This window comes from Microbulbifer sp. SE14 (genome assembly GCF_059834885.1).
This window is the reverse complement of sequence record NZ_JCBAJA010000002.1, coordinates 57,672-171,620: the sequence shown is the minus strand read 5'-3', so window position 1 is coordinate 171,620 and position 113,949 is coordinate 57,672. Positions and strand designations below refer to the sequence as shown.

The following is a 113,949-nucleotide window of genomic DNA, read 5'->3' as shown; positions in this document are numbered from 1 at the left end:
GAGTTTCTCGAGAACCACCACCTGAGCGGCCAGGAACACCTGTCCGAGGCGCCCTTCTGGTCTGAGGGCCAGAGCCGCTTCCTCAAGGAGGCGATACTGGACGACTCCGACTGGTGCGAGGCGGTCGACGAGCTGGATACCCTGCTGCGCCATTGATGAGTGGTTGGTGACGTTGACCACTGACCACCAACCACTGACCATACCAACCACTGACCACTGACCACTGACCACTGACCACTGACCACCAACCACTATATAATGCGCCGCTTTCGGTTGGCGGCAGATCACCGCGCCCCCAAATAAAAAGGTCCGATGGAAAAACCCCGATTCCGTGCGGCGCTGCTGCACCCGCGCTACTGGCCCACCTGGCTGCTGTTCGCCCTCTGGTTTCTCGTCGCCCAGCTGCCCTACCGCTGGCAGTTGGGACTGGGGCGCGGGCTCGGCCGGTTGATGCTGCGCGTCGCCCCGACCCGCCGCACCATTGCCGAGCGCAACCTGGCGCTGTGCTTCCCGGAAATGTCCGAGGCCGAGCGGGCCGGGCTGCTGCGGCGCAACTTCGAATCCAACGGCATAGCCCTGATGGAAACCGGCATGGCCTGGTTCCGCTCCTCCAAATGGCTGCGCAAGCGCTTTACCGTCGAGGGGCTGGAGTACCTGCGGGAGCCCCAGTCCCGCGGGCAGGGGGTGGTGCTGATGGCGATGCACTTCACCACCCTGGAGCTGGGTGCCCAGTTCGTCTCCCTGTGCCACAAGGTGGACGGCATGTACCGCCCGCACAAGAATCCGGTTTACGACTATATGCAGCGCAAGGGGCGCGAGCGCCACGGCGAGGATTCCGAGGTCTACCAGCGCAAGGACGTGCGCGGCATGCTGCGCGCGCTCAAGAACGGCCGCGCCGTCTGGTACGCGCCGGACCAGGACTACGGCATCAAGCAGGGGGTCTTCGCGCCGCTGTTCGGCCAGCCCGCGGCCACGGTGACCGGCACCTCCCGCTTCGCCCGGGTGGGGCGCGCCCAGGTGGTGCCCTATACGGTCACCAGGCTGGCGGACGCCGCCGGCTACAAGGTCGTGATCTACCCGCCGATCGGGGAAATACCCTCCGGCGACGAACTGCAGGACGCAATTCTGGTCAATCAGTTTGTCGAGGCGCGCATGCGCGAGAACCCGGCGCAGTACATGTGGCTGCACCGCCGCTTCAAGACCCGCCCTGAGGGGGCGCCGGACGTCTACGAGGGCGTGCGCAGGAAGAAAAGGAAAAAGCGCAGGAAAGCGGCGACGTAATCGCCTCTGGCATAGATCCGGTGCCCTCAGTAACATACCGGTTTCATTTTCGGCGGCACTCTCTCACTCCCTCAGCAGGGGATGGGGGTGCGAGAATAAGGAGTAAGGATGTTTTCCGGCAGTATGGTGGCGCTGGCTACCCCAATGTATGCAGACGGCAGCCTGGACTGGGACAGCCTGCACAACCTCGTGGAATGGCATATCGAGCAGGGCACCCGCGCCCTGGTCGCCGTGGGCACCACCGGAGAATCCGCGACCCTTGATGTCAACGAGCACATCGAAGTGATCCGCCGCGTGGTGGACCAGGTGGCCGGGCGCATCCCGGTGATCGCCGGTACCGGTGCCAACTCCACCTCCGAGGCCATCGAGCTCAGCGAGGCCGCGGCCAAGTGCGGCGCCGATGCCTGCCTGCTGGTCACCCCCTACTACAACAAGCCCACCCAAGAGGGCCTGTTCCAGCACTACCGGGCCATCGCCAAGGCCGTGGCCATTCCGCAGATCCTCTACAACGTGCCCGGGCGCACCGCCGTGGACATGCTGCCGGAGACGGTGCGGCGCCTGGCGCCCATCGGCAATATCGTCGGTATCAAGGAGGCCACCGGCGACCTGGAGCGCGCCCGCGAGCTGCTGGAAATCCTGCCGAAGGACTTCGCTGTCTACTCCGGCGACGACGCCACCGCGATGGAACTGATGCTGATGGGCGGCCGCGGCGATATCAGCGTGACTGCCAATGTGGCGCCGGCGGCGGTGGCGCAGATGTGCGAGGCGGCGCTCAGCGGTGACGCCGAGACGGCCCGGGCCATAGACCAACGCATCCGCATACTGCACAAAGTGCTGTTTGTGGAGTCCAACCCGATACCGGTGAAATGGGCGCTGCGGGAAATGGGGCGCATCGACGGCGGCATCCGCCTTCCGCTCACCAGCCTCTCCCCCGAGCACCACGCCACAGTGCGCGAAGCGCTGCGCAGCGCAGGCGTCCTCTGAGCCCGCGATACGAGAATTTACCAGGAAGCAGATAATGACAAGATTGACCGCTGGAGCCGCCCTCTGTTGTTTCGCCGCCGCCCTGAGCGGTTGCGGCTGGCTCGGCCTGCGCGACCGCAGCGACGACTACCAGCGCGCAGCCAGCCTGCCACCGCTGCATCTGCCCGCCGGTGTGACTGCCAAGCACCAGGAAGAGCTGTACGAGATCCCGCAGATCGCCAGCAATGAGCTGGAGCAGGGCAAGTTCGAGGCGCCGCGCCCACAGGCGCTGTCGGTCAACGTGGGCCTGGACAGGGTCAAGATCCAGAAGCTCGGCAACCGCCGCTGGGTATTGGTTAGCCAGCCGCCCGCGGAGGTATGGCCGCAACTGAGTTATTTCCTGCGCAGCTCCGGCCTGAATCTGGAGCGCGCCGACGCCAGCGCCGGCATCATGGAGACCACCTGGCTGAAGTTCGAGCAGAGCCCGGACACCAAGGACAAGTACCGCCTGCAGGTGGAGTCCGGCGTGCAGCCGGACACTACCGAAATCCACGTGCGCCACCTGTCCGTGCCGGCGGACGCGCCGGTCAGCGGCAGCGTGAACTGGCCGGAACAGTCCAGCAACCCCGAGCGCGAGGGCTGGATGATCGATGAGATGTCCTCCGCCCTGGCGGCCGAATCCACCGGCGCCGCCGCCTCCCTGGTGGCCCAGGCCATCGGCGGCACCTCGGTCAAGGTACAGCTGCAGGAGCCGGCCGGGCGCGAACCCTATATCTCCATGAGCCTGGCCATGGACCGGGCGTGGGCCACGGTGGCTCACGCCCTCAATGCCGGCGCCTACCGCCTGCATAAAGAGGATGCCGATGTCGGCCTCTTCTACGTCACCTATGACGAAGACCGCGAGCTGACCGACGAGGAGGAGGACGGCTGGTTCTCCTGGGGCGGCAAGGGCGAAGACGAATTGGCTGTGGCTGCCGAGGGCGTGACCCTGCAGCAGGTACTGGCCAACATCGATCCCAGCGCCGAGCCGGCGCTGTTTACGGATATCCAGGGCGTGGGCGGCGCGCCCGCTGCGGAGTATCCCGGTTACCTGGTGGTGCTGCGCGGCGCCAATGACCAGATAGAAGTGCGCGTCCGCAACACCCGCGGCCAGCCCCTGTCCCGCGCCAAGGCCTCGCAACTGTTGATGGCGATTCGCCAGAACCTGATATAAGGGCCGCCCGGTGGCCCTTCGCTTCGCATCACTGGGAAGCGGCAGCAAAGGCAACGGCACCCTGGTCGCCAGTGGCGACCATTGCCTGCTGGTGGACTGCGGCTTTACCATCAAGGAGACCGAGCGGCGCATGGCGCGGCTCGGCGTTTCGCCCTCCGACCTGTCCGCGATCCTGGTGACTCACGAGCACAGCGATCACCTGTCCGGCGTCGCGCCCCTGGCGCGCAAATACGCCCTGCCCGTCTACCTGACCCCCGGCACCCTGCGCGCCCGCGATATCGGCAAACTGCCCCGCCTGCACCTGATCGAAGGCCACCAGCCGTTCGCGGTGGCGGATATCCAGGTCACGCCGGTGGCCGTGCCTCACGACGCCCGCGAGGCGGCCCAGTTCGTCTTCCGCAGCCGCGGCAGCAGTCTCGGCCTGCTGACCGACCTGGGTACCGTGACGCCCCATGTCGAGGCCCACTTCGGCGACTGCGACGCCCTGGTGCTCGAAGCCAATCACGACCCGCAGATGCTGGCCCAGGGGCCCTATCCACCGTCCCTGAAGAGACGTGTCGGCGGCGCCTACGGTCACTTGAGCAACCAGCAGGCCGCCGGCTTCCTGCAGCGGGTCGGCTGCGACCAGCTGCAGCATCTCGTGGTCGCCCATATCAGCGAGAAGAACAACAGCATCGAGCTGGCCCGCGAGGCCCTGGCCGACGCCGCCGGGCGGGTCGCCAACTGCATCTTCGCCTGCCAGCAGCAGGGCTTCGACTGGCTTGCCATCGACAAACGCGATTGATGTCTGACCGTAGGGGCCGAAGGCGCCGTGAATACCTGGAGCGGCTGGAACGAACCTTGTATTCGCCTTTGGTGAGTTCGGCTCGGCACTCGGGCGAACACAAGGTTCGCCCCTACAAATGACTTGCGGTAATGGGGGGAGAGGGAAATGGAAACGCTGCTGATTTACCTGCTGGTCGGCGCCGCTGCCGGTACCATCGCCGGCCTGTTCGGCGTCGGCGGTGGCCTGATCATAGTGCCGGCGCTGGTACTGGTCTTCACCGCCCTCGGCATAGCCCCGGAGATACTCACCCATATGGCGGTGGCCACCTCCCTGGCCACCATCGTCATCACCTCACTCAGTTCCATCCGCACCCATCATTTGAAGGGCGCGGTGGACTGGAACATCTTCCTGTCCATGACTCCAGGTATACTGCTCGGCTCCTGGCTCGGCGGTGTGACCGCCCACTTACTGCCGGGGGCCTGGCTGCAGCTGTTGATCGGCATCTTCGCCATAGTGATCGCATCCAGGATGTGGCTCGCCGGCCGGCGTCATGCGCACCTGCCCCAAAACGGCGAGAAGCTGCCCGGTGGACCGCTGCTGGCCGGCACCGGCGGATTTATCGGCTGGGCCTCCGCCATCTTCGGCATCGGCGGCGGCTCCCTGACGGTGCCCTTCCTGTCCCACTGCCGCGTGCAGATGCAGCGCGCCGTGGCCACCTCCGCCGCCTGCGGCCTGCCCATTGCGGTGGCCGGCGCCATCAGTTTCGCCGTGCAGGGCTGGGGCGACGCGCTGCTGCCGGCCTGGAGCAGCGGCTATATCTACTGGCCGGCGTTTGCCGGCATAGTCCTCGCCAGTACTCCTTTCGCCCGCTTCGGCGCCAACCTGGCGCACCGGCTATCGCCGCAGCTGCTGAAGAACTGCTTCGCCGGCCTGCTGTGTGTGATCGGGCTGCGCTTTATCTGGCTGAATGCGGGGCTGCTTCTCGGATAATGGCCGGGAGTCGGGAGTCGGGAGTCGGGAGTCGGGAGTCGGGAGTCGGGAGTCGGGAGTCGGGAGTCGGGAGTCGGGAGTCGGGAGTCGGGACGTCCCCGAAACCCGAAAGAATAGCTCCCCTCTCCCGCTTGCGGGGGAGGGGCCGGGAGAGGGGGCAGTCGGGGCCGCCACCGGAAACAAAAAAGGCCGCTGCTCCCGCAGCGGCCTTTCGCGTTTTCAGGGGTTCCGCAATTAACGGATACCGCACATCCCCTTCTTCAGCAGCGGCGAGATGACGATCATCAGCGCGCCGACACCCAGGCCCCACCACATCAGGTACTCATACAGACTGGTGTAGGTGGCCAGGGTAGAGGCCACATCGCCGGTGGCCTCCTGATCCACGGCCGCCATCTTGCCGATACGGGTGGCTACTGTCTCGGACAGGGCGGTGGCCAGGAACCAGGTGCCCATGCTGACGCTCACCACCTTGCCGATGGACAGCTTGGTCACCGCGGACAGGCCGACCGGAGACAGGCACAGCTCGCCCATGGTGTGCAGCAGGTAGGCCAGTACCAGCCAGATGGCCGCCACCTTGCCCGCCTCGTTGGGGAACTCCGCGCCCAGCACCAGGGCGCCGAAGCCCAGGCCCGCCTGCAGTATGCCGAGGCCGAACTTGACCGGTGTGCTGGGTTCCCAGCCGCGCTTGCCCAGCCATACCCACAGTGCCGCGAACGGAATCGCCAGCAGCATGATGAAGCCGGCGTTCAGGGAGCCGAACATGGATGCGCGTATCTCGCCGTCGCCAACGGTACGATCCAGCACGCGGTCTGCGTACAGGGTCATGGACCCGGCGGACTGCTCGAACAGGGCCCAGAAGACGATGGTGGAGGTGATCAGCACCATCAGTACCACGGTGCGGGAGAACTCCTCGCTGTAGTGGCGCGCGAAGCCGTAGCCGATAAAGGCCACCAGGCCCAGCAGCATGCCGCCCAGCCAGATGTCCACATCGGTAAAGGCCCACACCAGGCCCAGCGCCGCGGTCACCGCGGCCATGCCGATGGCCAGCATGTCCTTGCCCTTGCTGTCCTGGTGCAGCATGGAGAAGAGAATCAGGCCGACGATGGCGACGATCAGCAGGCTGTTCTGCGCCAGGTGCACCACCGGCTCGCTCTGCACCAGGAACCAGACCAGGGCCAGGGAGGCGATACCGCCCAGGTAGACGGCCCACTCCTTGTTGATCGGGCCGATGGCCTTCTGTTTCAGCACTTCCGGGCGGCTCGGCTCGGCCAGGCCGTCCAGGAACTTCTGGCCCCACATAAAGGTGATCAGGCCGGCCACCATGCCGATACCGGCGAGGCCGAAGCCATAGCCCCAGCCGTAGGTCTCGCCCAGCCAGCCGCACAGCAGGGTGGCGACGAAGGAGCCGATATTGATACCCATATAGAAGATGGTGAAACCGGCATCGCGGCGTGGGTCATTCTTGCCGTAGAGCTGGCCGACAATGGTGGAGATATTCGGCTTCAGGAAGCCGACGCCGACGGTGATCAGCGCCAGGGCCATAAAGAAGACCTTCAGCGCCACCACGTCCTGGATCACCACATCGTTGGCCAGGGTGGTGCCGGCAGCGATCACGGTGCCGTCGTTCAGGGTAATGGCCTCACTGAGCACAGTGCCCGCAGCGTAGGAAATGGCTTGGTGGCCCTCGACGGCCATCAGCAGGTGACCCAGGCACAGCAGTATGCCGCCGAAGAGCACCGCCTTGCGCATGCCCAGGTAGCGGTCGGCCAGCAGGCCGCCGATCAGCGGCAGTGCGTAGACCAGGCCCGCGTAGGCGCCGAGCACGTCATAGCCGGCGCTGTCGGTAAACAGGTGGTATTTGGTGAGGTAGAGGAGGAGCAGATACTTCATGCCGTAGAAGGAGAAGCGCTCCCAGAGCTCGGTGGCGAAGCAGATATAGAGCCCTTTGGGGTGGCCGAGCAACTCGCCCGAGCCGGCAGTAGTGGCCGCCGTGGTGACGTCCGCGACATTAGAAGACATTAGAAGTTCCTCTGTCTGTAGGCACATCTGCAAATCTACTGCGCGTGCGCCTGGCGGCGTCCGGCGGTGCTCGCAATGCTCATGTACTAAAGTACACTCCGCTTGCTGTGCTCCGGCGGCCACCACCAGCCACCCGCTCGTAACGATTTTCAGGTGTGCCTTGTAATAGTTATTGGGGAACCTCGGTCAGCCGGCGTCTCGGGTGATGATGACGGTGCGGTGCACCTCAGTCAGCCTTGCGGCTGCCATACCGGAGAGAGTTGCAGACTGTGCCCGGAGCTTCCAGATTAAACCCACGAAGTGTAACAGCTGCGTGTTAGGCAGGCGAATCGTTACAGATGAAACCGGTCAATTTGCCGCATTGCTATTCCCCAGGGCGGCGATTAGTGGTAAATGCTAAGGGGAGAGCGATAAACAGGGGAATATAACGATGAAGACCCCACTTTTTCTAATTCTGGTAGTGCTTCTGAGCGCCTGCGCCGGCGCACCCACCGACGACGATAGCGGCATTGACACCCATTCAGCCCTGAGCGGCGCCGTGATTCTCGGCCAGCCCGTGGACACGGCCAAGCTACCCGAGGACGACCTGCTGACACTGACATCGGAGATGCGCGCCTACCTGGCAACCGTGGCCCCGGGTGCCAGCCCGCAGCAGCGGCTGGCGGCGTTGATCCGCGCCTTCGAGCGGCGCGAGTTCCAGGTCGAATACGATGCGGACAGCACCCTGACCGCGACCGAGACCTACCACCGCCAGCGCGGCAACTGCCTGGCCTTCACCCTGATGATGGTCGCCATGGCGCGGGAGCTGGGTGCCGACGCCTACTTCAACCAGGTGGATGTGCCGCCGGTGTGGGGTCACGATGAAGCACAGACCTTCGTCGTCTACCGCCATATCAATATGGTGTCAGAGAGCGCCCGCGGCCGCCGCGTGGTGGATTTCAACCTGGCCGCCTACGATCCCCTCTACGACCAGTACAAGCTGTCGGATATCGACGCCTTCGCCCAGTACTACAGCAACCGCGGCGTCGAGCTGATGAAACAGGATGAGCGCGAGCAGGCGTTCCTGTATCTGCGCAAGGCACTGGAACTGCGCCCCGGCGACAGCAACCTGTGGACCAATCTGGGCGCCCTCTACAGCCGCTTCGGATACTTCCGCGAGGCCGAGCAGAGCTACCGCCAGGCCCTGCAGTTGAGTTCGGGCAACCTGGTGGCGATCAGCAACCTCGAGCGCCTCTATCGCCGCGGCGACCGCACCGAACTGGCCGACCACTACGCCCAGCGGGCGCGCTACCACCGCGAGCGCAATCCCTATTACCTCTTCTACCAGGCGCGGGATGCCTACGAGCACGGCGAATACCAGCAGGCCAAGAAACAGCTGCGCCGCGCATTGTGGAAATATGAGGACGACCACCGGTTTCATTTCCTGATGGGGCTGACGAATTACCGGCTGGGAGAGTTCGAGGATTCCAGGGAGAGTTTCCGGGAGGCTTTTTCCCAGGCGAATAACCCGGCAACGGTCAATGCCTATGCGCGCAAGCTGGATTACTTGAAGCACCAGGAGCAATAATATCACCTGGTCTACAGGCTATTTCTACAAACAAAGAAGGGGCGCCGAGGCGCCCCTTCTTCTTTTGATTTCTGGAGTCGTCGCTTAGAACTGGTAGCTGACACCAGCCCAGGCGTAACGGCCCTTGAAATCGTAAGTGCTGTTCCAGTTGGATCCGGGGGTTTCGTATGGATCGCGATCGGTCACATTGTCCACCCCGGCGGAAAGGCGCAGTTGCTCACTGACATCCCAGCCGCCTTTCAGGTCCAGGTAGGTATGTGACGGAATCGGAACAAAGCCGCCGGTAACCGGAGATTCGCCCTTGTGCAGGTAGCGGACGTCCATACCGAGATCCCAGCTGCTGCCATACCAGGTGGCACCTACCAGACCGCGCCACTTCACGTACATCTCGCTGGTGTTGCCGATATAGTCCATCTTGTCGGTTTCAGTACCGGATTGCTCATTGAACTCCTTGTACTCCAGCAGGCGGGTAGCCTGGAGACGCAGAGCCAACTGGCCAGCATCGAAGTGGAAGTTCTGAATGACATCCAGGTCAATACCACGGGTGTCGATCTGGCCGATGTTCATTTTCGCACCTTCCAGTGCGACGATCTGGTCGCCGGCACCGCGGGTTACGAACGCACATGCACTGGCAATGCCTTCGCGGTAGCAGTCGTCCAGGATGCGCTGCAGGTCCGGCGAGGTGATGGCGTCTTCCACCTGAATATCGAAGTAGTCGAGGGTAATCGACAGGTCTTCAACAAATGACGGAGTCCAGACAGCACCGGCGGTGAAGGTCGTCGCTTCTTCCGGCTTCAGGTCCGGGTTGCCACCGATATTGGTCGGGACCTGGGTGCCAATCTGTTTGAAGCCAGGGTTTGTAACCTCATCGCCACAGAAGTCACCCTGGTTGCCATCGCTGGTATCACAGGGGTCATACAGGGTTTCGTAGCTCTGCGCGGTACCGCTATACAGCTCGTAGATTCCCGGCGCGCGGAAAGAGGTCGAGGCGCTGGCGCGGAAGCGCAGGTCTTCGACCGGGGCGTATACCAGGCCGAATTTGCCGGTAGTCTCGCCGCCGAAGGTGCTGAAATCGGAGTAGCGAACGGCCAGGTCTGCGGAAAGCTCTTCCGCATAATTGGCACCGGACAGGATCGGCAGGTTGAACTCGGCAAATACCTCGGTCACGTCGTATTCACCGGCGGTGGCATCCTGCTGATTGCTGAAGGTTTGGCCGCTCTGGGTCTCTTGACTTGGGTTGAATTCACCGGATTCCTCGCGATACTCAATACCGGTTGCAAAGCCCAGTGCACCGCCCTGGAATTGGATGGATTCAATTTCGCCGGTCAGGGACGCGCCGAAATTCACCAGCTCGTACTCATTGTCTTCCCGGTCGTCATAGCGCATGTAATCGATCACTTGCTGGCTCATGCCGCCGGCAAAGATCGGATCGACGCCCTCAGCATTGCCATCGAGAATTTCCTGGAGCTTGGTTTTGCTGTAGGAGTTGGCGGTGACGTTCTCGCCTTCGTTCTTGCCGTAGCTTGCGAAGGCATCCCAGCCCCAGCCGTTGGCAAGGTCACCGCGCAGGCCGAGGACAACGCGGTAAGTGTCGGTAGTTTGCTCTGATTCCCGGGGACCGCCGGCCACGGGGCGGCTGTACAGATCAAAACCAGCTGTCCAGTCTGCGCCCGGGTTGGGCGGGAGGTCGTCTTCAGCCACACCGTCGGCAATCGCCTGATCGTAAGCCTCTTTCGCCTCCTGCCAAGCGGCTTGCAACTGGGCCTGAATTTCCGGTTGCAAGTGCTTGGTGGGGTCCAGTTCCAGTCCGTTGGAGCCGTACATCGGCTGGGCGGCCAGCTGCTGGTTAGTGGTTTTGGTGGTGAAGCTGGCTTCGCCGTATGCCTCAACCGCATCACTCAGGGAGTAGGTGCCAGATAAGTTGGCGCTGGTGCGCTCCATGGCGCCGGACAGCCACATGTACTGGCCGATATCGTAGCGGCTGAAACCCGGGGTCAGGGTGAGATCTTCACCGACAGTAAAGCCATTGGGCGCGTAATCGGTAAAGATATTGCCGTTCGGGGTCAGGGCGCTGGTCAGGCCGGCCCAATCGCGATCACTGTAAGCGATTTCGTCGCGTTGGCTGTGGGTGATGTTGCCGATAAAGCTGCCGCGTTCTCCTTCACCACCGAAAGTGAAGGAAATTTCGCCGTTCTCGCCACCGCCTTCGGAAGTGGCACCGCCACGGGCGCTGATGCGCGCGCCTTCGAAGGAATCCTTCATGACCACGTTGATGACGCCGGCAACTGCATCGGATCCGTATACCGCGGAAGCGCCGTCGGTCAGTACTTCGATACGGTCGATCATGTCGACGGGAATATTGTTCATATCCACCGCAGAACTAACACCTGAGCTGGAGGATACGAAGCGGCGGCCGTTGACCAGTACCAGAGTGCGTGCGGAACCCAGATTGCGCAGGTCCACGAACGCCAGGCCTTGGCCACCGTTGTTATCATTGGCGTTGATACCGGCCGTGCCCATAGAAGGCAGTTCGCGCAGAAGTTCGTCGATGGTGCCGACGCCGGAACGGCTGATGGCTTCAGAATCCACAATAGTGATGGGGCCAGTGGTCGACAGGGGATCGCGGGCAATACGCGAACCGGTAACAATTACCTCTTCAACCGCCGGTCCGGGCACTGCGTCCTGGGCCACGACGCCAGTGCTGGCGATAGTGCCCAGAGCTGCGATGGCAACGCTCAATTTGGTCTTGATCATAATGCATCCTTTTATGTACTTAGGGTACTTATAATGCGTTTATTAGCATGTAGCATTTAATGCGCGAGCTGACTTTAATGCATTGAATGAAATTATGGAACTATCGTGACAATGAGTAATTACATCTCCTCCTTGCAAGATGTTTGTATTTTGAACGGTATGGTCTTTTTTTAGTCTTCGATAAGTGTTTTTATCCGCATTAGCGGAAAATTAAGTGATGCCTTTCTTTTTATTTTAATTATTCGAGTATGTGGATATTAAATGTAAAGATTGTTGATCAGTCGAAATGTTGCTCAATAAGTGATCAGGTTGAGGTGGGAGTGAGGCGAAGTAATAAAGAGGGAGAGTAAGCAGGTTGAATTTTGAGCAGAGCTCCATCCTTGGGATAGAGCACTGCGAGCAAAAAAAATCGTCAAGCGAGGCTCTGCTTCATTCCATCCAAAAACAGCTGCACGGCCAACATAACCAGGACCATGCCCATCAACCGTTCCACTGCGATCAGGCCGCGGTTTCCAAGCAGCTTCGCCAGTGGCGCAGACGCCAGCAATATTACTGAAGAGACTGCCCAGGCACCCAGCAGAGCCAGGGTCCAGTCCATCAACTGCTCGCCCTCGCTGTTGGTCATCAGCATCAGAATGGCCATGGTGGATGGCCCCGCCACCAGTGGCACTGCAAGGGGCACGAAGAAAGGTTCACCTTCCAGGCGCTCCCCCATGATCCCGCCCTCGGTGGGGAAGACCATGCGCAGCGAAATCAGGAACAGGATGATCGCCCCGGCAATACGGATCGCCTCCTGGGACAGCCCCAGCCAGGCCAGCACAAAACGTCCGCCGTACAGGAATACCAGCAGTACGATCAGGGCGAAGACCAGTTCGCGCATGATGACGTAGAGCTGTCGGCGGGGAGGGACGTTTTTCAGGGCGGCCAGGAAGACGGGGATGTTGCCCAGCGGGTCCATGACGAAGAGGAGGGTCAGAAAAGCGGTAAGGGTGTCCATTTTTTGTCCAGTTTGTGGTCGTAGGGGCTTATACGTGCTGTATTGGGTGCGAATGAGAAATTTTAGCTCTAAACCTTTTAGTCCGCGGATTTGATGATGAGCGCTGACTGTTTAGTTCTGTTAAATTTGTAGAAAGTTATCATATGGCGACCAACGCAAACGCTTTTCTTTTTATAATCTAACGATGGAAGAAAAAAACAAATTCAATTCAAAGGGACAAGCCTGGCAGGCTTATTGGCAAAATACTCAAGCTGGCGAAGCATTTGCCAGTGGAGGGACCGACCACCCTGCAGTTAGCGAATTCTGGCACAAACTGTTCCGGAGCCTCCCTTCAGAGAGGCAAACTTTGGAGGTTGTCGATATCGCGAGTGGTAGTGGTGCTGTAATTCAATATGCCGCCGATGTGTTCTCCCGGGAAGGGTTAAGCTTAAGCTGCATCGATATATCCATCGACGCTGTGCGTGGTATTCTCGCCCGGAGGCCCTACGTGCACGGTATTGTCGCAGACGCTGCCGCGCTGCCGTTGGCCCCCGAATCTATTGATGTTGCGACCAGTCAGTTTGGTATTGAGTACGCAGGATTGGGCGCAGTTACAGAGTTGCTTCCGATCGTGAGACCTGGCGGCGTGATGGCCATGCTCTTGCACTACAAGTCTGGTACTATCTTTGAGCAATGCGAAGCCAACTATGCCGCAATACGTGAAGTTCAAAGGATCGGCTTCGTTGAAGATGCTATTGCCATGTTTGAATCTGCATTCGCGGTTTTATCTGGAGCCGACAGGCAAGTCTACGAGCAAACCTCTCGAAAGCTGATTCCGGGGTTTCGCGCCTTGGAAAAAACCATGCGCCGATATGGCAAGCATGTTGCAGGCGATATGGTACGCAGGCTCTATCTGGATGTGGATCATATTCATTCCCGACTGCCCGCCTACCAAAAGGAAGATGTCCTGATGTGGCTTCGAAGAATGGTGGTTGAGCTTCAGACTTACGCAGGACGTATGTCGTCGATGTGCGACGCGGCAATAGATGAGCGGGGATTTGGCGCTCTCGAGAAGATGGTGCGCAGAAGCGGGTTTGTCATCCATGTGTCGGAGCCACTATATGCAGATGAATTCAATTTGCCTCTAGCCTGGTCGCTGGTTGCGTCGAAGCCGGGAGGAGGTAATCAACAGGTGGTTGCTGATCGATAAAGTCGCTTTCCTCGGCGGCTCGTGAACTTGCTGGTGGTCGTCAGACTTGCGGCGCGGTAATATGCTTTACGACTTCTTTAAAGGGAAGCTTACTTAAATCGTTATATGGAATAAGGGTATCTATATGAAAATGAAACTGTTTTTGGCGTTGGCTCTTTTTTCAGGTGTGCTGAGTGGTTGTGCTTCGGGCGGGAGTGAGGAGCAATCTGTTTCAACTGCAGCATTGAATTCTGAGACCAGTAGTCAGACGACTAATAAAGAGGACGATAAGATCTGTAAGGTTCGCCCAATTACTGGTTCTCGTTTCAAGCAGAAGACTTGTATGACCGCTGAAGAGTGGGAAAATATGCGGGTTGAGAGCAAGAAGATGCTTGATGAAGATACGCGCAGCAAGCCAACAAATTACTGATCTGTAGGTCCTCAAGAAAGAGGCGGCCTTTTGGTTTCTTTGGGATTCTGGGGGCGCTTCTGCTCTACCGTAAGATTACTGTGTTATATCGTAGTTGTCTTCTGTGGGGGCATTGATATACAGCAATTTTGTCATGTATTGCCTTGTTGCGAGCTTTCTTTATAAAGCTGAAGCTTTATAACTAAAATCGTTAAGATAGCACTGTTAGTCGAGTGTCCGATGCCCGGCTCTGGATACCTAAATACCCACGCTGACAGTTGTCGGCACTTCTATTGCCAAGATCTATGAGTTTCTCTTCCGAGTTCCTGAATCGTCTCCGTGAGGCGAGGATATTTGTCGCCCAGAATCGTTTTTCCGAAGCGGAACAAGTCTATCAGGAGTTGTTGTCCTCCGGAGAGGGAGGAGAAGGCCTGCTGCGAGAGCTGTTTCAGTTCTATATGCAACAGAAAAGGTCGGCAGATGCACTCTCCTGTCTTGAGCAGCTCGCCAGAGCTGTTCCCGAGAGACCTGAATACTGGCTACGTGTGGCGGATTTGGCGCAGTCAACTGGTGAGCTTGAAGCGGCGATCAGTGCATACCGGGCATTTTTGAAGAAGGTGCCGGATCGACCAAATACGATATTTAACTTTGCCTTTTTGTTGAAGCAGGCCGGTCATCTGGAGGAAGCGCTTGACCGGTATCGAGAAGCCCTGCAAAAAAGCATTCCTGCTCAGGAAGAAGTCTACACGAACATCGGTGTTATCCAATCTGAGTTGTGTCGGGAAGGAGATGCCAGGGGTAGTTTTGAGCAGGCACTTGAGATCAATGACAAATATATTCCGGCTATTTTTAATCTTGCGGGACTTCTGGAGGAGTCGGGTGACAAGGCTTCGGCCGTCGAGCTTTACAGGAGAATTCTGTCTCTTGATGATCGCTATTACCCGGCGCTCTGTCGCTTGGCGTATCTGCGGGCTGCACAGAACGAGAGTGATCCACTTATAAAGAAGATAGCCTCCTTGGTCAGTAGGGAAGACTTGCCGCCAGATAATCTGGAGGAGCTTAATTTTGCACTTGGCAAGCTCCTGGATGATTGCGGTAATTACGATAGAGCCTTTTCGAGATTTGAGATTGCTAATAGATTGGGACGACGGCGATTTGCTCCCTACGATCGCGTTGCTCATGCAAAATTCATTGATGGCCTGATCCGGTTTTTCTCGCAAGAATGGTTTTCCCGTGAGTACAGCACGCTCTCTGATACTCCCGTATTTATCTGCGGCATGTTCCGTTCAGGTTCGACGCTGGTGGAACAGATCCTTAGTGGCCATTCCAAGGTAACTGCGGGCGGGGAGTTGGAGTTCTTTCCCCGATTGATCCATGGCTTGGATGATGGGTACCCTCAGATATTGGCAGGGAAAGAGAGGCAATACTTCGAGTTGGTTGGCAAGGAATATCTTGACTACTTGGCGAAAAGGTTTCCGTCTGGGGGTGTGCTTACGGACAAGCGGCCGGATAATTTCCTGCATGTGGGCATGATCAAGAGTGCGCTGCCGAGGTCCCGAATAATCTGGACCAGGCGCGGCCTACTGGATAACTGCCTGTCGGTGTATTTCCAACAGTTGGGGGGTGGTATGAATTATTCAGTGGATCTCGACTGTATCGGCCACTATTACTCTGAACAGGTGCGGCTGATGGAATATTGGAAAACACTGTTTCCTGACAGTGTTTTCGAAATTTGCTATGAGCAGTTAGTGGCCGATCCTGAGCCAGTAGTTCGGCGCTTGCTTGGCTTCTTGGGGCTGCCGTGGGATGCGGCTTGTCTCGATTTCAGTGCGCGCAAGAATTACGTCAAGACCGCGAGTATCTGGCAGGTGCGGGAATCGATCCACAAGAAATCAACAGCCAGGTACAAACACTACGAGTCCCATCTGAAAGTTCTGGAGAAATATCTGCCCAACTAAATTTAGGAAAAAAATATTTAAATACAAAAAAGGCGCGGTGGTTTTCCCACCGCGCCTTTTCTGTAATGCTCGCTAATTCGGGAGAATTAGAAGTTTACAGAAGCACCCAGGAAGGCGTAGCGGCCCAGGGCGTCGTAGATGCCCGGGAAGGTGTTGCCGTTACCGTAGATGCCTGCGCCGGCGTCAGAAGTCAGCGGCGGCTCTTTGTCGAAGACATTATTGATGCCGCTGCGGATAGTGACGTTGTCGGAAGCAGCCCAGGATGCAGACAGGTCGAAGTAGTCGACTGCATCGAAGTCTGCGCCCTTAGAGCTCAGGTCGGTCACGTCACCGATGTGGCGCCAGCCGCCAATCACGTCAACATTCCACGGAGTCATCCATGTGGCGCGAACGGTGCTTACGAACTCCGGAGTCGGAGTGCCGCAGGAGCCGTTCCAGTTACCTACGCAGTCCTCAACCGGTTGGCCGACGAATTCCTGCTGATCCCACTTGGTGAGATAAGTGGCAATCCAGTTCATGTCGATGGAGCCGTAGGCGCCGACGTCGAAACCGTAGTTGGCATTGATGTCGACACCTTCGGTTTCGAAGAAGCCGATATTCACGTCGGTTGCAGTGATTGATGCTGAGCCGATCCACAGGTTGCCATTGGCGCCGCGGTTAATGGCGCCGCAGAACAACGCGTCGCCAGTTTCCGCACACTTGCGCAGGATGGTCTCCGGCTCGATGCCGGCGATGGCCTCTTCAACCTGAATGTTGAAGTAGTCCATGCTGACAGTCAGGCCTTCAACAAAGGACGGAGAGTATACGAAACCGAAAGAGAAGGTCTCGGACTCTTCCGGAGATAGCTCCGGGTTACCGCCGCCGATGTAGTTGTACTGACCGGCCGGGGAGTCGATATTGCCTTCGTAGGTGGCTGCAGTGATGCCGGTCCGCATACACTCTTCCAGAGTGTACTCAGCGCCTACAACGTTGCCGTCGGAGTCGGTACGCGAACCGCAGGGATCGATACTCATATCGAACAGCTGGATGGTCTGAGCGCGGTACAGCTCGCGGATGTTCGCGTGGCGTACGGCGGACTGGAAGCTGGCGCGCAGTTTCAGGTCAGCGATCGGCTGGTAGTCAGCCGCCACCTTGTAGGTGTCGGTCTGTACGTCGGTGGAGTAGTCGGAGTAGCGGTAGGCCAGTTCCAGACCCAGGTACTCAGCACCCGGCTTGCCACTAACCAGCGGTACGCTCATTTCGCTGAAGACTTCCTTCACGCTCAGAGAGCCATCTACACCCAAAGTCGGGCCGCCCTGACCTGCGCCTTCGCCATTCTGGAAGCCGGAGTCCGGAGAGTAGTTCAGGGTTTCACGACGGCTTTCCAGGCCCATTACAACTGCTACACCGCTGTCGGCAGACGGCAGCTTCACGCCGTAGTCGGTCAGGTCGCCGGTTACGTAACCAGAGATGATTTCCTGGTCGGTAGTACCGCGGGCGAACAGCGGCAGTACCAGGTAGTCGATCGCTTCCTGGGTTACACCACCTTCCTGGAAGATGTTCCAGGGCACACAGTTCGGATCGGTGCCGTCTAGTACGGACTGACAAACAGGCTGGCCATAGGTATCGGCATTGACCGGGTCGCCGTTTGAGTCTAAGCGCTCATCAACGCGAACATCCAGCGCGTTTTTGATGCGGCTCACAGACATGTCGTTCAGGTAGGTCTGCTCCAGGCTGACCTCGGAGTACTGACCGTAAACGTCGTAGGACCAGTTCTCGTTGATGTCGCCGCGAACACCGAATACCCCGCGGAAAGTGGTGTGGCGCATATCATCCTGACGCGGGCCGCCTTCAACATTACGGCGACCGATATAGATGGCGCCCGGGGTGGTGGTTACATTGCCGTCATCATCGGTATTGACAACATCCAGATCGCTAATGAAGTCGTTTTCGGTCAGGCCGTAAACACCACAGATGGCGTCGAACTGCTCGTCAGACAGGAAGGGGTTGCCACAGTACAGGTCGTTGGTCACGAAGAAGGCACCGGAAGGGGCGATCTGTGCAACGGTGCGGTCGTCCGCGTACATCACCTGGGTGTAGGCTTCGGCGTGCTCGTTGATTTCGTAGTGACCGAAGGCGCCCATGGTCCAGCGCTCGTCCGGACGCTGGAAGTAGTTCAGCGGGCCGTAGTTGTACAGGCGATTGAACGGAGTGAAGCCGTCGCCGTCGACGCTGTAGTCGAAACCTTCAGTGGTGTCACCGTCGTTCAGGCCGAAGTCGGTGAAGCGGCCCCAGGGCACAGTGGAGGAGCCACCACAGCCAAAGCTGTCGGGGCTACCGGACAGGGCACAGCCACTGTAGTCGCGGTCGGCCTGCAGAACCGGGTCGATCTTGCGGTAGTTGGCGTAAGCAGTCACGTTGCCGCGGCCGTTATCCAGATTGGCACCCATGATCAGTGAGAAGTCATTGGTCTCACCGTCAGTTACACTGCCGTCGGCCACATCAAAGCCGTTGGAGGTAACCAGGTCCTGTATCTTGCTGTTGTCGTTGTTGTGCTGGTAGACGCTGGTCTGGGTCTCGAAGCGGACACCCTCGAAATCGTCCATCATGATGAAGTTCACAACACCGGCGATAGCGTCGGAACCGTAGGTGGCAGAAGAGCCACCGGTCAGTACTTCAACGCGCTCAACCAGAGCGCCGGGAATCTGGTTCAGGTCGGCACCGGAGCCACCTGCCAGCGGAGAACCGGCCGGCATACGGCGACCGTCGATCAGTACAAGGGTGCGCTGTGAGCCAAGGCCGCGCAGGGACACGGTGGCAGTACCAGTAGAGCCATTGGCCTGGCCAGCAGTCTGGGTGGCGGCTACCTGAGGCAGGTCGTTGATCAGGTCTTCAACACGTACAACACCAGTAGCTTTAAAGTCTTCGGCGCTCACAGAGGTAACCGGGCTGACGCTCACATCGTTGGCGCGCTCGATACGCGAACCGGTTACGACAACCTCTTCCACCATTTCCGCATCTTGAGCCAGAGCGGGCACGGCCGGAACCATAATCGCAGCCGCGGTCAGGCCCAGAGCGCCCTTGACAGCTACAGACAGGAGGTTCTTTTTCATTGTAAATCCTCTCTTGATCGTTGGATTTATAGTCTTTTGCCTTGAATGGCGATGCTGGAAGTGGCTACCCCCAAGTGGCCACTTCCCTCCCAACACAGGTAATGACGACCAGGCACAGAAGTCCCTCAAAAAAATCGCAAGTTTTTTTCCATTACTTCGTAATGTCAGGTCTGGGAGGTTGTTTCGGCTAAAAAATGGGCGATATCGATTGGGCGGTGGGAAAGGCCCCGCCCGAGGCGGGCGGGGCGGAGGGGCTTAGAAGGAGAGAGTGATGCTGCCGTAGAAGAAACGACCGATGGTGTCGTAGTTCAGCGGCAGGGTGTTCATGTCATCGTAGTTGGTGACATAGGGGGGCTGTTGGTTCCAGACGTTGCGGATGCCGCCGGAGATCTTCACGTCTTCCCAGCAGAAGTAGGCGGCGCGGAGGTCCTGGTACCAGGTGGCGTCCACATGCGTGGCCAGGTCGGCGGGGGTGGGGGCTATGTCGTCCACGTCCCCTTCCATGCGCACCGTGGTGCCCACGCTCCAGTACTCGGCCTCGTAGTCCGCGCTCAGGTAGATCTTCCACCTCGGGAAGGCGGCGATGCGGGTGGTGACCGGGTCGGCGCCGAATTTGCCGGCGAGGTTGATTTCCGGGTCGATCTCGCTGGCCTGGAACTTGTAGTCGTGCAGGTAGGTTGCCAGGCCTTGGACGGCGATATTGCCTCCCCACATATCCCAGTTGTAGAAGGCCCCCAGGTCCGCGCCGTCGGTTTCGAAGGTGGAGATGTTCTGGGCGGTCAGCTGCTGGCCGGCGATGGTGCCGTTGGCGGCACGCCGCGGGCCGAAGGAGCCCACCGGCTGGCCCACTGCCGTCGGGCCCAGGATCAGGTCACAGGTGGGGTCTGAGAATCCCGGGCTGGCGTAGCAGGTGCTCACTATCTGGTCGGTGGTGAAGGTGCCTATGGCGTCGTCCACACTGATATTGAAGTAGTCGAGGGTAAAGCTGAGCTCCTCGAGGAAGGTGGGCGTCCACACTATGCCCAGGGTCCAGCTCTCTGAGGTCTCCTTGTCCAGGTCTGGGTTGCCGCCGAATGCACCGGTCGCCTGGGGGCCGCCGGAAATCGTATCCAGGGTCAGCAGTGCGGGGTTTTCGGAATTACAGTTGGCGACGACTACCGGGTCCGTGGCTTCGAAGCAGGGATCCGAGTAGCGCTCGGCGGAGAGCGTCTGGGGAAGGAACAGGTCGTCGATGCCCGGCGCGCGGAAACCCTCGTTGTAACTGCCTCGGAAGCGCAGCTGCTCCAGGGGAGCGTACTCGATTACCGCGCCGAAGGTGGTGTCGTCGCCGATGGTGTCGTAGTCGGAATAGCGGACGGAGACTTCAACCGCCAGTGCGTCCGCCCAGGGCCGGCCCTCCAGCAGGGGGGCGCGCACTTCGGCATAGCCCTCGTCCACGCTGTAGTTGCCGCCCCAGTCCTGGCCTGACACGAAGTAGATCAGCCCCAGTGAAGCGGCGCCGTCGGCGGTGACTTCCGCCGACTCGTAACGGTGCTCGTAGCCCACCGCCCAGGCCCAGGGCTCGCTGGTCAGGGCGAAGTCGCCGAAATCACCCGCGAGGTTGGCCTGGAAGCTGCCCAGGGTTTCCTTTTCCACCGGCGAGTTGGTGACCAGGCCAAATGCCTGCAGCTCCGGGGTGAAGGTACCGGGTACGAAAGGATTGAAGACGCCGCACATCGGGTCGCCCTCTCTACAGGCGTCGGTTACAAACTCTTCGCCGATGATCTCGCCGGTAACCGGGTCGCGGATAAAGTTGACGGAGCCCAGCAGGGTGTCCATGTTCTCCTGGTTGGCTCGGCCCCGGTCGATCTGGGGGTCTACCCAGCGCGCATAGGTATAGGAGATATCCCACAGCCACTCGTTGCACCACTCGCCGTTGAAGCCGATCACGCCGCGCCAGGTGCTGAGGTCCTGGGTAAAGGCGCGGCCACCGGTCTCCGCCAGGCGGCGCGCCACGAATACGGGTTCGCCGACGGGGTTGAACGGATTGTCCGCAGATATTCCCGGCGTCCAGAAGGTGCCTTCGGCGGCCAATAGCTGATCGGACTGGCGGTTGACGTAGAGCAGTTCGGTGAAGGCATTGATGGTGGTCAGGTTCTTGATGTCCCACAGCTCATGTTCGCCATAGCCGTAGATACTGAATACTTCCTGGGGGGTGACCAGGTAGCTGAACTCGGCAAAGTTGAAGGCGTCTGTGGAAACAAATGGCCGAACCTCCCCGGTAGCGGGATCCTGGATCAGGCTGCCGCCAGCGTCGGGAAAGATGTGGCCGGGTATGCTGGTGCCGCTACCAAAGCAGAATACCTGGCCTCCACCCTCGGCCAGGGGGCATTCGGAGAACCTGCGATCACCCTGGAAGATGTCGTCCCGCTTGCTGTACTCCACATTCAGCATCACGTGACCTTTATCGGTCGCGGCGCCGAAGGTCATGGCGGCCAGCCACTGTTCGCCGTCGCTCTCATCGGTAATGCCGTAGTCGGCGCGTAGCTGTGCGCCCTCGAAATCCTTCTTGGTGATGATGTTGATCACACCGGCGATGGCATCCGAACCATAAATGGAGGAGGCGCCGCTTTTCAGGATCTCGACCCGCTCTATGATGGATACGGGAATGGTATTCAGGTCCACGGTGCCGGTAGTTGTTCCGGCGGATACCACCCTGCGGCCATTCAACATTACCAGGGTGCGGGAAGAGCCCAGACCGCGCAGGGATACCGTCGCCAGGCCGGGGTTGCCGTTGTTGACGGATTGACCCAGTTGGCCACCGGTCATGGACGGCAGTTCCTGCAAGAAGTCTTCGAGTGTGGTTTCGCCGGAATTCTCGAGAGCCGCGGCGTCGAATACGGTGACCGGGACGGCGCTGGTGGCGTCGGTTGTCCGCATGATGCGTGTACCAGTGACGACAACTTCTTCCACTTCCTGAGCAAACGACAAAGTGGCAAAACTGGTAGATACGGCCGTGGCTGCGATTGCGCCCTTAATTGCCCGGGATAGACGGGATCTGTCCATGGTATACCTCTCCTGATACCGGTTCTAAACGCCGAATACGGCAGTGCCCTCCATGACAACTGCTAACTACTATCAACAGAGGCTTGCTAAAACACTAGAACATTTTTTCTACATGCGTACCAATTAGCGAATAAACGGGCGCCTTTGGCGGCTGTTACCGAGTTTTTTGGTGTCAGTGAAAAATTTTCTGACAAAAGCGAGAAGAGAAAATTTGCGCGGACTGGGGTGTGTTGTGGGAGCCTGCCCTGCGGGCGATTCTATGTGGCTGCGGAGATTCGCCTGCAGGTCAGGCTCTAACAAAGGGGATGAGGTGGCCCTACAATTTTTCCGAGTCCCGAGTCCCGAGTCCCGATTAGAGATTGTAGGCCAGGGTGGTGTACCAGTAGCGGCCGGCGAGGTCGTAGGTGCGGCCGTCGAAATTGTCGTTGAATGCGGTGGCGGCGAAAGGGGGTTCCCTGTCGAGCAGGTTGTCTATGCCGATGGCAAAGCGCAGGCCGAGCGGCAGTGCATAGGCGAGCTGCAGGTCGTGGGTAGACCAGCTGCCTATCTCGCGGGTGATTCGCGATTCGTCGAGGGTGAAGGATTCCTCCAGCGCGCCGACAAAGTGCACCGTGTAGCCGCCTTCCCAGGATCCCTTTTTCCAATAGATGCCGGTGTTGGCTTTCCACTGCGGCAGGGAGCCGGCGCCGCCGCTGGCGGCGTCGACGAAGGTGCCGGCCAGGTCTTCGGTGGGTGAGCCGGGCGCCGCCTGGTTCAGGTAGCGCTGCATATGGCTGGAGTTGAAGGACCAGCGCAACTGGCCCAGTTCTTCGGAATCGTGTTCATAGCGCAGTGCCAGGTCGGCGCCGCGCACTTCGCGCGCACCTATATTGAGGCGCGTGGCCAGGATTTTGGTGATATCACCGCGCTCGTCTCTCAGTACCCGATCGATAAACAGCGCGGAATAGGCGTTCTTGTCGATCAGGTATTGCGGGCTGGTGTCGATGACGTCGTTCTGGCGGATTTCGAACAGGTCCAAGGTGGCGCTGAAGCCCTTCAGTTGTTGCGGCGTCCATACCAGGCCCAGGGAGCGGTTGTCGGAAGTCTCCGGTTGCAAATTGCGATTGCCGCCGAACTCGGTCAGGTACTGGATACGCGCGCCGTCGGCCTGGCCGCGACAGCCGGGCAGGGTGCCGGCGTCGCTGCCGGTGCAGGGATCGAACAGATACTCCTGGCTCTGGTAGCCACTCTGGTTCATATCGATCAGGGTCGGCGCCTTGAAGCCGGTGGCGTAACTGGCGCGCAGCATCAGCGATGGTGCCGGGCGCCAGCGCAGCGCTATCTTCGGGTTGGCGGTGCTGCCGAAATCGCTGTAATCGGAGTAGCGCAGAGCGCCGTCGAGCCAGAATTCGTCCGTGGCCAGGGGGATGGAAATCTCCGCGAAGGCCTCGCCGATCATGCGCTCGCCTTCCGCCGAGCCGGCGGCGTGCCCGCCGACGAAGGACAGTCCCATGGCGTCATTGGAGCGGAAATCGATGGCCTCGCGGCGGGCCTCCACACCGGCGGCGGCGAGTATGTCTCCGGCGCTGTTGCTACCCAGGGTGCCATTGACGATATAGGTCAGCGACGCCATCCGCGTGGCGCCGTCCACCAGGCTCTCGCCGCGGATATAGTCGAGCTGGGCGTCGTCGATACTGCCGCTCGGGCCCAGCAGGTCTACCGGGACACAACCGCTCTGAGAGCTGCAGATACCCGGGCCCTTCAACCCCAGCGACAGCGCGTGGGGATCGATCAGGCTACTCAGGCTTTCCGATGCCCGGGTGTAGTGCAGCGCCGCGGTCAGTTCCCACTGCCAGCTGTCCCACATGCCCTTCAGGCCTGAATTGAGGCGCCAGGTTTCGGTGCGGTTTTTCTGTATGCGCGGGCCCAGTTCCAGTACCCGCTTGCGCACGTCGGTGATGTCCTGGCCGAAGGGGTTGTGGATATTGTCCGCCGCAATCGTCAGGTCGCCGTTGTCGAAGCGGGTGAATACCGGCGTCGGTGCCATGGTGGTTTTTGCAGAGGTGCGGATACCCATGGCCTCTACGAACAGCAGGGTGTCCTCGCCCAGGTCCAGGTTGCCTTCCAGGTAGGCGGATTGCCGCTCCGACGGCACCAGTGCGGAGGTGTATTCGCTGTAGTCGTAGCGGTCCTCCTGGGTCCAGTTGCGGTAGCCGCCGTCCTCGCTGTTGGTCAGGACCAGATCCTCGCCGAGGGCGATAAACCCGGACGGCGATGCGGAGGAGCGCTGGTCGGTGCCGCCGCGGGGGCGGTTGTCGGCGGTGGCAGAGAGTTCGCGGTCGCGGCTCATCAGCGCGCCCTGGCGGTAGTGGGCGAGGCTCAGCATCAGGTGGCCACGCTCGCCGTTCTTTCCCCAGGTGACGTGGTGGGATTCGGTCTGCTGGTCGCCCCGCTGGGCCTGGCCGTAGTAGCTGTTGACGGACAGACCTTCGAAGTCGCGGCGCAGGATGATGTTGACCACGCCGGCGATGGCGTCGGAGCCGTATACCGCCGAAGCGCCGTCTTTCAGTATCTCGATGCGGTCCACCGCGGACAGCGGGATGGTGTTCAGGTCCGCCGCCTCGCCACCGAAGCCGTTGCTGACGATGCGGCGGCCGTTGATCAGCACCAGGGTATTGCTGGCGGGCAGGCCGCGCAGTGTCACTGTGGCGGTGCCGTTGCCGCCGTTGCTGACCGAGGTGCTGGTGGAGTTGCCGGAGACCGCGGGCAGGAACTTGAGCAACTCGGCAATGGTCTGTGCGCCGGTGATCTCCAGCTCCGGCTGGGCCAGCACGTCGATGGGCGCATAGCTGTCCAGTTGCAGGTGGCGCAGGTGGCTGCCCGTGAGCATGCGCCCGGTGACGGTAATCTCTTCGGTTTGCACCGGCAGTGGCTCAGATTGCTCTTCCGCTTCGGTTTCGCGGGGCAGCACCGCCACGGCGCCGGGGCCGACGCGTTCATAGGTAAAGGGAGAGTCCTGCAGCAGCTGCCGCAGTGCCGGCTCGAATTCGCCGTCTTCGCTGTCAAGGGTCTGCTCCGGCAGGATATAGCTGGCGGCGGAGGAGGTCTGCACCAGCACCGAGATCTTGCACTGGCGACCGAGGGAAATCAGGGCGCGGGAGAGGTTGCCCGCCGGCAGGTGCACACCGGATTCCGGGCAGGCGGCCACGGCCCTTTCGGAGAGCGCCAACAGGGTCGCCAGCGACAGTGTGGCCCAGTGCCGTAAATTCAATGGAATGCCCGTTTCGCCAATGCCGCCCTCGCGCCGCACTGCGCGGGGCCACTTTGTTGTAATTAAGTTTTGTTGCGGGCGAAGGGGTACAGGACCTGTACAATAAACGACCGCCCGAGCGAGTTTATAACTTAGTTACGCTTGGGAGACAAGAGAGTCAGGTTAGGGTCGCTGTGATCCTGTTGCAGATTCAGCGCGGTGGCTATGGCCTTGAGAGTGTTGTCCGGATCGGATAGCTCGAAGGTGCCGGACAGCATGCGGTCGCGCACACTTGGCTCCGCCGCCGCGGGAACCTTCAGGTAGCGGTTCAGCTCTTCCAGGGCTTCCGCCAGGGGAGTCTGTTCGAATACCAGCACGCCGCGGGTCCAGTCCAGTGCCTCTTCGGCGGAAGTGTGTCCCACCTCGCCGAGGCCCCCCCTGGAGACGCTGACCTTCTGGTTCTTGACCAGTTTGACAGAATCGGGCTGCAGGCCAGGAGCGCTCTCGGCTTCGCTCACCGCCACCACGCCGCCGGTCACGGATACGCGGGTGCTGTCGGGATTGCGCTCGATGTTGAACTCGGTACCCAGCACGCGGATATTGGCTTCGCCTGCGGCCACGGTGAAGGGGCGTGCTGTCTGGCGGGCCACGTCGAAGTAGGCCTCGCCGCGCAACAGTCGGGTGCGGCGCTCCTCGCGGCTGTAGGCCACGCGCAGTTCGGTATTGGTGTTGAGTTGAACCTGGGAGCCGTCGGCCAGGGTCACGGTGCGGGTCTCGCCCACTTCGGTGACGAAAGTCTGTTCGCGGAAATCGCCGCCACTCAGCCACTGGTTGCCGACCCACAGGGTCACCACCAGGCAGGCTGCCACCAGGCCGCCGCCCATCAGCCACTGGGGGAGATTCCAGCCGCCGGCGGCCAAGACATCACCGGAGCGGCTGTCGCGCCCGGTGGGGCGGCTGTCAGTGCGGACCGTGGATCGGTTTTCGGGAAACAGCTGGTCGAGCGGCATGCGGGCCAGCGCACCCAGGTCGCCCCAGAGCTCGGCCATTTCGTCAAAGGCGCGGCGGTTTGCGCTCGACTGGGCCATCCAGGCGGCAAATTCGCGGCGGTCGGCGGCGCTGACGGCATCCGAGCGCAGGCGTGCGATCCAGGCGCAGGCCCGGTCCAACTGCTCGTCGTTTGGTACTTCTTGTACGCCTGCTGTATTCACCGCTTGTTACCTTGAATTCAATCCATATGCCTTGTCGGTCGGATAGTCCTGTATGTCCGCCCTGTTTTGGTGCATTTTATTCAAAACGACCTGTTTGGCGCGATTCTTTTCGTGCGCCTCGCCAACGGCGCAATAATTTTTACTAAGCGTGCGCCACTTTAGCGTTTTATTTTTTCTCTGCCCCGATTTTTGTGTCTAAATGACCGGGCTCTGAGATAAGACGACCGACCGGGTTACTCCCTCAAGTAATTTTGTGAACAGATCGGTACTGGCGTGCACAAAGCCTGTGCGCTTGCTCCCAATTTCGCAAACCATTTGCGACGGGATGGGTGAAAATCGCGCCCGGCCTATCGAAATTGCCCAATCTGGTTTGATATCTGCGCTGGCGGGTCCGCTCCCGGACTCCCTAGCTATTGAGGTCAACCCGCCGGCGGCACACCTTGAGTGCCTGCAGTATGTACTTCTCCACACTGCTCACCGAGGTATTCATCTCCCGGGCTATCTCGCTGTAGGAGAGGCCGCGGGTGCGGTGCAGCAGGAAGGCCTGGCGGCACTTGAGTGGCAGGCTGTCCATGGCCTCGTAGATGGACTGCAGCTGCTGGCGGGCCGCCAGTACCCGCTCCGGGGACTGGTGATCGGCGTGGTCGTCGCCGAGGGTGGTTTCGCCCTCCGCCGGCATCTGCTGGCTGACGTACTCCATATGCAGCTTGCCCCGGCGCAGCTGGTCGACGGCCAGGTTGTTGGCGATCTGGTAGAGGTAGGCGCGTGGATTGTCCAGCTCTTTCTCGTCGCTGAGCTTCTGCAGGCGCAGATAGGCGTGCTGGGCAATGTCTTCGGCATCTTCGGTGCTCCTGACTATGCGTGCCACGAAGCGCACCAATGCCTGGCCGTGTTCGGCAAACAGCTTTTCCAGAAGCGTTTTCCGAGCTTTGTTCATCAGATAGAGGATTCCCGGTACAGCACTCGCTGTGGTTATCGGTTGTATTTGCGAGCTGGCGCACAGTTATAACACAGGCGCCGCTCACCGGACGAGAGGGCCGTGGCCAGCGTTCAGAGGGGGGGCCACTATGTCTCGGCGGCTATGCCGGTATAATGGCGCCCCATTCAGTAGACGCGCCACCGGGCGCCGGAGAGCGGATGAGTTATCAAGTACTGGCGCGCAAGTGGCGGCCGCGGTTGTTTCGGGAGATGGTGGGCCAGGAGCATGTGCTCCAGGCGCTGATCAACGCCCTGGATAACGGCCGCCTGCACCACGCCTACCTGTTTGCCGGTACCCGTGGGGTGGGCAAGACCACCATAGCGCGCATCCTGGCCAAGTGCCTGAACTGCGAGAGCGGCGTCAGCTCCGAGCCCTGCGGCCAGTGCGCCGCCTGCGGCGAGATCGCCGATGGTCGCTTCGTCGACCTGATCGAGGTGGACGCCGCCTCCCGCACCAAGGTGGAGGACACCCGCGAGTTGCTGGAGAACGTCCAGTATGCGCCGACGAGGGGCCGCTACAAGGTCTACCTGATCGATGAAGTGCACATGCTCTCCAACAGCTCCTTCAACGCGTTGCTGAAGACCCTGGAGGAGCCGCCGCCCCACGTCAAATTCCTGCTCGCCACCACCGATCCGCAGAAGCTGCCGGTCACGGTGCTGTCCCGCTGCCTGCAGTTCAACCTGAAGAACATGAGCCCGGAGCGGGTAGTGGAACACCTGCGCTTCGTACTCGAGCAGGAGATGGTGCCCTTCGAGGAGGGCGCACTCTGGCACCTGGGGCGCGCCGCCGACGGCAGTATGCGCGACGCCATGAGCCTCACCGACCAGGCCATCGCCTTCGGCGGCGGCAAGATCAGCGAGTCGGAAGTGCGGGCCATGCTCGGCAGCATCGATTCGGGCCTGGTGTGGAAACTGCTGCAGGCCCTGGCGGACGAGAGCGCGCCGGCCCTGTTCGCGGCGGTGGGGGAGCTGGCGCAGCAGGCGCCGGACTACAGCGCCGCCCTGGCCGAACTGGCCAACAACCTGCACCGCATCGCCGTGGCCCAGGTGTTGCCGCAGTCTGTGGACAACGCCCTCGGCGACGGTGAGCGCCTGCGCCAGCAAGCCGCGCGCCTGGCGCCGGAAAACGTACAGCTCTATTACCAGATGGCGCTGCTCGCCCGCCGCGACCTGCCCCTGGCGCCGGACCCGCGCAGCGGCTTCGAGATGGCGCTGCTGCGCATGCTGGCCTTCCGCCCCCAGGGCGTGGCCGATATTCCCCGCGCCAGCCTGCCTTACAATGCCGCGGCTGAGCCCGCGACACAGCCGCAAACAGAGGCGCGGCCTGGGCCCGCTGCGGAGCAGGCGCTGCAGCAGGCAGAGGTACCCGAGGAAAAAAAGCCACAAGTTGAACCGGTGCCGGCCGAGGCCGGCGCCCCGGCTGTTGATAACACCCCTCCCTGGGAATCCCCGAGAGCGGAAGTGGCGCAGGCACCCGAGTCGGTTGCAGCGGAAGTCGTTGAAGAGCCGCCGACACCGGTAGCACCGCGACCGCAGCAACCGATTCCCGAAGCGGCCGTTGAGGTGGCTCAGCCCGCGCCCCAGTCCCCGCCGCCGCAGGCAGACCAGCGCGCCGCGGTTCTGGATCAACTGCGCCAGCAGGTGGCCCAGGTGGAATCGGCGCCGGTACCACCGCAGCAGTCGCAACCCCAGTCGAAGCCGGTCGCGGATAAACCCGCGAGCGCGCGCCTCGACGCCCTGACCCCGGGCAGTTGGCCGGCCCTCTACAGCCAACTGGGGATCAGCGGCATACTCCACTCCATCGCCTTCCACCTGGAACTGGTGGGCAGGCAGGACAATATACTGTCCTTTACCCTGGACGAGTCCTACAGCAGCCTGTACGACGAGGTGCACCAGCGCCGCCTGGCGGACCTGCTCGGTGACTTCTTCCAACAGCCGGTCGCCGTGCATATCCAGGTGGGGCAGGTGCAGGGCCAGACCCCGGCGCGCCTGGCCGCGGCCACCCGCGAGGCGCGCCTGGCCGCCGCGCGCGATGCCCTGTCCGGCGATCCCTTGGTGCAGGAACTGCAGCAGGAGCTGGGTGCCGAACTGCTACCCGACTCGGTGGAATCCCTGGTAGAGGCGGAATAATTTTTTAGGGTGCGCCCCGCGCACCGTTTAGCGAACGAGGTTTACGATGAAAGGTTTGGGCGATCTGATGCAGCAGGCCCAGAAGATGCAGGCCGAGATGCAGGAAAAAATGCAGAAGATGCAGCAGGAATTGAACGACCTGCGCCTCTGCGGCGAGGCCGGTGCCGGCATGGTCAAGGTAACGATGAACGGACGCCATGACGTCATCTCGGTGGAGATCGATCCGGACCTGCTGGGCGAACTTTCCAATGAAGACAGGGAAATGCTCGAAGACCTGCTGGCCGCCGCGGTCAACGATGCCGTGCGCCGTGTCGAGGAGAAGACCCGGGAGCTGCAGAAGCAGCAGATGGGCAACCTGGCTTCCGGCATCAACCTGCCGGAAGGCTTCAAATTCCCCTTTTGAGTCCGCTCCGGCACTGAATTCCAGAACTTATGTTTAGTCCCCTGATTGAAGACCTGATTCGCGCCCTGCGCTGCCTGCCTGGCGTCGGCCCCAAGTCGGCCCAGCGCATGGCCATGTACCTGCTGGAAAAGGACCGCGATGCCGCCGGCCTGCTGGCCCGCACCCTGGAGCAGGCGGTGGAGAAAGTCGGCCGCTGCGGCCAGTGCCGCACCCTCACCGAGCAGGAGACCTGTGCCCTGTGCAACAACAGCCGCCGCGACCAGAAGGCCCTGTGTGTGGTGGAGACCCCCGCGGATGTGCTGGCGATAGAGCAGGCGGGCAACTACCACGGCCGCTACTTCGTGCTGCACGGCCACCTGTCGCCGATCGACGGTGTGGGCCCGGCCAGCCTGGGCATTGACCTGCTGGAGCGGCGCCTCGCCAGCGAGGCACTGGAGGAGCTGATCATCGCCACCAACCCCACCGTCGAGGGTGAGGCCACCGCGCAGTTTATCGCCGAGCGCGCCAGGGCCCACGGCGTGACCGTAAGCCGCATCGCCCACGGCGTACCCATCGGCGGCGAGCTGGAATATATCGACGGCGGCACCCTGGCCCACGCCTTCAACAGCCGTACAGTTTTCCAATAATGCTGAAAGTAGATACCACACCCATCTGGATCGACAGCGGCGAACAGCTGGCAGAGCTCTGCCAGCGCTGGCGCGGACAGAAAGCGGTGGCGCTGGACACCGAATTCATGCGCAGCCGCACCTTCTACCCCCAGCCGGCGCTGGTACAGGTGGGGGACGGCGAGCACTGTTACCTGATCGACAACCTGGCCGTCGACGATCTCGAGCCGTTGCGCGATCTGCTGCTGGACACTCGCGTGACCAAAATCATGCACAGCTGCAGCGAGGACCTGGAAACCCTGGAGCGGTTGCTGGGCGCAATCCCCGAGCCGATCTTCGACACCCAGATAGCCGCCGCCCTGACCGGCATGGGCGCCGGCCTCGGCTATGCAGCTGCGGTCAGGGAACTGCTCAATATCGAACTGCCGAAGAGTGAGACCCGCTCCGACTGGCTGCAGCGGCCGCTGAGCGACGCACAGAAAAACTACGCCGCCCTGGACGTGGCCTGGCTGCCGCTGATGTACGGGGTGCTGGTCAAGCGCCTGCGCGAGCGGGAGCGCCTGGAGTGGCTGCAGGAGGACTGCGCCGCACTGGTGTCCGCGGCGCGCAACCCGCAGCCACCGGAACTCTACTACCAGAAAGTGAAGGGCGCCTGGCGGCTGCGTGGAAAACAATTGGCGGCGCTGCAGGATCTCTGTGCCTGGCGCGAGCGCGAGGCGCGCCTGCGGGATCTGCCCCGCAACCACCTGCTGAAAGAAAATGTGTGCATGAACCTGGCCCAGCAGTTGCCGCGCCATAAGGCCACCCTGGCCCAGCCGGGACTGGAGGGGCGCACCCTGCGCGAGCACGGCGAGACGCTGCTGCAGATCATCGCCCGCGCCGCCGAGCGCGAGGATACGCCGCCGCGCCTGCCGCAACCCCTCAGTCGCCGCGAGGGCGAGTGGCTGAAACTACTCCGTAAGCGCGTAGGCACCGTCGCCGAGCAGGAGGATCTGCCCGCGGAAATCCTGGTGCGCAAAAAAGAGCTGGAGGCGCTGGTGCAGTCACCCCGACCCGAACTGGAAGGGCGCCTGCGGGGCTGGCGCAAAGAAGTGATTGGCAAGTCGCTGCTCGAGGCACTGAACGAGCTGCGCGAAGAGGAAAGCAAGTGAAAACCCTGTGCGATATCTACCGCAGTCCGCGCAAGGACGAAATGTACCTCTACGTGGACAAGCGCGAGGGCATGGAGCGGGTGCCGGAAAATCTGCTGCAGCTGTTCGGCAAGCCGCAGCACGTGACCACCCTGTTGATGACCCCGGAAAAGCAACTGGCCCGCGCAGATGCGAACAAGGTCCTGAACGAAATTAGCGAGCGCGGCTACTATCTGCAGATGCCGCCGGTGACCGACTCCGAGATGAGCGCCATCGCCGCGAAGAACAGCAAGCTGCAGCGTTAAGAGCCTGGAGCGTTGTGCGGAACTAGGCACGGGCCGTAGGTTGGGGTGAGTGCAACGAACCCCGACATGGGGTGCCCGCAGTCATGTTGGAGCCTAATGTGAACGAAAAGCCCTTCTGGCAGCGCAAGACCCTCGAGCAGATGAACGAGGCCGAGTGGGAGTCCCTCTGCGACGGCTGCGGCCGCTGCTGCCTGCACAGGCTGGAGGACGAGGACAGCGGCGAAGTCTACACCACCAATGTGGCCTGCCGCCTGCTCGATACCCACAGTTGCCTGTGCGGCGATTACCCCAACCGCAGGCGCCATGTGCCGGACTGTATCCAGCTGCGCGCCCGGGACGTAAAGGATTTCAGCTGGTTGCCCGCCACCTGCGGCTACCGCACCCTGGAGGAGGGGCGCGAACTCGCGGACTGGCACCCGCTGGTATCCGGCCGTGCCGAATCCGTGCACGAGGCGGGCATCTCGGTGCGCGGCTGCGTGATCAGCGAAGAGCTGGTGCATCCGGACGACTTCGAAGAGCATATCGTCCAATGGGTGGGCGATAATTAAATCAGGGACCGATCCGTAGGGGCGAAGCTAGTGTTCGCCCACCACTAAAGAAAGAAAAACTATGGCCGAAGAATATCGAATTGCCTGGATGATCTACGCTGCCGCCACCCTGCTATTGTTACTAGCGGGTTGGTGGTTTATGCGTAACTGGGGCTGGGCCTGGCTGCGCCGCGCGCTGCTGGTGACCTTCGCCGCGGCGCTACTGATTCCGGCGCGCACCACTGCCCCCGATTCGGCAGCCGTGCCCGTGTTGCCGCTGTTCGTCTACCAGACTCTGTTCGAAGAGGAGGGCGCAGCACCGGAGGTGACCGCCAACCTGGTATTCGCCACCGGCGGCGCCCTCGCCCTGCTGGCCATCTGGGGCCTGGTCGCCCTGTATATCGGCCATCGCCGCGAGAAGCGCCGCCGCTTCGACGAAGATCCCTACTTCAACGAGCAGTGACCGTTGAACGGCGGCCGGTAACCGGTCACAACTCGTTGATCAAAGGCGCCGCATCCCCTCTCCGCCGCCACTGCTCTCCGTGACAGCTGCTATATCTATAAGGCTGGCTCCGCCATTGGCGCGGAGTCAAACTGATTAGAAAAATGCCGGCGCTCTTCCGCCGGGCAGAGGGACACGGATGCTCGACCATCTGCTTATTCTGACTGCGGTAATGCTGGTTTCGGGCATTCTCGGCGGTCTGGTGAACTACTACCAGATGCTGTTTACCGAGGAGGACCCGGCAGGCCTTGCGCGCTGCCTGATCATGGGGCTGTGCGGCGCGCTGATGGTGCCGATATTCCTGAAGTTCACCCAGAGCGACCTGCTGATCGAGATCCAGGGCGATCCCTCGCGCCTGCTGATCTTCACCGGTTACTGCCTGCTGGCCGCCATCGCCTCGCGCATGTTCGTCTTCAACGCCGCGCGCCGCCAGTTGCGCGACGCCAGCATCGCCCGCGCGCGGGTGGAGAATCTGGAGCAGGAGCTGCGGGCCATGCAGCTGGAGATGATGCCGCTGCTGGAGCACGAGATAGAGGGCGATCCGGAACAGGGCCCGACGCTGGACTTCAACCAGATCCGCAAGCTGGACGAGAACGCCCTGCATGTGCTCAAGCTGCTGAACAACGGCGACTGCGTATTCCGCTCCCTGTCCGGCATGGTGCAGGAGGGGGGGATGGAGACCAACTCTGCGGCCCGCGCCCTCAATAGCCTGCTGGTGCTGGAGATGGTGGGCAAGATCCACAGTCACCTGGGTATTCGCTGGTATATCACTGACAAGGGCCGCCAGGTAGTGTACCGCCGCAGCACTTCCGCGGCCGATGGCCGCGTCGTGAGTGGATAGTGGCCTGTGGCCACTGATCCCGGCTGCTCGCCACTCGCCACTCACCCCTGATCACTCAACTTGGTCGTTTCCGCCTTTGGCTCCCTTCCCCGAATCACTTAGTATCTGTCATTTCCCAAGCACAGATATGAGAGTGACGATGAAATTTACCGGCACCGACAGCTATGTAGCCACTGAGGACCTGCAGATGGCGGTGAACGCGGCGGTCACCCTGCAGCGGCCGCTGCTGATCAAGGGCGAGCCGGGTACCGGCAAGACGCTGCTGGCCGAGGAGGTGGCCCAGAGCCTGGGGCTGAAGCTGATCCAGTGGCACATCAAGTCCACCACCAAGGCGCAGCAGGGCCTGTACGAATACGATGCGGTATCCCGCCTGCGGGATTCCCAGTTGGGGGTGGACAGGGTCCACGATATCCGCAACTACATCAAGCGCGGCAAGCTGTGGGAGGCCTTTGCCTCTGAAGAGCGTGTCGTGTTGCTGATCGACGAGATCGACAAGGCGGATATCGAGTTCCCCAACGACCTGCTGGTGGAACTGGACCGGATGGAGTTCTTCGTCTACGAGACCGGCGAGACGGTAAAGGCGCAGCAGCGCCCGATAGTCATCATCACTTCCAACAACGAGAAGGAGCTGCCGGACGCCTTCCTGCGCCGCTGTTTCTTCCACTACATCAGCTTCCCGGACCGGGACACCATGCACAAGATCGTCGATGTGCACTATCCGGGCATCAAAGGCCAGCTGGTGGCCGAGGCGATGGATATCTTCTTCCAGCTGCGCGAGGTGCCGGGCCTGAAGAAAAAACCCTCCACTTCCGAATTGATCGACTGGCTGAAGCTACTGCTGGCGGACGATATTCCCGAGGAGGTACTGAAAAACCGCGACAGCAGCAGCGCGATTCCGCCGCTCTACGGTGCCCTGCTGAAGAACGAGCAGGATGTGCATATGCTCGAGCGCCTGGCCTTTATGGCAAGACGTGAGGGGCGGTAGAACCTCGATTTCCCTGTAGGAGCGGCCCATGGCCGCGATCGATCTTTCCGGCCTCTCTGGGATTCGATCGCGGCCCTGGGGCGCTCCTACAGAGTGCAACATCGGCTACGTCAGAACTTTTATGCTGATCGGATTCTTCCTAAATTTACGCCGCTACAAACTGCCGGTCTCCATCACCGAACTGCTGGCCCTGCTCGAGGCCCTGCAGCAGCGCCTGGTGTTCGCCGACCTGGAGGAATTCTATTTCCTCGCCCGCACCTGCCTGGTCAAGGACGAAAAGCACTTCGACAAGTTCGACCGCGCCTTCGACGCCTACTTCAAGGACCTGGAAACCCTCGACGATATCCTCGAACAGATGATTCCCGAGGACTGGCTGCGGGCGGAATTCATGAAGCAGCTCTCCGAGGAGGAAAAGGCAAAAATCGAGAGCCTCGGTGGCCTGGAAAAGCTGCTGGAGGAATTCCAGAAGCGCCTCGAGGAGCAGAAGGAGCGTCACAGCGGCGGCAACCGCTGGATCGGCACCGGCGGCACCAGCCCCTTCGGCAACAGTGGCTATCATCCCGAGGGCATTCGCGTCGGCGGCAGCAGCCGCAACCGCTCGGCGGTCAAGGTGTGGCAGAAGCGCCAGTTCAAGAACCTGGACGACAGCATCACCCTGGGTACGCGCAATATCCAGGTGGCCCTGCGCAAGCTGCGCAAGTTCGCCCGCACCGGCGCGGCGGAGGAGTTGGACCTGGACGATACCATTTCCTCGACCGCGCGCAATGCCGGCCTGCTGGATATCAAGATGGTGCCGGAGCGGCACAACGCTGTGAAGGTGCTGATCTTCTTCGACGTGGGCGGCTCGATGGATCCCTATGTGCGCGTCTGCGAGGAGCTCTTCTCCGCCTGCCGTTCCGAGTTCAAGCACCTGGAGTATTTCTATTTCCACAACTTCGTCTACGAGCACGTGTGGAAGGACAACCAGCGCCGCTATGCGGAGTCGACGCCGCTGCTGGAAGTACTGCGCACCTACGGCAGGGACTACAAGGTAATCTTCGTCGGCGACGCCTCCATGGCGCCCTACGAAATCACCAGTCGCTACGGCAGCGTGGAGCATATGAACGAGGAGCCGGGCGCAGCCTGGATGGAGCGGGTGACCGATACCTACAGCAAGCTGATTTGGCTCAATCCCGTCGGCGAGGACTACTGGAAGTACACGCCCAGCATCGGCCTCGCCCAGCGTCTTGTCGGAGGGCATATGTACCCGATGACGCTGGAGGGGCTGGATCGGGCCATCGCCTATCTGGTGAAAGGAAGGTGATTTGTTAATGCGGAATTCGGAATGATGATTGCGGAATACGCGGTCTGACATCCTCATGTAGGAGCGGCCGGTGGCCGCGATCAGGCTTCGGGATTGCTTCTAATCAGAATTCTGGCGCGATTTTTCCGCATTCCGCATTCCGCATTCCGCATTCCGCATTATTCACTAAAGTGCCGCGGCGGCGCGCCTTCGTGATCGGCGGTAATACTGATCTCCTCCCTGGTGGTATCGGCCATCTTCACATGCACGGCTTCGACACCGTGCATCCAGTCCACCAGTTTGTTGCGCAGCAAGAACAGCACGATGCCAGCCCCGATTGCAGCGATGGCCACGCCGCCGAAGGTGGCGAGCGGACCGGCTTCGCCCACCAGCTTACCGATTTCCGCCGCGCCCTTGTTGGCAATACCGATAAACGCAAACCAGAGTCCCATCATCAGCGACAGGTAGCGCAGCGGCGACAGCTTGGTGACCATCGACAGGCCGATGGGCGACAGGCACAGTTCGCCGATGGTGTGGAATATATAGGCGAACACCAGCCACCAGAGGCTGGCCTTGATGGTCTCCGAGTCGCCGATCTGCAGTGCGGCGCCGCACATGGACACGAAACCCAGGCCGAGGAAGATCAGCCCCATGCTGAATTTGGCCGGCGAGTTGGGTTCGCGGTCGCCGAGGCCGATCCAGATACTGGCGATGATCGGCGCGAGGATAATGATAAACAGCGGGTTGACCATCTGCAGCCAGCTGGCCGGGATCTCGAAGCCGCCGATCACCAGGTCGGTCCTGTATTTCGCAAACAGGTTCATTGAACCGGCGGCCTGCTCAAACCCGGCCCAGAAGATCACCGTGAATACGCCGAGAATCAGGATCACCTTGATGCGGTCGCGCTCTTCCGGAGTCAGCGGTGCATGCATGTCCTCGGCCTCTTTCTTCAGCCCCAGTTTGGCCGAGGGCTGGTTGCCGATTTCGCCCAGGTAGCGCCTGGCCTGGGTCAATTGCAGTATCAGCCCCAGCAGCATGCCCAGGCCGGCGACGAAGAAGGCCAGTTGGTAATTCACCTTCTCGCCGATCCAGCCGATCACCAGGTAGCCGAGAATCGATCCCAGGTTGATGCCCATGTAGAAAATCGTAAAGGCGGTGTCGCGACGCTTGTCCCCCTCGTCGTAGAGGTCGCCCACCATGGTGGAGATATTCGGCTTGAAGAAGCCGTTGCCGACGATCATCAGCGCCAGGCCCAGCCACAGCATGTAGATCTCGGTACCGTCCGGCAGCCACTGGTGGGGAAAGCCGAGGGAGAACTGTCCCAGCATCATCAGCACGCCGCCGAACATGATGCAACGGCGCTGGCCCCAGATATTGTCCGCCATCCAGCCGCCGATGATCGGCGTCAGGTACACCAGCATCGCGTACCAGCCCAGGTAGGACAGGGCCTTGGACTGCAGCTCCGTATCCGACAGCTGCTCCCAGCCGAATACAGCCGCGGTTGCCGCGGAGGTGAGGTAGAAGACGAAGATACCCCGCATACCGTAGTAGCTGAGGCGCTCCCACATCTCGGTGCCGAACAGCAGGAACAATCCCTTGGGGTGACCGAGCATTTCCCCGGCGCTGGCCGGGGGCTTGGGCTTCAGATCTTGCATAGGTACAGCTCGCAAGTGATGGTTCGGGACTCGGGACTCGGGACTCGGGACTCGGGACTCGGGACTCGGGACTCGGGACCCGCGGATTCGCGCTGTAGATACTCTGTTCCGAATCAATCGTTCATTCGTTTGTCATACCGGCGCAGGCCGGTATCAAGCTCAGTGGCACCTGGATTCCGGCCTGCGCCGGAATGACGGCATGCCCTGTAGGACCCATGGCCGCGATCGGGCTTGCGGCCATTGCCGGCCGTCAATCACGGCCTGGGGCAGGGCAATCGACCTCAGTATAGTTCAGCGCCAGATTGTGCAAGCCTGCGCCAAAGCGGCCGCGGAGGTTATAATCGCCCGTTTGCAGTTATTGCCCGAACCATGAGTCACTCTGAAGCCAAATCCGTTATCAGCGCCCTGGAAAGCCAGATCGCCCAGTGTATGGGGCGGGACCGCTGTCGCCTGGGCAAGACGCTGCACAGCGCGCGCCGGCGCCTGAAGGAGGGCAAGCCGGTGGACCGCATGCTCGGGCAACTGGCGGAACAGCTGGGGGCCTCCAGGCGGCTTGCGGAGGAGCGCCGGCAGAAACTGCCGCAGGTGAACTGGCCGGAGGGGCTGCCGGTGGTGGCGCGGCGCAACGAGATCGCCGAGCTGATCGCCGAGCACCAGGTGGTGGTTGTCGCCGGCGAGACGGGCTCCGGCAAGACCACCCAGCTGCCGAAGATCTGCCTGGAGCTGGGCCGCGGCATATTCGGCCAGGTAGGTCACACCCAGCCGCGCCGCATCGCCGCGCGCACCGTGGCCAACCGCATCGCCGAGGAGCTGCAGCAGCCGTTGGGGGAGTCAGTCGGCTACCAGGTGCGCTTTACCGACCACAGCACCGAGCACACCCATATCAAGCTGATGACCGACGGCATACTGCTGGCGGAAATCCAGCGCGATCCGCTGCTGAACAAATACGATACGCTGATCATTGACGAGGCCCACGAGCGCAGCCTCAATATTGACTTTCTGCTCGGCTACCTGAAAACGATACTGCCGAAACGCCCGGACCTTAAGCTGATCATCACCTCCGCCACCATTGATCTGGAGAAGTTCTCGCGGCACTTCGACGGTGCGCCGATCATCGAGGTATCCGGGCGTACCTACCCGGTGGATATCCACTACCGCCCGCCGTTCGACGGCGACCAGGACCTGAACGAGCAGGTGATCGCCGCGGTGGAGGAGCTGTTGCAGCAGGAGAAGGGCAGCGGTCGGCGGGGCGGCGACATACTGGTGTTTATGAGCGGCGAACGCGAGATCCGCGAGTGCCACAAGGCCCTAAGGGACGCGCAGCTTCCGCAGCTGGAAATACTACCGCTGTATGCGCGCCTCAGCCTCGCGGAGCAGGCCAGGGTGTTCCACGGCCACAAGGGTCGCAGGATAGTGCTGGCCACAAACGTGGCCGAGACCTCGATCACCGTGCCAGGCATCCGCTATGTGATAGATCCGGGCACTGCGCGTATCAGTCGCTACAGCTACCGCAGCAAGATACAGCGGCTGCCGGTGGAGGCCATCTCCCGGGCCAGCGCCAACCAGCGCGCCGGCCGCTGCGGCCGCGTCAGCGCAGGCGTCTGTGTGCGCCTCTACGACGAGAAGGATTTCGAGCAGCGCCCCGAATTCACCGACGCGGAGATACTGCGCACTAATTTAGCCGCGGTGATACTGCAGATGCTGCAGCTGCGCATCGGCGATATCCGCGATTTCCCCTTCGTGGATCCGCCGGACGAGCGGTTGATCAACGACGGCTACAAGCTGCTGCAGGAACTGCAGGCGGTGGACGCAAACGGCAATGTGACCCAGTTGGGCCGCACCCTGTCGCGCCTGCCGCTGGACCCGCGCCTGGGCCGCATGCTGATGGCCGCAGCCGACAATGGCAGCCTGCGGGAAATACTGATCATCGTCAGTGCCCTGGCGGTGCAGGACCCGCGGGAGCGTCCGGCGGAAAAACGCCAGGCCGCGGACGAAAAGCACAAGCAGTGGCAGCACGAACAGTCGGACTTCCTCTCCTTCGTGCAGCTGTGGGACGCCTTCGAGGCCCAGCGCCAGGAACTGAGCCAGAACCAGCTGCGCAAGTGGTGCCAGAAGAATTTCCTGTCCTGGCTGCGCATGCGCGAGTGGCGGGATATACACCACCAGCTGCGCGTCGCCTGCCGCGAGCTGAAACTGAAAGAAAATCGCGAGGCCGCGGACTACGGGTTGGTGCACCGGGCGATTGTTCCCGGCCTGCTCGGTAATATCGGCGCGCGCGATGAAAACAAGGAGTTTGTCGGCTGCCGCAACCGCCGCTTCCATATCTTCCCCGGCTCCGGCCAGTTCAAGAAGCCGCCGCGCTGGGTGGTGGCGGGGCAGCTGCTGGAGACCAGCCGCCTGTTCGCCCACACGGTGGCGAAGATAGAGCCGGACTGGGTATTGGCCGCCGCCGAACACCTGGTCAAGCGCAGCTATTCCGAGCCCCACTACGACGCCCGCGCCGGCCGGGTGATGGCTTTCGAGAAGATCTCCCTCTACGGGTTGGTGCTGGTGGAGAAGCGCCGCATTCACTACGGCAAGCTGGATCCCAGGACCTCACGCGAGGTGTTTATCCGCCAGGCCCTGGTGGAGCAGCGCTATCGCGGCAAGGGGAAATTCTTCCAGCACTACACCGATCTGTTGGCAGAACTCGAAGACCTGGAGGCCAAGTCCCGCCGCCGCGATATCCTCGTCGATGACCAGGTGATCTTCCAGTTCTTCGACGAGCGGCTGCCGGAGGACATCGTCAACCTGGCGGGCTTCGAGCACTGGCGCAAGAAGGCGGAGGAAAGGGATCCGCAGCTGCTGTTTATTCCCCGCGAACTGCTGATGCAGCAGACTGCCGAGCACGTCGGCGAGGCGCAGTTCCCGGACGAATTGCGGGCCGGCGGTATCGAATTCCCCCTCGGCTACCACTTCGAGCCGGGCGCCATTGACGACGGCGTCAGTATCCGGGTACCGGTGGGCGCCCTGCACCAGGTGCCGGCGGCGCGGCTGTCCTGGCTGGTGCCGGGGCTGCTGCGGGACAAGTGCATAGCGCTGGTCAAGGCGCTGCCGAAGCAGTGGCGCAAATACTTCGTGCCGGTGCCTGCGGCGGTGGACAGGGCGCTGCCGCGGCTGCAACCGGACAATGTGCCCCTGTGGCAGTCCCTGGCAAAGGAACTCAAACGGCAGACAGCACAGGAGCTGCCGGATGCCGCCTGGGAATCGGCGGAGCGTCGCCTTCCGGACTTCTACCGCTTCAATATCCAGGTGCTGGACGAGGAGGGTCAACTGCTCGATCAGGGCCGCGACCTGGCCGGGCTGCAGGCCCGCTACAGGGATCGGGTACAGAAGGGACTGGCCAGCGCCGGCGACGATTTCGAACGCGACGGTATCACCCGCTGGGATTTCGGCGACCTGCCCGAGACCCACACGCTGCAACAGGGCGCCCTCAAGGTGCGCGCCTATCCCGCACTGGTGGAGGACAAAGACAGCGTTTCCCTGAAACTGCTCGACAACCCCGCCGAGGCGCAGCGGCTGAGCCGCGCGGGCATCTGCCGCCTGGCCCTGCTGCACCTGCCGGAACCGGTCAAATACCTGCGCAAGGAACTGTTGCGCGGCAAGGAGCTGGGTCTGAGTGCCGCCGATCTCGGCAAACGCGAGGAGGTGGCCGACGATATCCTGCTGGCTGCTGCGCGCGAGCTCTTCTGGCCGGAGGAGCAGTGGCCGCGCACGGAACGGGATTTCCTCGCCGCGCTGGAGAAGAGTGGCGAGCTGGTGTCCGTGGCCCAGGAAATCGCCGACCTGCTGGTGAAGGCATTGGCGCAGCTGGTGCCATTGCGCAAGCAGATCAAGCAGCAGAAAAGCCTTACAGTAGCCATGGCGGTGGGGGACATTCAGCAGCAGCTGGCGGGACTCTTCTACCGCGGCTTCCTGTTCGATACGCCGCTGGAATGGCTGCGCCAGTACGGCCGCTACCTGAAAGGGATATCACTGCGCCTGGAAAAGGCCGCCTTGGACCCGAGCCGCGATCGGCGCCTGCAGGCGGAATTCCATAAGACGGCCGAGCCCTACCAGGCTCTTGCCGAGCGGCATTCCGCGAGATCCCTGGCGGCGGAGCCGCAACTGGCGCAGTACCGCTGGATGCTGGAGGAATTCCGCGTTTCGCTGTTTGCCCAGACCCTGAAAACCCTGATGCCGGTTTCCGGCAAGCGTCTCAGTAAGCTTTGGTCCGAGATAGAGCAGTCCGCCTCCCCACGCTGAAAAAATACGGCTGTGCTGTAACAAACCGGCTTCCACTGCGACCAACTATTCGAGAAGGGGATCACAATTCGGCAATAGCGGAGAAACTCCGCGTGTGCTCCCTCTGTCTCATGGCGTGACCGTTTTCGCCGCGGAGGCACTATACTGCCCCGGAAGACTGCCACGCCGTGGCGTGTTTTTATTCATGATTAATGTTTTCAGGAGATCCCTTATGTCCAAGAAGAATCTTTCCCCTGTAGCGGCTGCCGTAGGCGCGGCCTTCCTGGCTTCGGCGGCGATGAGTGCTTCCGCCTCGATCGACACTTCCAAGACAACGGCCAACCCCTTTGCCGCCGAGGAACTGTCCTCCGGCTACAACCTTGCCATGCAGGAGGAAGAAGGCAAGAAGAAAGAGGGCAAGTGCGGCGAAGGTAAATGCGGCGAGGGCAAGAAGAAGGAAGGCAAGTGCGGAGAGGGTAAATGCGGCGAAGGCAAGAAGAAGGAAGGCAAGTGCGGCGAGGGTAAGTGCGGCGAAGGTAAGAAAAAGGAAGGTAAATGCGGCGAGGGCAAGTGCGGCGGCTGAGTTTGCACTTGCCCTGGGCAGGGGCGGTTTTCGCAGTTCCGCCCCTGCTTTAATCGAACAGAATAAATTTATGACGAATATAGCCGCGAGAGATTACCCGGTTGAGGGCGCCGGCCTGGGCCTGCGCCGCTCCATGATCGGGGAGACGCTGCCGGAAGGGGCCGTGGATTTTCTCGAAGTGGCGCCGGAAAACTGGATCGGCGTCGGCGGACGCTTCGGGCGCTGGTTTCGCGAATACACCGAGCGTTATCCGTTTGTGATCCACGGCCTGTCCCTGTCGATCGGCGCACCGGCACCGTTGGACCTGGAGCTGGTAAAGTCCGTCAAACAGTTTATCTGCGAACACAGTATCCGCTGCTACAGCGAACACCTCAGCTACTGCTCCGACCACGGCCATCTCTACGACCTGCTGCCGATTCCGTTTACCTTTGATGCGGTCACCCATGTGGCGGAGCGCATCCGCAGGGTGCAGGATATCCTCGAGCAGCGCATCGCGATGGAGAATGTGTCCTACTACGCCGCGCCCAAGGTTGACGGCCGGCAGGAGATGACCGAGCTGGAATTCCTGAACGCGGTGCTGGAAGAGGCGGACTGCGACCTGCTGCTGGACGTGAACAATATCTACGTCAACTCGATCAATCACCGCTACGATCCCCTCGAGTTCCTGCGCGACCTGCCCACGGGACGCATCCGCTACGCCCATGTGGCCGGCCACTTCGACGAGGCCGAGGACCTGAAGGTGGACACCCACGGCGCGCCGGTCATCGATCCGGTCTGGCAACTGCTGGAACAGGCCTACGCCATCCACGGCCCGGTGCCGACGCTTCTGGAGCGGGACTTCAATATCCCGCCGCTGCCGGAATTGCTTCAGGAAGTGGAGCGGATCAGGTCCGTACAGGCAATCGGCACCGGGGAGGCCCTCTGTGTCCACGGCCGCGGATAAGCCCATGTCCTTCCAGGAGTTGCAGCGGTCGTTTGCCGCCCACCTGCGCGCGCCGGATCAGTGCGCCCCGCCGGCGCAGATCGAGGACAGGCGCATGGGTATCTACCGCGACCTGATCTACAACAATATCGAATCCTTTATCGCCGGCGGCTTCCCGGTGCTGCGCAGTCTTTACGAAGACGGCTGCTGGCACAAAATGGTGCGCGACTTCGTGCAGCGCCACAGCTCCCGCAGCCCCTACTTCCTGCAGATCAGCGAGGAGTTCCTGCACTATCTCCAGAACGAGCGGCAGACGGAGGCCGGCGACCCGCCCTTCCTGCTGGAGCTGGCCCACTACGAGTGGGTGGAGCTGGCGCTGGATGTCAGCGAGGCGGAGTTCCCGCCGGGCCTGTCAACGGACGGCGACGTACTGGAGTTGGTGCCGGTGGTGTCGCCACTGGCCTGGAGCCTGAGCTACCGCTACCCGGTGCACCGCATAGGCCCCGGTTTCCAGCCCCAGGAGCCGCCGCCAGGTCCCACCTTCCTGCTCGTCTACCGGGACAGGGATGACGAGGTGGGTTTCATGGAGATCAACGCGGTCACTGCGCGGCTGCTGCAGCTGGCCCAGGGAGGCGAGGGGCCGGGCGAAGGACAGAGCGGGCGCCGGCTGCTGGAATCCCTGGCGGCGGAGATGGGGCAGGAGGACCCCGGGGCACTGCTGGAATTCGGCCGCGAGCTGCTGCAGAAGCTGCTGCGCGCCGGTGTCATCGCGGGGCTCGAGCCTTGCCGGAAACTCCCGAATCCTTGACCAATTGGAGCTGCTATGCTGCCGAGGGTGGCTTAGCCATTGCGGGGGCGTTAGAATCCCCGCAATTGTAAGCTAGATAGAGAGGAGCAGGGTTTTGCTGGGACGCACACATCTTTCCCCCTGGTTATTGGCCCCCTGGTTGTTTGCCGCGACCCTGGTCACCGGCCCGGTATCGGCACAGGACCCATTCGGGTCGCCGGAACAGGAAACTGCCGCGCCGCAGGCGCTGGACGGGCAAAAGGACACCGCTACAGACAGCAGCGTCGCGGGCGCGGACAGCGACGATCCCTTCGCCGACGGCGGTGGCGACGACGCGGGCGAAACATCCACCCTGGAGGACGAATACGGCTTCGATCCGGCGGAGGAGTTCGCCAGCGAGGAGGAACCGGCGCAGCGCGACCCGTGGGAGGGCTTCAATCGCGCCGTCTTTCGCTTCAACGACAGCGCCGACCGCTGGGTGCTGAAGCCGGTCGCCGTCAGCTACCGGCAGGTCACCCCGATTTTTATGCAGAATGGGATCAGCAACTTCTTTGGCAACCTGCGCGAAGTGACCAACACCATAAACAGCGTGTTGCAGTGGAAGTGGGGCCAGGCGGGCAACGACGCCGGGCGCTTCCTGGTCAACAGCACCGTGGGAGTGGTGGGCCTGTTCGACGTTGCCCAGTACATGGGCCTGGACCCCAACGACGGCGAGGACTTCGGCCAGACCCTGGCGGTTTGGGGTGTCCCCTCCGGCCCCTATGTGGTGCTGCCGTTTATGGGACCCTCCACCGTGCGCGATGTGCCCGGTGAAGTAGTGGACTGGTACACCAACCCGCTGACCTATATCGACCACGACCCGACCCGCTATGCGTTCAAATTCACCGACCTGGTGCAGACCCGCGCCAGCCTGCTGAAGGCGGAGAGCCTGCTGCAGGGAGACCGCTATGTCCTGTTGCGCGATGCCTATCTGCAGCGGCGGGAATACCTGATCAATGACGGCGAACTGGAGGACGATTTCGGCGACGATTTCGAGGACGATTTCGGCGACGATCTCAATGATGAAGGCGACTTCTGATAGCTCCATAGCCACCCGGCCCCGAAGAGCCGCCCCATGGCCGGCCGCAGAAGTCTGTTACTGATCGAAGAAGACGAGGCGTCCCGCAACTTCGTGCGGGGCGCACTGGCGCGCCTGGGATTTGACGTGGTAGTCGCCAAGAGCGGCGTCGAGGGCATAGGCCAGTTCGCCCCCGGGGACTACCCGCTGGTGATCACCGACCTGCACCTGCCGGATATGGGCGGCCTGGAAGTGCTGCGCAAGATCAAGCAGCTGTCCCCGGCTACGGCGGTGGTGGTGCTCGCCTCCGACAGTGAGGTCGGTGATGTGGTGCAGGCACTCCGCCTCGGCGCCGCCGACTACCTGCTCAAGCCCCTCAAGGACGCGGCGGTCATCGACCACGCCATCTGCCGTATCACCAACGCCGAGACACTGGCGATCCAGAACCGTGAGTACCGCGAGGCGCTGGAACGTCGCAATCGCGAACTGCGCGATCACGTCGAGCTGCTGCAGCGGGACCATCAGGCCGGGCGCCTGCTGCAGCAGCACCTGCTGCCGCGCACTCCCTACCGCTACCCCGGTGGCATAGAGGCCGCCTATCGGCTGATTCCCTCCCTCTACCTCAGCGGCGACTTTATCGACTACGGCCTCTTCGGCGAGCGCTTCGTCGCCTTCTACTTGGTCGATGTGTCCGGCCACGGTGTCTCCTCGGCGCTGGTCACGGCGCTGATCAAGCACAGCATCATGCACCTGCTGCGCGAGCGGCCGCTGTTCGCGCAGCTGGATACCCTGGATACCGACCTGCTGGATGTCCTCACGCTGGTCAACCGGGAACTGCTATCCACCCGCCTGGACAAGCACGCCAGTATGTTTGTCGGCGTGGTTGACAGCCGTGCGCGGCAGCTCCACTACGCCGTCGCCGGGCAGGTACCAATGCCGGCCCTGGTGACCGATGAGGGCACCGAGTGGCTGCCCGGCAAGGGGCGCCCACTGGGGCTGTTCGAGCGCGGGGACTGGTCGGTCATCTGTGCCAAGCTGCCCCCCAACTGGCGCCTGGTGGCCTGTTCCGACGGCGTGCTGGAGCTGCTGGAAGGGGACCTGCTACAGCGGGAGTCCCAACTGCTGCGGGCAATAGATCGCAGTCGCGGCGATCTGGACAGCCTCTGTACCGAGCTGCATGTGGACACCTCCGAGGCGCTGCCGGACGATGTCACCATACTCACCCTGCGCCAGGGCTGACTTTGCCGGGGCGGGTGCTGATGTGACCATATAGTCTGCTCCGTCGACTTCGGTACCCTTGCCACCACCGGCGCGCAGGAGTAAGCTCCGCGCACTTTATGCACAAATGTGCCCGGTGGCATCACCCGGCCACAGGCAGCAGTTGTGTTCTCTACAAGTGAACTATCGCCATCTGCCCGCGCGCAGTATTTGCCGCAGCGCGGATGTGCAGGGGTTGTTATGCAGTCCGGGCAAATTATGGTTGGGGCCCACGAGGGTATCTACGTCATCAAGCTGGTCGGTGATGTTCGCCTCAACCTGTGTACCTCTTTCGATAACTTTATCGACAGGATGTTTGCGCACGACGACTTTTCCGATGTCGTGTTCGACCTGCACAGCGCCGAGGGCGTCGACAGCACTACCCTCGGGCTGATCGCCAAGATCGCCATCCGAGCTCTTGAGCGGGGCTGCCAGAAGCCCCTGGCGCTGTCCGCCGACAAGGGTATCCGCCACCTGCTGGATGCGATGGGGTTCGAGGCGCTGATCGAAGTCAGCGAAGAGCACCGCGACTTCCCCGCCGAGACCAAGCCCCTGCAGTGCAAGAATCCGGACGAATGTGCGGCGCGGGAAAAGGTGCTGGAAGCCCACCGCGTGCTGATGAGCATGAACGAACACAACGCGGAGACCTTCCGCGACCTGGTGCATACCCTGGAGCTGGAATGCGATCCGATCGGCAAGCCGTCGGCCAGGATGCACTGAAGTGTTAATGCGGAATACGCGACCCGGCATTACCGTGTAGGAGTGGCGGGGCGGCCATCCACCCATGGCCGCGATCGGGCTTCGGGGTTGCGACTACCCGGAATTCTGGCACGACTTATCCTCATTCCGCATTCATGAGGCGCGTCCCTCCGCCTTGCGCATTTCCCTGGCCTCGGCCCGCGCCCGCGTAAACAGCCCGTGGGGCAGGTAGATCAGCTCCGCCACTCGACGGATCAAGTGCTCCTCGAAGGCCTCTATCACATCGTCTGAAAAGGCCACCTGCCACATCTGCAGCACCAGCAGGTACTTGTCCTTTTCGCTGAACCGCTCGTTCACCGTCTGGGTGAATTCATACAGGGAGGTGGCCTGGTCGCGGTGGGCGAGGGCGTCCATCACCAGTGCTTCGGCGGCCTCGGTTTCCATCTGGTAGTGGTCCTGCAGCAGCCGGGCCAGGATGGCCCGCTCGCGGTGGTCCAGCCTCTGGTCGACGGTGGCCACTTCCGCCAGCAGGGCGGCGCTGATCATGCGCACGTCTTTCTGGTCGCGCACCTCGACATCGGCGCCGCTACCGATCTGCTCGAACAGTTTACGGATTTGTCGCAGCATCGGCTTCCCTGTGTCCCATCATCTGTCCCTGCAGCAGGAGCTCCAGCCGCTCCTGGTCCTGCACGAAATTGCGGATGCCCTCAGCCAGCTTCTCCGTGGCCATGGCGTCGCTGTTCAGCTGGTAGCGGAATTCCGCCTCCCCCAGTGCCCGCGCCGGGCGCGCCAGGGACTCCACATGCTCCGGCAGTCCCCTGGCCAGGTGGCCTGCGTCCTCCTCCAGTTCCTTTAGCAGCTGCGGGCTGATGGTCAGGCGGTCGCAGCCGGCCAGCGCCTCTATCTCGCCGGTGTTGCGGAAGCTGGCACCCATCACGACAGTGTCGTAGCCGCGGGACTTGTAGTAATGGTAGATGTTGCGCACCGAGAGCACGCCGGGATCTTCCTCGGCAGTAAAGTCATCGCGGCCGCTGGCGGCCTTGTGCCAGTCGAGGATGCGGCCGACGAAGGGCGATATCAGCGTGACCCCCGCCTCGGCGCAGGCCACCGCCTGGCAGAAGCTGAACAGCAGGGTCAGGTTGCAGTGAATCCCCTCCCGTTCCAGCACCGATGCCGCGGCTATGCCCTCCCAGGTGGAGGCGATCTTGATCAGCACCCGCTCCCGCGGTACTCCCGCCTGCTCGTAGAGGGCGATCAGGCGGCGCGCGTAGTCGACGGTGGCGCGGGTATCGAAGGACAGGCGCGCGTCCACCTCGGTGGAGACCACCCCCGGCACCAGCTGCAGAATCTCCGCCCCTATGGCCACCGCAAGCTTGATCGCCGCCTGGCCAGCGACAGCAGCGGTATCACCCGCGTGCTTCTCCGCCCAGGCCAGGGACCCGGCAATCAGCTCCCGGTACTGCGGCAGCTGCGCCGCCTTGAACAGCAGCGATGGATTGGTGGTGGCGTCCTGGGGCCGGTAGCGGCGGATCGCTTCTATATCCCCGGTATCCGCAACCACCTGGCTGCGCTGCTTCAGTTGTTCCAGCTTGTTCATTCCTGTCCCTCGCCTGTCTCTCGATAATTCCCAATACTGCCCGGCCTTGCCGCTGTCCGCCCTGCGTAACTACTCACTCCCGTTGCCAGTAAGAAAGGCCTGGACGGCCCTGCTGCCGGTGGCCATTTGGGAAAAAGCCTCATCGGTCTGTTTACCAGGCGCTCTTCCCAAATGGCCCCCGGCATCAGGGCCTTGGCACTCTTTCCGAGTCCCCAGTCCCCAAAATCACGCCGCCTGGGTCACCAGTGCCAATGCCTGCTCCACCACGTCCGGCCCGGCCCCCTTCCTGTGCGCATTCTCGCTCAGGTGCCGGCGGAAGCGGCGCGCCCCCGGCAGCCCCTGGAAGAGCCCGAGCATATGCCGGGTGATATGGTTCAACCGCGTACCAAGGCCCAACTCGCGCTCGATATAGGGCAGCATCTGCTCTACGACCCGCGCCGCATCCGGCCCCGGCTCGCCGCCAAACAGTTCGCTGTCCACCTGTGCGAGCAGCGCCGGCGTCTGGTAGGCCGCGCGCCCCAGCATAACACCGTCCACATGGCGCAGATGTTGCCGGCACTCCTCCAGGGAATTGATGCCGCCGTTGATCACGACTTCCAGCTGCGGATAGTCCCGCTTCAACTGGAACACCATATCGTAGTTCAGGGGTGGGATTTCGCGGTTCTCCTTCGGGCTCAGGCCGTTCAGCCAGGCCTTGCGCGCGTGCACGATAAAGGTGGTGATACCGACGGCGGCCTGGGCCTCGACGAAGCGCGTCAGGCCTGCGTAGTCCTCCATATCGTCGATGCCGATGCGGTGCTTGACCGTGACCGGAATGGATACCGCCGCGCGCATCGCCGCCAGCCCCTCGGCCACCACCTGCGGCGACCCCATCAGGCAGGCGCCGAAGCGGCCGGACTGCACCCGGTCGCTGGGGCAGCCGCAGTTCAGGTTGATCTCATCGTAGCCCCACTGCTCGGCGATGCGCGCACACTCTGCCAGCTCGCGCGGATCGCTGCCGCCGATCTGCAGCGCCACCGGGTGCTCGGCCGCATCGAACTGCAGGTGCCGCTCCCTGTCCCCACGCAGTATCGCGCCGGTGGTCACCATCTCCGAGTAGAGCAGCGCGCGCTTGCTGAACAGGCGCCACAGGTAGCGGCAGTGCCTGTCGCTCCAGTCGAGCAGGGGGGCGGTGCAGAAGCGGTGGGGGGAGTGGTCAGGCATATCTCGACTTCAGGTTACAGGGGGATCCGCGGCACTTGGCGCGGCGATCCACCGTTCGGAACGGGTACATATTATCCCGATCGCGCCGCGAGACGCACTAACTCAGGTATAGTCGGTTGAACCGGCGTGGGCACCAATAGGCGAGCAGGGGGCCGCATCGAGGGACGGAAGTGCCGGGCGGCGGTTATGTGAACAGCTGCGTATTTAGGATTGCCGCTATTTTTTACACTTGCTTCCGTCAGAATTTCCAAGGAGCAGGATATGAAGACTCTCGTCGAATTGACCGGATCAGTCGGTTTTCAGGGCAGGAATTTCCCGCGATGATGTGAGACTGGTGCAAGAGCTGCTGAACAGGGCTACCCGCGTTCCCTGGGCCTTGCTGGCCGTGGATGGCCTAATCGGCCCTCATACGATCAACCGCAGTCAGAGACTTCCAGAAGAATGTTGTCGGTTTCGCCAGGCCCGACGGTCGGGTCGATGCCAGCGGCAGGACCTGGCGCAGCCTGGTGCGATATGCGGCGGAGACGCCCGCACATTTTAACGGTACTTTTTCCGCGCATCCGCCCGGCAACAGTGTCCGCGGCGCGGGAGCATCAGCCCGCCGGGCTTCCGAAGCCATCGCCTGGGGGGGCAGGGTCTCTCCCGCATTCAAGACCCCGGGTCAGGCAGATAGCCGCGAATCTCGAGATATCCCCGGACTTCCTGATGTCCTGTATGGCCTTTGAAACCGGCGAAACCTTCAGTCCCTCGATAAAAAACGCCGCCGGCAGTGGCGCTACCGGATTGATCCAGTTTATGCCCAGGACAGCCAGGGGGCTAGGTACGACGACCGAGGACCTGGCAAAAATGACCGCAGAAGCACAGCTGGATTACGTCGAAAAATACTTCCTGCCCTACAAGGGCAGGCTGAAGACGCTGGAGGATATCTACATGGCAAACCTGTATCCGGCGGCAATAGGTATGGAACCGGCCGACCCCCTGTTCCGCCGCGGGGCCAAGACCTACGAGCAGAATTCCGGATTCGATAAGAACAAAGACGGGGTCATAACGCCGGCCGAAATCTCGATCAAGGTCCGGCAGAAGTACGAAAAAGGGCTCCAGAAAGGGTTCCTGGGCTGAGGAGTGGGATGGCCATGCTGAAAAGATTCTCGATGACGGCGCTTTGCGTTTTACTGCTCTCCCTCGCCGCGGCCTGCCAGTCCAGCGCCGACTGGGACGGCGTTTATACATTCGGCGAAAAACTGGGAGAGGATCCCGGTGGGGCGACCATGCTGGTGGAGTACCGCCTGGAGCTGGCCGGTGATCGCTGCCTGCTGGATATCACCGGCTACCAGTCCGATTCGCATATTCGCTGCGCCCTCGACGCAAGTGACGAAACGGCGGTTGTCCGCTTCCGCTCCTACGGCAATGGCGACGTAAAAAATATATACGGCGTGCAGATCTATCAGGTGGGCGAGCCGCTCTTTACCCTGCGGCTTTCCCCCGAATCGAGGGGCCTGGTCACCGAATGGGGCGGCCTGGTGCCGGATTCGGTTGAGGAAAAGACGGGCCGTTACTTCGCCCGGCAGTAATCGCAGGCCCCAAGCGGGCAGTCCTGTCAAAGGTTGCGCTCTTTTTCCGAGACCGCAGCTTGCTTGTTCCTCTGCAGGTTGCCGCCATTGCCGTCTCCCTCCTCCAGCGTCGGCCGCAATTTCTTCACTATCTTGCGCGCCGTCGCCCGGTAGCTGGTGAGTTTGCCCCCGGCCACCGCAAGTACGCGGGGTTTTTTGCCGTTGTCGCAGCACAGCAGTGTCTCCCGCGGCCGGGAAAAAGGGCTCTTTTCCATCTGCGGCAACACCCGCAGGCCGGCGAAGCTGTCGCAGATATTGTGCACCTGCAGCGACCGGGTCTGGGGAAAATAGCGCCGCACGGTGCGCAGCAGGTAGCTTTCCTCCTCGATGGTCGGGGCCACGTCGCGCGGATCTCCCCGATAGCTGCGCTCGGTGGTGCCCACCAGTGTCTTGCCCTGCCAGGGCATCACGAATACTGCGCGGCCGTCCTCCGCCTCCACGTAGAAGATCTTCTCGCCCAGGGACAGGGGCAGCTGGATGTGAGTGCCTGCCACCAGGTCGATCGGTGGCAGCGGCGCGTCGGGGGCGCAGAGGGCATTGGTGTCTTCCACCCAGGGGCCGGAGCAGTTGACCAGGGCGCGGGCGCGCAATGTGTTCAGCTGGCCATCGGCGACGTAGTCGACCCGCATTCCGGCGCTGGTCAGCTCGGCGCCGACAAGGCTGCCCGGGCAGATCAACTGGGCGCCGCGCATGATCGCCGATTCCACCACGTTGCGGGTCAGCGCGGCGTCGTCGGTCTGCGCATCGTAGTAGCGGTAGACAGCGACCAGGTCCTCGCGGTTGAGGCCGGACAGGTTGTCCCACTCGGATTTCGGCACTGAACGGAAACGTGAATAGCCGCCGGCCACGCCGGACAGCAGTGCGTAGAGGGTCAGCCCCAGGCGCACCATCCAGGCCGGCCTCTTGCTGTGGCGGTAGACGGGGATGTAGAAGGGCACCATGCGCACCAGGTGCGGCTTGTTCACCAGCAGCCAGCGCCGCTCGCGCAAACACTCGTAGACCAACTGGAACTGGCCGCTCTCCAGGTAGCGCAGGCCGCCGTGGATCAGCTTGGAGGAGCGGGAGGAGGTGGCCGCGGCTATTCCCAGCTGCTCCAGGATCGCCACCCGGTAGCCGGCCATGGCCAGCGCCTCCGCGGCCCCGGCGCCCTGGATACCCGCACCGACCACCAGCACATCAAAATCCGTAGACATCACTGGCTTCCCGGGAGCGCATCAGCAGCGGCAGATTGCCGGTGAGGATATGGTGGGCGCCGCGGGCGCGCCAGCGCACCGCCTCATCGGGGGAATTGATCTCGTAGACCACCCACTGCCAGGGGCCCGGTGGCAGCTCGTCGGTTTCGACGCGGCTGTCGCGGATCAGCAGGTAGTCCGGCGCCAGGGTCACCACATCCGCCGACAGGCACTGGGCCACACTGTCCACCTTCAGCGCCACCCGGAGCCAGCCGCGGCTGCGCGCCAGGCGCAGGCTGCGGTAGTCGCGGGTCAGCAGGGCGAAGGGCTCTTCCTCCGCCCGCAGCAGTTTCGTCAGCGCCTCGACGGTGCCTTCGACGCCCATCCTGCCCAGGCAACCGACGCCCACTTCGATGAACCAGTCCAGGTGGCGGTGGCAGCTGGCCCATTCGACCACTTGGGTAAAGGTGTTGAGGCCCATCTGGCGCAGTTCGCGGTCGCGCAGCTGATGGAGGGGGCGCTTGACACCGCCGCCCGGAAGCTGCAGCTCTTCGTCGTGAAAGCACCAGGGAGTGCCGTCGGAACTGAACTGGACCTCGGTCTGGATGGCGCAGGCCCCCAGGCCGTGGGCGGCCTCGAAGGCGGCGATGGTGTTTTCCGGTTGGCGGATCTTGTCGCCTCGGTGCGCAATCAGCATGAGAGTCTGTCCGGATAGCGGGCGTTATTGTCATCTTGACGCGAGAGGCTGATCTCTCGCAGATCCACTGAATCCAGGCGCGGAGATAGCGGCCGGCCTTATTGGAAAAATAGCCCGTGGTGGTGATGTTGCAAGGCGGACTGCGGCGTTGCGAGCCGAAAACAAACGAGAATGGCTCTGTGCCACGGTCGTCCCGCTTTGGCACGGGAAAGCCGTTCCCCAAGGGGGCGCCCGCCCCAATCATTTTTTCTTCAGCCACACCCTCAAGCCCGCCACAGAGCCGCCGATAGAGACGCTAGAGGCAGTGCATGTATTAGCGGAGGGATGCCGGTGGTGTTGATATTTCTTGGGTTCATCATTGTCGCCCTCTCGGTGTTCGGCGGTTTCTCCATGTCCGGCGGACACCTGGGGCCGCTGTACCAGCCGATGGAGATACTGATCATCGTGGGGGCGGCGCTGGGGTCCTTTATCGCCGGCAACAACGGCAAGGCGATCAAGGCCACCCTGCGCACCCTGTCCAGGCTCAGGCGCACCGGGAAATACGACAAAGACACCTATATGGACCTGATGGCGCTGCAGTACAAGCTGCTCAGCAAGATGCGCCGAGAAGGTGCCATAGGCATCGAAAAGGATATCGAAAACCCCGAGGAGAGCGCCCTCTTTTCCGAGCATCCGCGCATCGCCCGCGACCCGCTGATCATGGGCTTTATCACCGATTACCTGCGACTGATGGTGAGCGGCAGCATGGACCCGCTGGAGCTCGACGAGCTTATGACCCACGAGATAGAGGCCTTCGAACACGAGGCCCGCATTCCCGCCGACGCGCTGTTGAAGGTGGGCGACGGCCTGCCCGCTTTCGGCATTGTCGCTGCGGTGCTGGGGGTGGTGAAGGCCCTGGCCTCGGCGGATTCGGGCGTCAGCGAAATCGGGATGATGGTCGCCCACGCCCTGGTGGGCACCTTTATGGGCATCCTGCTCGCCTACGGCTTCGTCAACCCCATGGCCAGCCGCATCGAGCGGCAGGTGCGGGAGGCGGTGAAGATACTGCAGTGCGTGCGCGTCACCCTGCTGGCCAGTCTCAACGGCTACGCGCCGCAGCTGGCGGTGGAGTTCGGCCGCAAGACCCTGGATACCGCCGAGAGGCCCACTTTCGGCGAACTCGAGGGCCATGTGCGCTCTGGCCTGTCCGGCGCATGAACCCGGTGACCAAGGCCGAGCGCCGCATCGTCATCCGGCGCCCGCGCAAGGGGCACGAGGGGCATCACGGCGGGAGCTGGAAGATCGCCCTGGCGGACCTGATGACAGCGCTGATGGCGCTGTTCCTGGTGCTGTGGATGATCTCCGCCGCCTCGCCGCAGGAGCTGCAGGGACTGGCGGAGTATTTCCGCACCCCATTGGCAGTCGCCCTGGCCAAAGGCGACCGCGACAGCGCCAGTACCAGTGCCATTCCCGGCGGCGGCCCGGACCCGGCCCACGCCGACGGCGAGCGGGCCCGGGTGGACCTGCGCACCCAGCGGCTGCCGGACGAGGTGCGCCGCAGTCTTCTCGAGCTGCGCCATCGCATAGAGACGGTGATAGAGGCGGACCCGGAACTGCGCGACCTGCGCGAGCAGATGCGCTTCGAAATGACGCCGCAGGGATTGCGCATCCAACTGCTGGATACCGAGAGCCGGCCCATGTTCCGCCTCGGCAGCGACGAGGTGGCGCCCTACATGCGCGACCTGCTGCGCACCCTGGCGCCGCTGCTCAACGAACTGCCCAACCGGGTGGCGATCAGCGGCCACACCGACAGCCTGAGCTACGCCGCCGGCGACGCCGCCTACAGCAACTGGGAGCTGTCCGCCGACAGGGCCAACGCCTCGCGCCGCGAGCTGGCGGCCGGCGGCCTGGACAGCGACAAGTTGCTGCAGGTGATCGGCATGGGCGACCGGGTGCCGGTGCCGGGCAGCGCTCCGGGGGATGCGGTCAACCGGCGCATCACCCTGATGGTACTCAGCGAGCGGGCCGCGGCGTGGATCCTGGCCGGCAGTCGGCCCTGAATACACCAATGCGTGAGTGAAGATGGATATTACCGAATTCTACGACACCTTTTTCGAGGAGGCGGGCGAGCTCCTGGCGGAGATGGAATCCCATCTCCTGGAGCTGGATGTGGACGCCCCGGATGCGGAGCAGCTGAACGCCATCTTCCGTGCGGCCCATTCCATCAAGGGCGGCGCCGGGACTTTCGGCTTCGAGGCGCTGCAGCGCACCACCCACCTGTTGGAGAACCTGCTCGACTATACCCGCCGCGGCGAGCTGGCCCTGCGCCGCGACATAGTGGACATCTTTCTGGAAGCCAAAGACATGCTAAACAACCAACTGGATGCCTATCGCCGGGGCACCGAACCGGACCCCGAGGCGCTGGAACGGATCTGTCAGACGTTGCGACAACTGGCCCTGGAGGAGATCGGCGAGGAAGTCGACGTAGGTGGCGGCGGCCCGCAACCCGCCAGTGACGAAGCGGCGCAGCCGCCCGCGACCGGGGGGGAAGCGCCCGCAGCCGGCGGCCGCTACCGGGTGGCATTACTGGGGGTGGCGGAAAAGGACCGCCAGTTGCTGATCGAGGAGCTGGGCCAACTGGGCGAGATAGAGCGACAGTCCGGCGACGGCGACCGCTACGAGGTGACCCTTTGCACCTCGTTGGGGGGCGACGATATCGAGGCGGTGATGTGCTTTATCGCCGAGCCGGAACAGCTGGAGATACGCCCGCTTGGGCCGGCGGAAAGCGTCGCGGAGATAGCGGAGAAACAGGCCGTGCCCGCGCCGCGACCTGAGCCGGCGCGACAGGCCACCGCACAAGAAAACCGCGCCGCCGCGCCGACAAAGGCCGCGGCTTCTGCCAAGGGCGGCAGCGAGTCCACCTCCATCCGCGTGCCGGTCACCAAGGTGGACCAGATCATCAACCTGGTGGGCGAGCTGGTCATCACCCAGTCGATGCTCAACCAGGTGGCGACCGAATCCGGCGATCTCGTGGACGGCAAGCTGGTCAGCGGCCTGAACCTGCTCGCCCGCACCGCCCGCGACCTGCAGGAGGCGGTGATGTCGGTGCGCATGGTGCCCATGGACTACGTGTTCAGCCGCTTCCCACGGCTGGTGCGCGACCTGGCCGGCAAGCTGGGCAAGGAGGTGGAACTGGTCACCGAGGGCAAATCCACCGAACTGGACAAGGGCCTCACCGAGCGCATCATCGATCCGCTCACGCACCTGGTGCGCAACAGCCTGGACCACGGCATAGAGACGCCGGAGCACCGCGAAGCCGCCGGCAAGCAGCGCAGCGGCCGGCTGATCCTGTCTGCCCGCCACCAGGGCGGCAGCATCCTGATCGAGGTGAGTGATGACGGCGGCGGCCTCAATCGCGACCGGATACTCGCCAAAGCCCGCGCCAACGGCCTGGCGGTGTCCGACAGCATGGCCGACGACGAGGTCTGGCAGCTGATCTTCGCCCCGGGCTTCTCCACCGCCGAGGCCGTTAGCGATGTATCCGGCCGCGGCGTCGGCATGGACGTGGTCAAGCGCAACATCCAGGCCATGGGCGGCCACGTGGAGATCCTCTCCCGACCGGGGCGGGGCACCACCACCCGCATAGTGTTGCCCCTGACACTGGCCATCCTCGACGGCATGTCGGTCCGCGTCGGCGCCGAGACCTTCATCCTGCCGGTGAGCGCGGTGATCGAGTCCCTGCAGCCCCGCGCGGACGACCTCTACCCCATGGCCGGCGGCGACCTGCTGCTCAAGGTGAGGGACGATTACCTGCCACTGGTGGCGATGCACCGGGCCATGGACGTGCGCGACGCCAGCGAAGACCCGAATAGTGCCATCGCCGTGATAGTCCAGGGCGAGGGGCGCCGCTATGCCCTGCAGGTGGATGCGCTGATCGGCCAGCAGCAGGTGGTGGTGAAGAACCTGGAGACCAACTACCGCAAGGTGCCCGGCGTGTCAGCCGCCACCATCCTCGGCGACGGCAGTGTGGCGCTGATCCTCGATGTCGCCGACCTGCACCGGCTCAGCCAGAGCAAGAAAGAAAATCCCATATTCGGGTCGCGCGAGCCGGCCCGGCTCCAACTGGAGGTAGAACCGTCATGAGCAATGCCAGCGCACTGGAAAATACCGCCGCCGTCGAGGGCGGCCGCCGGGAATTCCTGGTCTTCTCCCTGGGGGAGGAGGAATACGCCATCGATATTCTCAAGGTGCAGGAAATCCGCGGCTACGACAATGTCACCCGCATCGCCAACGCCCCGGACTTCATCAAGGGGGTGGCCAACCTGCGCGGCCTGATAGTGCCGATCCTGGACCTGCGCATCAAATTTCGCCTCGCCAGCGCCGACTACGACGGGCAGACGGTGGTGATCGTGGTCAACATCGCCGGGCGCGTTGTCGGCATCGTCGTCGACCGCGTCTCCGATGTCATGACCCTGGCCGGCGATCAGGTCAAGCCGGCGCCGGAATTTGGCGTTGGCCTGCCGCTGGACTACATCGACGGCCTCGGCAACCTGGGGGAGCGCATGCTGGTGCTGGTGGATATCGAAAAGCTGCTCACCAGCGAGGAGATGGCGCTGGTGGAAGAGGCAGGGGAGTAGCCGTTTATGCGCAATAACCAGCCGGTCACCAACCGTGAATACCCGATTCGTGACGATCACTTCCTGATTTCGCGCACCGACCTGCGCGGCAACATCACCTATGCCAACCCGGCCTTCGTCGAGGTCAGCGGCTTCAGCCGCGATGAGCTGATCGGCGCGCCCCACAATCTGGTGCGCCACCCGGATATGCCGCGGGAGGCTTTCGCCAACCTGTGGGAAACCATCAAGAACGGGGAGACCTGGGTAGGTCTGGTCAAGAACCGGCGCAAGGACGGCGACTACTACTGGGTCAAGGCCCACGTGACCCCAATCATCGAGGACGACCGGACAGTGGGCTATGTGTCGGTGCGCCTCAGGGCCGACCGGGATGCTCTGGCGCAGGCAACCGAGGCCTACCGCGCCCTGCGCGAGGGGTGCGGCCGCCACCTGGCGCTCGACCGCGGGCAGTTGGTGCGGCGCGGCCTGCGCGGCGGGCTGGCCCGGCTCAATATCGCCTCCCTCAGGGTACGCCTGGGGTTGCTGGCGGCTGCCGCGACGCTGCTTCTCGGCGCCAGCACTGCCCTCAGCTGGCGCGCCCTGGCCGCGGCCGGCGAAGCGGCCACCGGCCTGCCCGGCGGCCAGCTGGCCCTGTTCGCCCTGGGCGCGCCGCTGCTGGTCCTGCTGGCATTCGCCGCCGGCCGCGGGGTGCTGCGGCCGCTGCGCGACGCTGAGACCTTCGCCATCCAGATGGCCGCCGGCAACCTGGGCGCACGTCCGCCGCAGCCGACCCGCGGCGAGGTGGGGCGCCTTGCCCTGGCGCTGGACCTGATGCGCAGGAGCCTTACCAGCATCGTCGGCGAGGTCAACGGCAGTATCGCCATAGCCGCCCCGGCGGCGCGGGAGATCGCCGCCGGCAACGAGGACCTGTCCAGTCACTCAGAGCAGCAGGCCGCCTCCCTCCAGCAGACCGCCTCCAGCATGGAGGAGATGACTGCCACCGTGGGACAGAACGCGGACAATGCGCGCCAGGCCAGCGGCCTGGCCGCAGACGCCTCCCGCGCCGTCCGCGAGAGCGGCGCCGCCATGGGCGAGATGGTGGAGACCATGGGCCGCATCACCGCCAGCTCGAAAAAGATGGCGGCGATCATCGAGACCATCGACGGCATCGCCTTCCAGACCAACATCCTGGCCCTGAACGCCTCGGTGGAGGCGGCCCGCGCCGGCGGGCACGGCCGCGGCTTCGCCGTGGTGGCCCAGGAGGTGCGCAACCTGGCCGGCCGCTCCGCCGACGCCGCCCGCGAGATCCGCGGCCTGATCGATGGCTCCGCGCAGGAGGTCGACAGCGGCGCCGGCCTGGTGCGCCGTGCCGAGGCCTCCATCGCCTCGGTGGTGGACGCCGTGACGCGGGTCAGCGACATCATGGAAGAGATCTCCGCGGCTTCCGCCGAGCAGAGTGCCGGCATCGCCCAGATCAACCAGGCGGTGGCGCAGATGGACGAGGTGACCCAGCAGAATGTCGAGCGGGTCCAGTCCTCGGCGCGCGCATCGGCGTCCCTGCAGGCGCGCGTCGAACAGCTGGCCCGGGCCATTGCCGTCTTCCGTCTGCAGGGCGCCGGGCGCGGGGACCAACGCGCCTGCGAGGTCGCTCCCGGGGCCGGCTCGCCGGCCCTGCCGGCAGCGGGGTAATCGCCTTGAGCTCCACCGTATCCGCCCCGACCGTGGCCCGCGCGCCCCGCGAGGGAACCCCGCTGCAGCGGGACCTGGTGCTGACCGACGGCGATTTCACCCGTATCCGCGACCTGATCGGCCAGCGCGCCGGTATAGTGCTCGCCGACCACAAGCGCGACATGGTGTACAGCCGCATCGGCCGGCGCCTGCGCCAGCGGGGCCTGACCCGCTTCGGTGACTACCTGGCAGAACTGGAGAGCCGCGCCGGTGGCCCCGAGTGGGAGGCCTTCACCAATGCGCTGACCACCAACCTCACGTCCTTTTTCCGCGAGGCGCACCACTTCCCGCTTCTCGCCGAGCACTGCCGCGGTCGCCGCGGACCGGTGCGGGTGTGGAGCGCCGGAGCCTCCACCGGCGAGGAACCCTACTCCATCGCCATGGCGCTGGTGGAGGCCATGGGGGACGGCGCCGACATCCAGGTGCTGGCAACGGATATAGATACCGAAGCCCTGGAGCAGGCGCGACGGGGGATCTACGCCCTGGATCAGGTGCGCCGCCAACTGGACGAGCAGCGCATCCGACGATTTTTCCTCAGGGGCAGCGGCAGGCGCGCCGGATTCACGCGCGTGCGCACGGAGCTGGCCGCGCGGGTGCACTTCGAGCCGCTCAACCTGGTGAAGGGCGACTGGCCTGTTACCCAGCGCTTCGACGCCATCTTCTGCCGCAACGTGATGATCTATTTCGACAGGACCACCCAGGCGCGCCTCCTGGAGCGCTTCGCGCCCCGGCTGAAGCACGATGGCCTGCTGTTCGTCGGCCACTCGGAGAGCTTCACCCATATCAGCGAGCGCTTCCGCCTGCGCGGCCAGACGGTCTACACACTGGCCTGAAAACAATATCTGCGCGCCGCCGGGAAATCCTTTTCAACAGCGCTAAAGCGGCGCGGCCCGCTGCCGATGAATACAGAAGTGACGCGGCGCCGCAGGGCGCCGCGAGGGGAGAACAGATCTTGCCAATGGAAAAAATCAAGGTCCTGTGCGTGGACGACTCGGCGCTGATTCGCGGCCTGATGAGCGAAATCATCAACAGCCAGCCGGACATGGAGGTGGTGGCGGTGGCGCCGGACCCGCTGGTGGCGCGCGACCTGATCAAGCGCCACAACCCGGACGTGCTGACCCTGGACGTGGAGATGCCGCGCATGGACGGCCTGGATTTCCTCGAGCGCCTGATGCGCCTCCGGCCCATGCCGGTGCTGATGGTCTCCTCCCTGACCCGCTCCGGTTCCGAGATCACTCTGCGCGCCCTGGAACTGGGCGCGGTGGATTTCGTGCAGAAACCGGAAATGGGCATCCGCAGCGGCATGCTGGAATACGGCGCCCTGATCGCCGACAAGCTGCGCGCCGCCGCCCGCTCCCGGCCGCGGCGCGCCGAGCGGCAGCGGCCGGCGCCCGGGCTTGTCGAGCCGGTGATGGTGTCCAGCGAGAAGCTGGTGATCCTGGGTGCCTCCACCGGCGGCCCCGAGGCGATCCGCCAGGTGCTGGAGCCGCTGCCGGCCAACAGCCCGGCGATCCTGATCGCCCAGCATATGCCGGCGGGTTTCACCCGCTCCTTCGCCGAGCGGCTCGACAGGCTCTGCCGCATCGGCGTCAGGGAGGCGGAGGACGGCGAGCGGGTGCTGCCGGGGCACGCCTACATAGCCCCCGGCGACCGCCACCTGAAACTGGACCGCAGCGGCGCCAACTACCTGGTGCGGCTGGACGCGGGGCCGGCGGTCAACCGGCACCGGCCGTCGGTGGATGTGCTTTTCCGCTCGGCGGCGCAGCAGGCGGGCCGCAACGCCATCGGCGTGCTGCTTACCGGCATGGGCAGGGACGGTGCCGCCGGGCTGCTGGCCATGCGCGAGGCCGGGGCGCCGACCCTGGCCCAGGACGAAGAGACGTCCCTGGTGTACGGCATGCCCCGCGAGGCCGCCGCCTTGGGGGCGGCCGCGGAAATCGTCGCGCTCCCGGAGGTGGCCCCGCGCATGATGGCGCTGGCCGCGGCCTCCGGGCGCGCGCAACGGGTATAGAAGAGACACAACAAGAATTCCTGCAGGACGGACGAGGAGGAAACGCCGCCCATGAAGAAGCTGATCCGGAATCTCAATATCAACACCATAGTGGCGGGGGTGCTGGTGTGCTGCACCCTGCTGATGGGGGCCCTGGCCACCCTGCGCATCACCACCAGCCAGGTCGGCGAGGAGTCCATCCGCACCCTGCACCGGGTCAACGTGCAGGAACTCCATGACATCTTCCGCGCCATCACCATGCTCAACCAGGGGCGTATCGAGATGGACCTGGCCGCCGACGAACTGGACGCCGGGCGCAAGCTTAGCGCGGGCACCTACCTGGAAGAGGCCGGGCCGCTGCTGGCGCGCGCCGGCGAGAAGTTCGCCGCCCTGCAGGAAAGCGGGGAGACGAAAAAAGAATCGGAGGCCTTCGACAAGCTGGCCGCCGTCTTCCCGGAACTGCTTGGCGAGGTCCAGGTCCAGCACCAGATGCTGCAACAGGACAAGCCGGACCTGCGGGGCTATCGCGAGGCGCAGGAGGACGTGGGCTTCCTCAACGACGACCTCAACTCGGCCCTGCTCGACTACCTGGACCGGGCGGGGGAGGACAGCGCCGCCATAATGGCCGGCTACCGCGAGAGGAGCGACAGCTACGGCAGGGTCAGTATCGCGGTACTGGCGACCATCGTCCTGATCCTGACGCTGATCTACCTGTTACTGCGCAATGCAGTGGTCAGGCCCCTGGGCGAAGCGGTGGAAAACCTGCAGCGCATAGCGCAGGCGGACCTGTCCCACCCGATCAACGATCGCGGGCGCAATGAAATCGGCAAGCTGTTCAACGCCATGCGCGAGGTACAGGACAGCCTCGGCGGCATCGTCACCCAGGTGCGCGCGGGCAGCAATTCCATCTACACCGGCTCCTCGGAAATCGCCCGTGGCAACACCGACCTGTCTGCCCGCACCGAGCAGCAGGCCGCCTCCCTGGAGGAGACCGCCTCCAGCATGGAGGAACTCACCGCCACGGTGAAACAGAACGCGGACAATGCCCGCCAGGCCAGTGGCCTCGCCAATGACGCCTCCGGCACCGCGACCCGCGGAGGCGAAGTGATGCAGCAGGTCTCCGCCAAGATGCAGGGCATCACCGACAGCTCCCGCAAGGTGGCGGAGATCACAGGCATGATCGACTCCATCGCCTTCCAGACCAATATTCTCGCCCTCAACGCCTCGGTGGAGGCGGCCCGCGCCGGCGAGCAGGGCCGCGGCTTCGCCGTAGTGGCCGGCGAGGTACGCAAACTGGCCGGCAACAGCGCCGACGCCGCGCGCCAGATCAAGGCGCTGATCGAGAGCTCCGTCAGCGAGGTGGAGGAGGGCGCCGACCTGGTGGCCCAGGCCGGCGAGACCATGAAGGAGGTGGTGGCTGCGGTGAAGCGGGTCACCGACATCATGGACGAGATCTCCGCCGCCTCCCAGGAGCAGAGCAGCGGCATCGAGCAGGTCAGCCGCGCCGTCAGCCAGATGGACGAGACCACCCAGCAGAACGCTGCCCTGGTGGAGCAGGCCAGCGCCGCGGCGGCCTCCCTGGAGGAGCAGGCCCGGCGCCTGGAAGAGGCGGTGGCGGTGTTCCGCCTCTCCGTCGAGGTGGAGTCCGGAGTCTCCGCTCCGGCGCGCGGCGATGCTGCGCGACCGGTGGCCAACGACACCGAGGAGCCCCGTGAAAACGGCGCCGCGGAGCGCCGGGGCGAGACCGGGCCCGCCGCGCTGGCGGAAGAGTCGCGCCGCGAGCCGGTGGCCGCCGGCGACGATGAGTGGGAAGAGTTTTAATCGACGACCTAGTGGGAAGTACAAGATGGAAAAGGGTATGAAGATTCTGGTGGTGGACGATTTCCCCACCATGCGCCGCATCGTTCGCAGCCTGTTGAAGGAGCTGGGCTTTACCAACGTGGAGGAGGCGGAGGACGGCCAGGAGGCGCTGTCCAAGCTCGCCGGCGGGGGCTTCGAGTTCGTTGTGTCGGACTGGAACATGCCCAACCTGAACGGCCTCGACATGCTCAAGCAGATCCGCGCCGACGAGGCCACCAGGGCCCTGCCGGTACTGATGGTCACCGCCGAGGCGAAGAAGGACAACATAGTGGCGGCCGCCCAGGCCGGCGCCAACGGCTATATCGTCAAGCCGTTCACCGCTGCCACCCTGGAAGAAAAACTCAACAAGATTTTCGAGAAGTTGGGAAAGTAGGGCCCACCTTACCCCTGAGGAGAAGTGACTATGAGTGGTGAGGCACGGCAACTGGCTGTCCCGGATGGCGCTCACAGCGATGACCTGATACAGCGCATCGGGCAGCTCACCCGCATGCTGCGCGAGAGCATGCGCGAACTGGGCCTGGACAAGGAAGTGGAGAAGGCCGCCAAGGCCATTCCCGACGCCCGCGCCCGGCTCAACTATGTGGCCTCGATGACCGAGCAGGCGGCGGAGAGGGCGCTCAACGCGGTGGACAGGGCCCAGCCTCTGCAGGGCGAGATAGAGTCCCGGGCCGAGGCCCTCGACAGACAGTGGCAGGCCTGGTTCGAGAACCCGGTGGAACTGGACGAGGCCCGCGAACTGGTCAGGGACACCCGCAGCTACCTGGAGTCGGTGCCGGCCATGGCCCGCGACACCAGCAAGGAATTGCTGGAGATCATGATGGCCCAGGACTTCCAGGACCTGACCGGCCAGGTGATCAAGAAAATGATGGAGGTGATCCAGGAAGTGGAGCACCAACTGCTGCAGGTGTTGCTGGAGAGCGTGCCCGAGGGCGAGGAGCGCGAGATCCTCAAACGGCGCCTGGAGGACGGCAGTGCCGCCGACAGCCGCAAGCGCGAGGAGGCTTCCCTGGTCAACGGCCCGCAGATCGGCAGCGGCGGCGACGATGTCGTCAGCAGCCAGGACCAGGTGGATGATCTGCTCGATGAACTGGGGTTTTAAGCGGAGTCCAAGCTGTGTGGCGCTTGCCGCGCCTTCGCGTGCCCGTCCCGGCACTGTTTCGGGCTGATGCCGAACTGCTGGTGGAACCGCCTGCTGAAATGGCTCAGGTGTCTGTAGCCCAGGTCGAAACAAACCCGGGTCACAGATTCTCCCTTCTCCAGCCGTTCGCGGGCCGCCTGCATGCGCAGCTGCTGCTGGAATTCCAGCGGCGTGCAGCCCGTGTGCTTTTTGAATTCACTGAAAAAGCGGCTGCGGCTCATACAGGCGATTCTGCTCAGTTGATCGATATCCAGCGGCTGGTCCAGGTGCTGCCGGATGTGGTGGAAGGCGGCGCCGATACCGTTGACCTGCGGATCTCGTGCGCAGAGCGCCAGCAGGAAATCGCGGGTCTGCTGGCGCAGGATGCGCACCACCAGTTCGCGGATTCCCAGGTCGATCAACAGGTCGCGGTCTTGTGAATCCTCGGTAAAGGTGGCTACCAGCCGCCGCAGCAGTGCCTGGGTGGCCTGGCTGTGGGGGGGGTGCACAAGCGAGTCGGGGCGGAAACGCCAGTCCTCGAAACCCCGATGCAAGGGCGCGGCACCGTTCAGTAGCGCGCAGATCTCTTCCACCCGCTCCTTGGAAATCTCTACGGTCAGGCAGGAAGTGGGGCTTTCCATACGGGCGTCGGGAAAATCAATCTCAATATACTCTCCCGGCGCCATGACGAAGGATTCCTGCGGCAGGAATTCCGCGGTGTAGTCCCCGGCGCCGTGCAATATCTTGCGTCCGCTGATCATGCCGCAGTACAGCAGCTCCCCCGCAGACAGGCCCACCTGTTGCGCCGGCAGATAGGTGTCGTAGACGCTGAGTTCGGAATTGGGACCGGCAAAGCAGATCCGGTTTTCGATCAGCTGCTGCGGCTGGCGGCGATCGCATCTAATCGCTTCTGGCATCTTGATTGTTACGGCTGTCGGGGGAGTCCCTGGACTCAGGATCAAGCGATCTGTACTGAGCGGCAAGCGAGCCCACCTCCGAACTCCTAGATTCCTATACGTATGTCCGCAAGCAGGAGTTGCCCACAAGGGGTTTCTCTCCGGCGTTTCAATTCCCAAGACTACTCCCAGCCGCGCGGGATAACAATGTTCCGGCCAGCGGCGGGGAGTGGCCAACAACAAGAGGCAGACAGCGATGATCTACGAACAACCTGGGCAGGCAGGAGCCCTGATCAATTTCAAATCCCGCTACGAGAACTTTATCGGTGGTGAGTGGAAGGCGCCGGTGATGGGGCGCTATATGCAAAACGTTTCGCCGATTACCGGGGAAGCCTTCTGCGAAGTTCCCCAGTCCGGTGCCGAGGACATCGACCTGGCGCTGGATGCCGCTCACCGTGCGAAGGACGCCTGGGGCCGGACCTCTGTGACCGAGCGGGCCAACCTGTTGCTGAAAATCGCCGACCGCATGGAGCAGAACCTGGAAATGTTGGCAGTGGCGGAATCCTGGGACAACGGCAAGGCGGTGCGCGAGACATTGGCCGCGGATATTCCCCTGTGTGCGGATCACTTCCGCTATTTCGCCGGCTGTATCCGCGCCCAGGAGGGGACTAGCGCCGACCTGGACGAGCATACGGTGTCCTACCACTTCCATGAGCCGCTCGGTGTTGTCGGCCAGATAATTCCCTGGAACTTTCCCCTGCTGATGGCGGCCTGGAAGCTGGCACCGGCCCTGGCTGCGGGGAACTGCGTGGTAATGAAACCCGCTGAGCAGACCCCGGTCTCCATCCTGGTGCTGACGGAACTGATCGGCGACCTGCTGCCGCCGGGAGTGGTGAATATCGTCAACGGCGTCGGCGAGGAGGCCGGGCAGGCACTGGCCACCAGCAAGCGCATCGCCAAGATCGCCTTCACCGGCTCCACCGCCGTGGGTTCGCACATTCTCAAGTGCGCCGCTGAAAATATCATTCCCTCCACCGTGGAGTTGGGTGGCAAGTCGCCCAATATCTACTTCGCCGACATCATGCGGCACGAAGAGGAATACATCAGCAAGTGTGTGGAGGGCACGGTGCTGGCCTTCTTCAACCAGGGCGAGGTGTGCACCTGCCCGTCGCGCGTGCTGGTGCAGGAATCCATCTACGGCGAATTCATGGAGCGGGTAGTGGCGCGCACCAGGGCCATCCGGCGCGGCAACCCACTGGACACCGAAACACAGATCGGCGCCCAGGCCTCGCAGGAACAGATGGAACGCATCATGGGCTATATCGAGATCGGCCTGGAAGAGGGCGCCGAAGTGCTGTTTGGCGGCGCGGCCGAGGAGATGAGCGGGACGCTGAAAAAGGGCTATTACGTGCAGCCGACCCTGTTCAAGGGCGACAACCAGATGCGCATATTTCAGGAGGAGATCTTCGGGCCCGTGGTCGGCGTCACCACCTTCAAGACGGAAGCGGAAGCGCTGGCCATTGCCAACGATACCCCTTACGGCCTCGGTGCGGGCCTGTGGACCCGCGACATGAACCTCGCCTTCCGCATGGGGCGCGGTATCCAGGCGGGCAGGGTGTGGACCAACTGTTACCATCACTACCCCGCCCACGCGGCCTTCGGCGGCTACAAACAGTCGGGCATAGGCCGGGAAACCCACAAGCAGGCGCTGGAGCATTACCAGCAGACCAAAAACCTGCTCGTCAGTTACGACGTCAACCCCATGGGCTTTTTCTAAACCTCGCTGTTTCGCGCCTGCCGGGGGAGCCTCTGCTCCCCCCTTTTTCAGTCCGGGTTCGGGCGTTGCCGAACCGAATCCCGAATAACCGCCCGCAAACCCCGCTTATCGGCCCTTTGTTCGCGGCGCCCCTGGTCGACAATGCACGGCACCCGAGCAACCGCCGAGTGCCCCATGGCCGACGATAGCGAAGACCAGGAAAAGACAGAAGCGGCCACGCCCCGGCGCCTGCAGAAGGCCCGCGAGGAGGGCCAGGTGGCTCGTTCCCGCGAGCTGGCCACGGTGCTGCTGCTGGCCGGCGGCGTTGGCGGCCTCTGGGCTCTGGGGCCGCTGCTGTTCGGCCAGGTGGGGTTGGTCATGGAGCAGTCCTTCCTGTTCGAGCGTCAGCAGGCCTTCGACAGCACCGTCATGCTGACCCACGCCGCTGACCTGGGCGCCCGCACCCTCTTTTCCCTGATGCCCCTGTTCCTTCTGCTGGCGGCCATCGCCCTGGTGGCCCCCAACCTGCTAGGAGGTTTCCTGGTCTCCGCCAAATCCCTGAAACCCCAGCTCTCCAAGCTCAACCCGATCAAGGGCCTCAAGCGGCAGTTCTCCTCCCAGGCGCTGGCTGAGCTGGCCAAGGCGATCGCCAAGTCGCTGCTGGTGGGCGGCGTGGTGGCGGCCTTCCTGGTGGCCAGGCGCGGCGAGTTCATGGCCCTGATGGACATGCCCCGGGAACAGGCCCTGGCGGCTGCCCTGCAACTGGCGGCCCAGGCCTGCGGCCTGATGGTGCTGTCCCTGGTGCTGGTGATACTGATCGACGTGCCCTACCAGCTGTGGAGCCACGCCAGGAAGCTGCGCATGAGCAAGGAAGAGATCCGCCGCGAGCACAAGGAGACCGAGGGCGACCCACAGCTCAAGGGCCGCATCCGCCAACAGCAGCAGGCCATGGCCCGCAGCCGCATGATGAGCAAGGTCCCGGAGGCGGACGTGATCGTCACCAACCCCACCCACTACGCCGTGGCCCTGCGCTACGACGAGACCCGCATGGCCGCGCCGCGGGTGCTGGCCAAGGGCGTGGACGCGATAGCTGCGCGCATCCGCGAACTGGGGGTGGAGAGCGGCGTGCCGCTGTTGGAGGCGCCGCCGCTGGCGCGCGCCCTCTACCGCCACGTGGACCTGGACCGGGAGGTCCCCGGCCAGCTGTACACCGCCGTGGCCGAGGTGCTGGTGTGGGCCATGCGCCTGCGCCGCGCCCGCGACGGCGACGGTGAATTCCCGGAGACGCCGGCGGATCTGCCTGTGCCCGAAGAGATGGAGCCCAAAGAGATGGAGACAGCCGAGTGAACCCGATGAGCCGCTACCTGGGCGCGAACGGTTTCGGCAACCCCGGCGGCAAGGTGCTGGCGGGGCCGGTGCTGATACTGCTGATCATGGCGATGCTGATACTGCCGCTGCCGCCCTTCGCCCTCGACATGTTCTTCACCTTCAACATCGCCCTGTCGCTGATGGTGCTGCTGGTCAGCATGTTCACGCTCAGCGCGCTGGACTTCGCCGCCTTCCCGGCGGTGCTGCTGTTCACCACCCTGCTGCGCCTGGCCCTCAACGTGGCCTCCACCCGCGTGGTGCTGATGGAGGGCCACCAGGGCGGCGCCGCCGCCGGCAAGGTGATCGAGGCCTTCGGCCAGTTCCTGGTGGGGGGCAACTTCGCCGTGGGGCTGGTGGTGTTCCTGATCCTGGTGGTGATCAATTTCATGGTGATCACCAAGGGCGCCGGGCGCATCGCCGAAGTGGGTGCTCGCTTCATGCTCGACGCCATGCCCGGCAAGCAGATGGCCATCGACGCCGATCTCAACGCCGGCCTGATCGGCGAGGAGGAGGCCCGCACACGCCGCGCCGAGGTGGCCCAAGAAGCGGACTTCTACGGCTCCATGGACGGCGCCAGCAAGTTCGTGCGCGGCGATGCCGTGGCCGGCCTGGTGATCATGGCGGTGAATATCATCGGCGGCCTGCTGATCGGCACCATGCAGCACGACTTGTCCTTCGCCGACGCCGCGCGCACCTATACCCTGCTGACCATCGGCGACGGCCTGGTGGCGCAGATTCCGGCGCTGGTGATCTCCACCGCCGCCGGCGTCACCGTGTCCCGGGTCAACACCGACCAGGACGTGGGCCAGCAGATGATCGAGCAACTGCTCACCAACCCCAAGGTGCTCTACCTGGCCGCCGGCGTCATGGGCCTGCTGGGGCTGGTACCGGGCATGCCCAACTTCGTCTTCCTGCTGTTCACCGCCGCCCTGGCCGGCCTGGCCTGGCTGATCGGCCGGCGCCGGGACGACCGCCTGGCGGAGGCGCAGATGCAGGCGGAGGCTCCGCCCCAGCAGGAGGCCCCGGAGGCCAGTTGGGACGACGTGGAACTGATCGACACCCTGGGGCTCGAGGTGGGGCACCGCCTGATCCCGCTGGTGGACCAGCGCCAGCAGGGCGAACTGCTGGGGCGCATCAAGAGCGTGCGCCGGAAATTTGCCCGCGAGGTGGGCTTCCTGCCGCCGGTAGTGCATATCCGCGACAACCTGGAGCTGGGCCCCAATAGCTACGTGGTGACCCTGAAGGGCGCCGAGGTGGGTCGCGGCGAGGCCTTCCCGGGCAAGTGGCTGGCGATCAACCCCGGCCAAGTGACCGGGGAACTGGCCGGCACCGTCACCGAGGACCCGGCCTTCGGCCTGCCGGCGGTGTGGATGGACGCGGAGCAGCGCGAACAGGCGCAGGTCTACGGCTACACGGTGGTGGATGCGGGCACGGTGGTGGCCACCCACTTCAACCACCTGCTGCACCGCCACGCCGCCGAGATGCTCGGGCGCCAGGAGGTGCAGCAGCTGCTCGACAAGCTGGGCGGGGACAACAAGGGCCTGGTGGAGGAGGTGGTGCCGAAGGTTGTGTCGCTCACGGTGCTGCAGCGCATACTGCAGAACCTGCTCGACGAGGAGGTGCCCATCCGCGACCTGCGCAGCATTCTCGACACACTGGCCGACTGCGGGGGCCAGCAGCAGGACGCCCACGAGCTCACCGCCAGGGTGCGCATCGCCCTGGGCCGCGCCATCACCCATCAATGGTTCCCCGGCGAGGACGAACTGCGCGTGATGGGCCTGGACGGCCGGCTGGAGCAGGTGCTGGCCCAGGCCCTGGACGGCGGCGGCGCCCTGGAACCGGGCCTGGCGGACACCCTGATGGCCCAGGCCGCCGCGGCCCTGGAGCGCCAGGAGACCGCCGGCGAGCCGCCGGTACTGGTGGTGCAGCACGGCCTGCGCCCGCTGCTGGCGCATTTCCTGCGCCGGCGCCTGCGCCAGTTGGCGGTGGTGTCCCAGGCGGAGATCCCCGACGACCGCCAGCTGCGTGTCACCAACCTGATCGGCGGCGTGGCCTGAGGCCCGTCTCCGGCGGCTTAACGGAAAAAAAGCCCCCAACAAGGCCTTCTATTCCGCGCTTACAAATTTCCCCCACCGCAAATAATGGATCGGCTTCCGGCAGCTTCTTCCGCCGGGAGCCGAGACACAAGAGGTGACAGCTCCGAAGGGGAGCGAGGTATTGCCCGGGGAATCCTATGTATACGGCACAGGGAAAAATCAACAGAGACACGCTGCTGGAGGAGCACCTGCCGGCAGTCCGGCGCCAGGCGCTGGCCCTGCAGGTGAAGCTGCCCTCCGGCATAGAGTTGGATGACCTGATCCAGGCCGGCACCCTGGGACTGCTCGACGCGCTGCAGCGCTTCGACCCCAATGCCGGCACCAGTTTTTCCACTTTCGCCAGCCAGCGCATCCGCGGCGCCATGATCGACGAGCTGCGCACCCGCGACTGGCTGCCGCGCAGTGTGCGCCGCAACGCCCGCGCGGTGGAACAGCAGCTGTACAAGCTGGAGCAGCGCCTGGGGCGCCCCGCCGGCGAGCGCGAGATCGCGGCGGAAATGGGTATGGATCTGGAAGAGTACCGGCAGCTGCTCAACGACACCAACAGTGGCCACCTGCTGCCCTACGAGGAACTGGTGGCGGAGAGCGGCGAGCCGGAGGCCGGTGCCGGCGCTCCCCCGTCGCCCTTCGCCGCCCTGGTGGACAGGGAGCAGCGCGAGCGGCTGCTGGAGGCCATCGAGGCGCTGCCGGAGCGGGAGAAGCTGCTGATGGGGCTCTACTACCAGGAAGAGCTGAACCTGAAGGAAATAGGCGCCGTGCTCGGCGTGACCGAATCCCGCGTGTGCCAGTTGCACAGCCAGGCGGTCAAGCGGTTGCGGGCGCGGCTGGCGGCGGAAGCTTGACCCAGGTCTACGAGGGGGCGCTTGCACGGTGATTGGACTTGCCGGGTTAATGTTGAATGGCTTTGGTTCGTGGTACTTTGCACCGCCGCAACTCCAGCGCGGCCAGGAACATACTCGCCGCGATTCCGCTCTGATGAAATCGGTTAGTTCCGTAGATAAGCCCCGGCCTGCTGGATAAGCGAGCGCATTCTTTTCAACAGATTCTCTGTTTCTTCCATGGAAGATCTTTCATTTGCCTCAAGTGTCGCCTTGAAGAAAATGGTGCCCTCGATTGACTGTCTCTCGAAACCCGTCATAGCATTTTTGTACTTCCAATACAGTTTTGTTGGCCCGCATTTTGAAACAGCTTCAGGTTGCCGAGATTTTTCAAACTGAGCGACTTGCATGCAGGCGCTGGGTGCCCGTGGATTTCGAGCCGCTTTTTGCGATTTATTCAGATCCGGAGGTCGTGCGTTGGGTTGGTGACGGGCGGCCCATCACCCGGAAGCAGTGTGCCGAGTGGCTTGCAGTTACCGAGTCTAATTACGAAAAGTACGGCTACGGAATGTTCGCCCTTGAGGGCAGGGATTCGGGGGAAGTCGTTGGGTTCTGTGGCCTCGTTCACCCAGGTGGCCAGATGGAACCCGAGATCAAGTACGCATTCCGCCGTTCACACTGGGGCCGCGGCCTCGCCAGTGAGGTTGTTCCCGCCCTGCTTGACTATGGTGCAACGGTGCATTCCCTGAAATACATTATCGCCACCGTCGCTGACGGTAACCTTGCCTCGCAGCGGGTGTTGCTCAAATCTGGGTTGAGTCCCGGGGGGGAGCGCGCCGAAGAAAATGGTTCAGTCACCCTGGTATATCATTGGCGATGCGCAGGCCCCGATCTCAAATAGGATTCCCCGCCTGCGCGGGGACAGCATTTAGTGCGTAGGTTGGGTGAGTCAACCAACTGGCTCGGCCCCTCGAGTTGGGCTTCGCTGCGCTCAGCCCAACCTACGTCCATCACTCCTGATTTCCGGTTTAGAGATCCAGCCCGAACTCCACCGCCGCCCCGAAGGTGTCGCCGGAGGATTTGATCGCGGCTATGTGTAGGTGCAGCACGTCGAAGGGCGAGAAGCCGATACCGGCGCTCGCGGTTCCGTCCACGGTGCCCTCCAGGTCTTGGCGGTAGCCGAGGCGCAGCTGCACCCAGTCGGCCAGATCCAGTTCCACGCCCGCACGCGCGAAGCGCGTCTCGCCCCGGCCGGGAAGTGCGTTGGTGGTCAGGTCCAGGTCGAGCAGGGCGGTCAGGGTCTCGCCGTTGTAGCCGGCACCGACACTGACCAGGGGGGCGACCGGGATGCGGTTGCCGCCCACCGTCTCGTATTCCCGTTCCACCAGATTGCGTGCCGACAGCCCGAAGCGGGCGTTGCGCCAGGCCAGGGTGGCGCCCAGGTCCAGGTTGAGGCCCGAGTCTTCTGTCCGGTAGTTGTCAGCGTCCAGGTCGTCGGCATCATAGTCTCCGGCGGAGGCGGTGTACTCGATGGTCTCGACGGCCTGGTGCTTGGGGGTCGCCCCGAGAGATAACTGCCACTCCGGGTTGCCGGTGGGAATGATGCGGCCGAGGGCGATGCCCACTTCGCTGACGGAATATCCGCTGGCGGTTGCTGTGGAGGTCAGGTGGTTTTCGCGGAAGGTTTCCCGTGACAGGTTCTCCAGGAACTCCCGGTCCTCGTCGCTGTAATCGAATGCGGCTGCAAGCAGCAGGTTCTGTCGTGCAAACAGGACGGCACTGGCCACCTCGTTGGGGATGGCCACGCTGAACTGCGCCCCGAACTCCCCGCTGAGCGCCCCCTCGGAAAAGTCGGAAAGCAGGGCGGAGAGTTCGCGGGCGTTTTCCGCGGTGATGAAACTGCCGTCGAGTTGATCGAGCTGGTCCCGCACATCGTCCCCCAGGTCGAGGAAGTCATTGCGCTCGTCGACGATGGCGCCGATGTTCAGGAAACTGCCGAAGTCGTCGCCGTCGCGGAAATAGCTGGCGTTGGCGGGATTGAGGATGGCGCCGATGGTGTAGTCACCGCCGGCGACGCCCGCGCCACCCATGGCGCTGGCGCGGCCGCTGAGAACCTCGGCGCTGGTGGCGCCCGATGCGAGAAGCAGAGCCGCAGGCACTATGGTCAGTTGTTTTTTCACGCTTGACCCCGCTCGATCAGCCGGACAGGTTGAAGTTGATGGGCATGGTGAACTGGTAGCTTTCCAGGCCCAGCTCCGCCGGAATCGGGGGGTAGGGGTTGGCGCGCTCGATACTGCGCAGGGCCTCCCGGTTGAGGCTGGAGTAGTTGGATTCCTCCAGCACCTGGATGTCCTGCACCTGGCCCTTGGCGTCGATGGTGACGCGCAGCTGCACCACGCCCTCCCACTGGCGCTCCTGCGCGCGCCTGGGGTAGGTGATGTGCTTGGCAGTGTGGCTCTTCAGTTTGGAGGCGTAGCGGTCGAGAGAGTCGCCGGCGGCGCCGGCGCTCAGCGCCGCGGTGGACAGCGCCAGGGTGAGAAAGAGATTCAACAGTTTCATGGCTTGATTCCCCGGTGGAAGTTTTTCCGGATGGCAGGCTTCCGGAGGTTTGAAGTTTCTGCGCCCCCGCCAAGGGGCGCGCCGGCAGGCTGAAACAGCCTGCTCACTTCCACTATCGGCGGAATTACGGCGGGCTTTAGCGGACGGGGTGGCGGAAGTTGTCCAGGGCGCGGCCCGGTGTCGGGGCGGAAGGGGATTCTGGCGCGCTGTCAGTCCCCGGAGCACATGGCCTGCTGCACCTGTCGGGCCCAGGCGGTGGCGTGGCGGTAGGCCGCCTCGTAGAAGCGCGTGTCCCCCAGCATTTGCAGGTCGTCGAAGCGGCCCTGCTCGTAGCGCTCCACTTCGCAGAGGATTTCGCCCAGGCCGCCGCTGCGCTCGAGCAGGGCGTCCTTGACCTCTTTGTTGAGGGGCACCTGTTCCATCAGTTCGGCCATGGAAATGTCCATCAGGGCGTCAAGCTGTGACAGCAGGCCGACGATAAACTGGTTGACGGTGTTGTCGCGCCCGGCGATTTCCGCCAGCACTTCGCACATGCGCCCGCGCACCAGCATGCTGCGGGTCAGCTCCTCCGGCTTGTGGCGCTCGCCCGCCACCACGAAGAGGTTCGCCCAGCGTTTGATCTCCTCCAGGCCCAGCAGGCCAATGGCGTGGGAGAGGGAGTTCACCTCCCGGCGCAGGCCCACGGCGGCGGAATTCACCACCTTCAGGATCCGGTAGGTGAGATCGGCATCCTTGAGAGCAATTTCCTCCAGGCGCAGGGGAGAGGCATCCGGGCTGTGCAGTTCCGATAGCAGCTGCAGCAGCAGCACCTTGTTGCCGGTGATTTTCTTGCCCTTGATGGGTGAGGGGGCGCTGAGGAAGTCGCCCTGGTAGTAGTCGAAACCCAATTCCACGCAGCGCTGGAAACGCTCCCTGCTGTCGAGGTTGTCGGCCAGCATCTCCACCCCATAGATGCGCAGCTTGTCCGCCGCCCTGCGCAGGACCCCGTCATCCAGCAGGCGTGCGTCCACCTTGACTATGTGCACCACGTCCAGCAACACGTCCAGTTCGCCGTCGTCCGGGTCGTAACCGGCCAGGGCCAGGCGATAGCCGCGTTGGGCCAGGTGCCTGAGCCGCTCCACCCGGTCTGAGGTGAGCAGCATCCCCTCAGGCATCTCCAGTATGTACTGGTCCTTGGGCAGGTCCGGGAGCTCGGGGGCCAGCATCACCTCGTCGGTGACCTTGAGGAAGCTGGGTACCCTCCGCACCCGCCCGGCCTGGAACAGCTGGGTGTAGGTGCCGAGGATCACCGGGCTGCTGGCTCCTATGTCCGACAGGGTCGCCCCCTGGGATGGTTGTTCTCCCTGCAGCAGCAGTTCAAAGGCGGCCACTTCCTGGCTGCGGGAGTACACCGGCCGGCAGGCCAGGATCACATCGAGCAGGTCGTCCTCGATGGTGTCTGGTAATCGTGTCACGCGTCGACTCTCCAATTGCGCAGTAAGAAAGAATGAATCGGGAAGGGGGTGCGGGGCCGGGTTCTGCGTCAGGCCTGCGAACTGAGGCGACCGGTGCGGCTCTGGGCCCGACCATCGGGGCCATAGAGGTCCCTGCCCGCCGCTTCCTGCAGGAAATCCAGCAGGCGCCGGTTGTGCTCCATGCGGATATCGATGAGGGCGCCGTTGCCGCGGTTGAATGCCGCCGCCTCGCCGGCGCACTCGCGGATGGCGCGCCACAGGGACAGGCAGCCGGCATCGGCGGCGGCGCGCTCGTCGCCGGTGCGATCGTCGCTGTAGCCGAGGCGGCGCAGCGCCAGACGGCGCTGCCGCTCGAAGTCTTCCAGTTCCGCCAGCAGGCGGCGCTTGTCTTCCGCCAGTAGTGACAGCCGGACGCCGTCCACCCCGCCTGCCAGCAGCGCACTGCGCTCCTCCCGCAGCAGTTCCAGCAGGTGCTGCAGTCGCGTCATCTGGGTTTCCAACTGGTCCGCCAGCGCCATGGCGCTAAGGCTCCAGCAGTTCGTGCAGGCTGTCGATCAGGCCGTCGGCTATCCTGTCGGCGCGTATTTCCAGGCGGCCCTCGGCAATCGCCCGGCGCAGTTCCTCCACCCGGGCGGTGTCGATATCCCGGCTGCTGTCGGCGCCGGGCTGGCGCAGGCGGCTGACGCTGGAGGCGGCCTCCCCGGCCCCGCTCCCGGTGGCGGCGGCCGCCTCTTCGCCACGATTGCCCTCACGCGGCGCCTTCGCCGGGGTCAACTGGGTGATGTTGTCGATTTTCAAAGGGAGTTCTCCGTCATTCTTCAGTGGCTGTATCGGCACATCTCCGCGCTTCTTTAGTTGCCACCTGTGATCGGCATCACAAATTCAGAAGCTGACCTGCGCCCGCCCCGGGCCGCTCACCACCGCGGTCACCTGGCTCCTGTCTGGCAGTCGCACACGCACTCTTTCGCCTAGGGCACCGTTCTCCAGAGCGACGCCCTCCCGGGCTATGCGAAAGCCGCGGCCGCTGGCCTCCAGGGTTACCGCCTGGCGGCGCCGCACCAGGGGGCGCGCCCTCAGCAGGTGATCCTGCAGCACCGTGCCTGCGCCCAGGGGGCGGCTGGCCACTTGGCCGAGTATTTTCTCCCGCTCCAGTATTGCGCCCCTGGGCAGGGCGCCCAGGTCGCCGCGGGCCCGGCGCAGCATGCCCGCATCGATCGCGGTGCCCGCCTCGATCGGGCCGGCACTCACCCAGTAGCTGCCGATCACCGACACCCGCGCCTGCAGGTAGCGGACCCGGCCCTCTTCGCCGCAGCGCACGCCCACGGTGACCCGCCCGCGGAGTTTCTGTCCGCTGCCGGGCAGGAAGGGCCTGGGCCGTCCACATCGCGGCATCTGCGCGGTGCTCGGTTGCACCTCGATCCGCACTTCCTCGCCAGGGGCCGCGCTGCGCTGGTAGAGGAAGGCGCGCACGGCTTCGGCCACCGGGTCTGTTGCCGCGGCTGCGGGGAATACGGATGCGGCCAGCAGCACGGCCGCCAGTGACTTGCGAAGTTCCTTCATCTATCTGTGCTTTGCCGTTTGCAGGGGATTTTAAGTGGTGCGCCCGTGGGCGAAGAGCGGAAATAGGGGCAAAACCGGGGCCTGTTTGTTCCTTTGGCCTTGCGCCCGCCGCTGTAGCCTCCACCCTGACCAAGCAAGACTCTGGGAGCACCGGCATGATCGACCGACTCGCCACCGCCCTGAATTTCGATCGGGAGGCACTCAACCTGCGCCACGAGCGCCAGAAGGTGCTGGCCGGCAATATCGCCAACGCGGACACGCCCAACTACAAGGCCCGCGACTTCGACTTTTCCCGGGAACTGGCCCGCGCCGCGGAAAGTGGTGGCGCGGAGGGCGGGCTGGCGCTGCGCACCACCTCGTCGAGGCATATGGCCGGCACTGCCTCCGCCGCGGGTTCCGTGGACCTGCTCTACCGGGTGCCGGACCAGCCGAGCCTGGACGGCAATACGGTGAACATGGATGTGGAGCGCAGCCGCTTCGCGGACAACACGGTGCGCTACCAGGCGGCGCTGACGATTCTCAATGGCCGCATCCAGGGCCTCAAGTCGGCGATGCAGCCGGAATAAGCGCAGTTAAAAGGAACAGGAGAACCCCGTGTCCATGTTTTCGATTTTTGAGATCTCCGGCTCGGCCATGACCGCCCAGGCCCAGCGCATGAACGTGACCGCCAGCAACCTGGCCAACGCCGACAGCGTGGCCGGCCCGGACGGCCGGGCCTACCGCGCCAGGCAGCTGGTGTTCGAGGCCCGCGGCCGCGACGGCCTTGGCGGGGTGGCGGTGCGCAGCCTGGTGGAGGACCCGTCGCCGCTGCGCCGCGAGTACCGCCCGGAGCACCCGCTGGCGGACGCCGAGGGCTATGTGCAGATGCCCAACGTGGATCCGGTCGGCGAGATGGTCAACATGATCTCCGCGTCCCGCTCCTACCAGGCCAATGTCGAGGTCATGAACACCGGCAAGCAACTGATGATGAAGACCCTGACCCTGGGAGAGAACTGATGGCCGCGAGCAACGTGATCGACAGCGGTGTGCACGCCGCCCTCAACGCCACCGGCGGCTCCTCCACCCGCAGCGGCGGCGTCGAACTGCAGGACAGCTTCATGACTTTGTTGGTGACCCAGCTCAGGAACCAGGACCCGATGAACCCGATGGAGAACGCGGAGATGACCTCCCAGCTGGCGCAGATCAACACCGTCAGCGGTATCCAGGACCTGAACGACACTCTGGAGGGCATCACCGGCCAGTTGGATGCCAGCCAGGTGTTGCAGGCCACCGGCCTGATCGGCAAAGGCGTGCTGGTGCCCGGCGAGCGGGTGCTGGTTGGAGAGGAGGGCGCTACCACGCCTTTCGGCATAGAGCTGCCGCAGGCGGCCGATGAGGTGCGCATCACTATCCGTGACGGCAACGGCGAAGTGGTGCGCCGCTTCGAGCCCTTCGCGCTGGACGCCGGTGTCGAGTCCTTAACCTGGGACGGCATCAAAGACGACGGCACCACCGCACCCGAGGGCGCCTATTCGGTATCCGTGGAGGCACTCGTCGGCGGCGAGCCCCTGGATACCGTTCTACTCAACTACGCCCTGGTCAACGGTGTCAGCCTGGACGATCGGGGTGCACCGCTGCTGGACCTGGGCGGTGTTTCCGAACCTGTCGACCTCGGCGACATACGCCAAATTCTCTGACGAGCCCTTCAAGGAGCAAGCAATGGGATTTTCACAGGCACTCAGCGGTCTCAACGCTGCCGCCACCAACCTGGATGTGGTGGGCAACAACATCGCCAACTCGCAGACGGTGGGCTTCAAGGGCTCCAGCGTGCAGTTCGCCGACGTCTACACCGGCGCCCTGGCGGGCCAGGGCACCCGAGTGGCGGGGGTACTGCAGGACTTCTCCAACGGCACCCTGGAATCCACCGGCCGCAACCTGGACCTGGGTATCAACGGCAACGGCTTCTTCCGCTTCACCCAGGCCGGCGAGGTGGTCTACTCGCGCAACGGCCAGTTGACCCTGACCCGCGAGGGCTATCTGGAGAACGCCCAGGGCGCGCGTCTGACCGGTTTCCCCGCCGGTGTTGGCACCGGCGGTCAGCCGGAGGTACTGCAGGTGCCGGCCGGTGCCCTTAGCGCGACTGCCACCACGGCCGTGGAGGCCTCCTTCAACCTGGACGCCACTGTCGACATTATCGATCGCGCCACTACACCGTTCAGTACCGCGGACGGCAACAGCTACTCCTACGCCAACACCGGCACCGCCTATGACTCCCTGGGCGTGCAGCACACCATGACTACCTACTTCACCAAGACAGCCGACAACACCTGGGAGGTGCGCGTGGCGGTGGACGGCGGCGACGACACCGCCAATGTGGGCCAACTGGTCTTCAACAGCGACGGCACCCTGGACAGGGCCGCCAGCAGCTTCCCCACCTACAGCTTCGCACCGGGCGGGGGTGCCGACCCGCTGAATTTCACCGTCAGCTTCGACGGCAGCACCCAGTTCGGCAATGACTTCGCCCTGGATTCCCTGAACCAGAACGGCTATGCCGCGGGCGCCCTGGTGGGTATCGGTTTCGACGAGGCGGGTAACATCATCGGCAATTACGCCAACGAGCAGAGCCAGGTACTGGGCACCGTGGCCCTGGCCAACTTCCGCAACCCGGAGGGACTGTCGCCGGCGGGCGACAACGGCTGGGTGGAGTCGGGCAGCTCCGGCCAGCCGCTGCTGGGCCTGGCGGGCACTGGCCAGTTCGGCACGCTGGAATCCGGCAGCGTGGAGGTCTCCAACGTGGACCTGACCCGGGAACTGGTGGACCTGATCGTGGCCCAGCGCAACTACCAGGCCAACACCCAGACCATCAAGGTGCAGGACGAGGTCCTGCAGAGTGCGGTGAACCTGCGCTAAGGGCCGTGCCCTTGTGTGAGCTTCGATCGGCCTCGCCGCCGGTGGTTGTCCGGGAAAAAGCTTCATCGGCAAATATTTCCCGGACAACCACCGGCGACGGGATCTGGCTATGAGTAGACCTGAAGTGCTGGCAGCCTCGATCGGACAAAGATTTTTGAACCTGCTCTGAAATAAGGAGCTGAACTATGGACCGCATTCTCTACACCGCCATGAGCGGCGCCCGGCAGAGCATGGAGCAGCAGGCGGTGGTCAGCAACAACCTGGCCAACGCCTCCACCGCCGGTTTCCGCGCCCAGTTGCAGGCGTTGCGCGCGGTGCCGGTGCAGGGCGATGGCCTGCTGCCCACGCGCACCTCGGTGATGGCCTCCACTCCGGGGGCGGACTTCAGCCATGGCCCGGTGAACGCCACCGGCCGCGACCTGGACGTGGCCCTGCAGGGCAATGCCTGGCTGGCGGTGCAGGCCGCCGATGGCAGCGAGGCCTACACCCGTCGCGGCGACCTGCAGCTGGATGCCAACGGCATGCTCACCAGCGCCGGCCGCCCGCTGATCGGCGAGGGCGGGCCCATGGTGGTGCCCCTGGGCGCGGCCCTGTCCATGGGCGCCGACGGCACCCTGAGTGCCATAGGCGCCGGCGAGGACCCGGAGGCCCTGGTGCAGGTGGGCCGTCTGAAGCTGGTGGACCCGGGCGAGACCCGCCTGCAGCGCGGCGAGGACGGCCTCTTCCGCGCGCCGCCGGACGCGGCCGGCAATGTAAACCCCCTGCCCGGGGACGAGAACGCGCGTCTGGTCAGCGGTGCCCTGGAGGGCAGCAACGTGAACGCCGTGGAGTCCATGGTGGCCATGATCGACAACGCGCGGCGCTACGAGATGCAGATCAAGGTGATCGAGAGCGCCGACGAAAACGCCCGCCGGGCGGACAACCTGTTATCCATTGAATAGACAACCAAGGGGAAACGCCGCCCGGCCAAGACCGTGGCGGGCCTGCTGCCGGGGGGGGCTTGCGGGACACGGGCTAGGCGCCCCCCCATAAATACATCCCTGTAGGCTTGTCCGCGAGGTCCCTCTCGCAGACAGTCCCGCAAGGCACCCCCGGCAGCAGATCCTTCGCATCGGACTTGTGGCGCCACCAGGCGCCAACCCTGAGAGGAAAAGAAAATGATCAAATCCCTGTGGACGGCCAAGACGGGCCTCGAGTCACAACAGGTGAAGATGGACGTGATCGCCAACAACCTGGCCAACGTCAGCACCAACGGCTTCAAGAAATCCCGCGCCGTGTTCGAGGATCTGTTGTACCAGAACCTGCGCCAGCCGGGCGCGCAGAACGATATGCAGAACATATTGCCCTCGGGCATGCAGATGGGCAGCGGCGTGCGCCCGGTGGCCACCGAGCGGCTGCACACCCAGGGCGGCCTGGAGAGCACCGGTAACTCCCGCGACCTGGCCATCAACGGCAAGGGCTTCTTCCAGGTGCGCCTGCCCGACGGCGGCACCGCCTACACCCGCGACGGCAGCTTCCAACTGGACCAGAACGGCCAAATGGTGACCGCGAGCGGCTACCCGCTGGAACCGGCGGTGATCATCCCGGAAAACGCTCTGTCGGTGACCATCGGCAAGGATGGCCTGGTGTCGGTCACCGAGCCGGGCTCCAGCCAGAGCGTGGAAGTGGGTCAGCTGACCCTGTCCACCTTCGTCAACCCGGCTGGCCTGGAGAGCATCGGCGAGAACCTCTATCTGGAGACCACCGCCTCGGGCATGCGCACCGAGAGCATGCCGGGCATGAACGGCGCCGGCAGCCTCTACCAGTCCTACGTGGAGACCTCCAACGTCAACGTGGTGGAGGAGATGGTCAGCATGATCCAGACCCAGCGCGCCTACGAGATCAACAGCAAGGCGGTGCAGGCATCCGACGAGATGCTGTCGCGCCTGGCCCAGCTGTAAGCGGGCCGGGGCCGTGTTCTTCGCAGTGAAAAAAGCCCTGGCGGTGGCGGTGGCGCTGCTCGTGGCCGCTTGTGCGCAGTTGCCGCGCTCCTCGGTGGTGAGCCAGGAGGAGTGGGTGGATATTCCCCTGCCGCCGCCCCCGCAGGCGAACGGCGCCGTCTACCAGCCCGATCGCGGCTACCGCCCGCTGTTCGAGGACCGACGCCCGCGCATGGCCGGCGACCTGCTGACGGTGGTATTCAACGAGCAGGTGAGCGCGTCCAAGCGCTCGGCGAGCGACGCCAGCCGCAGCGGCGCCGCCTCCCTGACCTCCACCGTGGTGCCGGACGGCCTGGAGAGCCTGGCGGATTACGGTTTCGACATAGAGGGCAGCAACGGCTTCGAGGGCGGTGGCGGCGCCAGCGCCAGGAACAGCTTCACCGGCACCATGACGGTGACGGTGCTGGAGGTGCTGCCCAACGCCAACCTGAGGGTGCGCGGCGAGAAGCAGATACTGATCAACCAGGGCACCGAGTTCATCCGCTTCTCCGGCATCATCGATCCGCGTGAGATCTCCGGCGCCAACACGGTGCGCTCCACCCAGGTGGCCGACGCGCGCATCGAATACGTCGGCGACGGCTACATCGACGAGGCCCAGCATATGGGCTGGCTGCAGCGTCTGTTCCTGAACCTTTCCCCTTTCTGAGCCCCCATTCTGATCCCCGAGCGAGCGCGACCATGCGAATTCTTTTCCCGATCCACCTGTTGCTGCTGGCGCTGCTCAGCGCCGCGGTGCGCGCCGAGCCCCTGCGCGAGCTGGCGGACTTCGCCGGTGTGCGCGACAACCTGCTGGTGGGCTACGGCCTGGTGGTGGGCCTGGACGGCAGCGGCGACCAGACGATGCAGACGCCTTTCACCACCCAGAGCCTGACCAACATGTTTTCGCAACTGGGGATCACCATTCCCCAGGGCACCAATATGCAGCTGCGCAACGTCGCCGGGGTCATGATCACCGCCGAACTGCCGCCCTTCGCGCGGCCCGGACAGCGCATCGATGTGGTGGTTTCCTCAGTCGGCAACGCCCGCAGCCTGCGCGGCGGCACCCTGCTGATGACGCCGCTGAAGGGCATGGACGGTCTCACCTACGCCGTCGCCCAGGGTAACCTGCTGGTGGGCGGCGCCGGCGCCGAAGCCGGCGGCTCCAGTGTGCAGATAAACCAGCAGGCGGGCGGCCGCATTGCCGGCGGTGCCCTGGTGGAACGGCAGGTGCCCCTGGAACTGGGGGCCGGCGGCGGGGCGCTGGAACTGCACCTGCGCGAGGCGAATTTCGGCACCGCGCGGCGCGCGGTGCGCGCCATCAATGCCGAGTTCGGCCACCCGGTGGCCGAGGCCCTGGACGCGGGTGTCATCCGCCTGCACGGCCCCATGGACCGCAATGCCAGGGTCGACTTCATGGCCCGGGTGGAGGGCGTCCGGGTGACGCCGGTAGAGCCCCCGGCACGGGTGGTGCTCAATGCCCGCAGCGGCTCGGTGGTGCTGAACGGCCGCGTCACCCTCGGTCCCGCCGCCGTGGCCCACGGTAACCTGTCGGTGGTGATAGACACCCACTTCGGCGTCAGCCAGCCGGCCCCCTTCGGCGAGGGCGACACGGTGGTGGTGCCGGACAGCGACATCACCGTGCGCCAGCAGGTGGGCGCCCTGCAATTCGTGCAGGGGGCCGACCTGATGGAGGTGGTGGACGCCCTCAACGCCCTGGGCGCCACGCCCCAGGACCTGATGTCGATCCTCGAGGCCCTCAAGGCCGCCGGCGCACTGCGCGCGGAACTGGAGATCATCTGATGAACAAGGCGACAGTGAGCGGGCACTTCGCCCTGGATATGCAGGAACTGGAACGGCTCAAGAATGGCGCCGCCGCGGATCCACAGAAAAACCTGCGCGCCGCGGCGGAGCAGTTCGAGGCGCTGTTCCTGCAGCAGCTGATGAAGGGCATGCGCGACGCAACGCCCCGCGCCGGGCTGCTCGACAACTCCGATATCCGCTTCTACGAATCCCTGCACGACCAGCAGCTGTCCCAACACCTGGCCGGGCGGGGCCTGGGACTGGCGGAGCAGTTGATGGCGCAGCTCTCCGGCCCCGTGCCCAACAGTGACAAATGAAATCCGGTTGCCACTGAAGCGACGAAGTCTCTGTAGGAGCCTGCTTGCAGGCGAATGGATCTGGCTCCGTAGCCATTCGCCTGCAAGCAGGCTCCTACAGGCACTGTTTTCCTTAAGAACAACGGCCCCCGGCCGATAACAGGGGTACCGGCTTTACGGAAAGGCAAGCATGAGTATTTTTTCGATCGGCCTCAGCGGCCTCAACGCCGCGCAGAACGCGCTCAACACCACTGGCAACAATATCAGCAACGTCTACACCCCGGGCTACAACCGGGAGCTCACCTTGCTCGGCGAGCGCAGTGCCGGCCGGGGCGTGCAGGTGAACGACATACAGCGCCAGTTCGACCACTTCGTGGCCAACCAACTCAATGCCGCCAACAGCAAGACCGGCGCCCTGGCCAGCTACCAGGTACAGGTGTCGCAGATCGACAACCTGCTCGCCGATCGCGAGGCGGGCCTGGCGCCGCTGATGCAGAATTTCTTTTCCGCCATCGAGGACCTGGTGGCCGCCCCCGCCGATCCGGCGGCGCGCCAGGGGGTGATAGGCGCGGCGGACACCCTGAGCGCCCAGTTCCGCGCCTTCGACGGTTACCTGCAGGACATGCGCCGGGGCGTCAACGGCCAGATCGCCGAGGAGATCACCCAGATCAACAACGCCGCCGGGCAGATCGCCGGCCTCAACCGCGAGATAGCCCTGGCCAAGGCCAGGCACGGCGAGGCCCCCAACAGCCTGCTGAACCAGCGCGACCAGCTGGTGGCGGAACTGAGCGAGCGCATAGACGTGCAGCTGACGGTACAGGAGAGCGGCACCTACAACCTGTCCATCGGTAACGGCCAGCCGATTGTGGCCGGCTCGCGCAGCTTCGGCCTGGAGGCGATGGGCTCCTCCGCCGATCCCAGCCGCATCGCGGTGGCCTACCGGGATTCCGCCGGCAACCAGATCGAACTGGATGAAGACACCATCGCCGGCGGCGCCCTGGGCGGGCTGCTGAGTTTCCGCCGCGAGACCCTGGACAAGACCCAGAACCAGCTGGGCCAGCTGGCCGTGTCCCTGGCCGCGGGCCTGAATGCCCAGCACCGCGCCGGCGTGGACGCAAACGGCAACCCCGGCGGCGACCTCTTCGCCCTGGGCCAGCCGCGCGCCTACGGCGGTGCTGGCAACAGCGGCAGCGCCGCCATCAGCGCGGCCTTTGGCGATATCGCCCAGCTCACCGCCAGCGACTTCGAACTGCAGGTGACCGACGCCGCGAGCGGCGAATTCCAGGTCACCCGCCTGGACAGCGGTGAGACTTTCACCGCCACCCTGGACGCCGGCAGCCAGCTCAGCTTCGGCGGCCTGGTAGTGACCATCGGCGGCGCCGCCGGCCTGGCGGATGGCGACCGCTTCCAGCTGCAGCCCGTCCGCGCCGCCGGCGGCGGCCTGGAAAACCTGATCCGCGATGGCGCGAAAATCGCCGCCGCTGCCGGTGGCGGCAGCGGCGACAACGAGAACGCCCTGGCGCTGCAGCAGCTGCAGAATGCGCAGCTGGTGGGTGGCAGCGCCACCTTGAGCGGCGCCTACGCGTCCATCGTCAGCGACGTGGGCAGCCGCACCAATATCGTCCAGGTGAACCTGGATGCCCAGCAGGGGCTCAGCGAACAGTTGCGCGCGCTGCAGCAGTCGGAATCCGGCGTCAATCTGGACGAGGAGGCCGCCAACCTGATCCGTTTCCAACAGTACTACCAAGCCAACGCCAAAGTGATCCAGACGGCTTCGACCGTGATGGACGCGATACTGGGCCTGCGTTAAGGAGACCATTGCCATGCGTATCAGTACCGTCACCATCTACGAACAGAGCATGGGCTCCATGAACCGCCAGCAGGGCGACTTCCTCAAGGTGGGCCAGCAGATTGCCTCCGGCCGCCGGGTAGTCAATCCCTCCGACGATCCCCAGGCCGCCTCCCGGGCGGTGCAGGTGTCCCAGGCCCTGGCGGTCACCCGGCAGTATGCGGACGCCCGCGTCGGCGCCCGTAACGCCCTGGCCCAGGAGGAGAGCGTGCTCAACAGCGTCAGCGACGCCATCGCCAGTGCCAAGACCCTGATGGTCCAGGCCGCCAGCGACACCCTCAGCGACGCCGACCGCGCCTCCGTTGCCAGCGAGCTGCGCGGAATCTACGAGACGGTGATAGGCCAGGCCAACGCCACCGACGGCAACGGCCGCTACCTGTTCGGGGGCTATCAGGACGGCAGCGAGCCCTTTGTGCGCGTCGCCGATGGCCGTGTCAGCTATGTCGGCGACAGCAACAGCCGCCAGGTGCGCATCGACGCCTCCCGCCTGCTGCCGGTGGCGGACAGCGGCAGCGCGGTGTTCCAGAGCGTACCCGCCGGCGCCGGCTATGTGGCTGAGGCGGATGCCGGTAACAGTGGCAGCGTCACCTTCAGGGGGCCCAACGTCGTGGACGAGAGCGACCCCGGCTACGGCGGCGCCTTCGATATCGCCTTCGCCGTGTCCGGCGGCGCCGCCACCTATTCCGTCAACGGCGGTCCGGCGCAGCCCTACGAGGAAGGTCAGGCGATCAGCTTCGGCGGCCTGTCCCTGACCCTCGACGGCAGCCCCGCCGACGGCGACCGCATCACCCTGGACAGGGCGCAGAACAGGAACACCGACCTGTTCAGGACTTTCGAGAAGGCCCTGGCGGTACTGGAGCAACCGGCCGGCACCGATGCCGAGCGGGCCGCGCGCAAAAACACCCTCAGTACCGTCATGCGCGAGTTCGACAACAGCCTGGACAATGTGCTCACCACCCGCGCCTCCGTCGGGGCGCGCCTGAACGAACTGGACGTGGTGGACTCGGTGGCCGGCAACCGGCTGCTCAACTACGAGCAGACCCTGTCGGACCTGGTGGACCTGGACTATGTGGAGGCCATCTCCGAGTACAGCCTGCGCCAGGTAGGCCTGCAGGCGGCACAGAAGGCCTTCGTGGATATCAAGGGCATGAGCCTGTTCGACCGGATCTGATCCGGGGCACACACCTCCCTGGAGCCTGCCTGCAGGCGAACGGCTATGCAGCACCGATCTTTCTTTTCGCTTGCGGACAGGCTCCTACAGGGCACGCCGATCCGCCGCGTTGTCACAGCGGCGCCAGCGCCTCCACCAACTGCTGCAGGAACCCGAGCCCCTGGCCGAAGAGGTGCTGCAGGAAGCGGCCGAAATCCGTCATCAGCACCGTCAGTAGGAACAGGCCCAGGGTCAGGGAGGTGGGGAAGCCCACCGAGAAGACGGTCAGCTGCGGCGCCGAGCGGTTGAGGATGCCCAGGGACAGGTTGACGATCAGCAGCGCCGCCACCACCGGCAGGGCCAGCAGCAGGCCGGAGGCGAAGATGGTGCCGCCGTAGCGCACCAGCAGGTCCAGGCCGGCCGGGTTGAGGCCGGTGTAGCCGATGGGCAGGGTGCGGAAGCTGGCGGCCAGGGTGTCGATGACGATCAGGTGGCCGTTCACCGCCAGGAACATCATCAGGGTGATCATATTGAAGATGCGCGACAGCACCACCGTGTTGGCGCCGTCCGGACTGACGAAGGTGGCGAAGGCCAGGCCCATCTGCAGGCCGATATACTCCCCCGCCGCCTGCACCGCGCTGAACATCACCCGCAGCGCCAGGCCCATGGCCGCGCCTATCAGGGTTTGCTCCACGACGATGCCGAGCCCCGCCCAGGACCACACCGGTGCCTCCGGCAGCGGCGGCAGGCCCGGCGCCACCGCGGCACTGAGCAGTGCCGCCAGCCCTATCTTGACCCGCACGGGAATGGCCGTGTGGCCCAGCAGCGGCGCCGCCATGAAGAAGGCCGAGATGCGCATGAAGGGCCACAGGAAGGTCACCAGCCAGCCGTGCAGTTGGGCGAAGGTGATTTCCACCACCGCTCAGGAGACCAGGAAGGGGATGTTCTGGAACAGGGCGCGGGTGTAGTCGGTGATCAGCGCCAGCAGCCAGGGGCCGGCGATCACCAATACCGCGAACACTGCCAGTATCTTGGGGATGAACGACAGGGTCATCTCGTTGATCTGGGTGGCGGCCTGGAACAGGCTCACCAGCAGGCCCACCAGCAGGGCGGTGACCAGCATGGGCGCGCCCATGTAGAGGGTCACCATCATGGCCCTGTAGGCGATGTTCATGACGGTTTCCGGACTCATACGAAGAAGCTCTGCGCCAGGGACCCGACCAGCAGTTGCCAGCCGTCCACCAGCACGAACAGCATCAGCTTGAAGGGCAGGGAGATGGTGGCCGGCGGCACCATCATCATGCCCAGCGCCATCAGCACGCTGGCCACCACCAGGTCGATGATCAGGAAGGGAATGAATATCGTGAAGCCGATCTGGAAGGCGGTCTTCAGCTCGCTGGTGACGAAGGCCGGCAACAGCACCCGCAGGGGAGTCTCCTCGGGGCTCTGCAGCGGGCCGACCTCCGCCAGGCGCGCGAACAGGGCTATGTCCGGCTCGCGGGTCTGGGCCAGCATGAACTGCCGCAGCGGCTGGCTACCGCGCTCCAGCGCCTGCTCCAAGCCGATCTCGTCCGCCGCCAGCGGCTGCCAGGCGCTGGTGTAGATCTGTTCCAGCACCGGCGACATCACGAAAAAGGTCAGGAACAGGGTCAGGCCCAGCAGCACCTGGTTGGGCGGCGTGGCCTGGGTGCCCATGGCGGTGCGCAGCAGGCTCAGCACTATGATGATGCGGGTGAAGCAGGTCATCATCAGCAGCACCGCCGGAATAAAGGCCAGGCTGGTGAGCAGCAGCAGCGTCTGCAGCTTGATGGACCACTGCTGGCCGCCGTCCGCGGTGGGCTGGCTGACGATGCCGGGCAGGCCTGTCTGGGCCCAGGCGCCGTCGGCGAATACAAGGCCCAGCACAAGGAGCGCCGCCGGGCGGCACAATTTCTGGAGCGGCATCACAGGCTGCTCCCCCGGCCGCCGAGGTTCTGCCCCAGGGCGCGGGCAAAGCGGCTGGCGAAGCTGTCGCCGCCGTTTTCCGCGGCTGCCCCTTCGGGGGAAGGAGCTTCCGGCGGCGCCGGCAGTTGGTGCAGTTTGCTCACCCTGCCGCCGCCCACCCCCAGCAACAGCCAGGTGCCTTCGACTTCCATCACCACCACCCGCTCCCGCGGGCCCACCGCGCGGCTGGCGATCACCTTCAGGGCCGGGTTGGCGGCGCCCTGGCCGGGGCCCAGGCGCCGCAGCAGCCAGCCGCACAGCAGGATCAGCCCCACCAGTCCGATCAGCACCAGGGTGGTCTTGCCCAGTGCGGCCATGCCCGGCAGGGCTTCGCTGGCGTTGGCGCTCGTCGGGTTCATCGGTTCAGCTTCTGCACGCGTTCCTGGGGGGTGACTATCTCGGTGATGCGGATGCCGTACTTGTCGTCTACCACCACCACCTCGCCCTGGGCGATCAGGTAGCCGTTGATCAGTATGTCCATCGGCTCGCCGGCCAGGCCGTCCAGTTCGATCACCGAGCCCTGGGCCAGCTCCAGCAGCTGCTTGATGGTGATGCGGGTGCGGCCCAGCTCCACGCTGAGCTTTACCGGTATGTCCATCACCATTTCCAGGTCGCGGGCGGCGGTGCCGGCAACCCCCTGTTCCAGGGGTTTGAACACCTGCTCGCCGGCGCTGCGCGCACCGGCGTCGGCACCTTCCACACTTTCGGCGGACTCCTGTTCCGCCAGGGCCTCGGCCCAGGGATCGGCGTCGCTCAGTTGTTCGGCCATGGCCGCCGCCCAGCTTTCGCCACCGCTGTTCTCTTCGGTGCTCTCTCCGGTCTTCTCTTCGGTTTTCTCGGCGTCGCTCATTGCTCGCTCTCCTCGCTCTTGGGCATTGCCCCCTCGATGAAATTGCCGGCGCCGAGCACCGTGCGCCCGCCGTTGCGCTCTATCACCCTGGATACGCGCAGGGCGCGCTGGCCGTTGCGGCTGCCGTACTCGCACTCCAGCACCGGCACGCCGTCCACCCGCGCGGTGACCGTGCCGGGCAGGTCCAGGGGCAGCACGTCCCCGCACTTCAGGTTCGTGACCGCGCCGATGCGGCTCGGCAGGCTGGCGAACTCGGCCACCAGTTCCACTTCGGACTGGCGTATCTCGCCGGCCATGCGCCGGTTCCAGGTCTTGTCCCCCGCGCTGCGGCCGTCCGCCACCGGGTTGGTAAGCAGGTCGCGCAGCGGCTCGATCATCGAGTAGGGCATGCAGATCTGGAAGTGATCGGACAGGTTGCCCACTTCCAGGTGGAAGGTGGTGTTGACGATGATCTCGTTGGGCGAATTGGTGATATTGGCGAAGCGTGCCTGCAGCTCGGAGCGCAGGTAGCGGATGTCCAGTTCGTACACAGACTGCCAGGAGTCCCTATAGGCGCCGATGGCCAGGCGCAGTATGCGCTGGATGACGCGCTGCTCGGTGTTGGTGAACTCGCGCCCCTCGGAGCGGGTGACGAAGCGACCATCGCCGCCGAACAGGCTGTCCACCACCATGAACACCACGCTCGGCGGGAAGACCATCAGGCCGGTGCCGCGCAGGGGTTTCATGGAGATCAGGTTCAGGTTTGTGGGCACCGGCAGGTTGCGGGAGAAATCCTTGAAGCTCTGGTAGCGCACCGATTCCACGGTGATATCGGCACTGCGGCGGATCAGGTTGAACAGGCCGACGCGGAAATGCCGCGCGAACCGCTCGTTGATGATATCCATGCTGTGCAGCCGCTCGCGGATCACCCGCTGCTGGGTGGCCGGGTCATAGGGCCGCATCTGCGGTGCCGAACTGGCGGTGCCGGTGTCGGCGCCGTCCCCGGGGCCGTTCAGCAGGGCGTCGATTTCTTCCTGGGAGAGCAGGTCGTCCTGGGCCATGGTCTGCCTTCCCTTATTGCACGATGAACTCGGTAAAGAGGACGTCGTCTATGTGGAGTTCGGGCTGGTGCCTGGTCATGGGTTCCGCCAGTGCGGCGAGAATACCGGCGGCCAGCTCGCGCTTGCCCTCGGGGCTGGCCAGTGTTTCCGGGCTCTGGGCCGAGTGCAGTATCAGCAGGCGGCTGCGCACCTGGGGCATGTGCTCGAGGAGGAATTCCCGGGTGTCCTCGTCGCCCACCTGCAGTGACAGGCCCACGTACAGCAGGCGGCCGTAGAGGTCGCTCTGCAGGTTGACGGTGAAGGGATCTATCTTGACGTAGATGGGATCGGCGGGACCCTCGGGTTCCTGCCCCTGTTCTTCGACAGCGGAGTTGCCGCCGTCGACGTCCCTGAGCAGCAGGTACATATTCATCGCCACCAGGGCGGCGATCAGTGCCACCGCCACTACCGCCAGCCACACCAGGCCGCGCGGTTTGCTAGCTGTCTCTGCCATTCACTTGCGCCTTCTACCGGAAATTCACCAATCGATGGCGAGGGAGTATGCCGGCGGTGCGGGCGGGGGAATCCGAAGAAAAGGGCGCCGTATTGGGCTTATCTCGGCGTTTAGGTGCCGGGCGCTTTGGAAGCGGCACCGGCAGTCAAGCAGGATGGGCAAAGGAGCGCAGCGACGTGTCCATCAACGAGGGACGATGGGTACGCTGCGCTTTGCCCATCCTAGTCTCTGGCATAGAGTCCTCGCGGTTGTTTCGCGCAACGCATCCTTCAGCGATATATAGCGCGAACCCGTTGCGGTCTCGCCCCGTATCCCACCTCTACTGCCTAGGCGTACAGATCCACGCCGCCGATGCGGCCGGCAGTCGCGGCAGTTGTGGGCGCCGCGGGGGCTGTTTCCAGTGACAGTTCACCTTCACCGGCCGGGCCGCCGGCGTGGTCCCAGGCCTCCGGCGCCCGCTGGCGCTGCTGCTGTTGTTCGCCCACGCTGGCCTCGCCCAGGGCGATGCCCTGCTGGGCCAGGGCTTCACGCAGCTGGGGTATAGCCTGTTCCACGGCGCCGCGCACCGCGGCCTGGGCTGAGAAGAACTGGGCCCGCGCCCCCTGGTCGTCCACCGTCAGGCTCACCGATAGTGGACCCAACTCGCGGGGGTTCAGCTGCAGTTGGACACGGTCTTCGCCGCGCTGTGCCAGCTCCACCAGCTGCTGGCCCAGCTCCTGTCCCCAGGGCGGGCTGGCCAACGGGGACTGCAGGCTAGGGGAGACGGTGGGCGCGGCTGGGGTGGGCTGAGTGCCCGGGTTGGGGCCGGAAAGGGGCACCGTCGCAAACGCTGCGCCTGGCGATGTGGTCTCCACCGCGGCGCCCCCCGGGGTGGCCGTTCCCTCTGCGCGGGCCAATTCCGAAGCGGGCCTGTCGGCGGTCGCTGCCGGGACTGCGGCGCCGGCGGCCTGCGCGGCCTGGACCCGCAGAGTCGCGGTTTCCGCCGCGACAGCGGTATCCCGCAGGTGTGCGCCTGATTGTGGCTCGCTGAGTCCCGGGGGGACAGTCGCGGACAGCTGCACCCCAGGGGAGCCGGCTTCCGCCCCCTCGCCGGGCACCGGCGTGGAAAAGCTCTGGGGGGCGGGTGCCGGGGCGAACGGGATTGCGAAGGCTATATCCGTCTCCGCGACCTGGTCTTTGGCGCCGCTGTCTTCACCGGCGACTTCTGACGCGGCAATAGCCGGCGCCGCGACTGCGCCGCCGGGGAGCGGCGGCAGCGGGGCGGGCTTTCCGCCCGTCGTGATTGGGTGGATTTCGTCGAGCAGGCCTGCGGTCGCGGCCGCGCTGTCATCGGCGGCAGCCTGCAGCAGCCGGGCGAAGGACCCGCCGCCGGTCGGGCCGGCCGCTGCGCCGCGGACCCCGTCGCCATCCCCGACCGGCAGCCGGGCGAGCAGTGCGGTGATATCCATGGTCTTTCTCCTTATTGGGGATTGGGGCCTTCCGCGCGCCGGGCGAGGAGGTTCTGGGTCATTTCGTCGGCCTGCTGGCGCTCGCGTCTCTGCTCCCGGTGGCGTTCGCGCTCCGCGCGGCGCGCGGCCAGGGTGCTGTAGGACGACAGCTGGCGCTGCCGCTGCTGCCAGTGCTCGCGGCTGGCGGCGAGCCTCTCCTGCTGCTGCGCCAGGGCCTCGCGGGCGCGGTCTATGGCGCTGTCCAGCGAGCGGATAAATCGGCTGTAGTCGTCCAGGCTGGCGGCGCTGATGCCACGGCCCATGGCCTCCTGCAGGCGCTGGCAGTATTCCCGCCGGTACTGCTGCAGTGTCTCCAACTGCGCGGCGGTAGCTTCATTGCCGCGCAGCTCCTCGGCGAGCAGGCTCCCGGCGCTGTCGCGGGCCCTGCGGCTCTGGTCGATCAGTGTGTCCAGCGGACCGGGTGCGCCCATGGCTCAACTCCTACTGCGGCTTTTCCTGTTGATTGGCGAGGAGGGCCGCCATGGCCCGCTGCGAGTCGTCGATGCCGGCGCGCTCGCCGATGTCCTGCTGCAGGAAGGCCTCCATCCGCGGGTACAGTTGCACCGCCAGGTCCAGCTGCGGATCCTGGCCCGGACTGTAGGCGCCGACGCTGATCAGGTCGCGGTTGCGTTGGTAGCGCGAGAAGAGTTGCTTGAAGCGCTGCGCGTTGCGCTGCTGTCCGCCGTCGGTGATTGCGGCCATGGCGCGGCTGACGGAGGCCTCTATATCGATCGCCGGGTAGTGGCCCGCCTCGGCCAGGGTGCGCGACAGCACTATGTGGCCGTCGAGGATGGCGCGGGCCGAGTCGGCGATGGGGTCCTGCTGGTCGTCGCCCTCGGCGAGCACGGTATAGAAAGCGGTGATGGAGCCGCCGTTCTCGCCGTTGCCGGCCCGCTCCACCAGCCCCGGCAGCCTGGCGAACACCGACGGCGGATAGCCTTTGGTGGCCGGCGGCTCGCCGATGGCCAGGGCGATCTCCCGCTGGGCCATGGCGTAGCGGGTCAGGGAGTCCATGATCAGCAGCACGCTCTGGCCCCGGTCGCGGAAGTACTCCGCCACCCGGGTGGCGTAGGCGGCACCCTGCAGTCGCTGCAGCGGCGAGGTGTCCGCCGGCGCGGCCACCACCACCGAGCGGCGCAGGCCCTCCTCACCGAGGATATTATCGATAAAGTCCTTCACCTCGCGGCCGCGCTCGCCGATCAGCCCCACCACGATGACGTCGGCGCTGGTGTAGCGGGCCATCATGCCCAGCAGCACCGACTTGCCTACGCCGGAGCCGGCGAAGAGTCCCAGGCGCTGGCCGCGGCCGACGCTGAGCAGGCTGTTGATGGCGCGTATGCCGACGTCTATCGGAGCGTGGATGGGCGTGCGCGCCAGGGGATTCAGCGGCGCCGCGGCAAGGGCGCCGCAGTCGCCCTCGGGAAGTGGCGCGCCGCCGTCCAGGGGGCGGCCGCTGCCGTCTACCACCCGCCCCAGCAGGGCCTCGCCCAGGGGGAAGCGGCGCGCGCCGGCGCTGCCAAGGGCGAAGACGCGGGCGCCGGGCGCCAGGCCGCCTATCTCCGCCAGCGGCATCAGGTACAGCCTGTCACCGGAAAAACCCACCACCTCCGCCTCGGCGAAGACCGGCTTTTCGCCGCCGCCCTGGGGGAAGAGTTCCACGCGGCAGCCGCTGCCCAAGGGCACCTGCAGCCCCACGGCCTCCAGCACCAGTCCAGTGGCGCGCACCACCCGGCCGCTGGCGCGGTAAGCAGGCAGTGCCGCCACCTGTGCGGTGGCACGGCGCAGGGTCTGCCGCCACTGATCGCTGTGGGCTTGTGCGGCGGCAGCGGTCACGCTCGATCCTCCGCACCGCTGGCCGTAGCGCGGACCTGTCGGCGCACCCGCTCCAGCAACTGCTCCCAGCGGGTTTCCCGGCTGGCGTCCAGCTCCCCGGAAGGGCCCGTCACCCGGCAGCCACCGCGACTGAGGCGCGGGTCGGGCCTGGTCTGCCAGCCGCTGGCGGCGAGTTCGCGCTCCAGTTCGGCCTCCACCAGGGGCAGGTCTTCCGGGTGCAGCCACAGGCGCGAGCCGCCGTTGAACATCGGTTCCTCGCGCAGCAGGGTGCGCACCAGTTCCGCCACCTGTCCGGGGCGGGCCTCGAGGGCGTCGCCGGCAAGCTGCCGGCCCACGGCCAGGGCCAGCTCCGCCAGGTCCGCGGCCATCTCCACATCGAGGCGGGCCAGGGCGTCGCTGAAATTCTCTGCCAGTCCGGCCAGGGGCTGCAGCATCTCCCGGCGCCGGCGTTCGCTCTCCTCCTCGCCGGCGCGGCGACCCTCCTCCATGCCCCGGGCCAGCCCCTCCTCGCGGCCGGCGTCGAAGCCGGCCTGCCAGCCCTCCCGGCGGGCCTGCGCGCGGGCCTCTTCCAGCTGCGCCCGCTGTGCCTCCCGGCGCTCGGCGGCCCGGCGCCGATCGCTGTCACCGCCCAGTTCGCCCAGTTCGTCCATGCGCCAGGTGCGCCAGGGAAAGGCTTCAGACATAGACCTCGTCCCCGCCGCTCAGCACTATCTCGCCGCTGTCCGCGAGGCGGCGCACCACCTGCAGTATCGCCTTCTGTTCGCGCTCCACCTGGGACTTGCGGATGGGACCGCTGGCCTCCATGTCCTCGCGCAGCAGGGTGCCCGCGCGGCTGGACATGTTGCGCAGGAAGTGTTCCACCAGCTTGTCGTCGCTGCCCTTCAGGGCCACCACCAGGGACTTGGTGTTGATCTCCTTCAGTAGCAGCTGTATCGCGCGGTCGTCCAGTTCCAGCAGGTTCTCGAACAGGAACATCTCGTCGATGATCTTCTGCGCCAGGTCTTCGCTGTGGGCGCGCACCCGCTCGATCACCGTCTCCTCGGCGCCGGAGTTCATCAGGTTCAGTATCTCGGCGGCGGTGCGCGCGCCGCCCATCTTGGCGCGCTTCAGGTTCTGGCCGTCGAGCATGCTGGAGAGCACCTCGGTGAGTTCCTGCAGGGCCGCGGGCTGTACGCCGCTGAAGGTGGCGATGCGCAGCACCACGTCATCGCGCAGCTTGTCCTCGAAGTACTCGAGTACGGCGGCGGCCTGGCGGCGCTCCAGGTGCACCAGAATGGTGGCGATGATCTGCGGGTGTTCGTCGCGGATCATCTCGGCCACTGTGTTGGCGTCCATCAGGTTGAGGGCGTCTATGCCGGAATCGGCGCTGCTCAGGTCGAGGATGTCCTCCAGCAGGCTGGAGGCGCGCTCGTTGCCCAGGGCCTTGGTGAGTACCGCGCGGATGCGGTCGCTGGAGTAGAGGTTGAGAGCGGTGAACTCCTCGGACTCGTCGTAGAAATCCTGCAGCACCACGCGCATCTCCTCGTGGGAGACACTGGTCAGGGAGGCCATTTCCTGGCCGAGATCCTGCACCTCTCGGGCGGACAGGTGCTTGAACACCTCGGCGGCGCTGTCCTCGTCCAGGGCCAGCAGCAGTATGGCGCTGCGCCGCAGGCTACTCAGTGGGCTTCGTTCAGTCATTCCGGTTTATCCAGCTGCGCACGATCATGGCCACCATGGCGGGGTCTTCTTTGGCCATCTCCTGCAGGTCCTTCAGGTTCTGCTCGTAGGCCGAGGAACGGCGCCGGCGGCGCGGCGGCGGGCTCTCCTCCTCCGCGGCCTCGGTGAGCCCGCCGCTCTCGGCCGGGGCGCCCTGGGGCAGGGCCGCAGGGGGCGTCCGGCTGGCGGCGGGCTCCGCTTTCAGCCGGGTGTACCTGTCGACCAGGGGGCGCAGCACCCAGCGGAAGAGCATCAGTGCCGCCAGGCCCGTCAGCAGGTAACGGGCCAGGCTGAGCAGCAGCTGCTGCCAGAAGGGATTCCTGTGCCAGGGAATCTCCGTTTCGGCGACCGCCTCGCCGGCGGTGGTAAAGGGACTGTTGACCACTTCCAGCCCGTCGCCGCGGCTTTCGGAGTAGCCCATGGCCTGGCGCACCAGTTGCCCGACGCGCTGCAGTTCCTGGTCGGAGAGTGGCACCCGCTCCATGCCGCCGTCGTCGGCGACGACCTCGCGGTAGTTGACCACCACCGCCGCCGACAGCCGCTGTATCTGGCCGCGTTGGCGCTGGATGTGGGTGATGTTGCGGTCCACCTCGTAGTTGACCAGCTGCTCGCTGCGCAGGCGGCCCTTATCGTCCGCCTCGCCGCCACCCTGGTCAGCCGCCTCCGCGTCGCCGGGCAGCTGGATCGGGGAGGCGGCGGCACCGGGCGGGGTGTTGGTGAGAGCGCCGGGAATGCCGCCTATAACGGCGGCGTCGCCGTCGAAGTCAGTGTTGCGCCGGGCACTGCGCACCGCCGCCGGTTGGCCGTCCTGGTTGGGTGTGTAGCGTTCGCTGGTTTCCTCTCGCCGGTCGAAGTCGATTTCCGCCACCACCTGGGCGCGCACATTGCCGCTGCCGAGGATCGGTTCGAGGATGCTCTCGATGCGCTGCCGGTAGTGGTGCTCCACGTCGCGCACATAGTCGAGGCGGGTAGCGTCCAGGCCTATGCCGTCGGCGGGGCGGGACAGCAGGCGGCCGGCCTGGTCCACCACGGTGACATTCTCCATCGCCAGGTCGGGTACGCTGCTGGAGACCAGGTGCACTATGGCGCTGACCTGGCCCTCGCCGAGGGTGCGGCCCGGTGCCAGGGTCAGCACCACCGAGGCCTTGGCCGGCTCGCGGTCGCGGATGAATACCGAGGGTTTGGCCATGGACAGGTGCACCCGGGCGCGGGAGACCGGGCCCAGGGATTCGATGGAACTGGCCAGTTCGCCCTGCAGGCCGCGTTGGAAATTCACCCGTTCGGCGAACTGGCTGACGCCGAAGGCCTGCTTGTCCATGATCTCGAAGCCGGCGTTGGCACCCTCCGGCAGGCCCTGCTCGGCGAGCTGCAGGCGCAGCCTGTACACCTGGTCGCCGGGCACCAGCAGGGTGCGGCCGCCCTGGCTGAATTCGTAGGGAATGGCGCGGCTCTCCAGCTCGCTGATGATGCGGCCGCCGTCCGCCTCGCTTAGGTTGCTGTAGAGCACCCGGTACTCCGGCGCTCCGGCCCACATCCACAGGGCTGCCACCAGGGCGATGGCGGCGGCGCCGGCCACCAGCAGCGGTACCAGGGGGTTGGCGAGCAGCCGCGTCGGCAGCTGGTTCAGCGCCGGCGTCGACGCGCCCTGGGCGGACTGGACGGCGCTGCTCATGCCGCGGCCCCGCTGTGGCAGTCGGCGATGTCGCGGCGCGTTGGTCTTCTATATAGAGGCATTGCTGCTGTGGTTGATCCTGGCGGCTGATAACACTGCGCTGATTATGGCGAGCCGGAATCCGGGCAAAGGGAAGAAAAGCCCGTTTTTTTGCCGCCATTTGCCCGCTTGGGTCCGGCTGGGGCGCTGGTACCTTAGCTTCGGAATCCAACAGAGGCAGCGACCATGACCAGTCCCGCAATCGACAGCGTAATGAAGCAGATGCACCGCCTGGCCGGTGAGGCCGCGGGCGCGGAAAAGCGCCTGGACCTGGCGGTGGGCGGCGGTTTTGCCGACGCCCTGCGCGGGAGCCTGGAGCGCATCAACGAACTGCAGAGCCTGAGTGGCGACATGAGCCGCGCTTTCCAGTCCGGCGAACCGGGCGTGGCCCTGCACGATGTGATGATCGCGGGGCAGAAGGCGAGTGTCGCCTTCGAAATGGGCGTGCAGGTGCGCAACCGGCTGGTGAATGCCTACAAGGACATCATGAACATGCAGGTCTGATTGGGGTGGCACCAAGTTAAGCCATTTGTTTTTGTAGGATGGGCAAAGAAGCGAAGCGACGTGCCCATCTTCCATGGCGCTGATGGGCACGCTCCGCTTCGCCCATCCTGCGAACTCCTACAGCGCACTCCGCTCAGGCCTCGAGACTCAGCAGCCGACCCTTTACTTCCTCCAGTCGCTGGGCCGCGTTCAGCGCCTCCTCCGGCGGTATCTGCCGGATCAACTCGCCGCTCTCCCGATCCACCAGGCGGATGATGATGCGGCCGCTGTCCTCACTGGTCTCGAACTGCACCCCGTAGTTTCGCAGCACCCCGTTGACCTGCTGCACCGCTTTCACCAGTTGCTCCCCCGATAGGGTGCGGGCTTCGGAGGGGCTCTCGTCTCCGTCCGCTTCCACCGAAAACTGCGCGAGTACTTTTTCGACGCGCTGGCGGGCGGCCAGGTAGGAGAATTGAGAGGGCAGGGAGGCATTGCTATCCACAGGCGTGGGCATGGTCAAAATCCTTCTGTATCCGCGATAGACAGAGCGTTGCAAAAAGGTATCGACCGGCGGGAGAAAAACTTTATCGAAGAGGCGTCGTCGGGGAGGCAGTAAAAAGGGCCCCCGGGGAGGAGGCCAAAGCTTGGGTTGGTCCCAATGAAGGGAGGGGGTTAGCCGAGGAGGGAGAGTACGCCCTGGGGTACCTGGTTGGCCTGGGCCAGTACGGAGGTGCCGGCCTGCTGCAGAATCTGCGCGCGGGTCATGTTGGACACTTCCACCGCGTAGTCGGCGTCCTCGATGCGGGAGCGGGCCGCGGACAGGTTGGTTTCGGTAGTGCTCAGGTTGTTGATGGCGGACTCGAAGCGGTTCTGCATCGCACCCAGGTCGGAGCGCAGGGAGTCCACGTCACTCAGGGCCGAGTCCAGGCTGGACAGGGGGCTGGCGGATTTCTGCGACAGGGCGGTGTCGGCGTCCACGGTGACGGTGAAGTTACCTTCGTTGGTGCCGTCGGTATCGGTATCTGCGCCGGCATCCGCCACGGCAAAATTGGTTACGGCGTAGGTGTTGGTGCCGTCGGTAACAAAGCGGTTACCCGCATCGTCGGTGTTCAGGGTGTAACCGGCAAGCGCATTGCCGTCGGCGTCCTGGATGGTCATGGTGCTGTTGGCGGCATCGTATTCGACCGTGGTATCCGTGTCGCTGGTGAAGGTGTCATTGTCGGCCACGGCGGTCAGCGTGCCCTCGTAGCCGTTCACGTTGTAGGTATCCAGGTTCAGGGTCTGGGAGTTGATCTCCTTCAGGTTCATGGTGATCTGTTCGCCGTCGTTGGCGCCCACCTGGATGGAGAAGGCGCGGTCCTGGGCCAGCACCTTGACACCGTTGAAGTTGGTCTCGCCGGAGATGCGGTCTATCTCGGACAGGCGCTGGTTGATTTCGTCCTGGATGGAGTTCAGGTCACTCTGGGAGTTGGTGTCGTTCTGGGCCTGCACGCTCAGCTCGCGGATACGCTGCAGGTTGTCGTTGACCTGGTCCAGGGCGCCCTCGGCAGTCTGGGCCACGGAGATGCCGTCGTTGGCGTTGCGCTGGGCCTGGGACAGGCCGGTGATCTGTGCGCTCATGCGGTTGGCGATCGCCTGGCCGGCGGCATCGTCGGCGGCGCTGTTGATGCGCAGGCCGGAGGACAGGCGCTCCATGGAGGTCTGCAGGGCGCTCTGGGATTTGCTCAGGTTCTGCTGGCCGATCATGGCCGTGATGTTGGTGTTGATTACTGACATATCGATGTCCCTTGTGTTTCACCGTTTGGTTTGTGGAGCAACGGCCGGGCCGTTACCCAGTCTTTCGGCCGTTCGTCGGCTCGCTTTAGGGGCGCGCGGAAAAAACTTTTTCCGCCGGCGCCGGAGGGGCCGTTAAAGAAGAGCGAAAGACGAATGGTGCTTACTTACTACCGGGTCGGAAGCAAAGAATACCCCTCTCCCGGGACACGCTGTGAATACGTCCCTGTACGCTCGTAATCGGCATCCCTGCCTCATACGGTCCCGGGAGAGGGGTATTCTTCCCTTCCGCCTTATTAGTAAGCCGAAGGTCCGCATTTTTATAGGATGGGCACGTCGCTATGCTCCTTTGCCCGTCCCACAGGGACAATTGGTTCAACTAAGTGCCATTCGAGCGAAAGAAGGCTGCGGGGCTAAAGTCCCGTTCCGCCGGGCCGATAACCGGAAAAAGCGCGTATTGCCGGGCTTAATCGACGGCTTCCCTCCGCTCCGGCAGGTCACAATGGAAGGGAGCGCACAGAAGCTATCAAACTGAGGAAATCACATGGCCAGCATTTCATCCCTGGGCATCGGCTCCGGACTGGATTTGACCAGTCTCCTCGACCAGCTGGAATCCGCGGAGCGCCAGCAACTGACCCCGATAGTGCGAAAGCAGCAGAGCTACCAGGCGAAGATCTCCGCCTTCGGCAAGCTGGAGAACGCCCTGAGTTCGTTTCAGGAAACCGCGGCCAGGCTCGCCGACGCCGGGAACTTCCGGGCGGTGAAGGCCGATATCAGTGGAGAGGCGCTCACCGTTTCCGCCAATGAAGATGCCGTGGTGGGCAGCTATGACATCGAAGTGACGCAAAAGGCCCGCAGTTACAGCATCGCCACCGCGGGCCTGGCGGACAAAACCGGAACCCTGGGTGCCGGCAGCATCGATTTCACCCTGGGCAGCGGCGAAACCTTCAGCGTGGACGTCGGCGAAAGTGAGAGTTCACTGGAGGGAATTCGCGATGCGATCAACGGCGCCGACACCGGCGTCAGCGCGTCGATCATCGACGACGGCAGCGGCCAGCCCTACCGCCTGGTCCTCTCCTCCACCGATACCGGCACCGAGGCGGCGATCACTTCGATGAGCTTCACCGGGCTGGGCGGGAGCCTGGCCCTGGATGCAACCACCGAGATACAGGCGCGCAACGCCCAGTTGAAAGTCAACGGCATCGCCATCGAGAGCCAGGGCAACCGGGTCGAGGGGGCCATTCAGGGCGTCGTGCTGGATATCGCCGAAACCGCCACCGCCACCCTGGACATCACCCGGGACACCGAAGCCGTCGGCAAGGATATCGGGAGCTTCGTCTCCGCCTACAACAAGCTGCAGGACACCCTGTCCCAACTGACCGACTACGACAGCGCCACCGGCAGCGCGGGGACGCTGCTGGGCAACGCGACGGTGCGCGGTGTGGAATCCCGGCTGCGCGGCCTGATGGGCCAGGCGCTGGAGGGGACGGGGATCAGCACGCTCAGCGAACTGGGCATCAGCCTGCAACTGGACGGCACCCTGGAAACGGATGACGAGGCGCTGGACGAGGTGGTGGCGAACCGGCTCGGGGCCCTGTCCGATTTCTTCGCCGGCGGCGAGGGTTTTGCCGGGCGTATCGAGACCGCGCTTGCCGACATGCTCGGGGAGGATGGTTCCCTGGAAAATGCCACCGAGGGGCTGGAAAACAGTATCGAGGGACTCGCGGAGCGCTACGAGCGCACCGAGGCCAGGATCGGGGAGACCATTGCCCGCTACCGGGCCCAGTTCACCCAACTCGACAGCCTGATCGCGCAGATGAATTCCACCAGCTCCTACCTCACGCAACAGTTCGAGGCGCTCAGCGCACAATTGGATCAATAAGCAGGGAGTAAGCCATTCATGAGAGTTAGCAGAGCAGCCGGCCGCGCCCGCGGCGCAGCCGCCTACGCCCGGGTCGGGGTGGAAAGCGACGTGATGTCCGCCAGTCCGCACCGCCTGATCACCCTGTTGTACGACGGCGCCGACACCGCCATCCGCACCGCCGCGGTACATCTCGGCGACGGCAACAGGGCGGAAAAGGGCAGGGCGATCTCCAAGGCCCTGGATATCGTCAACAAGGGCCTGCTGGCCGCCCTGGACCGGGAGCGCGGCGGCGAGCTGGCGGATCGGATGGCGTCGCTGTACGACTATATCGCCCGGCTGTTGCTCAGGGCCAACCTGCGCGACGACGCCGGGGCGCTGGAGGAGGCACGACGCCTGCTCGAGGACCTGGGCTCCGCTTGGCGTGAAATAGATCCGAAAAGCGGACAGGGGGCGCAATGAAGGACGCCCTCTCTCCTGTCCCGTCTTCGCCGGAACGCCTGCTGGCGGCCTATGCGAGCCTGCTGGCGCGCTCCACCCGCATGCTCGCCTGCGTGCGTGAAAAGGACTGGTTCACCCTGGTCGAGGAGCAATCCCACTATGTCATCGAGTTGGAGTCCATCTCCAAGGCCGAGAGCAGTGTCCCCCTCGGCGAAGAGGAGAGGGGGCGTAAGGCCGCCCTTCTGGAGCGGATACTGGAGCAGGATTTGGAGATCCGTCGCGCCCTGCTGGAGCGGCGGCAGGAACTGCAGAAACTGATCGGCGTATCCCAGCGCAAGCGCGACCTGGCCCGTTCCTATGGCGTCCGGCGCGTGGCCGACCTGGGACAGTCGTGAGCGGAATTACTCCGATTCTGGACACCCTGCTGCACCAGGTCCTGGGCAAGCGGGTGGACACGGCCCCGGCCCGGCAAGCGACGGCGCCGGTGCACCCGGTATTGTCCGCGCAGGCGGTGCAGGCCTCGCACAGCGATTCCCGCCTGCACCCGCGCGCGCCCCTGGCGGATCAGGCTGCCGGCGGCGGCCGCATCGGTTCCGGGCCCGCGCGGGCGGAAGCCGGAGCGGACACCGGCGGCGGCCGCGCCGGAGTACCGCTGGCCCAGCCCGGACCGATTTCTGTGCGCACAGAGTTCAGCACCACCGCGCGCGCCATCGCAGACCTGTTGCTGAGCCTCCCGTCTTCCCCTTCCGCAATCCGCCCGTCCGCGCCGCTGCTGCCCGTGGCCGTTGCCGCGGAGCCGGCGCAGCTGGCTCAGCAATTGCGCGCCAGCGTGGAAAGCAGCGGGCTATTTTACGAGTCTCACCTGGGCCGCTGGTATCGCGGCGAGCAGGGGGGCGAGGGGTTGTTGCGGGAGCCGCAGATGCGCCTGACCCGGGCGCCCCGACACACGACCGCGGACCCGCAGGGCCGTGCGGCCACTGCAGCGGAGGGCCTGCCCGCACGCCCGCCGGGCAGCGCAGCCGCCGCAACCGGGGCCATGCCGCTGGCAGCCAGGGCGACGGATGCGGGCGTGGGTGCCGGTACTGGAGGGGGTGCGAGCGTCGATATGGATCAGGGGGGCGCCGCGCAGAGGGTCCCGCTCGACCGGGCTGCCGGGGAGTCCCTGCAGGGGCTGCTGCGCCACCAGTTGGAGATGCTGGCCGCGCCGCTAGTGCGCTGGGAGGGGGAGGTCTGGTCCGGAATCACCATGGCGCTGCTGTTGCACCCGCCCGAACAGCAAGGGGCCGGGGAGGGCAGCGAGGACGCCAGCGGCGATCAGGTGCAGTGCGAGGAGGACGGCTGGCAGTCCAGTATGACCCTGGACCTCCAGGGGCTGGGCGAGATAGGGATTCGCCTGGGGCTACACGGCGAGCGTGTCGACCTGTCACTGTCCACAGCCTCCGCTGAACTGGCGGCGCGCCTCGATAGCGCATCCGCACATCTGCGCGAGCGGCTCGGCGCCCTGGGGTTCGGCGAGGTGATTCTGAAAGTGAAAACGCAAGGCTAATATGGATAGCCAGCACCGGGATGAACGCCGGCGTGCCGTAGCGCTGGCCTACCGTGACGTCGACGCCGCGCCCCGGGTGGTGGCGCGGGGATATGGCGAACTGGCGGATCGCATTGTCGCCGAGGCCCAGCGGCAGGGCATTTTCGTCCACGACGCGCCGGAACTGGTGGCGTTGCTGATGCGGCTGGATATCGACGAGCGTATCCCGCCGCGCCTCTACCAGGTGATCGCGGAGTTGCTGGTGTGGGCACGGCAACTAGAAACCGCGGAGCGCAACAGGGAAGATTGAAAAATGTGACGCAGTTCATAGAAGCGATCTTGGTGGGGCAGATTGGTCGAAAATGTCTGCATAGTCAGAATAAATTATGCTAACTTGCGTTACTAACGTGACACGCATCACAAAGATAATGTTACATGGTTATCATTTTGAGCGTTTGATTCTAAAGCCAGTGCTTCGCCAAAATGGCGAAAAACATAAATTATTCGTGGTTTCTGTAGATTTTGGGCAAAATTTTTTCTCGGGGGCGGTGTGGCTTCTGCACGGAGCTGCTGCCGGCGGGGACCCCTCCCCGCCCTCTCGGGGATTTGAAGACTTATAAGAGGTATCCCCCTAGGGGACCGACCAGAGGAGAAAGGATTGTGGAAATGCTCAGCGCCGTAGATGAAATCCAGGACATCAACCTCAGCTATCTGCTGCTGGCCCAGCGTCTTCTCAAGGAAGACTACACCACGGCCCTGTTCAGGCTGAAAATCAAGGAATCCCTGGCCCGGGTGCTGGTGTCCCTGACCGCAAAACAGCTGACCCGGCTGGCGCGGACAAACCAGTTGCTGTTTCGCCTGCACTTCGACGATGCGGACCAGCTCGCCAAGCTCACCAATAACAAGCGCGCGGAGAACCTGGGCCACATACACACGGCCCTGTTGATGTCGTCGAGCGCGAGCTAGGGGGCGGTCGTGTCCGAGAAAAGCCTGGTCAATGAAATGCAGCAGGTACAACTCGCCATAGAGCTGATCGAGCTGAATGCGCGACTGCAGGTATTGGAGTCGGAAACCGACCTGAGCCGGGGGCGCCTGATCCGCCTCTACAAAGAGGTGCGGGGCATGTCCCCGCCCAAGGGCATGCTGCCGTTTTCCACCGACTGGTTCATCACCTGGCTGCCCAACATCCACTCGTCGCTCTTCTACGGAATCTACCTGCGGCTCACTGAGGAGCAGGGTTGCGAGCGTATGGAGGGCCTGATCAAGGCCTACCGGTTGTACCTGGAGCAGGTGGAGCTGGATGGTGAGGAGCCGGTTCTCGGACTGACCCGCGCCTGGACCCTGGTGCGCTTCTTCGAGAGCGGTATGTTCGAACTCTCCTCCTGTACCAGTTGCCAGGGCAGGTTCGTCAACCACGCCCACACACCCAGCCAGGATTTCGTCTGCGGCATCTGCCAGCCGCCTTCCCGGGCCGGCAAGACCCGCAAACGCCGGGCCGGGTCCGGCGACACTGAGCGGGAACAGTTGGCCGCCGAAGCCTGACGTCTGCCGCCCGCGGAGTGCCGTTTTCCCGCTGCCGGGAAACGGTATTCCGCTCTTCCAACTCCGCCCCGCCCCTCTCGGTTGTTCCTCTTCAGTTTCTAGCCCGTGGGCTTCCCTGCCCGGACTTCTTTATTTCCCATGCCCTCAAGTCCGCCCACGGCCTGCCGATAGTTTTCTTACATGCATTTATTGGTGCGGGATTATGGACTCATTCCCCGAGCGGCAACTGTCGCGCTTGAGACTTCATGCGCCTATTGTTCCCGGCGGCCAATTAAACCCGGTCGGGCAGTCTAGACTGGATAGGATAGCAGCCAGCGGATTGGCAGCCGGGGGATAAACAGGGAGCCTGCGCCATGAGGTATGGGAAGTTTGCAGCCGGTGCGCTGGTTTGCCTGGGGGCTGCACTGCCGATCGCCACCGGCGGTGCCGAGAGCATTGTCAGTGTCTCCGCCTCCGCGCGTATCACCCTCCGCATCTCCTCCAGGGCGCAGCTGTACCAGACCGATGACGCCGCTACCATCCGGCTGTGCCTCAGCCGCATCCCCGCGCGCAGCTACTACCTGTCCGTCCGGGAAATCGGGGAGCAGGTCGCGACCGAAAAGCGGCTGCCGGGCCAAGCCGGTAACTACTGTGTCCCGGTATCCACATCCGGGGACGGCAAGATGATCCTTATCGTGGCGGAGTAGCGGTTTCCCCCCTCTGGCGGCGCGGATAGAATGTGGCTTTTAACGTAAAGCCGTCCCGTACGCCATGAAGAGAATCATCACTGCACTCTTGTTGTTGCTGGCCCAGCCCGCGCTGGCCGCCATGTCCCTGGACAAGATCATCGTCTACCTGGATGACGCCCCCAACGCCCGCGACGATATCGTCGTGACCAACCCGGACAGGGAAACGCTATACGTACAGACGGAGATCTACCGGGTCGACAATCCGGGTCTACCCAATGAGGAGCGCGTACGGGTGGTGGACCCGAAGGAGTTCAAGCTGCTGGTCAGCCCCTCCAAGGCGGTGCTGGCCACCGGAGAGCAGAAGCGCTTTCGCCTGATGTCGCTGGAGCGGAACCTGGAGCGGGAAAAGGTCTACCGGGTGACGTTCAAGCCGGTGGTGGGGAAAATCAAGAGTGATCGCTCGGCGCTGAAGATCCTCGTGGCCTACCAGGCGCTGATTTTTGTCCAGCCTAAAGACGGCAGCTACAAGCTGCAAGTGGAAGAACAGAATGGCCGGTGGGTGCTGAAAAACACCGGCAATATCAATGTTGAGATTTCCGATGTACAGCACTGCCAGAGTGAGGCCGGCTGCCGCCCGCTGGAAATGACCGGGCGTCTCTACTCCGGTGCCAGTATGTCCATTGGCGAGGATGTCGTTGGCGGCAAACTGGTGCTGCTGGCGCGGGGAAGGGAAACCGAAAAGCTGCAGTTGCCCCTGCTGTAGATACTCTGTTTCAGTTCAACTATTGGCTCGTCATACCGGCGCAGGCCGGTATCCAGTTCAGGGGCACTTGGATTCCGGCCTGCGCCGGAATGACGAAAGTACTCTGTAGGGGGGCGGTCGGGAACGCGGCTCGCCCATCTGAAAAGCCTGTCATAGGCCCCTCCTTAATCGGGTTCTACGGTCAGATAGAGGGTTCCGGTGTAAGTGCCAGGCGCCGCGGTCTCCATATCGCTGGCTAATGCGGTCACTTCAATCGACGCATTGGTGCCGCCGCTGCAATTTTGGCTGCCATGGCCGTTCGATCCCGCCAGCCACTCGCCTTCCGTCAGTGAGACGAAGCTCGCCATGCCATCGCCCTGGAACGCCACCTGATAGGGGATCTGCCCGGCGCCGTTCGACACCAGGAAGGCATCGCCATCGCCGGGGCCGCCGCTGGCCTTGATGCGGAAGTTGCCGAAGCCGTTGCGGAAGATGCAGATATCGTCGCCGTTGGCAAGATCGTTGACGCCGTCGAAACTGCCCAGATCTATGTCGTCCAGGTTGGTGATCTGGACCAGTTCCGGAAGGGTGACGGAAAACGATTGGTAGATCGGCCCCGACGACGGATAGCGATCGCCATCGCCGTCAACTTGCCAGGCATCGATCATGAAGGTGCCGCTGTAGGTGCCGGCTGAGGCCGAGGCCAGGGTCGTGGCCGAGATATCGATGCGGATGGTGGCGAGGGCATTGGCCTCGGTGCAATCGAGGGCGCCGCTCTGCAGGCCCGTCACATCACCGCTGGTCTCATTGGGCAGCAGGGTCACGAAATTGCCCCCGGTGGCATTGCCCCGCCAGCTCAAGGAGACTTTCAGCTGGTCGCCGGACGCGTTTTCCAGCGCGAAATCGCCGTCGCCGTCGACATAGCCGTTGTGATAGGCGGCGACATCATAGTCTCGCCGATAGGTGCCGCTGCGGCGGCCGTGGTGGACAACCTCGTAGGATACGACACAGTAGTCATCTTCGCCGGTCAGGCCGCCGCTGCCGTTCCAACTGATGAGGGAAATCGGATCGACGCCGCTGATATTCAGCTCATTGGTGTTGTTATGGTGCGCATCGGCGAGCATCGGCCAGGCCGCCGCCAGAACAATACATGTGATGACTCCCCTTATCACTTGCCGGATACCACTACTGATCAGCTGCATGGGCGAGCATGTCCCCTTCGCAGCGCGCCGCCGCTAAATTGATGTCTCCCAGGTTCAACCAGTCCTCCCCGGAGGCCTGTTCCGCAATATCGACCAGGCAATTGCCCCACCTGACAGCGGGCGCACTTCGGGTTTGGGGGGCGGCGTGCATCTCCATCTGGAAAATACCGAACTCATCGGTGACCGCCGAGTATTCACCGATGGAGATTTTTGCCCCAGGAACCGGCTGTTCGCCGCGCACGATACGGCCGATCACCAGAATGACCTGCTGTATCTCGTACTGGGTAGTGGTTACGTTGCCGGGATAAAGCGTGACTCTTTCCCGAACCTCCCGGTAGTCGTAAAAACCGGCCGCCAGCGGACGCAGTTGGATATCGTAACTCTGGAAGGCGGGCAGGCTGATGAGGGAGCGGTCGCCGCCCCTGGCGTAGCCGCGGCGCACGCCATTGACCAGAATTTCAAATTCCTCGTTTTCGCTGCCGGCAATATCCACCAGCACGGCGCTGGTCAGCGAGCGCTCGCCGCCCCAGGCGAAGGCGTCGTCCGTGCTCATCAGGTTGGTACTGAAGCTGCCCAGGTAGTTGAGGGAACTCTGGTCATCGGCGCTGCGGTTGCGGTAGTCCAGGGTCGAACTGAGGTAGCCCCGGCGGCCGGCAACCCGGGTGTGGCTGCCCAGGTAGTAGTCTTCTGCCGTCGTTTCCCCGGAGAACTGCTGGTCGACCTCCGCGGCCCAGAGATCGGCGTCGCGCCAGCCGGAGCGGAATCCAAGCCGGGTATTCTGACCGTCGTCGCGGCCGCTGTCGGTGCGCACACTGGCGGTGTGATCCCAATGATCTCCGTGGAAGCGGAAGTTAAAGGTGGCGCTGGTCAGCTGCTCGCCATCGGCATCGCTGTGCGAGAGGGTCATTTCCCCGTGCCAGTGGCGGTTGCGGAAAAAGTCGCGGCGATACTCGAGGGTGGTGAGTGTGTCAGCGCCGCTGAATTCCGTATCCAGGGTGAATTCGGAGGATTCAAAATAAAGATTGCGGTCCCGCTGTGAGTGGCGCAGGGACAGGCGCCCGCCAAGCAGGTTACTGCTGAGGTTCACACTGCGCTGGCGGAAGCCGCGCCCCAGCAATGAGAATTCGTTGTAATCAATCGGTTCCCCGCTGTTGTCCAGGCGGGTTTCCGACGCGCTCAGGTTGAACAGTGGAGTATGCAGCGAGGCGAACAGGCGGTGGCCGCTGCGGCCGTCGCCGGAATGAACCAGGCTGGGAGAAAGCTCCAGGTACTCGCTGATCCAGCGCCCACCCAGCTCCAGGACATGCGCATTGTCCGCAGCGGCCACATTGGCAAACAGGCCGGTAGTATCAAATAGCCGCCGCGCGACACCCGCCTGGACAAAATAGTTGTTGCGCCTTTCGGGCAACAGTTCTTGCCGGGTCAGCAGAGCCGGCTGGCCCGCCTGAATCGCCCAGCGCCACTCGCCGGGCGGGGGCAGCAGCGAGTCCTTGGCGAAAAACTCCGTGTATTGGGCCAGTGGCCGGCCGCTCTCATCGAAGCTTTTGATTTCCACCTCATAGGCACCACCGGGCAGGCTGGAGGTATCCAGCAACTGGTTGCCCGCCTCGAGCAGCTCGCTGTGGATCAGGCGGCCGTTCTTGTGGATTTCCACACGGCCGCGCACCGGCATATTGATTTCCAGTGGCGCGCCCTGGCTGTAGCGGTTGTCCGTGCGGCTGTTATTCGAGCTCCGGTACTCGAAGCCATACAGGTAGGGTGAGGGTACAAAACCGGAAAAACCGCCCCAGGGCTGGATAAGCCCCGCCGAATAGGCGCGCCCCCGGTAGTCCCTCGTCCAGTGCAACTGGCTGACTTGGCTGTTGCCGCCGTCCGTGACCGACCACTGGCTGTGCAGGCCGCTTTCGCCAAAGCTCAAAATCGACTGGCCAAACAGAGAGGCGCTCTCGCTATCCGGTGCATCGCTTGAATGAACACCGGACCAGGTGCCGGTGAGGTTCTGCACAAAAGAGAAGCCTGAACTGGCCTCTGGCAAATAGGGATCGTCGATCGCAGCTTTCTGCGGCAGCAGCTCGGGTGCGAAAAACAGGTCAATGCGATAGCGGCTGTCGTCGTAGATAAGCCCGAAGGTATCCGGTGTGATAAAGCCGCAGTTGCGCTGCTGGCGCGAGAAGCACACCCGGTCGGAATTGCGCGGAAAGGGCTGCTGTAACAGTGCGTAAACTGCCTCTGGATCCAGCGTGGTCGGCAGCAGTTCCAGCGCCGCATTGGGATCCAGGAAACGCAGGGTATGCGGGTCGACTTCGACCATGGTCGCGCCGATCAGGCGGTTGCCATAGTAGAGGTCGGCCACCAGTTGCTGGGGTTCGGTGAGATCGGCAAAGCCGTCCGGCGCTGCCGTATCCAACGTAAAGGCCGCCGAAGCCGCGGCGCCGTAAGAATTAGGGGCGCAGCAGCACAGCGTCAGCAGGGTTGCCGCTATTGCGCGTTTCATAGGGAGGTGGACGGGAGTGAAACCCCCGCCCGCGATACGAGCTTAGCTACCGGAAACGGTAACAGTCAGGGTATCGGTAAAGTTGGCAGTCGTCGAAATGGCTTCCCAGGTGCCGGTCGGGATAGTGATAAATATACGCGCGTTCTCACTGCCGCAGCTCAGGTTACCCAGGTTGGTGAAACTGGCGGGAACAGCGCCTGTGGCGCCGGGAGCGGTGCCAGTGCCTGCCGCCGCGTCATCGTCAAACTCGACCTGGTAGCTGATGGCTTCGCTGCCGTTGTCCAGTGTATAGGTGCCGGTGCCGGCTCCACCGTTGGAACTATCCAGTTGTACCGCGTACTGGGTAAAACCGATACCGCCCACACAGATCTCCTCGGTGGCCGTGAGGTCGCTACCGACAGTGGCGCCATCGGTGGTGAGGTTGATGTCGTCGAACATGCGCGCAACGATCAGGTTGCCCACGGTGAGAGTAATATCGCTAGTACCGGTGGAGCTGCTGCTGTCGACGGTGCCGTCGGAAGCGGCAAAGGTGGATACAGAGGTAGCCAGCGCTGTGGCTGTTACCAGCGCGCGAAGTACAGTTTTTTTCATTGCGAACCTTCCTGGGACCAAAAGTAGTTTTTTATTTGCGATGGCGATTTTATAGTCAAAAAGCCCGCTAGATTGGTCTTGTTAACCCTGTCAAGGCTTTTCACACTATTTGCGCCAATGATACGGTTTTCGAGACATGTGTCACGTTTTTTGTGGGAATTCTTTTGTCATTTTATGCAGGTTGGGGATGTTTTGCGCAAAAGTCAGATTGTGGGTTATCCCTGTGCCCGGAACACCGCCAGCGCTATAATCCCGCACCTCAAACCGATCAAACCTGATCCAGATCAATCCAACCAGGCTTGTCATGACCGTAAGAACCCGAATCGCACCTTCCCCCACCGGCGATCCCCATGTGGGCACCGCCTATATCGCCCTGTTCAACCAGTGCTTCGCACGCGCCCAGGGCGGCCAGTTTGTGCTGCGGATCGAGGACACCGACCGGAGCCGCAGCACCCCCGAATCGGAGAAGGCTATCCTCGACAGCCTGCGCTGGCTGGGCCTGGACTGGCAGGAGGGACCGGACGTGGGCGGCCCCCACGGCCCCTACCGCCAGAGCGAGCGCGGCCACATCTATAAGCAGTACTGCGACGAACTGGTGGAAAAGGGGCACGCCTTCCACTGCTACCGCACCGCCGAGGAACTGGAGCAGCTGCGGGAACAGCTGCGCGAGGCCGGCCGCACCGCGCTGAAGCCCAGCGACCTGGCCCTGCCGGAGGACGAGTTCGAGCGCCGCCGCGCGGCCGGTGAGCCCTATGTGGTGCGCATGAAGGTGCCGGAAGAGGGCAGCTGTGTGGTGGACGACCTGCTGCGCGGCCCCATCGAGATCGACTGGGGCCAGGTGGACGCGCAGATTCTGCTCAAGTCCGACGGCATGCCCACCTACCACCTGGCCAACGTGGTGGACGACCACCTGATGGAGATCACCCACGTGCTGCGCGGCGAGGAGTGGATCAACTCGGCGCCCAAGCACAAGCTGCTGTACGAATACTTCGGCTGGGAGATGCCGGTACTCTGCCACCTGCCGCTGCTGCGCAACCCGGACAAGACCAAACTGTCCAAGCGCAAGAACCCCACGTCCATCCTTTATTACCAGCGCGCCGGCTTTATGCCCGAGGCGCTGCTGAACTACCTGGGCCGCATGGGCTGGTCCATGCCCGACGAGCGGGAGAAGTTCTCCCTGGACGAGATGCTGGAGCACTTCGACATCCACCGCGTCTCCCTCGGCGGCCCGGTGTTCGACGTGGAGAAGCTGTCCTGGCTGAACGGCCTCTGGATCCGCGAACTGGAGAACGAACAGCTGGCCGACCGCCTGCAGGAGTGGCTGCTCAATCGCGACAATCTGCTCAAGGTCCTGCCCCACGCCAAGGAGCGCATGGAGACCTTCGGCGACTTCGCCCCCCTGGTCAGCTTCCTCGCCGCCGGTAGCCTGGGACTGACCGAGGCCAGCTTCGCCGGCAACAAGCTGGAGCTGGAAGACCAGAAGAAGCTGCTGCAATTCGCCCTCTGGCGCCTCGAGGCCCTGCGCAGCTGGGACAGGGACAGCATCTTCCAGGCGGTCAAGGCCCTGGCCACGGCCATGGACATCAAGCTGAAGGACTTCAATGCCCCCCTGTTCGTCGCCATCAGTGGAACCACGGCGTCCTTCTCGGTCATGGACGCCATGGTCCTGCTGGGCCCGGATCTCAGTCGCGCCCGCCTGCGCCAGGCGGTGGAAGTCCTCGGCGGCGCCGGCAAGAAGGTGCTGAAGCGCTGGGAGAAGGAGTACGCGGCCCTGGCCTGATCCCGGGTGCGGGCGAACACAAGGTTCGCCCCTACAGGGTGGACTCCGTGCCTGCGAAAGGCCTGATCCGTAGGGGCGAACCTTGTGTTCGCCCAGCGCAGCCCCGGCTGCGCCCGGGCCGCAAGGCCCGTGAACCAACCCCGACGCCCCGGTCGCTAACTAAT

General features: G+C 64.0%; 105 protein-coding genes (1 of these 105 cut by a window edge). 66 read left to right on the top strand and 39 right to left on the bottom strand.

Annotated features, from left to right (window positions below):
- The 6 genes from AC6R19_RS02285 to AC6R19_RS02260 all read left to right on the top strand — a co-directional run.
- A protein-coding gene (locus AC6R19_RS02285; RefSeq protein WP_500577861.1) for a DUF2789 domain-containing protein crosses the window boundary here: on the top strand, positions 1-156 show its 3' portion. Its footprint begins 78 nt before the window's first position; 156 of the gene's 234 nt are visible here — the last part of the coding sequence; its start codon lies beyond the left edge, outside the window; it ends in the stop codon at positions 154-156.
- Positions 157-312: 156 nt separating this feature from the next.
- A complete protein-coding gene (gene lpxL / locus AC6R19_RS02280) occupies positions 313-1,281 on the top strand; it encodes an LpxL/LpxP family Kdo(2)-lipid IV(A) lauroyl/palmitoleoyl acyltransferase (RefSeq protein ID WP_500577860.1) in 969 nt (322 codons plus the stop codon).
- Positions 1,282-1,389: 108 nt separating this feature from the next.
- Entirely contained in the window at positions 1,390-2,265 is an 876-nt protein-coding gene (gene dapA, locus AC6R19_RS02275; RefSeq protein WP_500577859.1) for a 4-hydroxy-tetrahydrodipicolinate synthase, read from the top strand.
- A 34-nt stretch (positions 2,266-2,299) separates the two neighbouring features.
- Entirely contained in the window at positions 2,300-3,457 is a 1,158-nt protein-coding gene (locus AC6R19_RS02270) for an outer membrane protein assembly factor BamC (RefSeq protein ID WP_500577858.1), read from the top strand.
- A 10-nt stretch (positions 3,458-3,467) separates the two neighbouring features.
- Positions 3,468-4,241 (top strand): MBL fold metallo-hydrolase, encoded by a 774-nt coding sequence (locus tag AC6R19_RS02265; RefSeq protein ID WP_500577857.1) that lies wholly within the window; start codon positions 3,468-3,470, stop codon positions 4,239-4,241.
- Between the two features lie 147 nt (positions 4,242-4,388).
- Complete coding sequence (locus AC6R19_RS02260; RefSeq protein ID WP_500577856.1) at positions 4,389-5,213, top strand: sulfite exporter TauE/SafE family protein; 825 nt, start codon at positions 4,389-4,391, stop codon at positions 5,211-5,213.
- Positions 5,214-5,447: 234 nt separating this feature from the next.
- Here the strand turns inward: AC6R19_RS02260 and AC6R19_RS02255 are convergent, their stop codons facing one another.
- Complete coding sequence (locus tag AC6R19_RS02255) at positions 5,448-7,232, bottom strand: peptide MFS transporter (RefSeq protein WP_500577855.1); 1,785 nt, start codon at positions 7,230-7,232, stop codon at positions 5,448-5,450.
- A gap of 430 nt (positions 7,233-7,662) precedes the next feature.
- On the opposite strand from AC6R19_RS02255, the gene AC6R19_RS02250 reads away from it, so the two are divergent.
- Positions 7,663-8,799: a tetratricopeptide repeat protein gene (locus AC6R19_RS02250; protein WP_500577854.1), complete on the top strand. Its 1,137-nt coding sequence runs from the start codon at positions 7,663-7,665 to the stop codon at positions 8,797-8,799.
- A gap of 84 nt (positions 8,800-8,883) precedes the next feature.
- Here AC6R19_RS02250 and AC6R19_RS02245 read toward each other — a convergent pair whose 3' ends face one another.
- Positions 8,884-11,553 (bottom strand): TonB-dependent receptor plug domain-containing protein, encoded by a 2,670-nt coding sequence (locus AC6R19_RS02245; RefSeq protein ID WP_500577853.1) that lies wholly within the window; start codon positions 11,551-11,553, stop codon positions 8,884-8,886.
- 412 nt (positions 11,554-11,965) lie between these two features.
- Positions 11,966-12,550, bottom strand: coding sequence for a MarC family protein (locus AC6R19_RS02240; protein WP_500577852.1), 585 nt, complete (start codon positions 12,548-12,550; stop codon positions 11,966-11,968).
- Positions 12,551-12,734: 184 nt separating this feature from the next.
- Between AC6R19_RS02240 and AC6R19_RS02235 the strand changes: the two genes are divergently transcribed.
- The 3 genes from AC6R19_RS02235 to AC6R19_RS02225 all read left to right on the top strand — a co-directional run bounded on the left by AC6R19_RS02235 (position 12,735) and on the right by AC6R19_RS02225 (position 16,085).
- On the top strand, positions 12,735-13,739 hold the full coding sequence (locus tag AC6R19_RS02235; protein ID WP_500577851.1) for a methyltransferase domain-containing protein: 1,005 nt from the start codon (positions 12,735-12,737) through the stop codon (positions 13,737-13,739).
- A 124-nt stretch (positions 13,740-13,863) separates the two neighbouring features.
- Complete coding sequence (locus tag AC6R19_RS02230; protein WP_500577850.1) at positions 13,864-14,148, top strand: hypothetical protein; 285 nt, start codon at positions 13,864-13,866, stop codon at positions 14,146-14,148.
- Between the two features lie 284 nt (positions 14,149-14,432).
- Entirely contained in the window at positions 14,433-16,085 is a 1,653-nt protein-coding gene (locus AC6R19_RS02225) for a tetratricopeptide repeat-containing sulfotransferase family protein (RefSeq protein ID WP_500577849.1), read from the top strand.
- A gap of 86 nt (positions 16,086-16,171) precedes the next feature.
- On the opposite strand, the gene AC6R19_RS02220 is transcribed toward AC6R19_RS02225, so the two are convergent.
- From AC6R19_RS02220 to AC6R19_RS02200, 5 genes are all read right to left on the bottom strand, one after another.
- The gene (locus AC6R19_RS02220) at positions 16,172-19,177 is read right to left on the bottom strand and encodes a TonB-dependent receptor domain-containing protein (protein ID WP_500577848.1); all 3,006 of its coding nucleotides are present in this window, start codon (positions 19,175-19,177) and stop codon (positions 16,172-16,174) included.
- 255 nt (positions 19,178-19,432) lie between these two features.
- Positions 19,433-22,096, bottom strand: coding sequence for a TonB-dependent receptor plug domain-containing protein (locus tag AC6R19_RS02215; RefSeq protein ID WP_500577847.1), 2,664 nt, complete (start codon positions 22,094-22,096; stop codon positions 19,433-19,435).
- A gap of 478 nt (positions 22,097-22,574) precedes the next feature.
- Positions 22,575-25,472, bottom strand: a complete 2,898-nt coding sequence (locus tag AC6R19_RS02210) for a TonB-dependent receptor (protein ID WP_500577846.1) — start codon at positions 25,470-25,472, stop codon at positions 22,575-22,577.
- 131 nt (positions 25,473-25,603) lie between these two features.
- Positions 25,604-26,662: a FecR family protein gene (locus AC6R19_RS02205; protein WP_500577845.1), complete on the bottom strand. Its 1,059-nt coding sequence runs from the start codon at positions 26,660-26,662 to the stop codon at positions 25,604-25,606.
- Between the two features lie 406 nt (positions 26,663-27,068).
- The gene (locus tag AC6R19_RS02200) at positions 27,069-27,599 is read right to left on the bottom strand and encodes an RNA polymerase sigma factor (protein WP_500577844.1); all 531 of its coding nucleotides are present in this window, start codon (positions 27,597-27,599) and stop codon (positions 27,069-27,071) included.
- 200 nt (positions 27,600-27,799) lie between these two features.
- Here AC6R19_RS02200 and dnaX point away from each other — a divergent pair, with 200 nt between their 5' ends.
- The 10 genes from dnaX to AC6R19_RS02150 all read left to right on the top strand — a co-directional run bounded on the left by dnaX (position 27,800) and on the right by AC6R19_RS02150 (position 36,371).
- Positions 27,800-29,770, top strand: a complete 1,971-nt coding sequence (dnaX, locus tag AC6R19_RS02195) for a DNA polymerase III subunit gamma/tau (RefSeq protein WP_500577843.1) — start codon at positions 27,800-27,802, stop codon at positions 29,768-29,770.
- A gap of 46 nt (positions 29,771-29,816) precedes the next feature.
- The gene (locus AC6R19_RS02190) at positions 29,817-30,173 is read left to right on the top strand and encodes a YbaB/EbfC family nucleoid-associated protein (RefSeq protein WP_500577842.1); all 357 of its coding nucleotides are present in this window, start codon (positions 29,817-29,819) and stop codon (positions 30,171-30,173) included.
- 29 nt (positions 30,174-30,202) lie between these two features.
- Positions 30,203-30,799, top strand: coding sequence for a recombination mediator RecR (recR, locus tag AC6R19_RS02185; protein ID WP_500577841.1), 597 nt, complete (start codon positions 30,203-30,205; stop codon positions 30,797-30,799).
- On the top strand, positions 30,799-31,929 hold the full coding sequence (rnd, locus tag AC6R19_RS02180; RefSeq protein ID WP_500577840.1) for a ribonuclease D: 1,131 nt from the start codon (positions 30,799-30,801) through the stop codon (positions 31,927-31,929). The genes recR and rnd overlap by 1 nt, the downstream gene beginning before the upstream one ends.
- Complete coding sequence (locus AC6R19_RS02175) at positions 31,926-32,213, top strand: YcgL domain-containing protein (RefSeq protein WP_500577839.1); 288 nt, start codon at positions 31,926-31,928, stop codon at positions 32,211-32,213. Before rnd ends, AC6R19_RS02175 begins: the two co-directional genes overlap by 4 nt.
- Before the next feature lie 98 nt (positions 32,214-32,311).
- Positions 32,312-32,761, top strand: a complete 450-nt coding sequence (locus AC6R19_RS02170) for a YcgN family cysteine cluster protein (protein WP_500577838.1) — start codon at positions 32,312-32,314, stop codon at positions 32,759-32,761.
- Between the two features lie 61 nt (positions 32,762-32,822).
- Positions 32,823-33,203 (top strand): hypothetical protein, encoded by a 381-nt coding sequence (locus AC6R19_RS02165; protein ID WP_500577837.1) that lies wholly within the window; start codon positions 32,823-32,825, stop codon positions 33,201-33,203.
- Between the two features lie 178 nt (positions 33,204-33,381).
- Complete coding sequence (locus tag AC6R19_RS02160) at positions 33,382-34,083, top strand: YEATS-associated helix-containing protein (protein WP_500577836.1); 702 nt, start codon at positions 33,382-33,384, stop codon at positions 34,081-34,083.
- Between the two features lie 139 nt (positions 34,084-34,222).
- Positions 34,223-35,068 carry an AAA family ATPase gene (locus tag AC6R19_RS02155; RefSeq protein ID WP_500578023.1) on the top strand — a complete coding sequence of 282 codons (846 nt, stop codon included), beginning with the start codon at positions 34,223-34,225 and terminating at the stop codon, positions 35,066-35,068.
- A gap of 121 nt (positions 35,069-35,189) precedes the next feature.
- Complete coding sequence (locus AC6R19_RS02150) at positions 35,190-36,371, top strand: vWA domain-containing protein (RefSeq protein WP_500577835.1); 1,182 nt, start codon at positions 35,190-35,192, stop codon at positions 36,369-36,371.
- A gap of 158 nt (positions 36,372-36,529) precedes the next feature.
- On the opposite strand, the gene AC6R19_RS02145 is transcribed toward AC6R19_RS02150, so the two are convergent.
- A complete protein-coding gene (locus AC6R19_RS02145) occupies positions 36,530-38,005 on the bottom strand; it encodes a peptide MFS transporter (protein WP_500577834.1) in 1,476 nt (491 codons plus the stop codon).
- Positions 38,006-38,374: 369 nt separating this feature from the next.
- Between AC6R19_RS02145 and hrpA the strand changes: the two genes are divergently transcribed.
- The 7 genes from hrpA (at position 38,375) to AC6R19_RS02110 (ending at position 47,594) form a co-directional block, all read left to right on the top strand.
- Positions 38,375-42,289 carry an ATP-dependent RNA helicase HrpA gene (gene hrpA / locus AC6R19_RS02140; protein ID WP_500577833.1) on the top strand — a complete coding sequence of 1,305 codons (3,915 nt, stop codon included), beginning with the start codon at positions 38,375-38,377 and terminating at the stop codon, positions 42,287-42,289.
- 211 nt (positions 42,290-42,500) lie between these two features.
- Positions 42,501-42,851, top strand: a complete 351-nt coding sequence (locus AC6R19_RS02135; protein WP_500577832.1) for an HvfA family oxazolone/thioamide-modified RiPP metallophore — start codon at positions 42,501-42,503, stop codon at positions 42,849-42,851.
- A 70-nt stretch (positions 42,852-42,921) separates the two neighbouring features.
- On the top strand, positions 42,922-43,794 hold the full coding sequence (locus tag AC6R19_RS02130; protein ID WP_500577831.1) for an HvfB family MNIO-type RiPP peptide maturase: 873 nt from the start codon (positions 42,922-42,924) through the stop codon (positions 43,792-43,794).
- Positions 43,775-44,581 (top strand): HvfC family RiPP maturation protein, encoded by an 807-nt coding sequence (locus AC6R19_RS02125; protein WP_500577830.1) that lies wholly within the window; start codon positions 43,775-43,777, stop codon positions 44,579-44,581. The genes AC6R19_RS02130 and AC6R19_RS02125 overlap by 20 nt, the downstream gene beginning before the upstream one ends.
- 94 nt (positions 44,582-44,675) lie before the next feature.
- Positions 44,676-45,638: an MlaA family lipoprotein gene (locus AC6R19_RS02120; protein ID WP_500577829.1), complete on the top strand. Its 963-nt coding sequence runs from the start codon at positions 44,676-44,678 to the stop codon at positions 45,636-45,638.
- Positions 45,639-45,674: 36 nt separating this feature from the next.
- Positions 45,675-46,856: a PP2C family protein-serine/threonine phosphatase gene (locus AC6R19_RS02115; protein ID WP_500577828.1), complete on the top strand. Its 1,182-nt coding sequence runs from the start codon at positions 45,675-45,677 to the stop codon at positions 46,854-46,856.
- 219 nt (positions 46,857-47,075) lie between these two features.
- Positions 47,076-47,594 (top strand): STAS domain-containing protein, encoded by a 519-nt coding sequence (locus AC6R19_RS02110; RefSeq protein ID WP_500577827.1) that lies wholly within the window; start codon positions 47,076-47,078, stop codon positions 47,592-47,594.
- Between the two features lie 132 nt (positions 47,595-47,726).
- Here AC6R19_RS02110 and AC6R19_RS02105 read toward each other — a convergent pair whose 3' ends face one another.
- The 3 genes from AC6R19_RS02105 to dusA all read right to left on the bottom strand — a co-directional run bounded on the left by AC6R19_RS02105 (position 47,727) and on the right by dusA (position 50,373).
- Positions 47,727-48,200: a tellurite resistance TerB family protein gene (locus tag AC6R19_RS02105; protein WP_500577826.1), complete on the bottom strand. Its 474-nt coding sequence runs from the start codon at positions 48,198-48,200 to the stop codon at positions 47,727-47,729.
- Complete coding sequence (tal, locus tag AC6R19_RS02100) at positions 48,181-49,170, bottom strand: transaldolase (RefSeq protein WP_500577825.1); 990 nt, start codon at positions 49,168-49,170, stop codon at positions 48,181-48,183. Before tal ends, AC6R19_RS02105 begins: the two co-directional genes overlap by 20 nt.
- A gap of 225 nt (positions 49,171-49,395) precedes the next feature.
- Entirely contained in the window at positions 49,396-50,373 is a 978-nt protein-coding gene (gene dusA, locus AC6R19_RS02095) for a tRNA dihydrouridine(20/20a) synthase DusA (RefSeq protein ID WP_500577824.1), read from the bottom strand.
- A 795-nt stretch (positions 50,374-51,168) separates the two neighbouring features.
- Here dusA and AC6R19_RS02090 point away from each other — a divergent pair.
- Positions 51,169-51,492 carry a hypothetical protein gene (locus tag AC6R19_RS02090; RefSeq protein WP_500577823.1) on the top strand — a complete coding sequence of 108 codons (324 nt, stop codon included), beginning with the start codon at positions 51,169-51,171 and terminating at the stop codon, positions 51,490-51,492.
- A gap of 14 nt (positions 51,493-51,506) precedes the next feature.
- Complete coding sequence (locus AC6R19_RS02085; protein ID WP_500577822.1) at positions 51,507-51,944, top strand: DUF5991 domain-containing protein; 438 nt, start codon at positions 51,507-51,509, stop codon at positions 51,942-51,944.
- 26 nt (positions 51,945-51,970) lie between these two features.
- Here the strand turns inward: AC6R19_RS02085 and AC6R19_RS02080 are convergent, their stop codons facing one another.
- Both AC6R19_RS02080 and AC6R19_RS02075 read right to left on the bottom strand, forming a co-directional pair.
- Positions 51,971-53,176, bottom strand: a complete 1,206-nt coding sequence (locus tag AC6R19_RS02080; RefSeq protein ID WP_500577821.1) for a glycerol-3-phosphate dehydrogenase/oxidase — start codon at positions 53,174-53,176, stop codon at positions 51,971-51,973.
- The gene (locus AC6R19_RS02075) at positions 53,160-53,852 is read right to left on the bottom strand and encodes a glycerophosphodiester phosphodiesterase family protein (protein ID WP_500577820.1); all 693 of its coding nucleotides are present in this window, start codon (positions 53,850-53,852) and stop codon (positions 53,160-53,162) included. The genes AC6R19_RS02080 and AC6R19_RS02075 overlap by 17 nt, the downstream gene beginning before the upstream one ends.
- Before the next feature lie 333 nt (positions 53,853-54,185).
- On the opposite strand from AC6R19_RS02075, the gene motA reads away from it, so the two are divergent.
- The 10 genes from motA (at position 54,186) to cheZ (ending at position 65,121) form a co-directional block, all read left to right on the top strand.
- Complete coding sequence (gene motA, locus AC6R19_RS02070) at positions 54,186-55,049, top strand: flagellar motor stator protein MotA (RefSeq protein WP_500577819.1); 864 nt, start codon at positions 54,186-54,188, stop codon at positions 55,047-55,049.
- Positions 55,046-55,891: a flagellar motor protein MotB gene (motB, locus tag AC6R19_RS02065; RefSeq protein WP_500577818.1), complete on the top strand. Its 846-nt coding sequence runs from the start codon at positions 55,046-55,048 to the stop codon at positions 55,889-55,891. The genes motA and motB overlap by 4 nt, the downstream gene beginning before the upstream one ends.
- Positions 55,892-55,913: 22 nt before the next feature.
- Entirely contained in the window at positions 55,914-57,974 is a 2,061-nt protein-coding gene (gene cheA, locus AC6R19_RS02060) for a chemotaxis protein CheA (protein WP_500577817.1), read from the top strand.
- Positions 57,971-58,468, top strand: coding sequence for a chemotaxis protein CheW (locus AC6R19_RS02055; RefSeq protein WP_500577816.1), 498 nt, complete (start codon positions 57,971-57,973; stop codon positions 58,466-58,468). Before cheA ends, AC6R19_RS02055 begins: the two co-directional genes overlap by 4 nt.
- Before the next feature lie 6 nt (positions 58,469-58,474).
- A complete protein-coding gene (locus tag AC6R19_RS02050) occupies positions 58,475-60,133 on the top strand; it encodes a methyl-accepting chemotaxis protein (RefSeq protein ID WP_500577815.1) in 1,659 nt (552 codons plus the stop codon).
- Between the two features lie 5 nt (positions 60,134-60,138).
- On the top strand, positions 60,139-61,005 hold the full coding sequence (locus AC6R19_RS02045) for a CheR family methyltransferase (RefSeq protein WP_500577814.1): 867 nt from the start codon (positions 60,139-60,141) through the stop codon (positions 61,003-61,005).
- Between the two features lie 125 nt (positions 61,006-61,130).
- Positions 61,131-62,183, top strand: a complete 1,053-nt coding sequence (locus tag AC6R19_RS02040; RefSeq protein WP_500577813.1) for a protein-glutamate methylesterase/protein-glutamine glutaminase — start codon at positions 61,131-61,133, stop codon at positions 62,181-62,183.
- A gap of 51 nt (positions 62,184-62,234) precedes the next feature.
- Complete coding sequence (locus tag AC6R19_RS02035) at positions 62,235-63,983, top strand: methyl-accepting chemotaxis protein (protein WP_500577812.1); 1,749 nt, start codon at positions 62,235-62,237, stop codon at positions 63,981-63,983.
- 25 nt (positions 63,984-64,008) lie between these two features.
- Positions 64,009-64,395, top strand: coding sequence for a chemotaxis response regulator CheY (gene cheY, locus AC6R19_RS02030; RefSeq protein WP_500577811.1), 387 nt, complete (start codon positions 64,009-64,011; stop codon positions 64,393-64,395).
- Positions 64,396-64,425: 30 nt separating this feature from the next.
- Positions 64,426-65,121 (top strand): protein phosphatase CheZ, encoded by a 696-nt coding sequence (gene cheZ, locus AC6R19_RS02025; RefSeq protein ID WP_500577810.1) that lies wholly within the window; start codon positions 64,426-64,428, stop codon positions 65,119-65,121.
- Here the strand turns inward: cheZ and AC6R19_RS02020 are convergent.
- On the bottom strand, positions 65,118-66,056 hold the full coding sequence (locus tag AC6R19_RS02020; RefSeq protein ID WP_500577809.1) for a helix-turn-helix domain-containing protein: 939 nt from the start codon (positions 66,054-66,056) through the stop codon (positions 65,118-65,120). The two genes, cheZ and AC6R19_RS02020, sit on opposite strands and share 4 nt — an antisense overlap.
- A 235-nt stretch (positions 66,057-66,291) precedes the next feature.
- On the opposite strand from AC6R19_RS02020, the gene exaC reads away from it, so the two are divergent.
- From exaC to AC6R19_RS01995, 5 genes are all read left to right on the top strand, one after another.
- Entirely contained in the window at positions 66,292-67,812 is a 1,521-nt protein-coding gene (gene exaC, locus AC6R19_RS02015) for an acetaldehyde dehydrogenase ExaC (protein ID WP_500577808.1), read from the top strand.
- 174 nt (positions 67,813-67,986) lie between these two features.
- Positions 67,987-69,138, top strand: a complete 1,152-nt coding sequence (gene flhB / locus AC6R19_RS02010) for a flagellar biosynthesis protein FlhB (protein WP_500577807.1) — start codon at positions 67,987-67,989, stop codon at positions 69,136-69,138.
- A 5-nt stretch (positions 69,139-69,143) separates the two neighbouring features.
- Positions 69,144-71,216 (top strand): flagellar biosynthesis protein FlhA, encoded by a 2,073-nt coding sequence (flhA, locus tag AC6R19_RS02005; RefSeq protein ID WP_500578022.1) that lies wholly within the window; start codon positions 69,144-69,146, stop codon positions 71,214-71,216.
- A 176-nt stretch (positions 71,217-71,392) separates the two neighbouring features.
- Positions 71,393-72,097, top strand: a complete 705-nt coding sequence (locus AC6R19_RS02000) for an RNA polymerase sigma factor FliA (protein WP_500577806.1) — start codon at positions 71,393-71,395, stop codon at positions 72,095-72,097.
- A gap of 325 nt (positions 72,098-72,422) precedes the next feature.
- Entirely contained in the window at positions 72,423-72,974 is a 552-nt protein-coding gene (locus AC6R19_RS01995) for a GNAT family N-acetyltransferase (RefSeq protein ID WP_500577805.1), read from the top strand.
- A gap of 127 nt (positions 72,975-73,101) precedes the next feature.
- On the opposite strand, the gene traF is transcribed toward AC6R19_RS01995, so the two are convergent.
- The 6 genes from traF to flgA form a co-directional block, all read right to left on the bottom strand.
- On the bottom strand, positions 73,102-74,253 hold the full coding sequence (gene traF / locus AC6R19_RS01990) for a conjugal transfer protein TraF (RefSeq protein ID WP_500577804.1): 1,152 nt from the start codon (positions 74,251-74,253) through the stop codon (positions 73,102-73,104).
- 16 nt (positions 74,254-74,269) lie between these two features.
- Positions 74,270-74,632 (bottom strand): energy transducer TonB, encoded by a 363-nt coding sequence (locus AC6R19_RS01985; protein WP_500577803.1) that lies wholly within the window; start codon positions 74,630-74,632, stop codon positions 74,270-74,272.
- Positions 74,633-74,841: 209 nt separating this feature from the next.
- Positions 74,842-76,086 (bottom strand): EAL and HDOD domain-containing protein, encoded by a 1,245-nt coding sequence (locus AC6R19_RS01980; RefSeq protein ID WP_500577802.1) that lies wholly within the window; start codon positions 76,084-76,086, stop codon positions 74,842-74,844.
- A 68-nt stretch (positions 76,087-76,154) separates the two neighbouring features.
- Positions 76,155-76,604, bottom strand: a complete 450-nt coding sequence (locus AC6R19_RS01975) for a flagella synthesis protein FlgN (RefSeq protein ID WP_500577801.1) — start codon at positions 76,602-76,604, stop codon at positions 76,155-76,157.
- Positions 76,605-76,608: 4 nt separating this feature from the next.
- Entirely contained in the window at positions 76,609-76,884 is a 276-nt protein-coding gene (flgM, locus tag AC6R19_RS01970; RefSeq protein WP_500577800.1) for a flagellar biosynthesis anti-sigma factor FlgM, read from the bottom strand.
- An 84-nt stretch (positions 76,885-76,968) separates the two neighbouring features.
- Entirely contained in the window at positions 76,969-77,646 is a 678-nt protein-coding gene (gene flgA / locus AC6R19_RS01965) for a flagellar basal body P-ring formation chaperone FlgA (protein WP_500577799.1), read from the bottom strand.
- A 155-nt stretch (positions 77,647-77,801) separates the two neighbouring features.
- On the opposite strand from flgA, the gene flgB reads away from it, so the two are divergent.
- The 11 genes from flgB to flgL all read left to right on the top strand — a co-directional run bounded on the left by flgB (position 77,802) and on the right by flgL (position 87,609).
- Positions 77,802-78,212: a flagellar basal body rod protein FlgB gene (gene flgB, locus AC6R19_RS01960; RefSeq protein WP_500577798.1), complete on the top strand. Its 411-nt coding sequence runs from the start codon at positions 77,802-77,804 to the stop codon at positions 78,210-78,212.
- Between the two features lie 34 nt (positions 78,213-78,246).
- Positions 78,247-78,642: a flagellar basal body rod protein FlgC gene (gene flgC / locus AC6R19_RS01955; protein WP_500577797.1), complete on the top strand. Its 396-nt coding sequence runs from the start codon at positions 78,247-78,249 to the stop codon at positions 78,640-78,642.
- Positions 78,642-79,322 (top strand): flagellar hook assembly protein FlgD, encoded by a 681-nt coding sequence (locus tag AC6R19_RS01950; protein ID WP_500577796.1) that lies wholly within the window; start codon positions 78,642-78,644, stop codon positions 79,320-79,322. The genes flgC and AC6R19_RS01950 overlap by 1 nt, the downstream gene beginning before the upstream one ends.
- Positions 79,323-79,344: 22 nt before the next feature.
- Entirely contained in the window at positions 79,345-80,535 is a 1,191-nt protein-coding gene (flgE, locus tag AC6R19_RS01945) for a flagellar hook protein FlgE (protein ID WP_500577795.1), read from the top strand.
- 185 nt (positions 80,536-80,720) lie between these two features.
- Entirely contained in the window at positions 80,721-81,476 is a 756-nt protein-coding gene (locus AC6R19_RS01940; RefSeq protein ID WP_500577794.1) for a flagellar basal body rod protein FlgF, read from the top strand.
- 216 nt (positions 81,477-81,692) lie between these two features.
- Positions 81,693-82,475 carry a flagellar basal-body rod protein FlgG gene (flgG, locus tag AC6R19_RS01935; protein WP_500577793.1) on the top strand — a complete coding sequence of 261 codons (783 nt, stop codon included), beginning with the start codon at positions 81,693-81,695 and terminating at the stop codon, positions 82,473-82,475.
- A 25-nt stretch (positions 82,476-82,500) separates the two neighbouring features.
- Positions 82,501-83,160 carry a flagellar basal body L-ring protein FlgH gene (locus tag AC6R19_RS01930; protein WP_500577792.1) on the top strand — a complete coding sequence of 220 codons (660 nt, stop codon included), beginning with the start codon at positions 82,501-82,503 and terminating at the stop codon, positions 83,158-83,160.
- A gap of 32 nt (positions 83,161-83,192) precedes the next feature.
- Positions 83,193-84,293, top strand: a complete 1,101-nt coding sequence (locus tag AC6R19_RS01925) for a flagellar basal body P-ring protein FlgI (protein ID WP_500577791.1) — start codon at positions 83,193-83,195, stop codon at positions 84,291-84,293.
- On the top strand, positions 84,293-84,610 hold the full coding sequence (locus AC6R19_RS01920) for a rod-binding protein (RefSeq protein WP_500577790.1): 318 nt from the start codon (positions 84,293-84,295) through the stop codon (positions 84,608-84,610). The genes AC6R19_RS01925 and AC6R19_RS01920 overlap by 1 nt, the downstream gene beginning before the upstream one ends.
- Positions 84,611-84,779: 169 nt before the next feature.
- The gene (gene flgK, locus AC6R19_RS01915; RefSeq protein WP_500577789.1) at positions 84,780-86,399 is read left to right on the top strand and encodes a flagellar hook-associated protein FlgK; all 1,620 of its coding nucleotides are present in this window, start codon (positions 84,780-84,782) and stop codon (positions 86,397-86,399) included.
- Between the two features lie 13 nt (positions 86,400-86,412).
- Positions 86,413-87,609, top strand: coding sequence for a flagellar hook-associated protein FlgL (flgL, locus tag AC6R19_RS01910; RefSeq protein WP_500577788.1), 1,197 nt, complete (start codon positions 86,413-86,415; stop codon positions 87,607-87,609).
- A 112-nt stretch (positions 87,610-87,721) separates the two neighbouring features.
- Here the strand turns inward: flgL and fliR are convergent, their stop codons facing one another.
- The 13 genes from fliR to fliF all read right to left on the bottom strand — a co-directional run bounded on the left by fliR (position 87,722) and on the right by fliF (position 98,644).
- Positions 87,722-88,504 carry a flagellar biosynthetic protein FliR gene (fliR, locus tag AC6R19_RS01905; protein ID WP_500577787.1) on the bottom strand — a complete coding sequence of 261 codons (783 nt, stop codon included), beginning with the start codon at positions 88,502-88,504 and terminating at the stop codon, positions 87,722-87,724.
- A 6-nt stretch (positions 88,505-88,510) separates the two neighbouring features.
- Positions 88,511-88,780 carry a flagellar biosynthesis protein FliQ gene (fliQ, locus tag AC6R19_RS01900; RefSeq protein WP_500577786.1) on the bottom strand — a complete coding sequence of 90 codons (270 nt, stop codon included), beginning with the start codon at positions 88,778-88,780 and terminating at the stop codon, positions 88,511-88,513.
- Positions 88,777-89,532 (bottom strand): flagellar type III secretion system pore protein FliP, encoded by a 756-nt coding sequence (gene fliP / locus AC6R19_RS01895; protein ID WP_500577785.1) that lies wholly within the window; start codon positions 89,530-89,532, stop codon positions 88,777-88,779. The genes fliQ and fliP overlap by 4 nt, the downstream gene beginning before the upstream one ends.
- Positions 89,532-89,930, bottom strand: a complete 399-nt coding sequence (gene fliO, locus AC6R19_RS01890; RefSeq protein WP_500577784.1) for a flagellar biosynthetic protein FliO — start codon at positions 89,928-89,930, stop codon at positions 89,532-89,534. The genes fliP and fliO overlap by 1 nt, the downstream gene beginning before the upstream one ends.
- The gene (gene fliN / locus AC6R19_RS01885) at positions 89,927-90,421 is read right to left on the bottom strand and encodes a flagellar motor switch protein FliN (protein WP_500577783.1); all 495 of its coding nucleotides are present in this window, start codon (positions 90,419-90,421) and stop codon (positions 89,927-89,929) included. The genes fliO and fliN overlap by 4 nt, the downstream gene beginning before the upstream one ends.
- Positions 90,418-91,461, bottom strand: coding sequence for a flagellar motor switch protein FliM (gene fliM / locus AC6R19_RS01880; RefSeq protein ID WP_500577782.1), 1,044 nt, complete (start codon positions 91,459-91,461; stop codon positions 90,418-90,420). Before fliM ends, fliN begins: the two co-directional genes overlap by 4 nt.
- A 13-nt stretch (positions 91,462-91,474) precedes the next feature.
- A complete protein-coding gene (gene fliL, locus AC6R19_RS01875) occupies positions 91,475-91,954 on the bottom strand; it encodes a flagellar basal body-associated protein FliL (RefSeq protein WP_500577781.1) in 480 nt (159 codons plus the stop codon).
- A gap of 326 nt (positions 91,955-92,280) precedes the next feature.
- On the bottom strand, positions 92,281-93,402 hold the full coding sequence (locus AC6R19_RS01870) for a flagellar hook-length control protein FliK (protein WP_500577780.1): 1,122 nt from the start codon (positions 93,400-93,402) through the stop codon (positions 92,281-92,283).
- Positions 93,403-93,413: 11 nt separating this feature from the next.
- Complete coding sequence (fliJ, locus tag AC6R19_RS01865; protein WP_500577779.1) at positions 93,414-93,872, bottom strand: flagellar export protein FliJ; 459 nt, start codon at positions 93,870-93,872, stop codon at positions 93,414-93,416.
- Between the two features lie 10 nt (positions 93,873-93,882).
- Positions 93,883-95,274 (bottom strand): flagellar protein export ATPase FliI, encoded by a 1,392-nt coding sequence (fliI, locus tag AC6R19_RS01860; protein WP_500577778.1) that lies wholly within the window; start codon positions 95,272-95,274, stop codon positions 93,883-93,885.
- Positions 95,271-95,957: a FliH/SctL family protein gene (locus AC6R19_RS01855; RefSeq protein ID WP_500577777.1), complete on the bottom strand. Its 687-nt coding sequence runs from the start codon at positions 95,955-95,957 to the stop codon at positions 95,271-95,273. Before AC6R19_RS01855 ends, fliI begins: the two co-directional genes overlap by 4 nt.
- The gene (gene fliG, locus AC6R19_RS01850; RefSeq protein WP_500577776.1) at positions 95,950-96,954 is read right to left on the bottom strand and encodes a flagellar motor switch protein FliG; all 1,005 of its coding nucleotides are present in this window, start codon (positions 96,952-96,954) and stop codon (positions 95,950-95,952) included. The genes AC6R19_RS01855 and fliG overlap by 8 nt, the downstream gene beginning before the upstream one ends.
- Positions 96,947-98,644, bottom strand: a complete 1,698-nt coding sequence (gene fliF / locus AC6R19_RS01845; RefSeq protein ID WP_500577775.1) for a flagellar basal-body MS-ring/collar protein FliF — start codon at positions 98,642-98,644, stop codon at positions 96,947-96,949. Before fliF ends, fliG begins: the two co-directional genes overlap by 8 nt.
- A gap of 225 nt (positions 98,645-98,869) precedes the next feature.
- Between fliF and fliE the strand changes: the two genes are divergently transcribed.
- Complete coding sequence (gene fliE, locus AC6R19_RS01840) at positions 98,870-99,187, top strand: flagellar hook-basal body complex protein FliE (RefSeq protein WP_500577774.1); 318 nt, start codon at positions 98,870-98,872, stop codon at positions 99,185-99,187.
- A 133-nt stretch (positions 99,188-99,320) separates the two neighbouring features.
- On the opposite strand, the gene AC6R19_RS01835 is transcribed toward fliE, so the two are convergent.
- Together AC6R19_RS01835 and AC6R19_RS01830 are read right to left on the bottom strand one after the other, a co-directional pair.
- The gene (locus tag AC6R19_RS01835) at positions 99,321-99,680 is read right to left on the bottom strand and encodes a flagellar protein FlaG (protein ID WP_500577773.1); all 360 of its coding nucleotides are present in this window, start codon (positions 99,678-99,680) and stop codon (positions 99,321-99,323) included.
- 158 nt (positions 99,681-99,838) lie between these two features.
- Complete coding sequence (locus AC6R19_RS01830) at positions 99,839-100,942, bottom strand: FliC/FljB family flagellin (protein WP_500577772.1); 1,104 nt, start codon at positions 100,940-100,942, stop codon at positions 99,839-99,841.
- Positions 100,943-101,483: 541 nt separating this feature from the next.
- Between AC6R19_RS01830 and fliD the strand changes: the two genes are divergently transcribed.
- The 9 genes from fliD (at position 101,484) to AC6R19_RS01785 (ending at position 107,739) form a co-directional block, all read left to right on the top strand.
- Entirely contained in the window at positions 101,484-102,821 is a 1,338-nt protein-coding gene (gene fliD, locus AC6R19_RS01825) for a flagellar filament capping protein FliD (protein WP_500577771.1), read from the top strand.
- A gap of 18 nt (positions 102,822-102,839) precedes the next feature.
- Positions 102,840-103,262, top strand: coding sequence for a flagellar export chaperone FliS (gene fliS, locus AC6R19_RS01820; RefSeq protein ID WP_500577770.1), 423 nt, complete (start codon positions 102,840-102,842; stop codon positions 103,260-103,262).
- Entirely contained in the window at positions 103,259-103,636 is a 378-nt protein-coding gene (locus tag AC6R19_RS01815) for a flagellar protein FliT (RefSeq protein WP_500577769.1), read from the top strand. The genes fliS and AC6R19_RS01815 overlap by 4 nt, the downstream gene beginning before the upstream one ends.
- The gene (fliK, locus tag AC6R19_RS01810; RefSeq protein WP_500577768.1) at positions 103,633-104,787 is read left to right on the top strand and encodes a flagellar hook-length control protein FliK; all 1,155 of its coding nucleotides are present in this window, start codon (positions 103,633-103,635) and stop codon (positions 104,785-104,787) included. Before AC6R19_RS01815 ends, fliK begins: the two co-directional genes overlap by 4 nt.
- A 1-nt stretch (position 104,788) precedes the next feature.
- Positions 104,789-105,076, top strand: a complete 288-nt coding sequence (locus AC6R19_RS01805; protein WP_500577767.1) for an EscU/YscU/HrcU family type III secretion system export apparatus switch protein — start codon at positions 104,789-104,791, stop codon at positions 105,074-105,076.
- 356 nt (positions 105,077-105,432) lie between these two features.
- The gene (gene flhD / locus AC6R19_RS01800) at positions 105,433-105,732 is read left to right on the top strand and encodes a flagellar transcriptional regulator FlhD (RefSeq protein ID WP_500577766.1); all 300 of its coding nucleotides are present in this window, start codon (positions 105,433-105,435) and stop codon (positions 105,730-105,732) included.
- Positions 105,733-105,741: 9 nt separating this feature from the next.
- Entirely contained in the window at positions 105,742-106,308 is a 567-nt protein-coding gene (flhC, locus tag AC6R19_RS01795) for a flagellar transcriptional regulator FlhC (protein WP_500577765.1), read from the top strand.
- A gap of 353 nt (positions 106,309-106,661) precedes the next feature.
- Complete coding sequence (locus tag AC6R19_RS01790) at positions 106,662-106,994, top strand: hypothetical protein (protein ID WP_500577764.1); 333 nt, start codon at positions 106,662-106,664, stop codon at positions 106,992-106,994.
- A gap of 64 nt (positions 106,995-107,058) precedes the next feature.
- On the top strand, positions 107,059-107,739 hold the full coding sequence (locus AC6R19_RS01785; protein WP_500577763.1) for a fimbria/pilus periplasmic chaperone: 681 nt from the start codon (positions 107,059-107,061) through the stop codon (positions 107,737-107,739).
- Positions 107,740-107,903: 164 nt separating this feature from the next.
- On the opposite strand, the gene AC6R19_RS01780 is transcribed toward AC6R19_RS01785, so the two are convergent.
- The 3 genes from AC6R19_RS01780 to AC6R19_RS01770 are packed head-to-tail and all read right to left on the bottom strand — an operon-like array spanning position 107,904 to position 112,005.
- Positions 107,904-108,920 (bottom strand): hypothetical protein, encoded by a 1,017-nt coding sequence (locus AC6R19_RS01780; protein WP_500577762.1) that lies wholly within the window; start codon positions 108,918-108,920, stop codon positions 107,904-107,906.
- Positions 108,904-111,414: a TcfC E-set like domain-containing protein gene (locus AC6R19_RS01775; RefSeq protein WP_500577761.1), complete on the bottom strand. Its 2,511-nt coding sequence runs from the start codon at positions 111,412-111,414 to the stop codon at positions 108,904-108,906. Before AC6R19_RS01775 ends, AC6R19_RS01780 begins: the two co-directional genes overlap by 17 nt.
- 42 nt (positions 111,415-111,456) lie before the next feature.
- Positions 111,457-112,005, bottom strand: a complete 549-nt coding sequence (locus AC6R19_RS01770) for a hypothetical protein (RefSeq protein WP_500577760.1) — start codon at positions 112,003-112,005, stop codon at positions 111,457-111,459.
- Positions 112,006-112,309: 304 nt separating this feature from the next.
- Between AC6R19_RS01770 and gltX the strand changes: the two genes are divergently transcribed.
- Positions 112,310-113,785, top strand: a complete 1,476-nt coding sequence (gene gltX / locus AC6R19_RS01765; protein ID WP_500577759.1) for a glutamate--tRNA ligase — start codon at positions 112,310-112,312, stop codon at positions 113,783-113,785.
- Positions 113,786-113,949: the final 164 nt, after the last annotated feature.

Coding starts and splice junctions, on each gene's coding strand:
- lpxL (WP_500577860.1), top strand. CDS start 313: ATGGAAAAACCCCGATTCCGTGCGGCGCTGCTGCACCCGCGCTACTGG.
- dapA (WP_500577859.1), top strand. CDS start 1,390: ATGTTTTCCGGCAGTATGGTGGCGCTGGCTACCCCAATGTATGCAGAC.
- AC6R19_RS02270 (WP_500577858.1), top strand. CDS start 2,300: ATGACAAGATTGACCGCTGGAGCCGCCCTCTGTTGTTTCGCCGCCGCC.
- AC6R19_RS02260 (WP_500577856.1), top strand. CDS start 4,389: ATGGAAACGCTGCTGATTTACCTGCTGGTCGGCGCCGCTGCCGGTACC.
- AC6R19_RS02255 (WP_500577855.1), bottom strand. CDS start 7,232: ATGTCTTCTAATGTCGCGGACGTCACCACGGCGGCCACTACTGCCGGC.
- AC6R19_RS02250 (WP_500577854.1), top strand. CDS start 7,663: ATGAAGACCCCACTTTTTCTAATTCTGGTAGTGCTTCTGAGCGCCTGC.
- AC6R19_RS02245 (WP_500577853.1), bottom strand. CDS start 11,553: ATGATCAAGACCAAATTGAGCGTTGCCATCGCAGCTCTGGGCACTATC.
- AC6R19_RS02240 (WP_500577852.1), bottom strand. CDS start 12,550: ATGGACACCCTTACCGCTTTTCTGACCCTCCTCTTCGTCATGGACCCG.
- AC6R19_RS02235 (WP_500577851.1), top strand. CDS start 12,735: ATGGAAGAAAAAAACAAATTCAATTCAAAGGGACAAGCCTGGCAGGCT.
- AC6R19_RS02230 (WP_500577850.1), top strand. CDS start 13,864: ATGAAAATGAAACTGTTTTTGGCGTTGGCTCTTTTTTCAGGTGTGCTG.
- AC6R19_RS02225 (WP_500577849.1), top strand. CDS start 14,433: ATGAGTTTCTCTTCCGAGTTCCTGAATCGTCTCCGTGAGGCGAGGATA.
- AC6R19_RS02220 (WP_500577848.1), bottom strand. CDS start 19,177: ATGAAAAAGAACCTCCTGTCTGTAGCTGTCAAGGGCGCTCTGGGCCTG.
- AC6R19_RS02215 (WP_500577847.1), bottom strand. CDS start 22,096: ATGCGGACAACCGACGCCACCAGCGCCGTCCCGGTCACCGTATTCGAC.
- AC6R19_RS02200 (WP_500577844.1), bottom strand. CDS start 27,599: ATGAACAAAGCTCGGAAAACGCTTCTGGAAAAGCTGTTTGCCGAACAC.
- dnaX (WP_500577843.1), top strand. CDS start 27,800: ATGAGTTATCAAGTACTGGCGCGCAAGTGGCGGCCGCGGTTGTTTCGG.
- AC6R19_RS02190 (WP_500577842.1), top strand. CDS start 29,817: ATGAAAGGTTTGGGCGATCTGATGCAGCAGGCCCAGAAGATGCAGGCC.
- recR (WP_500577841.1), top strand. CDS start 30,203: ATGTTTAGTCCCCTGATTGAAGACCTGATTCGCGCCCTGCGCTGCCTG.
- rnd (WP_500577840.1), top strand. CDS start 30,799: ATGCTGAAAGTAGATACCACACCCATCTGGATCGACAGCGGCGAACAG.
- AC6R19_RS02165 (WP_500577837.1), top strand. CDS start 32,823: ATGGCCGAAGAATATCGAATTGCCTGGATGATCTACGCTGCCGCCACC.
- AC6R19_RS02160 (WP_500577836.1), top strand. CDS start 33,382: ATGCTCGACCATCTGCTTATTCTGACTGCGGTAATGCTGGTTTCGGGC.
- AC6R19_RS02155 (WP_500578023.1), top strand. CDS start 34,223: ATGAAATTTACCGGCACCGACAGCTATGTAGCCACTGAGGACCTGCAG.
- AC6R19_RS02150 (WP_500577835.1), top strand. CDS start 35,190: ATGCTGATCGGATTCTTCCTAAATTTACGCCGCTACAAACTGCCGGTC.
- AC6R19_RS02145 (WP_500577834.1), bottom strand. CDS start 38,005: ATGCAAGATCTGAAGCCCAAGCCCCCGGCCAGCGCCGGGGAAATGCTC.
- hrpA (WP_500577833.1), top strand. CDS start 38,375: ATGAGTCACTCTGAAGCCAAATCCGTTATCAGCGCCCTGGAAAGCCAG.
- AC6R19_RS02135 (WP_500577832.1), top strand. CDS start 42,501: ATGTCCAAGAAGAATCTTTCCCCTGTAGCGGCTGCCGTAGGCGCGGCC.
- AC6R19_RS02130 (WP_500577831.1), top strand. CDS start 42,922: ATGACGAATATAGCCGCGAGAGATTACCCGGTTGAGGGCGCCGGCCTG.
- AC6R19_RS02115 (WP_500577828.1), top strand. CDS start 45,675: ATGGCCGGCCGCAGAAGTCTGTTACTGATCGAAGAAGACGAGGCGTCC.
- AC6R19_RS02110 (WP_500577827.1), top strand. CDS start 47,076: ATGCAGTCCGGGCAAATTATGGTTGGGGCCCACGAGGGTATCTACGTC.
- AC6R19_RS02105 (WP_500577826.1), bottom strand. CDS start 48,200: ATGCTGCGACAAATCCGTAAACTGTTCGAGCAGATCGGTAGCGGCGCC.
- tal (WP_500577825.1), bottom strand. CDS start 49,170: ATGAACAAGCTGGAACAACTGAAGCAGCGCAGCCAGGTGGTTGCGGAT.
- dusA (WP_500577824.1), bottom strand. CDS start 50,373: ATGCCTGACCACTCCCCCCACCGCTTCTGCACCGCCCCCCTGCTCGAC.
- AC6R19_RS02090 (WP_500577823.1), top strand. CDS start 51,169: ATGCCCAGGACAGCCAGGGGGCTAGGTACGACGACCGAGGACCTGGCA.
- AC6R19_RS02085 (WP_500577822.1), top strand. CDS start 51,507: ATGCTGAAAAGATTCTCGATGACGGCGCTTTGCGTTTTACTGCTCTCC.
- AC6R19_RS02080 (WP_500577821.1), bottom strand. CDS start 53,176: ATGTCTACGGATTTTGATGTGCTGGTGGTCGGTGCGGGTATCCAGGGC.
- AC6R19_RS02075 (WP_500577820.1), bottom strand. CDS start 53,852: ATGCTGATTGCGCACCGAGGCGACAAGATCCGCCAACCGGAAAACACC.
- motB (WP_500577818.1), top strand. CDS start 55,046: ATGAACCCGGTGACCAAGGCCGAGCGCCGCATCGTCATCCGGCGCCCG.
- cheA (WP_500577817.1), top strand. CDS start 55,914: ATGGATATTACCGAATTCTACGACACCTTTTTCGAGGAGGCGGGCGAG.
- AC6R19_RS02055 (WP_500577816.1), top strand. CDS start 57,971: ATGAGCAATGCCAGCGCACTGGAAAATACCGCCGCCGTCGAGGGCGGC.
- AC6R19_RS02050 (WP_500577815.1), top strand. CDS start 58,475: ATGCGCAATAACCAGCCGGTCACCAACCGTGAATACCCGATTCGTGAC.
- AC6R19_RS02040 (WP_500577813.1), top strand. CDS start 61,131: ATGGAAAAAATCAAGGTCCTGTGCGTGGACGACTCGGCGCTGATTCGC.
- AC6R19_RS02035 (WP_500577812.1), top strand. CDS start 62,235: ATGAAGAAGCTGATCCGGAATCTCAATATCAACACCATAGTGGCGGGG.
- cheY (WP_500577811.1), top strand. CDS start 64,009: ATGGAAAAGGGTATGAAGATTCTGGTGGTGGACGATTTCCCCACCATG.
- cheZ (WP_500577810.1), top strand. CDS start 64,426: ATGAGTGGTGAGGCACGGCAACTGGCTGTCCCGGATGGCGCTCACAGC.
- AC6R19_RS02020 (WP_500577809.1), bottom strand. CDS start 66,056: ATGCCAGAAGCGATTAGATGCGATCGCCGCCAGCCGCAGCAGCTGATC.
- exaC (WP_500577808.1), top strand. CDS start 66,292: ATGATCTACGAACAACCTGGGCAGGCAGGAGCCCTGATCAATTTCAAA.
- flhB (WP_500577807.1), top strand. CDS start 67,987: ATGGCCGACGATAGCGAAGACCAGGAAAAGACAGAAGCGGCCACGCCC.
- flhA (WP_500578022.1), top strand. CDS start 69,144: ATGAGCCGCTACCTGGGCGCGAACGGTTTCGGCAACCCCGGCGGCAAG.
- AC6R19_RS02000 (WP_500577806.1), top strand. CDS start 71,393: ATGTATACGGCACAGGGAAAAATCAACAGAGACACGCTGCTGGAGGAG.
- AC6R19_RS01985 (WP_500577803.1), bottom strand. CDS start 74,632: ATGAAACTGTTGAATCTCTTTCTCACCCTGGCGCTGTCCACCGCGGCG.
- AC6R19_RS01975 (WP_500577801.1), bottom strand. CDS start 76,604: ATGGCGCTGGCGGACCAGTTGGAAACCCAGATGACGCGACTGCAGCAC.
- flgA (WP_500577799.1), bottom strand. CDS start 77,646: ATGAAGGAACTTCGCAAGTCACTGGCGGCCGTGCTGCTGGCCGCATCC.
- flgB (WP_500577798.1), top strand. CDS start 77,802: ATGATCGACCGACTCGCCACCGCCCTGAATTTCGATCGGGAGGCACTC.
- flgC (WP_500577797.1), top strand. CDS start 78,247: ATGTTTTCGATTTTTGAGATCTCCGGCTCGGCCATGACCGCCCAGGCC.
- AC6R19_RS01950 (WP_500577796.1), top strand. CDS start 78,642: ATGGCCGCGAGCAACGTGATCGACAGCGGTGTGCACGCCGCCCTCAAC.
- flgE (WP_500577795.1), top strand. CDS start 79,345: ATGGGATTTTCACAGGCACTCAGCGGTCTCAACGCTGCCGCCACCAAC.
- AC6R19_RS01940 (WP_500577794.1), top strand. CDS start 80,721: ATGGACCGCATTCTCTACACCGCCATGAGCGGCGCCCGGCAGAGCATG.
- flgG (WP_500577793.1), top strand. CDS start 81,693: ATGATCAAATCCCTGTGGACGGCCAAGACGGGCCTCGAGTCACAACAG.
- AC6R19_RS01925 (WP_500577791.1), top strand. CDS start 83,193: ATGCGAATTCTTTTCCCGATCCACCTGTTGCTGCTGGCGCTGCTCAGC.
- AC6R19_RS01920 (WP_500577790.1), top strand. CDS start 84,293: ATGAACAAGGCGACAGTGAGCGGGCACTTCGCCCTGGATATGCAGGAA.
- flgK (WP_500577789.1), top strand. CDS start 84,780: ATGAGTATTTTTTCGATCGGCCTCAGCGGCCTCAACGCCGCGCAGAAC.
- flgL (WP_500577788.1), top strand. CDS start 86,413: ATGCGTATCAGTACCGTCACCATCTACGAACAGAGCATGGGCTCCATG.
- fliQ (WP_500577786.1), bottom strand. CDS start 88,780: ATGAGTCCGGAAACCGTCATGAACATCGCCTACAGGGCCATGATGGTG.
- fliP (WP_500577785.1), bottom strand. CDS start 89,532: ATGCCGCTCCAGAAATTGTGCCGCCCGGCGGCGCTCCTTGTGCTGGGC.
- fliO (WP_500577784.1), bottom strand. CDS start 89,930: ATGAACCCGACGAGCGCCAACGCCAGCGAAGCCCTGCCGGGCATGGCC.
- fliN (WP_500577783.1), bottom strand. CDS start 90,421: ATGAGCGACGCCGAGAAAACCGAAGAGAAGACCGGAGAGAGCACCGAA.
- fliM (WP_500577782.1), bottom strand. CDS start 91,461: ATGGCCCAGGACGACCTGCTCTCCCAGGAAGAAATCGACGCCCTGCTG.
- fliL (WP_500577781.1), bottom strand. CDS start 91,954: ATGGCAGAGACAGCTAGCAAACCGCGCGGCCTGGTGTGGCTGGCGGTA.
- AC6R19_RS01870 (WP_500577780.1), bottom strand. CDS start 93,402: ATGGATATCACCGCACTGCTCGCCCGGCTGCCGGTCGGGGATGGCGAC.
- fliJ (WP_500577779.1), bottom strand. CDS start 93,872: ATGGGCGCACCCGGTCCGCTGGACACACTGATCGACCAGAGCCGCAGG.
- AC6R19_RS01855 (WP_500577777.1), bottom strand. CDS start 95,957: ATGTCTGAAGCCTTTCCCTGGCGCACCTGGCGCATGGACGAACTGGGC.
- fliG (WP_500577776.1), bottom strand. CDS start 96,954: ATGACTGAACGAAGCCCACTGAGTAGCCTGCGGCGCAGCGCCATACTG.
- fliF (WP_500577775.1), bottom strand. CDS start 98,644: ATGAGCAGCGCCGTCCAGTCCGCCCAGGGCGCGTCGACGCCGGCGCTG.
- fliE (WP_500577774.1), top strand. CDS start 98,870: ATGACCAGTCCCGCAATCGACAGCGTAATGAAGCAGATGCACCGCCTG.
- AC6R19_RS01835 (WP_500577773.1), bottom strand. CDS start 99,680: ATGCCCACGCCTGTGGATAGCAATGCCTCCCTGCCCTCTCAATTCTCC.
- AC6R19_RS01830 (WP_500577772.1), bottom strand. CDS start 100,942: ATGTCAGTAATCAACACCAACATCACGGCCATGATCGGCCAGCAGAAC.
- fliD (WP_500577771.1), top strand. CDS start 101,484: ATGGCCAGCATTTCATCCCTGGGCATCGGCTCCGGACTGGATTTGACC.
- fliS (WP_500577770.1), top strand. CDS start 102,840: ATGAGAGTTAGCAGAGCAGCCGGCCGCGCCCGCGGCGCAGCCGCCTAC.
- AC6R19_RS01815 (WP_500577769.1), top strand. CDS start 103,259: ATGAAGGACGCCCTCTCTCCTGTCCCGTCTTCGCCGGAACGCCTGCTG.
- AC6R19_RS01805 (WP_500577767.1), top strand. CDS start 104,789: ATGGATAGCCAGCACCGGGATGAACGCCGGCGTGCCGTAGCGCTGGCC.
- flhD (WP_500577766.1), top strand. CDS start 105,433: ATGCTCAGCGCCGTAGATGAAATCCAGGACATCAACCTCAGCTATCTG.
- AC6R19_RS01790 (WP_500577764.1), top strand. CDS start 106,662: ATGAGGTATGGGAAGTTTGCAGCCGGTGCGCTGGTTTGCCTGGGGGCT.
- AC6R19_RS01785 (WP_500577763.1), top strand. CDS start 107,059: ATGAAGAGAATCATCACTGCACTCTTGTTGTTGCTGGCCCAGCCCGCG.
- AC6R19_RS01780 (WP_500577762.1), bottom strand. CDS start 108,920: ATGCAGCTGATCAGTAGTGGTATCCGGCAAGTGATAAGGGGAGTCATC.
- AC6R19_RS01775 (WP_500577761.1), bottom strand. CDS start 111,414: ATGAAACGCGCAATAGCGGCAACCCTGCTGACGCTGTGCTGCTGCGCC.
- AC6R19_RS01770 (WP_500577760.1), bottom strand. CDS start 112,005: ATGAAAAAAACTGTACTTCGCGCGCTGGTAACAGCCACAGCGCTGGCT.
- gltX (WP_500577759.1), top strand. CDS start 112,310: ATGACCGTAAGAACCCGAATCGCACCTTCCCCCACCGGCGATCCCCAT.